This window comes from Paenibacillus sp. y28 (assembly GCF_037137075.1).
Lineage (GTDB): Bacteria > Bacillota > Bacilli > Paenibacillales > NBRC-103111 > JBBBNV01.
This window is the reverse complement of the sequence record NZ_JBBBNV010000010.1, coordinates 57,672-157,206: the sequence shown is the minus strand read 5'-3', so window position 1 is coordinate 157,206 and position 99,535 is coordinate 57,672. Positions and strand designations below refer to the sequence as shown.

The following is a 99,535-nucleotide window of genomic DNA, read 5'->3' as shown; positions in this document are numbered from 1 at the left end:
GCAATTTAGGTTCCATTCTCCTCCATCCCTTCTTTAGTTCTTTCAATGGTCACCGTCGCCTTCACAATAACAATTTGGCTTCAGCCCGCTAGTTACTGAGATATAGTGCGCGGTCATAATAGCGGTACGTCGCTTTTTTGTACGTTACCGGCTTGCCAACACCCGGCACGTTGACATTATGGGTAAACTCGATCACCCCTACCACACTGGGACCATAGATGGTCTCTCGGATGGGGACCTGGCCACCCCGGTATTCCGCGGTGGCCGTAAAGGTCCACGGATAGACAGGGAAGCCATCCACACCCTGTGGGGCCTTATCATCCCCGAGGAAAAATAAACCGACAATCTTGAGCGGGACACCAAACATACTGTCCGGCTGCGGGGACAAATCATCCGCATACAGCCGCAAATTCGCCGCTAGAGAGGCCCGAAACTGCCGAGTGCCTAGTTCTTCATCAAAAATCACGCGGCCCTCCTCGACCCCTTTACGGCTAACTACAGCGGCATCATGAGCGGCCCCGATGATGGATGAGTACACTTTATGCTCTCCGACAGACATGTAGCGGTCCTGGACTTGATAGACCAGCATGATTGTCCAGATGAGGGACCAGCAACTCAAGTGGATTATGATCTTCATCCTCCACCCCCTACGGCCTGTACTCGGTCAAAATTTGGCGCGTTGCCCGGTACTCTTTATGGGTCACCCCGCCGAACAATCCAATGGTCTGACGCGGATACGAAATCGAGAGCTCAATCATTTCATCAGAGCTGCCGCGCACTTTTCGCTCCGACAAGCTGGTTGTACCTTCAATCGTGACCTTGACCGGGTTCATCCCCCGCGTCTCCAGCAGAAAGCCCCGGATATCCTCCTGAATCTGCGGAGTGATGTAGCCGCTTGGCGGAACTCGCAGCATGGCTTCGGTCGCTGCCGTCTGGAGATAACTCTCATTTTTTGAGTCCGCATGGTCCAAAATGAGAGCCACGGACAGCAGTGTCATGAAAAACAGAAACACGATCATTTCAAGTGTGAATCGCATAATCTCATACTCCTTCAGACGAGGCTCGATACGCCGCCTGTTGTGTTAGGAATTAATTAAATTCTTCGTTAATGGCATCGATTTTGGTCGATGCTTTCGTGTGAGACGTCTCCGCCTTAGATTTCAATCCCGTGTTTGGCGCCAAGAGCAGCGCAGCCACCAGCAAAGCCGTAATTCCGATACCCAGTACTTTCTCAAACGTAAAATTCATTGATAAAAACCCCTCTCAAAGTTAAGTTTATAATCCAAGATCCATGTCAAATACCCACATAAAGAGGGCAAGTACAAACCAAAGCAGTGCCAGCATGACCCCCGAGACGTTGACCACAAATAGAAAACCATTCAGGTCGTCCTGGCGGCTTTTATAGTTGGCCATTTGTCTTTGGTTAATCGTGGCTTCATTCTGTGCTAACATTTGTGCGCAGGCGGCGTATCCAACCTCGTCCATTTTTTTAAAAAGAGAACAAATAAAGCGAATATCCTCATTGCCCGGATGACGCCGTTTGAAGCGATCCAGCGCCTCTTCTTTCCCCCGCCGCCAATCGTGCTCCAGCAACACGAAATCATCCTGGAGAATTTGCATATAGGGACGAAACTCGCGGATGATGGCCGTCACGGACTGCTCTGACTCGCTTTGCATTTCATTTCGCAGCAGCTGCATCAGCAGGGATGAATCCCGGTTTACCCTATGGCGCTGAAATCGTTGAAACAACGGGGCAATCAGGACACTAAATGGGCCAGGACCAGGGGTCAGAAACAGAAAGACTACAGCCACAACCACAAGCGGTCGCCAAAGCCCCTCGTCATAGTAGGCAACCAAAACATAAACCAACAGAAGCCCGCACAGCACATCCCGTATCATCTTCAGTGTTGGCACGGTAATGTATTTGCGCCACCCCATCGTCTCCAGCAGTTCGTCCGCTTTACTGGATGCATAGAACCGCCGGCCATATTGGACCGGGTATAACATCCCCCAGCGTAAACTTTGGCGAAGCCCGATCAGTACCGCATCCCTTTTCCCGGCATCAATCGAAATCAGTAACAGCACCGGGGCCAGTAGAAAGAAGAAGAGTCCGGCAAACAACAGGACTTGTACCCCATGAATCGAAAACCATTGAAGTATCACATTCGCTCCTCCTTCTTACAGGTCCAGTTTCCGTTTGCCCAGGATTAGGTTTAAGGATAACGCAAGGAATGCCATCAAAATGGAGGCAATAAAAACGTTCATTTGACTTGGAATTTCATACAAATAGTAATGCTTTTTCTGCATCAGAAACTCCCCAGCCATATAGGAGGCACCATATAAGGTCGGAAACACCATAAGTCCTACCTGAATCATCTCCCGTTTTTTAGGCTGATCCTGCGCTTGGACCTGTGCCTGCAAATGCATCTTGTCAATTAATGAGCGCAAGCCGACCCGAATATCCTTCGGATGCTCCACTTTCCGGCCTTCTAGCCCGCTAATCCCAACGCCCTCTTTTAATAAAACAACAAATACCTGAGCGAATCGGCTTGCAATCTGATGTTCGAACAGCATCAGGGTTGTTAAAAACGCGGGCTTGTTTCCGCGCTGAATAGCGTGAATGATCATCGCTGTCAGCTGCTGAAGTGTACCGTTCGTCTGAAGCAGCAAACCACGGAGCGCATTCATCACGGATCCGTGATGCGCCAGATACTGCCTTTCAAATTCTTCCACATACTCCAGCAGCAAATGGCTTAACCGAACGCGCATCGTTTGGATGACACTATGAAGCAGCAAGAACGGCAAAAAAGCAGCAAAAAGGCCTGCCACAATCGGAAACCAAATCGTGAAGCTGTTAAATGGAACATTACCAGCCCAGCCAATATAGACCGAGACCGCTTTTGTACCCACAAACAATCCCAGCACGGCACTGCACAATAAAAAAGCATGTACCCTATAAATCATCTGGCGTTTAGGTATGCTTGGCAGTACACTAGTCAGATGCAGCAATAAGTAGCGGTACACCGCATGGTTCGGTAGAGTCTCCTGCTCCCCATGCATTGTTCTCCAGGCTCTTGCATACGCATCCCGTTCTTGCTGGACCTGCAGGGTTTGACCCGCTTTACGCAGAAGCAAGCCCCCCATTAAACCAAAGCCAATCAGCACAAATACAGCACTGAATTGCAATCCATACCGTTGCAAAAAATCCCAAATGATATTCATGGAACGCTCACCCCCGATAAGTCAAGTCGATCACCCGCTCATCGTCCGGGATGGGCCTTTGCTGCGCTAATTGCCGCAGCGCGGCCATACCGCTGTCAAACGCCTCCGGATCATAACGCCTCATTCGCCGGGCAAGCCGTGCAGGCAAGGCATCGGCAAAGTACCACTGTGCGCCATCATACCAAATTACCCGGTGACCCTTCACCGACAATGTGATGCTATCGAAGTCAATGACCGTGGCCTCTGCATTTCGAATGATCGTATCGTCCTCGCCAAATTCCATCACCAGGACAAAGTCCATTTTCTGGGCAAATTCCATCAGGGAGGTTAAATACTGCATCCCGCTGGATTGACGAATCTCTTTCCGTGCCAGTGTCCCCGGCACATTGGTGGAATCACTCTCGTGCATGCTGGAACCCACAAATCCTTGTGTGTTGGAGCATATTTCCTTATAAGCCCCGGCTTCATGTTCCCGCACTTCCCCAAGTAAAAATTGGGCGACGTCCTGCCGCAGGGCAAGCGGAACAATCTCCTTGACCAATTTCTCCCGATTCCCCTCATACTCCGTAATATCGCGCTCGGGAAATTGCCGCTTCAGGTCCAGTTCAAAAACACTTTCGCATGTAATGGTCACCAGTGCCGGTTTGGTTTCCGCAAACAACGTTTTCAGGAAGGAGGTTTTTCCGGTCCCCGGTTCCCCTGTGAGCATGGTCTTGCAGCCGCAACGTGGAATCATCCGGTAAATGGGAATTGCCGCTTCTTCAATGGTCCCATAGCGTTCGGCCTGCTCCTGCAGGGGGATATACCTTTCATTGCCGCGGCGGAACGCGATGGAAATATGACGGACCCTCGGCGGTAAGGAGATAGTAACCCTTGTGCCGTCAAAAAGACTCAGCTCTGCATATTCTTTGCCCGCTTTAATGGTATGCTGCTCGTTATTTCGAAGCAGATTATCCACCAAGCGCTTCACACTTTGCAGATCGCGGTATCGCTCGTGGACTCGGCGCTGCTCACCCGGCTTTCGATACCAAACCTCCTGACCATTCACACGGCACTTCGCAATATCATGATATTGCTCATGCCAAACGCTCACCACACCAAGTCCCCAAGCTTCGTGAAACAATGCATCAACGAGGTTAGGATACATCGGCGGAAACTGAATATGATTCATCCTATACTCTTCAAGGATTTGTTGAATGATTGTTTTCATTTCCTGTACTTCTTGCGGGTGCCCTGTGGTTGCCCTGTGTTGCTGCAGCAAAATCCGTTCCTTTTCTTCCCCGTCCTTTGACCGCTTCAACCGCTCATCGAAGTGTTGGTCCAGAAGCAGGATGACTTGTTCAAATTTTTTCTCATCATAACGCTGCCCATCATGTTCTCCACCCGCCATATACTTACGGATTGCTGATATGGGGACCTCTTTGACATCAAACACGCGTCCGACCTCCTCGCCACCAGGTTCGCTTTACCGTGACTGTTTGCCGCAGCGGAAGTCCACCTTGCTCCGCCAGGCGTGCTGCAAGTTTTTGCATCGATTCCTGCAGCAGCTGGTCACCAGCAGCAAGCTTCGTATCATAAGGAATGGTTAGCACACTGGCAGCATCCAGTTTCGTACTAATTGAAAGACGGGAAACCAATCCGTGCCCATCCATATTGTAAATAAACGGCGTGCTCCGAAGATCGAGCTGGGATTGGGTCAAAAAGGCAACCTGCGGCAGCACGGCATAAAACTCAGACATCCCGTCACTTTGGCTGCTGGCAATCAGAAGCTTCTGACTCGTCATTCGGGCTGGTATGAGGGTTAGTGTATTGTCCCAATACGGACTGATGGCCAAGACCGTGAAATCAAAGGCTTGCTCCACAATGCGCAGCACCTGCTCCAGTTTAACGGGATCATACCTGCGAGCATGGTCCAGTTTCGCGTTTCCCCCGATCCGGTATACGCCGCTTGAAATTTCTTCCGATATCTCCCGGACGCGAAGAGGAGTCAGCAGGCCTGCTTCATATTCCTGCATGCATTGCCAGATGGACGGCCCTTTATCCTCATATGCATATGGATTTAGATCGACCAGGCCAATGCGGCAGCCGGTCTGTTCGACCAAGGCTTTTGCCAGTGATCCGCTAATCGTCTGTCGACCCGAACGCCGATGGCAGCTAATCAGAGCAACCGATGGACGCTTTATATCCTTGAACCGTTCGGGAAACAGTCTTCGTTCCAAATCGGCACTCAAGTGCTGATCAGACACGTCCGTCAACATCGCCATTTGATGATGTAAGCATACATCCTGCACCTGCTTATGATGTTCCGCAATAATCCCTTTCCGGGCATTGTAGACATAAACCAGGTCTGCTGATGAACGCCGCTGCAGCACGGCCTCTACCTCCGGAAAAGACAGTCCGTCCAGCAGCATAATATCTACCGCAGGCAGCTCCTCATCCGACCGGCACTCTCTGACATAATGGGCATCCGTAATGCCCGTAATCTCCTGAAGCATGGGTACAATCCGGCTCGTAGCGCCAATAACAAGCACTTTCATTTATCGCGGCTCCTTTCCATACAAATGCATCGTGCCCTTGGAAACCAGGATGAGCTTATATCCCTCATCGATGGCTCCTTTCAGTTTGCCGTACTGCTCAGCTGTTAGATTGGCCTTCACCTTTACGGGTTCGCCGGTTGCTTCCGTCCGATCCAGGCCATCGCCATCGGTTTTGTTACGCACTGTTTTATTGGTGCTATCCATCACATACCGTAGACGGATTTGATTCAGGAATGCTGTTGTTAGCGGTCGTTCCGGTGTCTCGGGTACGATATCAAGACGCTCGCCTTTCCCTACTTTGTTGTTGTAATACTGCTTGACTTGTTGACCAGGGGAAAGCCAAATCTCGACCTCATCCCCCGGACGTCCAGTCCAGTCTAATACCTCCAGCCAACTGGCCGGTATCGGGTATTCTATTTCGCCTGGGCGTGGAACAAGCTGAACGTCCCGCAAATGATTCGTTGTCAGCACATCCTCCGGGTAAAGCGGAATGACCACGGTTTTATTAAGAATGTTTTTCGCATTCTCCAGTGTGACAGCGCTCGGACTAACTGCCGCTGACAACATCTCCTTTGTATCAAAGAGTGTATTGACGTTACTGGCCGTAATCGTGGTGTACACTTCAACCCGCTGGCCATCCTTTGGCACGAGTACCGTTTGATGAGGAAGCAGTTCCTCTCCCTTAAAGTAAAAAAGGAGAAACAAACCTACTCCGACTGTGATAGACAAGATGGCCAGCAATAACAACCACCCAGCCCGAACCATTAGATTCATTGATTTTCACCTCCTTCGTTTGGGTATCTGCTTCATTTCACGACGAGCTGCAGATGCTCTAAAGCAAGGACTAACAAATAGGCTACAACTATCACCCAACTGAACTTTCCTGCTATATCACCCAACCACATGCCCTCCTTTCCGCTGCACAAAAAAGCCGACCCGTTTGACGGACCGACTTGGTTGCTTCTTTTTTCTATTTGACCACGATATCAGCATAACATGTCAGATGGTGCCATGGAGTACGCAAAAAGTATGATTTTTTTCGCGGTTTTCAAGGCGTCGAGAATAATTCCTATTCTGATGATGGATCATCATGTTTTTAGAAACTAAACCTTAAAGAAAAAAACCTTATATAGCATCGAAAATTGGCGTAACGGTGCGGTCTGGCGGGCTATTGCTGCAAATAAAAACAGAAGGCTGTCGAAATAAAAACGGAAGGACAGAAGTTGTCCCCAAAAATTAACGGAAACGTCAGTGAAAAAAAACAGAAGGCTTGCGTAAAAAAAAATAGAAATTGGAATAAATCGGTTTTTTTAGGCCAAGGAAGGACATTGTAATCATAGGCAAGAGCAGATGAGGGTGGACGGGAACAATCAGCGGGGAACGACAAAGAGCCCATTCCGTTTAATACCGGGAGGGCGAATGTTACAGGTATGCTTGTAAAAATTGTTCTAGGCGGAAACCCCTTGGCGGGTCCGGAACACGGTTCCAGCTTGGCAGCTGCGGAATTTGCTCGAAGAACCATTGCTCCAGAACATAAGGCAGCTCCCCGCGCATCAGCCGTGCTTCAGCTGCGTGCTGCTTATCCCAGAACGCATCCGGGTCCTTACCAAGCGTAAACGCCATACTGCGAAGTCGGAACATATCCATCCGGTCTGTCCATGGGCTAGGCCGATGATAATCCATTTGCCCAATGACAGGTGACCTGGAATAATGATGGCTGCTGCTGAGTACTTGATACGCTTTCCGGCAGGCATGCCGGAAAGCTGCAAGCGGGGTATCCCGGAACGCTGCTGCAAAATCAGCGAGACGCTTCGATATTTGCTCTGAGCCGGTCGAGATATAATCATACACGCCAGTTTGTTTGGCAATGGCCAGCACGTTTGTCGTTACCTTATCATGCAGATCGCGCTGTACATAACGAACCATGTCCTCCGGGATAACTCCATGCTCCTGGTAAAGCGCAGCAAGATGGGACAGGACTACATGCGTGTACGCCTGACTCTTCCGTTTGAGGATGAAGGCCAGTTGAATAAAGGTAGCCCCTTCATTCGCATGCTCAAGAGGCTCCAGTTTGTACATCTGAAGCCATCGTTTGAGTTGTTGGATATGCAACCGACTGTGTTTGCCGGGAATCGGATCGCGATATTTCGTTCCTTCTACATAAGGTGTGAGGAGGTCCGGATGCAGGGAAAATACCAATTTCGCTTTATTTTCTCGGTTTTTCTCTATTCGGACATGCCGAAACAAGGCCGTGCCTTGCCAGCATGGCTTGGTCATGTATTCAATCAGCTTCTGCAGCTGCCCACGGGTATGCGTATGCACGATTTTCTGGAGATTAACTTCATTCCATTCCAGCTCTTTGTTTGGGAAATTTCGCTGCAGAAGTGCAGCTTTAATAAACCAACGCTGGGCCGCAATCGGCAATTGGGTGAAGGCACGGCTAAATACAATCGGATGCAGTGGGACAAATCCCTTGTCCTCGTCATCCTTTTTCCCTTTCGTTGGCACGCTATAATCTGGGAGCTTATAATGGTAATCCCCAGTGACCTTGTCTCTTTTCGTTATGATTAACCCATTGGTAACAAATTTCTCAAATGCTTCATAAAATTGCTCGATACATACCGGTGCCTCGTGCAGTTCCTCCAGCTTCCGATAAATTTGGTGCCGGTTTGAAAAGTGAAGTTCTCCTGACGTATATACACCAACATGCAGGGCATGGGCCAATTGTAAATCCGCTTTGGTTAAACTATAGCGCAGGCGGATTTGGCCGTCTTTACGCCGCTTGAATGCCGTTTTGTCTGATTGTTCCTCCCAGGATAGAAGCTTTTGGTAGAAGGTGTATGAAGTCGAAATTGGCATCGTATCGAGTCCGTCTTGTCCGCGTTTATTGTTGAGTCTAACAGCTGTCACGTACACCCTCCTCCCCTTTCTGTACTTAAATGAGCCGCAGGGAAACCGCAATTTTACATAAGGCTGCTTTCTTTTGCTGATAGTACCGCTGCCGCCCCATATTCATTTGCCCCATTACAATGTCATCCAGTGGCTCCCGGTAATCTGGGTATGTAAGATATTTTTTACCCAGCAGCTCCTGTTGTTCCAGGCTCAATCGCCCTAGCGCTCGTTCCATACGCCGCATTTTCGCTTCCAGGGAGCGCAATTGCCCGCGCAGCATGTCAATTCGTTCCTCCGCCTGCCCCACGGCCCGTTCCACAGGACTCCTGTATTCCTGGCTCCCGCCGCCACGGACTCCGCTTTCTGAACCGAATCGGCTCACACCAAACATGATTTCAACCCGACTTTCTTTTAAGGTCCTCTCCAGTTCCTTTTGTCGAAGCATGTCGGTTCGATGAGTGCGTAACTTTTCCTCCACGATAGCCACATACTGTTCCTTTTTGGGCCTGGGGATATCCAGCTCCAGCTGCTCAATAATAAATTCACGGCCAGACTGCTGAAAAAACTGTTTGATTACCTCCACTTCCTCCACCTCTTCCGGAACGGAAGTGTCCGCTTTTTTACGCATCAGTTTGCGAAACCGGCGCTGCAGCACATCGAAAGGAACATGGGTTATATTTGCTGCCGTGACCTGTATATTTCTCATTGGATACAATCCTCCTCAACACAAGATGGCCTTCACTTATTACGAAAAGTGGGCGAAACTACACGTGATTATCTGCCATCATCAGACCGAGGGCGATAATCCCCTCAATGACGCCCGGTGGGCGTTTCGGCTTGTGTTTTTACAAAATGGTTATTAAAATTCGACAGCTTCATATTTGTTGGCTACTTCCTTTGCCGAAGGATACTTAATATTCAGGCCTGTCCGTCACATTAACTGCATTACCAATTGATGTTCTGCCTGGTACGGCAGGTCGGCACACATTTCAGGTAGGTTCGCCCTTACAAGAGCTTCTGCAAACGGCGGTGGTACCGAGTTTCCGCAGCGTGCCACCTGTGCTGTCTTTGGATAAGGCTTACCAGTATGATCTCGATCAATGATGTATTCCGGTGGGAATCCTTGAGCTGCGAATAACTCATGTGGCTCCAGCATCCGCATGCCGATATCTACTATCTGGTATTCCTGCCCTTGAATGGTCACCAAGCCAAATCTGTCCTTTGTGGTCACTGTATGAAGTGGCTCTTCCATGTCCTGCCCAATGCTAGAGCCGTAATAGGCCATCAAGAAAGCTCTGACTTCTCCAAAGTGGAGCCCGCCGGCAGTAATCGTATGAAGAGGTTCCGCAACTGGCTGCCCGATGTTGTCGCCCTTCATCTTGATCAAGTGGCTCGACACCAGCGCCGACTTTCCTCCGCCGCCGGCGGTCACCGTCCCGATCGGCTCATCAAGAGGGCTTCCCACCGACTCCCCGAAATGCCTGGCAATATGAGCTGTGACGAGTGCGTTATGATCTGTGGTTGTGACAGTCGACAACGGCTGCTCCGGCGATGAGCCCGGCCCCGTATAATTGCCGCCGAAGTGCTTAGCGATGAAGGCAGATACCAATCCATATCGATTTGATGTGTCCAGCGTCATCAACGGTTTATCCAGCACCTGCCCTCGCACCTGGTCCGTCGTCTCTGTGTGATATTGCGATATAAACGGCGTAATGAGCATATGCTCGGCCTTTGTGGTGATCGTAGTCAGCGGCTTGTCGATCTCGTACTGCAACCGATCACCACCGAAACCCGTCTGGCCGATCCGCACAATATACGGGCGTGGATTGTCGATCACGAATCGTTGAATTCCCCGGGCGATCCGCCGCAGCGTGTTCTCCGCGAGCGGCTTCTTCCTCTCAAAAATTGATGGGCACGGAATCGACCAGTCGATGATTTCTGCCGCCGTCCGCCAAGGCTTGAGCAGCTTCTTTTTGACCTGAATACTGTTCGGGTCGCCGTGAGTAGGCTGCGGCCACTTGATCGGTTTGCCGTCGCATCTGGCTATAAGGAAAAACCTTTTTCGGATCGTCGGTGCTCCGTAGTCACATGCCCTAAGCTCCCGCCATTCAACCTCATACCCGAGTCGCCGCAAAGCGTTGACGAAGCTACGAAACGTCCGCCCTTTCTGCTTCGAATCCGGCTGACCGTCCTTGATCGGTCCCCAAGTTTGAAATTCCTCGACGTTCTCCAACATGATCACACGAGGTCGGACCGTCGCCGCCCACCGGACCGCTACCCACGCGAGTCCACGAATTTTCTTTTCGACCGGCTTGCCGCCCTTGGCCTTGCTGAAGTGTTTGCAATCTGGCGAGAACCAGCAGAGAGCCACCGGTTGCCCACCAGTTGCTTCCAGTGGAGGAACGTCCCAAACAGATTCGCAATAGTGCTTCGTATCGGGATGATTTGTCTTATGCATAGCAATGGCTGCTGGATCATGGTTAATCGCGATATCGACGCTGCGACCGATTGCCAGCTCAATTCCTGTGCTGGCGCCACCGCCGCCAGCGAAGTTATCAACGATGATTTCTCTCATCAGCTGCTTCATTTCCTCACCTCACGTTCCTTAATATTCATTTTGTTAAATCAACATAGAGCCATGCCAAAAATCCAAAAGTAACTCTCTCACTAAGCCGTTCTATAACCTGTCGTTGATTGCAGCCAATCGAACACATCACTGCTTGTCTTAAAGGCGGGATTGTCTTGGCAATCCTGGAGTGCCTGCTCAATGCCCTGCAGGCGGACAAGCTCTTGTTGTTCATTTCCGTAAAACCAAGTAAGAATCGCTCGCATATCGCTCGGGGCAAGTAATTCTGCTCTAACGAGCCTTGTTTTCCGATTATAAAAAATTTTTAATAATGCACGTGGCCGCTTCTGTTCAATCGAAATCGATTGGATGGAGAACCATACCTCAATCGTTGCCTTACCTTCATCCTTCACTTTCACATCATGAACCATGTCATTCGGCATCATCCACGTTTGAAGCTCTTTGACAACTTCTGGTGAAGTCATGGAGCAAATAGATTCAATATTCACCAAAAACACTCCTTTTGTTTTTTTATGACCGCTTCTCGACGAAAGCTAGTTGCTCTAGCACATGACTGAAATCTTGTTTTAACTTTTCCAGGAGCCTGGTCCGACCATTTGTTATAGGCAAACTGCAGGGCAGCTGAAGAAATAATATCGCCCGGCGTATCCCAATGGGCATTGCCCCGCAGATTACGCGTCCGGTCCTCGATGGCCGTCCAGTCAATGAGTCCGGCTATTCTGCCGTCTGCGATGAGATTCCCGAGATTTTTGTAGGAGCGCTCTGTATTTGGAATCACATCCCGGGCCACTAGCTGGTAATACACCTGACGCAAGGTGAGTGAATATCCCAGCTCCTGGTAGTCCTCAATAATTTGATTCACTTGTTCAATTAGCCGCAAACTGCCTGAACGGAATTTAATTTCCCGGTATTGGATTTTCATCCGAGTCCACCTAATACCATGACCCGTCCAGAGGGTCATAATGCCACCAATCTCCATTGTCAAAATAAACCTTGAAGCACCGTTCATTCGCTACCCATTGCACTCTTCTCATCCGCTGGGTCGCGTAGGCTTGCTGCTTTTGTGTCCCAAAGGATTGCATATGTCTGGTATAAATTTGTTCAAATTGTTCTTGTTGGGCTTGGCTCAGTTCCGCATATCCCTTCACATGAGCGAAACGGTTCAAAGCGAGTCCCCCCCATGTAAAAGGATATTAGTAACCATCATGTGAAATGTGTCCAGCATCGTTTTATCGTTCTGGCCGGCATAGTTGGTACAATAGATATATTGCTTACCGCCTACCTCTTCCCACTCCACGCCTAGCTGATACTTGGCAGAATCACGCCAGATTTGATAGCGCGTGGTCCCATAGGTGAATTTACCGGCACTTATGCGGCCCGTGATTTTCACAAGGAGAAGCTGATCCCCGTGTTGAGCAAGTATTTCACTGGACTCACCAGGTGTTTGTATTGCCATCGTTCTCCACAACCTTTCTGGGCCTGCCATCATCAGGCGGGGTAGGCCATTTCCCCACGACGGCCCATGGGCCGTTTCGGCTTATAACACATCAATGATTTCAAATGGGTATTTACAAATTCTGCTGAGCAATTGCTCAGCTTTGGACCTGGCCAACGGCTTACTTGGTGCATAAACATCCATTTCCTCCACGGTTCCCGCAACCGAATATCTACACCGGAACCGTTCACTGTCACTCTTTGTCATCTGTATACAGATCCCTTTCGTAATAAACTTGGCGTGTTCCATCCGGGAGAATAAATTCGGCCCTCCTTCCGTTCTTCGTTTCCAGCCAGGGTGTAATCCGTTGAGCGGGTTGCCCATTGTCCTCAAAAAGTGAAATGACCTTATACATCGCTTTTCGGGGTGTGGATGTGTCTGTCCCCATTACACTCCCTCCCGTACCTTACGATAAGAAATGCCGTTCATGCAGAAATGCAACTTTACATAGGCTTGTACCGCCTCTGCTTCACTTTCGAACTTTTCTCCGTATCGTTTTCCTTTATAAACCAGTTCCCACATAGATAAAAAACCTCCTATAAATTAATGAATTAGAAATCATAACCATCAGTTTCTGACTGAGGGAGAATCGTCTTCACCTCGTTGGATGAAATCTGCTGCATTGGAACAGATGGCTGATAAATCGCATTCTCTTGTGCGCGTGGATACGATTGCTGAAACAAAAATTGTTTAATCTGCTGCAACTCCTGCATAATTAAATGACAATCACTGCTCGGTGTTGCAGTAGGGTTCCCTATCGCTCCAGAAAGCTCGGCTTGCGCCCAACGCTGCACCATATCGCTGAGTTTTCGTTGTTTTGATAATGAATCCAAGTATTCATATACTTCCTTGGCGAATGTTCCTGGACTAATGGTGAACTGTTCCCTCCGTTCACCCATGTTCGAATGCCAGCGGCTGGCTAGCCTTTCTTATAACTTTTTTGATATCATGACCATTTCCGTCCTGCACCCCGCTGTCCTGCAGGCGCTTGAAAGTGTATTTAGTCCAGGTGCCGGAACGCTGGACATCAGTGATTTCTGCAGAAACCGTATCTCGGGGATGAACTTGATACACCCCCGGCAATAATCCGGGAACTTTTTTCGGGATGAGAACGATATCTCCAACACCGGGAGCGTTCTGAAGCTGTTTTAAATCCTGGACCTTGTTTTTTACATCCTTCTTCAAGGACGCCAGTTGCTTTTTTGTGATTCTTTCAGGCAGCAGACAATAATCCTGAAGCAAAATGACTTTAAGGGCTTCTTCAAAATTGCTATTAGACTCTATACATTGGGTAGCCAGTGTATCCACGCACCCAACACGATCCGTCCATTCAAATCCATGTGGCCTCATTCAATTCCCTCCTTTTCCGCCACTCGCCGCCGCTCAAGCTCGCTTTTGGCTGCAATTTCAGCTCCAAAAAGATTTAGCTTCCGAGCATCAGCTGGAAAAACGTGAGCGGTTGCTGCAAGCTCTGGGCCAAATTTTTCGATTAAATACTCCATCATATAAAACTTCAATGCTTCGTTAACCCCACCGGAATGGACGAATTTGACTTCATCGCCATATCGGAAATGAAAAGCGTTTGTCGCTTTTTCAATGGCTATCTTTGCAAAGTTACGCAGGGTATGCTCAATAGTATTAGTTAAATCATCCTGCTGCTTTGTAACTGGGTCTGTAAAAAGATATTTACGGGTGGTTGTATTTTTAAGGATGAATGCCTCCAGCTCACGAACATCACCGAAATGTGTCATCAGTTTAGAAACACGCAACTGCTCAAGCACCGCTAAATAGCACTGGTCCGTACTGGAGGCGAAATCATCTGAGCTTTGTGCTTTGCCCAGTCCGTATGATAAACGGGATAAATCCTGACTTTGCCCACCCAGGTCATTGATTACTGTATAGCAGTGGTCGAATTGAACGGCTTCATCGCGCTTTTTTACATCCAGATCATATTTGAGGGCAAAGCGGGAAATCTCACCCTCGATTTTGCAAACCGATTCTGCTGTTACCAGCTTTAATGTCCTTTCAAAACCTGCAGTAAGTAACTCGACTTCTTTAGGCACTATAAATCGCTCAGCCATTCTATTAAGCGCAGTCGAGAATTTGTCCGCTTTTTTTACAACCCATACCGGGAGCAAAGTTGTAAAGTATCCCACATTGACTTCATGATTAGCATGCTTGTCCGACAGAACATTGTAGGCATGGTAATAAGCAATACTACTCAGCCAAGTTATAAGGACGGTGTTTGATTGTGATTTATCATGAAGCTTATCGATGTGGGCATGAGCCAAAGCATGACCTTGAGCTTTAGCTCCAACCTGATAAAAGCGGTCATCTACCCTGACAAGCAGATTGTTAAGGAGTTTCTCCTTATCAATAGGCTCGGAGAACATGCTGCGTGCCTCCGCTTCGGTTACCTCACATACAGCTGCAGGCAGCTCAAAATAATTACCATCGACCAGCTGCTGGCACATCGAATTGCCAAAATCACTGTTCCAACGGGTAATATCCATATTCAGTTTTCAACTCCAATACAATATTTTTTATTTTTAGGTTTTTGTGGAATTAAAAGGACAAAATACTACTTTATTATGTAACTAGCTAGGACATAAAAGTTGGATATATAGTCCAAAAGTTTGGATTAAGGGAAAATAAAGAATGAAGGATTGAATTGGAGGGGGGAAATGCTTATAATATGAGGTAACAGTGCATATTATAAGTTTCTACCCAAAAGTCATCGACTCGCAATCGATGGCTTTTTCCATGTAAATAAAAATTCAATTTTCTTCAATCACTAGCACCTGGGACTTCTACATCCCACAAAATTCCTTGGCCAATATCTCTACTGGCTAAATCATAAATTGCCTGCTTATTTAAGGCTTTTATTTTCTTAAGAATTTCTGCAACATCGTCAGCCTTAACACAGTAATCATCGCAAATATGGACGGTTGAATTGCCAAACGTGTAAGTCTCAACTATATTACCAATCTTAACCATGGAATCATCCCTCCCATGGTCATGTATATGCTGTGATAACAGTGGGACTGGCATTATTTTTTTCTCCTTCCTTTATCCATATCCGAATTTGCTAAAACAGCAAATGTTGCTACAAAAAAATTTTATGTCCTATACAATTGATTAATCGAACAACTAAGCTTTTCTGCCAATTTTGGTACTTGGTTAGCTTTAAAAACATATTCTCCCTTCTCGTATTTGGAATAAGTAGAAGCATTTTTAAAGCCAAAACAACTTGCCATTTCTTGAAGTGTAAAATTCATTTCAATTCGTCTTGTTGTGATGAAGTCTAAATTCAGTTCTATTGTTACCACCCCGTTTTGCTAAATTAGAAAATATATATACCCATAATATATTTCTATTTTAGCAATGTCAATATTATATTTTCTGAATTAGCAAAATTAACTTTTCCATTTCAGAAAAATGATAATATATCTTTGTTGAAATCGAAAGGTGGAGTTTATTTTGAAAAAAACTGTTGGAACACGTATTCGACAAGAAAGGGAAAAGAGAGAATGGTCGCAGCTAGAATTAGCAGCTAAAATTGGAATTAATAATAGTGTTCTTTCAAGAATTGAAGCAAATAAACGTCCAGTAGAAGATGTACTGTTAGTCAAGTTCGCTGACTTATTTGAAGTCTCAACAGATTATCTTACTGGACGAATAGAAAATGTAAAACACCGCCAAATTTATGATGGTACACTTAAATTTTTGGAAACAATTGAATTAAGCGAAGAAACTGCCATTCAAAGTATAGTAGAATCTTTTAGTTACAAAGGGAACGATATCTCTGAAGAAGAGGCTCGTACTATTTATTATTTGGCTTTGGGGGTGCTGAATAAGAATCGCTAAGGCTAAGTTTATTTTTTCTATTCAAAAAGAGTTCGATCTCTTTTAATTTTAATTCCTTTAAGACGATTCCTAAATCATATTTTTTCATTAATTTAGATTTCTCCTTTGTAAAATTTTATTAATAAGAGGTACAGACTATGGGAAGAAAACCAGGTCGGTGCCTACTCCAACAAATACTAAAACCGTCATGACTTTCTGTCGCATCCCCGGTATGAAAGCAGCTCTTTCACAGAAAAATAGGGGATTAGAACAAAGACAATTTGCAGAAAAAATAGGCATGTCCCAGCAGCAAATTTCAGATTATTGTAATAATCGCGGAGTAATGAGCCTGGGAACTGCAAGGTATATATCCAAAAAATTGAATATTAAAATAGAAGCACTCTATGAATGGAATGACTAAAATATTAGTTGGAGTAGGTGGTTAGAGTATACAATAAATACTCTACCGTCCTAGCCTCCAATAAGTGAGTTCACGTAGTTGATGAAAATTCGAAATGCGGCTTAACTTTACAATTGTGTTATGTCCATACAAATACACTCACCTCAATTGTTTTTCACCCACATTAAATTTTATTGACTTTTTGTTGTGTTAAATTTTATCAAGATCTTACTGTCAAATAAATATCAATTCGGAAGATGAAATGATTGTTATCGAACGACATAATTTGACAGTTTTTTTATAGATTATGTGTTATTATATAGATTTCAACAAAAAAAGAAGCCTATTCTTCAGGGCTTCTTTTTTGTAAGTTTTTCTCTAATTAATCGGAATGCTCCTTTACTCACATCTCGGAATAGAGACTTCCCCATCGAACTAGGTTTAAAGTAAATCCTAGACCATACTCCGTCAACTTCATCTACTTCTTCAATTTTCACAATACAGGAACGGTCAAATTTTTCAAATTGGCCACTCTCGTGTTTTGTGGCCTGTAATGCCACATTAATACCAGCTATTGTATCAGGTAGATAGTAAATACAATCTGAGGTTCCAAAAATTATTCTCTTTCCTTCAGTACTAAAAAAGTTAATCCGCTCTAATGGGACGGATACCAATCCTTGCTTACCTTCTTTGTCAAGAGTACCGCTAATGTAGATCTTGTTGTTATCCAATACTATTCCTACTTTTTAAGCTCTTTTGGAACAATTGGTTGATGTGTAAACAGCCAGCTAGAAGTTGAAATTAAACTAATTGCTGCAATAGTACCTAGCATAGAAGATAATTGAAATGCAAGGCGTTTAATCATATTAGTCCCCCCTCTTTATTAAACTAATACATTGCAACGAATATGTCACGCATAACAACGGTGAAACCACAAAAAAATTAATAGAAACAATCATTACTGATAATAACTTTAAGCAAGGATAAAATCTAGGAGAGATATTACTCTGGTACTCTATGTTTCTCGGAGCATAAAGCAATACTAAGAGCAAACAAACTACATTCATAAAATATATGATTAGAACTGGGAGATGAATAAAAGCAATCAAATTAGGAGTAATTGAAGATACAACTACACACAAATCTCCGGATTTAAAATGATAGCCACCAGAGACAGCACGTAATATGGAGAAAGCTGCTAGAATTATTATAACAGGAATTATTTTATCTAAAAATATGCTAATAGTTATTGCTATTACTACGGTACATACAGTATTGAGGATCATGGCAATTGCATATTTTTGAGTCTCTAAACTTGCAGTATGATGCGGGTTTAAATTATATAAAAACGCAGCAATAAATTGAGATATACTACTTATCAAAAGAGTACTCCCCCTTTTCCTTTCTAATTGCATATGTAATTAAGATTCCAACAAGTAACGCAAGAATAAAAGCTACAATATACAGGTTATTTGATAAGAATATAATTCCTAAATAGCTAACAGAAACTAACCCGCATAAATAAACAAATATTTTCTCGTATTTCCATTTCAACTTGTCAAAATCAAACGAGAACCCATAACCTTTTTTATACAAGAAAATACTACATGAAAAAATGAAAACGAATTCTAATAATTGAATTATGTATGTATCCGATGTATTATTTTTTACTTTCTCAAATTCAACCGTCCCAAGATACACTAAACTCATGATTAGTAGTGTCTGAATTAGTCCAAATAATAAATAACCAATTAATGAGCAAGTAAACGACCAAAAAGCTGGGATTTTAATTATTATAAACATAAAGAACATGAGCACAAATAACTTGATTAATGGATCTATAAAACTTAGCAACAATTCTTCTCGAATACAATAGCTGAGAAAACTTACAAGGATATTTATAAAAATTATTGGTTTAAGATATTCCATAGCTCTATATCTAAACATATATAGTACTAAAGAAAATACAGAGACCCCTTCAATTGTCGAAAACAGCATAAATAAAACAAACGACACTTAGTTTCCCTCCAGCATAATGGTAGAATTTTATGGTATATATTCTATACCGAATAATGAAATCCTTTGGTTCTTCCCTGTTTAGCATGTCCATAGACCGTCAATCCTTGTAGTAGAACCCCTGAGCTACACCTCAATTCGACATTTTAATAAGATCATTCGCCATTTAATTTTGTATTTCCTCCAACATATACCAAAGCATAAAAAAATGTACTGATTGAATAAATGAAACAGAATTGTTATGATTTTAAAAAAGTCAAAAAGCTTTTAATAAAGTCAGGGAATCTTCTCCCTGACTTTATTATGATACGGAGGTTTCAATTTTGGTTAAAGAACTAAGACTATATCCCGTTGGTGAATATTGTGGATACTTGCGTAAATCGCGTGCAGATATCGAGAATGAAGATCGTGGAGACGAAGATACATATGCAAAACATGAGCGAATGCTATTAGAATTGGCCAGAAGGTGTGGTATAAATCTAACAAAGATTTATAGAGAGAAGCCAATTACTGGCGAAAGAATTTCCGCACGTCCTGAAATGATCCAACTTCTGGATGATGTCGAGGCAGGACGGTGGAAAGGTGTGCTCGTTGTTGAGGTAGAAAGACTAGCCCGTGGCGACACCATGGACCAAGGGATCGTAGCGCAAGCCTTCAAGTATTCAAATACTCTCATCATCACTCCAATGCGAACTTACAATCCGAATGACCCCAATGATGAGGAGTATTTTGAGTTTGGATTGTTCATGAGCAGAAGAGAATTCAAGACAATTACCAGGCGGTTACAAAGTGGCCGTGAACGTTCTGTAAGGGATGGGAAGTATCCTGGCAATAAGCCTCCTTATGGTTACAACCGAGTAAAACTTCCCCAAGGTGGATTCACGCTAGAACCACACCCGGAACAGGCTCCCATTGTACAACTGATTTTCAGCCTTTATACACATTCTGATCCTGAAAAAAGATTGGGAACGGGTAGACTGGCCAATTATCTGAATGAGGAACTAAAAGTACCTTCTGCAACAAATAAAAAATGGACGGTTGAGACTTTAAACACACTTATCCGTAATTCTGTTTACGCAGGTTGGGTTAAATGGGGAGAACGTAGATTGGTTAAAAAACGTGATGGAGGAAGTAGACCTAGACGTAGTAAAGGAGATTTTTTAGAAGTTCCTGGCTTACACCCCCCTTTAATTTCAAACGAAACTCGTAAGCTTGCACTTGAAATATTAAATGAAAATTGGCATCCACCTGCCCAAAAAGGTTTAATCGTAAACCCGCTGGCCGGCCTTATAAAATGTGCATGTTGTGGGTCTAACATTGTTATGAAGGGTTACAAAGGAAAGATTCCTGATAGTTTAATATGTGTTACTCGGGGCTGCAAAAATGTTAGCTCTTATTTCCATCTTGTCGAAGAAAGATTAATCAATGCTTTAAAAATGTGGCTTTCCTCATACGAAATAAAAATTGAAAATGAAAATACAAATGAACATGAATCTAATAATTTAAAACTTAATGCGCAGAGAGAATTAATAAATGCTTTAAACAGAAAAAAAAGTGAATTACAATTACAAATGGATAATCTCCATGATCTACTTGAACAAAAAGTCTACAGTACTGAAATATTCTTGCAACGCTCGTCCAAACTATCAGAACGTATGAACGAAATAAATGAGGCAATTACTACAGCCGATGAACAACTTCAACAAGAATTACGCCAGTATGAAACAAAGGTCAATATTATTCCAAGAATCAAGCATGTATTAGAAACTTATTACCTAGAAGACGTACCTGCTAGGAAAAACGAATTGCTCAAAACCATTTTACATTATGCAACATATCGTAAAGATAAGGGCGGACGCTGGAGTAATGCTATCGATAAGTTTGAATTAGTCCTATACCCCATAATCCCCAAATAAAAAAACCGCGTATTTACGCGGTTTTTTATCACCGATAACTACAGTGTACGAATTCCTCCGTGCCGATATCGGTTAATAGCCCGATGACCTTATCCGGAATCGTATAGCGCTGATTCAAATAGCGCAGCGCCGCAGCCAGCTCCCCGTCCGCACCGCCGTACTGCTCCAGCAGAAGCTTAGCCATGCGCGGGTCGCACTTGCTGACCCGCACCGGATACTGCAGTTTTTTTTCATAAATCCACATGCTGCGTTCCGCCTCCTTCCGATTCTACACCTGCCAAGGCCAGGGGGTATCGACCCACTGCCAAGGGGCTTTGGAGAAGCTCTGCCCAAAGTTCAGCAGCGGCCCGTAGCACTCCTCAAAGCGGGCGGCCAGCTGCTTGCGCGCAGCGGCCAGCTGGTTGAACTGCTGCAGCGCCTGGATATCACCCGGGTGCGTATCCAGGTACAGATTCAGCTCCAGCAGCACAAAATCGATGGCCTGCAGCTCCTTCAGCTGTGTGTAATAATTCTCATCAATGCCCTTCGCCATCGCTCCGATTCCCCTTTCCGTGCATAGCCGGTGAAACAGCATGCTTACTCTCATAGGGACTGTACAAGGCCGGCCATAATGTGCCGCAGCACAAAGCCTGCATCGGGCTGAACTGCGGCAGTCCCGGCGGCTGAAACGGAATGAACAGCTGCGGCGGGGTCGAATACGTCTTGCAATGAACCGGCGGACACGGATCGAACGGTCCGACAAACGTCTCGTATACGCGTTCCTGGGCAAATTTCATAAGCGCTTGAGCCTCCTCAGCATTCCTATCCCTTATAGATGTATGTGCCCAGCCGCCATATTATGAGCAAACAAGCCTTAATTCCACAGCATATAGCCAATCACGCACAAGCCGGCCGCAAACAGAAGGACCGCCCCCGTAAACCGCAGGCGCAGCAAGCCGCTTGCAGATTGGCCCTCATCGGCTTGGCTGTCGAGGTACTGCAGGAGCACGAGCATCATAAACAAGTATACAAGATCCATAAACAGGAGTAGTAGATGCGCCGTAGCACCCAGCATAACTCCAAGCATCGGCCCCATCATCCCGCCCATCACCCCGGCCGACATCCCCTCGAGCACAGCCGCCAAACCGAACGGTCTGCCTGAAGCGAAGCCCGCAGCAAGGCCGAACAGTACCGCCAGCATCGTCGGCGGGGTCAAATCATGAGGCAGCAGGACTCCTACAGCAACGCCGAGGGTAGCCGAAGGCAGCATTCCGAGAATCATCGGCCCTACCATGGCGGCCATTCCGGCAAGCCTGTCCTTTATCTGCATCATCCGCAGCCAGACATACCCTGCAGCCGCCAAAACAAAGACAGCGCTAAGCAATCCAAGAATCACACGACCTTCTTGCTCCACATTCCCGCCCCCTATTCATTCCAGTGCACAGCCGGAATTAAAATGCCAACCGCAGAGCCTGGCGATGCTGCGCCGAACGGCTCTTTTAAAGCAAGCTTAATCATCTGGCACTGCCTGGCGCCCGAATATACTCCCGATCCGTGCCTGGCCCTCCGGCCCTTCTTTAATATATGAACCGCGACCCGTACAGTATGTCCGGTGCAGCAGGACCATCCTCAATCCTGTAAACAGAACTAAACAGAACAAAAAAAGAACAGCTGCATTCCCCGTTTTAGGTGGAAATTAGCTGTTCCTTCTCACAAGCCGGTATTCTTGAAGCTCTGACGTGGTTTTCGGCACCATGAAGCATCTGCTGCCCGAAGGGCCTGGCTGCGCTGTCCCAGCCCGAACGGCGGCTATGGATTTCACCGAATATGCAAGCTTACCTTGCAAGCAGCCTTACTTCGCCCCGTTCCAGGCAAAGCCGATGGCATTCAGAAAAGCCCGGGCCAGCGTCATATGCCCTGTCGTGTTTGGATGCACCCGGTCCCAGGCAAGCGCAGCCGGATAAATATGCTCTAAAACCGGCTCAAAGGCCTGCTGGGTATCGACAAAAATCGTCCCCTGCTCCTCTGCAATGGCCTTCACAACAGCACCATACCGATCCATTGCAGCCCGCATCTTATCTTCGGGGTTCGGCTCGATGTAGAACGGGGTCATGAGCACCAGACCTTTTACCCCCGGCTTTGTCCGCACAACCAGATCCCGCAGCTTTGCCTCGTACTCTTCAATCAGGACGTGCCGCTCTACAATTTGCGGCAAATCGTATTGCCGCCATACATCATTGATGCCGATTAGCACGGACACCCAGTCCGGCTTCAAATCCAGCACATCCTCCTGCCAGCGCGCTTGAAGATCACGGACGTTATTGCCGCTCAAGCCTTTATTCATGACGCGCACATGCAGCTCAGGATAGACAGCTTGCAAAAAACCGTCCACCAGGGATACGTAACCGGTGCCGAGCGAATCATTACGCCCTTCCCCCTCCGGTTTTTTCCTTCCGCAGTCCGTAATGGAATCCCCAATCATGACAAGCTTGTCTTTCGGTTGCAGCAGCACTTGGCTTCATCCTTTCTTTGTTAGTGACTCCCTCTTTGTATTCTCCATTCCGCCGAACCAATCCTCTTTCCTTCCCATATCCTATCGTAGCTAGATGTGTATGGCTGTAGATGATAGAGGATCAAGGAGCTGAGAACGGTGGCCTGTCAGTTTCGAAATCTTATTTTTGAAGGCGGGGGTGTCAAAGGGATTGCGTATGTAGGCGCGCTGCAGGAGCTGCAACGCCAGCACGTGCTGGACGGAATTACACGGGTGGGCGGAACCTCCGCAGGAGCGATAACTGCAGTTCTTGTCGCGTTAAACTATACCTTGGCTGAAATCGAAGCCTGCATGACTTCCCTGGATTTCAGCCGGCTTCTTGATGCCTCATCCGGGTATCTGCGCAACACCGCCCGGCTGCTGCGCCGCTTCGGCTGGTACAAGGGCGATTACTTCCGCAGCTGGATTGGCGGGCAGATTGCCTGCAAGACCGGCGATCCCAACATGACCTTCAGCGAGCTGTATGCTTTGAATACAGCCGTCCCCTTTCGGGAGCTGTATTTAATCGGCACGAACTTATCCACAGGCTACAGTGAAGTATTCTCTGTGGAAACGACGCCTGATATGCCCATCGCCGATGCGGTGCGTATTTCCATGTCCATCCCGTTTTTGTTTGCCGCCCCTTCAGGCAGCAATGGGGATATCTACGTGGATGGAGGACTGCTGAACAATTACCCGATCAAGCTGTTTGATCAGAAGAAATATGTGCAGCACGCCGCCCACTACTGCCACAAGGCTTATTATGACCATCACAATGCGGGCATACCTGCTGATACAAATAACGGCGATATGTACATCTACAATAAAGAGACGCTCGGCTTTCGCCTGGATTCCGCTCAGGAAATTGCCGTCTTCCGGGACCATGCCCTGCCGAAGGCACATCCAATCCGAAGCTTGTTCAGCTTCAGCAAAGCGCTGATGAAGACGCTTCTCGACAGTCAGGAGCATTCGCACCTGCACAGCGACGACTGGGACCGGACCATTTACATTAACACCCTCGGGGTGAAGACGACCGAGTTTCAGCTGAGCGAGCACAAAAAGAAACAGCTTGTCCAGTCCGGAAAAAACCACACGGAGCGTTATTTTTGCTGGTTTCATCATGCCGGCAGCCGTCCGGCAAACCATACAAGACAGCCTCCTGCAAATAACAAACAAGAAGACACAAACAAGGACAGCCCCTGATAAGAGAAGCTGTCCTTGTTTCCATTATGAATTCCCGCACATCCGAGAATTAGTCGGAGTGATGGTTTTTCGTTGCATAATTCGATTCCGGGCTGGTCAGCTTGTCGTAGAACTCGACGAAACGGTCCTTGTCCTCGCTGTTGCGCAGCGCCATTGCCGTACGCGGATGCTCGTTCAGGATTCCGGTAACGGTGTACGGGATAATATAGCCCCACTCCACCTTCTCACGCAGCGGAATCATCAAATTCTCGATCGCTTCCAGCAGCGGGCGGATTTCGTATTTCGGATTTTTCAGGTAGCTGACCAGCAGCTCGGTATTGCAGTTCCCAGCCGCACGACCCATTCCGTAGACGGATGCATCCAGGAAGGTGACGCCCTTCTCCAAGCCGACAATCGTATTGGCAAAAGCCAGCTGCATGTTATTATGCATATGCATGCCCAGCTCTTTTTCCGGCAGCGCGCGTTGGAATTTGGAAACCAGGTAGTCGATATCGTTCAGGTGCAGGCTGCCATAGGAGTCTACGATGTAGACAACATCTACGGGGCTGTCCTTGATTTCCTGGAACGCTTCATTCAAGTCGTTCTCCATGACATGAGAAAGCGCCATGATGTTCAGCGACGTTTCGTAGCCCATTTTATGAAACTTCTCTACCAGCTCCAGGCCTTTGCCTACATCTTGAATGTAGCAAGCGACACGAATCAGGTCCAGCAGGCTTTCTTTACGCGGCAAAATATCGTTCTCGTCCACGCGGCCGATATCGACAAGCGCGGACAGCTTGGTCGCGGATTTTTGCGGAATCACATCACGAAGGAAGCCTTCGTCCAGGAAGCGCCATGGGCCTGCATCAGCGCCCTTAAGCAGCTTGGGTGAATTCTTGTAGCCGATTTCCATGTACTCCACGCCGGCTTCGCTAAGTGATTTGTACAATTGCTTGACAAAATCTACGCTAAAATCCCAGTTGTTGACCAGACCCCCATCGCGGATCGTACAGTCCAAAATCTTAACCTTATCGTGCTTCATGGTTGTTTGTTAACTCCGTTCTTTGTTGGAATGATTTGGTATATGCTATTGCTCTACTAAAATCCAAATGCTAAATATTTTAAATTTAGCACATGGGCTGCTGGGGCGTCAATAGTCCCACATCCTCTGCAGGTGAATTTGGACGAATTAACTAGCCCGATTCGTATACCAGGGACAACAGGCCACGCTTTTACTATTCCAGCTTAATGCGGAACTTCAGCAGGCCGACCCTGCGCATCGCCTGATACACAATCACGACAATCGGGCCCAGGAACAAGCCGACCACACCCACAAGCTTAAAGCCGATATACATGCTGATCAGCACGGACAACGCCCCGATGCCGACAGACGCGCCCACGATTTTGGGCTCCACGATACGCCGGAACAAGGTGATGACTGCAAACAGAATGAGGAGACCGAGTCCCAGGAACAGGCTGTCCTCCGTCAGCATGGAATAAACAGCCCAAGGAACGAGCACAGATCCGGTGCCGAGCACCGGCAGAATATCAACAATAATAATCAGCAGCGCAATCGCCAGCGGATACTCTACGCCAAGAATAAGCAGACCGACCAGCGTAATGACATAGGTTAGCGCGCTGAGCAGCACCTGGGCCCGAAGGAAGCCGAATATCGATCCGCGCAAATCAAGCAGCACGTTCTCCACCTTGGGCAAGGAGCTTTCATCGAACAGGGAAAGGAACGAATTCTTTACACCCGGCAGGCCGATGCAGAACATAAACAAGGCGATGATGAAAACGATAAAAAACACAAACAGCCCGGGAATCGTCTTGGCGACATTGATAAAATACGCAGAAATTCCCGCCACAATGCTGTTGAGGCTTTCGATTAGCGTTTTCAGGCCGGCATTGAGGCTAGCCTCCAGCTGATCCGCGACCTCGGGGGAGAAGGAGTTAAACAGCTGATCGGTATTAACAGTGGCATCCTTGAAATAATTGTTGGCGTTATCCAGATAAACAGGAAGCTTATCCCAAAACGCCACAACCTCCGTAACCACCTTCAGCCCCAGCAGGTAGAAGATGCCCAGCACGACGAGCGTAAACAAGGCACACACCACAATCGCGGAGCTTGCCCGGTTAATTCGAAGCCCTTTCATAAGCAGCAGAATTGGCGTTTCCAGAAAAATGGCCCCAATCAGGGCAAGCAGAAACGGCGCCCCGATTGTAAACAGGCCGTACAGCAGCAGGAGCACTACCGCTATCGTGATGAAATGCTTCCTTGTCAAATGAATTCACCTCTTTATCCATTCCGCTCTTCTACACTTCTTATGCGTGGGGTTCATCCGTATGCTGCTGTTCTCCTGATGCTGATTTCGGCGCCAGCCGGTGAATATGCACCCGTACAATACGGAGCCGGTCCACCTCGGCCACCTCGAACGTGTAATTGGCCTGCTCAATGCGGGCCCCCTTGCTCGCTTGCCCTTCCAGCTGCTTAAACAGCCAGCCCCCGATGGAATCGACCTCCTCGTCAATAATTTCAATATCCAGCATGTCATTGATTTCCTCCAGCAGCATTCTGCCGTCTACGGAAATGGTCTGGCCTTTGACCTCGACATCCTCCCGCTCATCCTCGTCGAATTCGTCCCGAATCTCGCCGACGATTTCCTCCAGGATATCTTCTGTCGTCAGCATTCCGGCCGTACCGCCGTATTCATCAATCACGATGGCGATCTGTGCCCGTCTTTTTTGCATCAGGCGCATGACATGGCTAATCTCCATTGACTCCGGCACGGTAAGCACCGGTCTCAGGTACGTTTCCAGCCGCAGCTCCTCACCGGCCGGAGCCGTAAGCAAATCCGTAATATGTACAAAACCGATGATACGATCTTTATCGCCCTCCGCCGCAACCGGATAACGGGTGTGCTTCGTTTGAAAAACATGCTGCAGGTTTTGTTCCAGAGGCAAATTCGTGTAAAGGCAGTCCATATCGATTCGCGGCAGCATGACTTCCCGGGCCAAACGATCGGAATATTCGAAAATATTGTCAAACAGCACCATCTCGTCCTTGTCGATATGTCCGCTGCGGGCGCTTTGATTCATCAGTATTCGAATCTCTTCCTCCGTATGCGCCTCGTGCTCCGAGGCGGGCTGGACACCAAGCAGCCGGAGCAGCTTGTTCGCAGCTCCATTCAGCAGCCATATGGCCGGCATAAAAATGTTGTAAAAGATCATCAGCGGACCGGAGAGCCAAATGGAAACCGTCTCCGACTTCTGAATCGCCAATGATTTCGGCGCCAGCTCTCCCAGCACAATATGAAGAAAGGTAATGACAGCAAACGTAATGGCGAACGCCAGCGTTGAGCTGTAGGATGCCCTTTCCAGGCCAAGCCAGCCGAGCAGGGGCTCGACCATCAGATGGTTGACCGCAGGCTCACCGGCATATCCAAGTCCAAGGGAAGCCAGCGTAATCCCAAGCTGCGTCGCAGATAAATAAGCATCCAGGCGTTTGGTTACAGCCAGAGCGTGTTTGGCTTGACCTTTGCCCTCGTCCACGAGCTGCATAAGCCGCGACTGGCGCACCTTGACCAGCGCAAATTCGGCAGCAACGAAAAAACCGTTAAGCAGGACCAGAAACAAAACAAGGAGCACGTTCAATACGATGGCTGTCAACACCATTCGTCCCTTCTGAAAGTGAGTAAGTGCGGATTACAGGATCGCCTTGCGCTTCATGAAATCAACATCCCGGTAATACATATCCGCCACGAGCAGATTAGGCCCGCAGCAGGCAGCAGCCGGACAATAACAGCTGACCTTGTGATTGAGCGGATGATCAAGCCAGCGGTCAAACACGGAATCGAGTGTATCCGTATATACGCTGCCCAGCGCAGGGACATCAGAGAAATCAGTCACGAACACGTCCCCGGTAAACAAATTGACATTAAGCCGGTTGCGTCCGTCAGGATCGTTGCGCACGGTCACATTCCGCTCGCTCCGCAGCCGGTTGAGAAGACGGCGGTCTTCACTGTTCTCGTTGCAGGAATAAAACGGAAGTGTGCCGAACAGCATCCACATGTCCGGATCGCGGCTGTCAAGCAGGCCGTGAATCGCATCCCGGAACTGCTCCTGCGACAGCATCGGCAGCTGCTCTGCAAATGCGCTCGGATACATCGGATGCACTTCATGGCGGCGGCAGCCCATTTCGCCGATGAGACGGTGAATCTCTGGCAGCTTATGATGAGTGCGGTAATTGATCATCGATTCGGCAGACACATACATGCCGCCTTTGCTGAGGGCTACAGTATTGTCTACCATACGTTCGTACAGCTTGGCGGCAGCCGCGTAAGACACCTCATGTCCGGTACGCACAAAACCGACATCATGAAAATCATGGGCGTTGATGTAATTAAAGGAAATATGCATGACGTCCAAATAAGGGGCCATCTGCTCATACCGGGATAAATCCAGTGTCAGATTGGAATTAATCTGAGAGCGTACGCCGCGTTCGCGGGCATACTTCAGGAGCGGCACGATATACTCTTTCACGGTTGAATCCAGCAGCGACGGCTCTCCGCCCGTAATACTGATTGTCTCCAGCGTCTCAATTTCATCCAGCCGCTTCAGCATCAGGCTAAGCGGAAGCCGCGCACCTTCGCTGCGGGCCAAGGAATAACCGACCGCGCAGTGCTCGCAGCGCATATTGCACAAGTTCGTGACGGTCATCTCCACACTGGTCAGCGTATGCCGCCCGTAGGAAGTCAAAGAGCGCAGCGGGTCCCACGGATCATAGTCCGGGCCAAGCGGAGTCAAACCGGCCGGATAAGTTCCCGTCAGCCGCTCGGCAGGCATCGCTTCAGTAGGAATTGTATCTTTTTTTCTCATTACATAATCACACCTGACTGTTCATTCGTATCCCTTTATTTTACCGTATTGCCGAAATGTTTTCCACAACCTTACTTACAGCCGCATCAGCCGCCCGCCCTGTACGACTTCGAACTGCATGGCAGCTGTACACAGCTGCTTCCGGCAACAGGTCTGAATAACCTGTTCCCAGCCTCTAGAGCCTGAAATAACAAACTGCCGCCAGACCCTGGTTTCAGCGGCCGGCAGCAGTTGGTATGCGCCTATCTATATTATGATTGAATTTCCGTATATTCAAACCAGTCAAAATCCGCATAGCTGTCGCTTGCTTGTCCTCCGCTGCTGGCATACAAGCCCATGTACGCGCCTACGAAGCCTCCGGCCACGTCTGAGCTGAGGATAGTCCCATCCGCATCCTGAACCAAGAGCTGCCATTCCTCAGCCGCTGTAGCGAAGTAAAAGCTGTACGCCTGCATAGCTGCCTCGACCTTGAGGTAAAGCTTTTGCGCCCGCAGCTCCTGCTCGCCAAGCACCCGCTCCTCGCCTTGTCTGCGTTCAGTCAGCCGAATGCGCGTCTTCCCTTCCCAGATCCCGTATTCGAGACGGAACTGAAAATCATTGTTTTGCAGCAAAACCAGACCCGCCGTTTCCCCTTCCCGCTGCGGAGCAAACTCCATTACCGTCCGGGCCGCGAAGCTCAGGTGCTGCTGACGGCGGCCGACAAAGCTCGGGTTGGCCGTCTCCGACAGCTGCTCCGGCTTCAGCTTCAGCCGCAGATGCCCCGGGCGCTCCGTCAAGCTCCAGTACTCACCGCGCGGCGTACGAAGGAAATTCCAGCGCAAATCGAGCTGCTCCCCGTCAAAGCTATCGCAGGCAGGCTGCGTCGGCCAGCGCCGCTCAGGCAAATCCGGACGGCGGGATTCCATCTCGACAATCCCTTTGCCCGGATTAACTACCGGCCAGCCGTTCTCCCATTGCATCCGCACCAGGAAGGTTTCCCGGCCAAGATTGCGGTATGGTCCGCCATAAGGCCGTGAGGCCAGACAAACCATCCACCATTCCCCATTTTGAGTTTCCACCATGTCCGCATGGCCAACGTTGAATATCGGGTAATTTTGGCCCAAATGGCGATGGGTCAAAATCGGATTCATTTTGCACACTTCATACGGTCCGGTAATGGACTCGCTGCGTGCAATCGTCACGGCATGGGTGAACCCGGTGCCCCCCTCGGCGATGAGCAAATAGTAATAGCCGTTGATTTTGTACAAATGCGGCCCTTCCTGGGCATGTGCCTGCTTAACCGCGCCATCCCACAGGCTGTGCTTCGGTCCAATCAGCTGCTTCGTCTCCAAATCCAGCTCCTGCATCCAGATTTCCATATGCTTCGGATACTGCTGGCCGCTCGGCGGAACACGGTTGCCGGTATAATACACTCTGCCGTCATCGTCAAAAAATAACGATGGATCGATCCCCGGCGCATCCTTCAGCCAATGCGGGTCAGACCACGGGCCGGCCGGGTCTGCTGCGGTAACATAAAAGTTTTTGCGCTCTCCGGTCTGACTGACAACAAAGGTGGTAATCATGTAAAAAATGCCGTTATGGTACCGCAGGGTCGGGGCGTAAATTCCCTTCGACGCCGGCGTCCCGTCCAGGTCGAGCTGGGACGGGCGATCCAGCACATGGCCCAGCTGGCGCCAATGGACCAGATCCTTGCTATGAAAAATCGGAACACCCGGAAAATATTCAAAGGTGGACGTAACTAAATAATAGTCGTCACCCACCCGGCAAATGGACGGATCCGGGTAAAAGCCCGGCAAAATCGGATTACGAAATGTGGCGGTCACGAAGGCACCCTTCCTCTCTCAGATCGTTTACCCATCCATTATAAACAAGCCAGACCGGCCCGTCTGCACTTCGCATTGTCCGGTTACGGGCAAACTTATCTTTATTTGCTCTCCCGGGCTTCCCCCGGCTCGTCGAAGCTCGGCCTGCAAGAAAGCCGCGATCGCTGCACCGGCCGATTCGGCTCCGGTTGTTTTTCACCGAATGGGGATAGGGTTACAGGGGGGGAACTAAATCAAAAAAAAAGCGCTGCCCAGCGCCCGCCAGTGGTCAAGCTTCACTGACATTCGTAATGAGCAGCGTATGTTGTTTGGATAAGTCCACTTCATAAGGGGCCGTCTCCTGGCCGTCCGCATCCTGCAGGATACGTACAATGGGACGGGCCGGGTAATTCGCGTTAATATCAACGACCACACCGGTTTCCCCGGTATTCAGCTGCACGGACAAGCCTAGCGGATAAATGGCGACCCGGTCGCGGAACAATTCGATCTTGTCCTTATCATACAGCGTGCCGGAACCGGTATACAAAACCTCAAGCGCCTGGTGGGGCAGCATCGCCCCGCGGTAGACGCGGTGAGTCGTCATGGCGTCATAGGAATCCACCAGCCCGATCCAGCGCGCGAAATCGTGAATTTCGCTTCCTCCGATTCCCCGCGGATAGCCGCTTCCATCCAGCCGTTCATGATGCTGGAAAGCGCAGTGCGCGGATAAAAGCGGAATGTTGGGCTCATCCTTCAGCAGCCTGTAGCCGATCTCCGCATGCCTTTTCATCGCATCGAATTCGCTGGCCGTCAAGGAGCCCGGTTTATTTAGCAAATCCATAGAAATTTGTGTTTTGCCGATATCGTGCAGCAGCGCGCCGAGTCCCAGCGTGAACAGCTCATCCTGTGAATAGCCTGCGCACATGCCGAGCATCGTGGAATACACACATACATTCAGGGAATGCTGGTACAAATAATGATCACAGATGCTTAAATTCATGAGCATGGCCATCGCCGTCTCATGACGGCTCAAATCGTCGATGACCATATTCAGCACGCTTCCGAACGTTTTGCTGAGCTGAAGTGCGGGCGCGCCTTTTCTCCGGGTGGATTCGTCCATCAGCTTCCGGAACTGGCCGCGAATTTCCCCCATCGCCCGGCGGCGGGTCTCATCCGTAATCATGTCCGGCACAGTGATATCATCGGTCCGCGGATCTTCCACGTACACATAATTAATCCCAAGCTGATCCAAACGGCGGATAAGGGCATCCGTTAATTCAACATGCTCTCCAAGAAGAACGAGGCCTTCTTCACTGTATATTTTTTTTCCCAGCCGCATGCCGGCTCTACAGGAACGAATAGATAGTAAGCGCATCGGTTTAGCCTCTCGTTCTTTGAATATATGCTAGGCACTGTTAATGTTAATGTAGCCGATTATTCAAAAAAGAGCAATACAAAAACCGACTCCATTCGAGCCGGTTTTCGTGCTTGTCCTATTCTTTGCCCGGCTGGAAGCCTGTTTCCGTCAGGCTCTGCCGCCTTACAGCTTTCCAAGCAAAATGTAGATCAGAAACGCACCCGCCGCAATAAAACGGTAATACGCGAAGTAAGACAGGTCCAAACGGGAAACCAGGCGGATGAACCACAGCACCGCCAGCAGCGCCACAATAAAGGAAACCACGAAGCCAACCGCGAAAAAGCCGAAATAGTCCATGCTGAGATATTCATAGTTTTTGAGAAGCTTATAGCCTGACGCGGCGAACATCACCGGAATTGCAATCAGGAAGGTGAAATCCGCTGAAGCGGCACGGCTTACGCCCGCCAGCATCCCCCCGGCAATCGTCGCTCCCGAACGGGAGAAGCCCGGCCACAGCGCAAGGCACTGCGACAAGCCGATAAACAGCGCCTGACGGTAAGTCAGATCGTCCATATCCCGCGCCGTAACAGCCGGCTGCTGCTTTTCCCCCACAATGAGGAAAATTCCGCCCAGCACCAGACCAATCAGCACCGTATACGGTGAAAATAAATATTGTTCAATAAAATCATCAATAAAAAATCCGATGCCCATCGCCGGGACGATTGCAATCAGCACGTGCAGGAGGTTCATTCTTCCGCCGCTTGCGCTTGGCGGAGCCGAAGGATCGCGCCACCCGAACAGCCGCAGCACCCGCTTCCAATACAAAATCAAGACGGCCAAAATCGCCCCGAGCTGAATCACGATCTCAAAGGTCTGCATGACAACATCGTCATGCGGATAACCGAGCAAATCGCTTGTCAAAATCATGTGTCCTGTGGACGATACCGGAAGGAATTCAGTCAGCCCTTCGACGATGCCAATAATAATGGAATGCCATAATTCATACATGCCTGGATCCCAATCCTCTCTGCCTTCTATATGGATAGCTAAAATAACCTCTCTCATTCTACTCCGGTCCGGCGCAGCCTGCAAGTAAAGGAAGTTGTTAAAACGACGGCGCGGGCTGCTGGAGAGATAGCTGAATTGTTGTTGCTCGCGAACAGAGCTTGGTTCAGAGCAGCAGGCAAAGCCCTGAAGATTGAGGCTTATACGTTCCTGACTGCTGCTTAGCAGTGCTGAGGCCGAACAGCAGCAGGCAAAATTCAGAGTAAGGGCACGATCATCAGGGCACATATGATGAAACAATATAAATACTACCGGCCTGCACGATCCGGCCCGGACAAGGGTGCAGAATGCCAATGCTTCTGCAGGCAGGCGGCAATTTCCTCGGGACGCTGCAGCTGATCCAGCAGCACATCCCGCAGAAATTCCGGCATATAGAACTGCTGCTCCTCGCCCTCCTTCAAGGATAAATAGCCTTGTCCGAACGTGAACATATCAATCGAGCCGACACTGTAGCGCAGCTCGTCCTGGAGCGGATTGCCTTGTACGGAGACGGACACAAGCCGTTCATAGGGCGGCCGGCTGCGGTCGTAGCGAATCGTCATCCCGTCTACGCACAACGTGCCCAGCTCCTTCCCCCGAAACCCGTAGCCGCGGATAGCAAGGGCAACGAACTCCGGCAGCAGCGCCTCCTCCAGCGCCCGGCGGAGATTGGCTCCGGTCACAAGCATCCGGCAAGGATTGATCGGGTGCGGACAAATGGCAAGCAGCCGTTCAAGGGTGACGGGACCGGCCTCAAGCCCGTCCAGCAGCTGACCGGCGTTGACCAGGCCGATCTCCGCGCCTGTCCACCGGCGCAGACCGGAGGCCAGCAAGTTCCCAAGCGGGGATTCTTCGCCGCTTGCCGCCGCGATAGGCTCGGCTAAAGTTACAACAACCCGGTCAAGCGCTTGAATGGCCTGCCTTCTTTTAAGCTCGATGAGCCGCTCCAGGTCGATATCGGCCGGAACCCCCGCCATATCCAGGCATTGTCCGCTAATGCGGCCCGGCCGTTTGGCTTCCGGGTCCCACTCGATGGAGACAACGCCGAGATGAGTGCCGTACTTACCGGCGGCGCAAACCGCCGTTGTGCCAATCATGAGCGGCTCCGGAAGCAAATGATGCGTATGCCCGCCCAGAATGACATCAATGCCCTCGATCTCCTCGGCCATACGCTTATCATGGTTGAGGCCCAGATGGGACAGCACGACCAGAACATCGGCCTCCTCGCGGAGCTGCTTTACATAGCCCGCAACGATGGACAACGGCTCAAGCTCATCCCAGCCAAGCGGCTTGTAAAATTCGGGATAGTACGCGGTTACCCCAATAAAGCCGACCCGGATTCCGCCCGCTTCACACAAATAGGTCGGTACCATCCACGGCGCCAATTGGCCGTTTGCCTCCAGCAAATTGCTCCCCAGGATGTGGAAATCCGCTGAGGCGTAGGCCGCTTCAATTGTTCGATGAGGGAACGTCAGGCCTTCGTTATTCCCCAGCACGGCCACGTTGTAACCGGTGGCGTTCATAACCGCTACATTGGCCGTCCCCCCGCTGCCGTCCGTCTCCGGCCGCATCCGGTCCATATGATCCCCGCAGTCTATGCGAAGCACTGGATATGGGGCATATTGTGCAGTAATCCGATCCATGGCCGTTTTTAATTTAGGCATTTGTTCGAAATGGCTGTGTATATCGTTCGTGTGCAGCAGCACCAGCTTAGCGGCAGCGGCCATCGCATGTCCCTCCTTGTGTATCCAGCCGGCAGGCATTCATCATCCCAATGAAGTATTGCTTCATGCGCCCGAAACATCGGGTATATCCAAAGTTCTTCGACTCCCGTAAAAGAAATCCTGCCGGACCTTCATCGTTTTCCAGCCTGTGCCCGACTGATCACGGGCCCGGGCCGGAAGACGCGCCGAACTACATTTTACACCTGAACCAGCATGAAATTAAAGCAAAAGCTTCTGCAGAGCACTCTGGACCGCGCTAAAGTCGGCAATCTATCAAGAGGCTTCGGCCGGAAGTGGTACGCTGCCGTTTTTTTCGGGCCGGTCCGATTGAAGCGATTTTCGCACTGCGCGCTGCTCTTGGCCAGTGGAGGGTAGCTTAGCGCTGCATGACAAGGTTGACCATTTGCAGCACACATGAAGTGACCCGCCGGATCTGGGAACTTGCAAAAAAGCTCCTCTTGCATTACAGCTGCCTGCCGCGGGTAGGCCGGTTACAAAGGCCATTCGCGCATTTTGTGCGTGTCTATCTCCTCTACTAACATATGAATTTGGCAGGCAAATATGATATGCTGATTCAGATCACCCTTGTTTGCTGGAGGTGCCGAAATGGTATTGACAATTCATGTGTTTGCCGGACTTGGCGAGGCTTGCGGCGCGCCGGTTCTGCAGCTTGAAATATCCGGGCAGGAGCCTCTTACGGCAGGCCTGCTCAAGCAGGAGCTTGCGGCGCGTCATCCTGCCGCCGCAGCGCTTATCCGGGCCTCCTTTGTGGCCCGGAACCAGGCCTATGCCGCCGACGGCGACCTGATCAGCGCGGACGACGAGCTCGCGCTGATTCCGCCGGTCTCCGGCGGCCAGGCCCCGCAGCCGGCTGATGCGGAGCCGGCTGCAGCCGCGCGGTTCACGCTGACCCGTGAACCGCTTCAGGCGGAGGCGGTGGCTGCGCTTGTCCGCCACCGCGATCACGGTGCCGAGCTGGTGTTTATCGGCACCACACGAGAGCATACGCACGGGCAGCGGACCGTGCTTCTGGAATATGAGGCGTACGCCCCGATGGCGCTGCGCACGATGGAACAGATTGGCGCTGAAATCGCGGAGCGCTGGCCCGGCACCCGGACCGCCATCGCCCACCGGCTCGGACCGGTCGGCGTCGGCGAAATTAGCGTTATCATTGCGGTTTCCGCCCCGCACCGGCCGGAATGCTATGAGGCAAGCCGATACGCGATTGAACGCCTCAAGCAGATCGTCCCCATCTGGAAAAAAGAAATATGGGAGGATGGCGCCGAATGGAAGGACCATCAGCTCGGGCCCTGGGACCCGACAGCTCCCGCAGCAGAAGGAGAACAACCATGAATGAACTCGAACGCGATACGCGTTATTCCCGGCAGGTGCTGTTCGCCCCGATCGGCGAAGAAGGACAGCGCCGGCTGATCGGCTCCCGCGTGGCTATAGTCGGCATGGGCGCACTGGGCACCGTGCTCGCCAACCATATGGTCCGGGCCGGAGTCGGCTTCGTCCGCATCATCGACCGCGACTTCGTCGAAGCCAGCAATTTGCAGCGGCAAATGCTGTACGACGAGGACGATGCCCGCCAGTCCCGGCCCAAGGCTGCGGCTGCGGCCGAAAAGCTCGGCCGGATCAACTCGCAGGTGACTGTAGAGCCTCACATCGTCGATCTGAATACGCTGAATGCCGAAGAGCTGCTGACCGGCGTAGACCTCGTGCTGGACGGGACGGATAACTTCTCGGTCCGTTTCCTGATTAACGATGTCTGTGTGAAGCACGGCATCCCCTGGGTTTACGGAGGAGCCGTCAGCTCCAGAGGCGTCTCGCTGGCCGTTTTGCCCGGCGACACCCCTTGCCTGCGATGTATCTTCGGCCAGCCTCCGGCGCAGGGCACAGCGGAAACCTGCGATACCGCGGGTGTTATCGGGCCGATCATTCATCTGGTCGCTTCGTATCAGGCAACAGAAGCGCTCAAGCTATTGATCGGCGCCCGGGAGAAGGTCAACCCGCGCATGATGCATTTTGATCTGTGGCATGGCCACCATTCCGGCGTTGATGTTAGCGGCGCCCGCAAGCAGGACTGTCCAGCCTGCGGAGAGCGGCATTTTGAATTCCTGGAGGCGGAGCGTGACGGAGACATGATGCAGTCCCTCTGCGGCCGAGACAGTGTCCAGATTGTGCCGTCCGCGCCCCAGCGCTTTGATCTGCAGGAGTGGGCCCAAAAATGGAAGCCGCTCGGCAACGTGGAGGCGAACCCGTTTCTGCTGAAGCTGCACCTCCCCGGGCAAATCACACTGGTCCTCTTCCCCGACGGCCGTCTGCTCGTGCAGGGCACGGGCGATATGACAATAGCGAAAACCTTGTACAGCAAATACATCGGGATGTAGCCTGGGAAAAGCCGGCTGGCGGTTCTGCCGAAGCGGTTACTTTTTCACCAAGCGGCTGCGACAGGTTCAAAATTTGCCTTTCAAGACACGCCCCAGAGCATGGGGACGGTGTCTTTTTTGTTTCGATCCAGCCGGGCCGCCTCCTGCTGTATATTCGGGACAACGGCCCAAATTTTAGGCTATACGGATTATTGCTTGCAGACGGAATACCTCTTTGGAACCGTTGTCAAAACGAATCGAACTTGATACAATGGTATCGAAAATTCCATTATTTTGTAGAGAGGGCGCTGGCGCTTGAGAAAACATATCACGGATCTACAAGTCGGTGATAAGCTTAGCGGGCATATTTATAATCGTCACGGCCTGTTAATTTTATCAGCAGGAGCAACACTGGATTCAGAAGGGATTTCCAAGCTCTTCCTTCATAACATTGATTTCATCGACATCGAAGATCGTGCAGAAGACCGTGTACCCGCCCAATTTTCCTCTAATCCGGAGGCCATTCGGGAGCTAAGCGAGAAGGTACAACCCTTGTTTGACAGCGCCATTAATCATATGAAAGGTTTGTTTAAACAGGTAAGCGATGGTAAAACGCTTAATTTGAAGCAAACATCTCAAGGCTTCGAACCGCTCATAGAGAAAATGCAGACCCGCCAGGATTTGGTATCCATCTTGCTGACGCTTACGAGTACAGATGAGTATACCTATCAGCATAGTGTCCAGGTAGGCATTCTCTCCTACTATCTTGCCAAGTGGCTGCGCCACTCGGAGAAGGACGCAGAGCTCGCCGGTCAAGCCGGTTATCTCCACGATATCGGCAAAGCCAAAATCCCGGCCTCGATTTTATCCAAGCCGGCCAGGCTGTCGGAAGCGGAGTTCGCCGAGATTAAGAACCATCCGATTTATGGCTATGAGCTGATCAAAGCTTCGCTCAACAATGAGCTGGTGGCGACAGCAGCCCTGCAGCATCATGAGCGCTTGAATGGCAAAGGCTACCCCGCAGGCCTGGAGGAGCGGGAAATCCATCCGCTGGCGCGAATCGTCGCGGTTGCCGATGTGTACAGCGCAATGATTTCTTCGCGTGTGTACCAGAAGGAACGGGATTTGCTGCATGTTCTTAAAGAGCTGCACCGGCTCAGCTTCGAAGAGCTGGACCCCGAGGTCGTTCATGTATTTATTAAGAACATGCTGCCGAACTTCGTGGGCAAACGATTCTCCCTTCGAACCGGAGAAGCCGGAACCATTGTTTGGATTAACATGCATGACTTTTTCCGCCCGCTTGTGAAGCTGGAGGATCATTTTATTGATTTGTCCAAGGAACGGGATTTGGAAATCGATACGATTTATATGTAGGCTTTTGGTCCAAAATAAATCGAAAAGCTCCCCGCCTAAAAGGCTGTCGCGGCCTTCGCTTGCGGGGAGCTTTTCTCATACCGGAAAGCCGCTTGCTGCTGCAGCCCTCACTTGTTCTGGTCTGGTTCTGACCTCTGGTCCTGACTCCGGTTCTGGCTCCAGTTCTGACCTCTGGTTCTGGCTCCAGTTCTGACTCCAGTTCTGACTCCAGTTCTGATTCCGGTGCTGACTCTGATTCTGATGCCAGTTCTGACTCCATTCTGATTCCAGTTCTTACTCCGGTGCTGACTCCAGTTCTGACTCCAGTTCTGACTCCGGTTCGAGTGCTGATCTGTTCAATCGGCGGCTTTCCGGCCTTTCGGGTTACGGAGCCAGCCGGACTGCTTTAATGAAGGTTTCCTGCCAATACGGCTTTTCGATATTTGTAATTTGTACGCCGTCCTTCGGGATGGGGCACGCATGAATCATCTGTCCGTTCCCCATATAAATTCCGACGTGGCCTATGATACGATCCGTCCGAAAACGGCCCGGTACATAAAAAAACAGCAAATCGCCGCGCCGAAGGGAGTCCCGGCTTACCTCACGCCCCATTTCCCCCTGGGCTCTGGCTGTCCGCGGCAGGTTCATGCCGAACTTGCTAAAAATATAATCTGTGAACGTCGAGCAATCGAACCGATTACTGCTGGGATACGGCTCCGTTCCGAATTCGTACGGCACACCCAGATACCGCTTGGCGGTTGTAAGCAAGGCGCCCATATCAATATTACCCGCGGCCGCCGCCGGAACAGCCTGCTCCCGCTCGCTTACACCGGCTGATGCAGAACCGGATTCTTTCATGGATACGGATGGTCCATCCACCGGACCGACACTGGCATCCTTAAACGGGTCGTTCGGATCGTCCTTGAAGGAGGGCGCCGCCCCGGTCGCCTCGGCCAAATCATATTGCCCGCGCTTTACCTTATCGGCTGTACCATTGCCGGCCGGGTCCATGCGAACACGCCCATTTTCCTCCCCGAACCGGGCTTCCTTATCGAACAAAGCAGATAATGATGAAACCGGCAGGTAAGCCTTCCCCCCCTGCTCCAAGGGCGGGGCGTCCAGCTTAATCGGCTTGTCGCCCTTCGTAGCCTCCACAGCCCCAACCTTCAGCGTCCAATCCGGTCCGTAATCGCCGATATCGATCCGTCCGCTGGCGGGCTTCCAAGCGAGCTGGTATTCCAAGGCATCCGCAAGTTCACGAGCAGGAACATACGCTTTTCCATTCAGCATGGTTACAGGCAAATCCCGAGCATCGGCATTCGCCGGACCGGGTGCAAGCATCTCCGGGCCACCGCCCGGCCCGCGGCTGTTCATTGCAGCTGGTCCCGGAGGAGGCGTACCGCCATCCTGATTCGGCGCCGCTTGCTGCTGCGGCGTGCAGGCCGCGGTGAGCGTTGTTAATGTTAAGCATAGGCTTATCCACACCGTCCGCCATTGGTATCCCATAATGACACTCCTCGCACTTTTTCATCAAACAGAAATACGTTTCTATTGTGACAAAAACCGCTGAAGGCTATGCGCGGGCGATGGATATCGTTACAAAACAGGCCCTCCCATCTAAGCTTCTTCGCCGTTATAAATGCAAACATCCGTCCATACTGGAAATTAAAAGACCAGTAGAAGATGAGGTGCTTTCATATATTTGTAGCAAATTTAAAGGAAGGTCAACTCGAGGAACTGGATTCATAAGGCAAAAGCAATTAGACCATTCGCTCCCGGCTCCGTTAAAATATATAAAAACGGCAAAAAACCGCTGCTTCAAGCATACGGCAAAAGTTGCCCCTGCATCGGACTCAGGCGGTCATTTTTTAATGTGAACGGGTTCGTATGACGCTGCCATACTCACCATCTTTTCCTATAAATTATATCGGATTAAAAGAGTATAATATCATGCGTCTATGAGCATGGTCAATATTTTTCAATGAAAAATTCTAAAAATATATTGACCTGCGCTTAAAAATATAGTATTTTCTATCATGTAAGTAAATTGAAGGAAAGGGTGTTTGGTCATGGAAAAAATGTGTATGGATATGATGATGACAATGTGCATGGAGGACATGATGTCCAAAATGAAATGTATGAAAATGATGATGGACAAAATGTGCAGCATGGACATGAACATGGCGGACTGCATGGATATGGAAATGATGATGTCCAAAATGCAAGAGTGCGATGAAATGATGACCATGATGATGAAAATGATGAGCGAAATGAAACAAGCCTCCATGTAAAAAAGTCCGCAGCTCGAATCCCCAAATTCGAAAATGCGAACGTTCCAGCCTCAGAGCAGACTAGCTGCATGTTTTTTATTACCCTCAAATGTTCCTGCGGAGACGCAAAGCAGACAACTGCATGCCTCCAACTCTTCTATTATCCCCTTACCTCTTTATATTCAGCTGCATGCATCTTCCTTCCGAGCTCCAGCCTCTGAATTTTAAGCTCCCACATTTGCCGTTTAATTTCTTCTGTATCGGACAAGCTTTCACTTTCTTTAAGCCTTGCAAACAGCGACAACAGCTTTTCATTCAATTCCTCGAATTTCTTCCATAGCTCCCACTGTTGGACTTGCTGGCTCTCCTGCTGAAGATGTGTCTGGTGAGCGCGAAGCGTCTCCATAATCTGCTCCTGCCACTCCCGATCATTCAATGACCCCGCATAGTTATATAAATCCAAATAATCGTTAAACCAATTTATTTTATATGTAGATGTTGTTTTCATCATATCCGGCCTCTCCTTCAGCGCTTGCTGATTAGAATATGAACCCTTCCTTACTGTCCACCCAACCTTATACCTAGTATTATACTCGGATTTGTAAGGATTTCAACAGTTTTTTTAAAATATATACCCTTGACGGTGTCCAGACCGAGGAAGGGTATACATGCCGGTAAGGAAAATGAGGGTAAGGGTAAACCGGGACATAACCAAACATGGCTTGTAATGACACGCTCCTTTATTGTAATCCTCCTGTAGTATATAGGCGAACCCCCTTATTCGTTCCAGTTCCGAGCCAACAAGGAAATCAAAAAAACGCCCTTTCCGTTAGAAACGGTCAGGACGCAGTAAATGATGATGCTGGCTTAAGACCACATTTTTTCGAGTATATTCGAAAAAATAAGACATTACTCATCATTTTTCCCCAAATTTTTCTTAATTCTTAATCATACAGTATATTCTACTTCAGTTTAAAATCTGTTTCCCGGGAAAAATATAGTGTATGATTAAACCGTTATACATAGGGAGTTGAATTTTACTTGAAGAAGAAATCCTTAACATCACGATTTGGAATCGCAGCAGTTGCACTGGCCACTATGTTTAGCAGTCTTACAGTGACAGGCGCAGCAGCTGCAGAAAGCAGCAGAACGGTTTATTATAGCGTTCAAAGCAATACGGTTTGCGGAAATCTCAATACAAACCAACAGTACCGGGACAAGCTCGTCTTTAACATTAATAATCTAAGCGATGTGGCCACAGATGTTACGCTTTATCTGTACACTAAAAATGGCTCACAGCTGACAAGCGCAGGTATACAGGACTCTGGGATCACATCGGATATTACCCCAGGAACCCAAATTACTATTCCTGCAAATTCTACTGTTTCCTACTTCAGTCTCTTCGGGCTTTCATACCTTATCCAACAGCTTGAGTTGCGATCAAAGACCAACCTACGGCAAGATTGTCGTCAACTCCAATCATGGTCTGCTGCTTGCTTCTGGAGAATTTAGCGGAGATAAATATTTGCCTACTTCTACACCTATTCACTATGAAAGGTATGAATCCTCTACTATCATCGTAAACGGCGGCAATCCGTTTTAATGACAACGTGTCTGCAGTGACTTGACAGGCTACCGCCTAAGAGTCTCTGCAGGCACGTTTTTTATTTAAAATGATGCAGCCCATATAACAAAAAACACGTGCCTGGCGTCTTGAATGCAAGAATACCACGGATACATATCTACGGTAGGCGCTCGCCAACCCCCGTTCGGGACTTTCACCCTAGAGATGACGCCCATGCTGGGCGTACAATGAAAAATGCGCTGGCGAGCCGCCAGCGCGTTGTTTGTATGACAATATCTTAACCAATGGAACCTTCCATTTCGAACTTGATCAATCGGTTCATTTCGACCGCATACTCCATCGGGAGTTCTTTAGTGAACGGCTCGATGAAGCCCATGACGATCATTTGGGTCGCTTCAGCTTCGGTCAGGCCGCGGCTCATCAGGTAGAAGAGCTGGTCCTCGGACACCTTGGACACTGTTGCTTCGTGCTCCAGCGTAATATTGTCGTTCATGATTTCGTTATACGGAATCGTGTCGGACGTGGATTGGTTATCCAGAATCAGCGTGTCGCACTTGATGTTTGCTTTGGAGCCTTCGGAGTTGCGGCCGAAGGAAGCAAGTCCGCGATACGTGACTTTACCGCCATGCTTACTAATGGATTTCGATACGATGGTCGATGTCGTTTCCGGCGCCAAGTGAATCATTTTGGCACCTGCATCCTGATGCTGGCCTTTGCCTGCTACAGCGATGGACAGAACCATTCCTTTGGCTCCGCGCCCTTTCAGAACGACAGCCGGGTACTTCATCGTCAATTTGGAGCCGATGTTGCCGTCAACCCATTCCATCGTTGCGTTCTCGTAAGCCACCGCACGCTTGGTAACCAGGTTGTAAATATTCGGAGCCCAGTTCTGAATCGTTGTGTAGCGGGCACGAGAATTTTTCTTACAAATGATTTCAACGACGGCGCTGTGCAGCGAGTTCGTGCTGTAGATTGGCGCCGTGCAGCCTTCTACATAGTGAACGAAGCTGTCTTCATCCGTAATGATAAGCGTGCGCTCGAATTGTCCCATATTTTCGGAGTTAATCCGGAAATACGCCTGCAGCGGGATTTCACATTTGACACCCTTCGGCACATAGATGAAGCTGCCGCCGGACCAAACCGCACTGTTGAGCGCTGCGAATTTGTTATCTGTCGGAGGAATAACGGTGGAGAAGTATTCCTTCACGAGATCCGGATATTCACGAAGCGCGGTGTCCATGTCGGTAAAAATAACACCCTGCTTCTCCAGATCCTCCTGCATGTTGTGGTATACAACCTCGGATTCGTACTGAGCGGATACACCAGCCAGAAACTTCTGCTCGGCTTCCGGAATCCCCAGACGGTCGAAGGTATGCTTGATTTCCTCCGGCACCTCTTCCCATGTTTTCCCTTGGTTTTCCGTAGGCTTAACATAGTACGTGATGTCGTTGAAATCCAAATCGTCGAGGTCGCCGCCCCAACGAGGCATCGGCATCGAATTGAAAATATCCAGCGCCTTCAAACGGAAATTGAGCATCCATTCCGGCTCGCCCTTCATCCGCGAAATTTCTTCTACGATCTCGCGGGTCAAACCTTTCTTGGCACGGAATACGGAAATGTCCTTATCACGGAAACCATATTGGTACTCCTGCAGCTCCGGCATTTCTTTAGCCATTGTCATTCCCTCCTTAGTCAAAAAGCATTACTCTATCGATTGAAAAAAGCGGACCGTGTTGCGCAGCGACTGTACAAAACGGTCAATGTCTGCTTCAGTATTGTATAAATAAAAGCTGGCGCGCGCTGTAGCGCTTGCCTTCAGCCAGCGCATCAACGGCTGGCAGCAATGATGTCCGGCGCGAATGGCGATGCCTTCATTATCGATAACCGTCGCCACGTCATGCGCATGAACCTCATCGAGGTTGAAGGTCACCAAGCCGGTGCGGTTGCGGCTCGGCCCATAAATAGTAATGCCCTCTACCGCAGACATTTGCTCCATCGCATATGCCGCCAGACGGCGATCATGCTTATCGATAGCATCCATCCCGATTTCGCTGAGGAAATCGATGGCGGCGCCAAGTCCGACAGCTCCGGCAATATTCGGTGTTCCGCCTTCAAAGCGGTACGGAGCTTCCTTCCAAGAGGAGCTTTGCAGCTCGACGAAATCAATCATTTCGCCGCCGAATTCAATCGGCTCCATCTTGTTCAGCAGCTCACGCTTGCCATACAAAGCGCCGCTTCCTGTCGGAGCACACATCTTATGTCCGGAAAAAGCATAGAAATCGCAATCGATTTCTTGTACATTCACCTTCATGTGCGGCGTGCTTTGCGCTCCGTCGATAAGAATTTTGGCTCCATTGCGGTGGGCAATTTCGGCAATTTCCTTGACGGGGTTCACAACACCGAGCACATTGGAGACATAAGTGACCGCAACCATCCGGGTACGCTCGGTAATCGTCTTCTCCACGTCAGCAAGAAGAATCGATCCGTCCTCCTGCAGCGGAATATATTTCAGAACAGCACCTGTCGCCAAAGCGGCCTGCTGCCATGGAATAAGATTGCTGTGGTGCTCCATCGGCGTAATGACAATCTCGTCGCCTTCCTTCAGCACACTGCGGGCATAGCTGGTTGCAACCAGATTAATGCCCGTCGTCGTGCCGCGGGTGAAGACGATCTCCTCGCGGTGTGCCGCGCCGATGAATTTCTGGACCTTGTCACGTGCGCCCTCATAAGCATCGGTAGCCCGGGTGCCCAGCGTATGAACACCGCGGTGCACGTTCGCATTGTCCAGCTCATAGTAGCGTTTGATTGCCTCGATGACAACGCGCGGCTTCTGTGAAGTCGCCGCGCTGTCAAGGTATACAAGCGGATGTCCGTTTACTTCCTGCTGTAATATCGGGAACTGATCGCGGATGTCTGTGAGCGTCATTGCCCCAGCTTCCTTTCCACCAGCGATTGCAGCTGATCCTTCAGCTTATCCAGCGGAATCTCTTCCACCACCGGTGCGAGGAATCCGTAAATGATCAGCTTTTGCGCTTCTTCTTTTGAAATACCGCGTGACATCAAATAGTATACATATTCAGGATTTACTTGGCCTACGCTGGCTGCGTGGCCCGCTTTAACGTCATCTTCGTCGATGAGCAAAATCGGGTTCGCGTCTCCGCGCGCTTTCGGGCTCAGCATGAGCACACGCTCGGTTTGCTCGCCGTTGGCTTTTGTAGCGCCCTTTTCGATTTTGGTAATCCCGTTGATGATAGCCGTTGCCTCATCGCGCATGACTGCGCGGGTAATCATTTGGCTTGGCGTATTTTTTCCGAAATGGACCGCGCGTGTCGTAATGTTCAGCTTCTGGCTGCCTGTTCCCACGTTAATCACGGTCGCATCCGAGCTGGAGCCGTTCCCGAGCAGCTGAGTTGCGGTATCGGACATGATGTTGCCGTAGCTCATCTCGCCGATAATCCACTCAATGCGGGCATCGTTCTCCACATGCGCCCGGCGATAGGTCAGCTCCGTCACGGAAGGAGCCATGTCGTGCACCGAAGCAAAGGTCACCTTGGAGCCCGGCTTCGCGACAACCTCGACAACTCCGTTATGCGTCAGCTCACCGGCTTCCGAGGAAATGTAGTTATCCACGTAAGTAACCGAGCTGTTCGTATCAGCGACAACCAGCACGTGCGGAGCGAAGGTAGCTCCAGCTTCGGCGATAAACAGTGCCTGCAGCGGAACGCTGACCTCAACATTTTTCGGCACGTACAGGAAAACCCCGCCGTTCCATAATGCCGCATGCAGCGCGGTTAAGCGGTTCTCGTCCTTCTGGACAACGCTGAACAGGTGCTTGCGAACCAGTTCACCGTGCTCACGAGCGGCGGTTTGCAGGTCCGTAAAAATAACTCCCTGCTTCGCAAGCTCTTCGCTAAGGCGCTTGAACGTGATGCTTGAGCCTTGCTGAACAATGACTCCGCCTTCCGCCTGCTCGCCCTCGGTTTGCAGCAGCGCTTGCGCCGCTTGGGGCAAATCTTGAATAGAAGCTGCGACTGCAGCCTGCTTGTATGATCCGTAATGATCCAGATTCCAGCGGTCAATCCGTGTTTTCTCCAGCTTCGGCAGCTCCAGGCTCCCGGCCAGCTCCAATGCTTCAGCGCGAAGCGCAGCAAGCCATTCCGGTTCCTGATTTTGCTGCGACAGACGTGCTACGGCGTCCTGGTCCACCGGAAGAATGGTTTGTGTACTCATTTAAATTCCTCCCAGCAGCCTTCTTATTGATATTTCGGAGCGACCGTATTCATCGGCACCTTGAATTCTTCTTCTTCCGGAGCGACACGCTCGTCCACGATGCCAAGCTCTTCCTTCACCCAATCGTAGCCTTCGGCTTCCAGGCGCTCTGCAAGCTCCGGTCCGCCGGATTTTACGATACGGCCCTGCATCATAACATGCACGTAGTCCGGTTTAATATAGTTCAGCAAACGCTGATAGTGAGTAATAATCAGGAATCCGCGCTCTTCGCTGCGGGACGCGTTCACGCCTGCGGCTACGATTTTCAGCGCATCGATATCCAAGCCGGAGTCAATTTCGTCCAGAATGACGATTTTCGGGTCCAGCATCATCATTTGCAGAATCTCGTTGCGTTTTTTCTCCCCGCCGGAGAAGCCTTCATTCAAATAACGGTGAGCAAATTCAGGATTCATTTCGAGCTCCTTCATTTTGCTTTCCAGCTGGCGGATAAATTTGATCAAAGAAATTTCATTGCCTTCTTCGCGGCGGGCGTTAATGGCGCTGCGAAGGAAGTCGGCGTTAGTTACGCCCGTAATTTCGCTCGGATACTGCATAGCAAGGAACAGGCCGGCGCGAGCGCGCTCGTCTACACCCATTTCCAGCACATCTTCATCATTAATGGTGACGCTGCCGCCGGTAACCTCGTATTTCGGATGGCCCATGATGGCCGATGCAAGAGTACTTTTCCCCGTTCCGTTCGGACCCATGATGGCATGAACCTCGCCGCCCTTGATCTCCAGGTTAATCCCCTTCAGAATTTCTTTATCTTCGATAGTTGCGCGCAACCCATCAATTACAAACTTGGTAGACATGTTTCTAAGCTCCCTTCAAATCTTTAAAATCATTCTAAAATGATTCTCATTGATTCTCAATAATTATTATATCGTAACATAAACCATTAATAAAGGGCAATTTAAATCCCCTGAATAGCGGATAAAATCTCACTTCGCAGCGCTTCAAAGCGGGCGTCGTCCAGCACGGGCTTCATGGATAGGCCCGGCTCTATTTCCGTCTCAAGCCGTATCCAGGATTTACATCCGCTATAGCTCGGCAGCACCGGCAAATCCAGCGGCTGTTCCAGCTCGTAAACTCTCAGGATCAGCACATGCAGCGGTTTATTCCGCTTCCAGTGCAGCCTCTGCTCAGCGAAAAAGTCCGTACAAATATGATAACGGCTCAACCGCTGAATGACCGTCTCATCGGTCACCTCGAATTCGTCTGTCACCTCCGCATAGCATGCCAGATGCGCCGTTTCCTGCCCCGGGCTCCAGCTCTGCAGGGTAGCTTCAATTCCATGCCGGTGCTCCGGCTTCAATTGCTCCGCCTTCTGATGCTCATAGGCCGGATATAAGAAGAAGGAACGGCTTGCCAGCCGGAAATCCCTTGTTTCCTCTGCGATGCCGCCCTTGCGCATTATGAGCAGCTGCTCCCCCTTGCGCATCGCTTCTATAATGACCGCCCAATCCCGCAGCGCAATCGTCTCCGGTGTCTTCATGCAGCTTCACCCCCAACCAGTATTTCCTTTTTTTACGTTCATAATCGGCCGTACAAGCTTGAACCAAGGTCTATTATAAAACTGCACGGCAAAACAATGCAATTCATAACACGCATAACCGGGAAGAAAAGATCCATTCTAAGAAGGCATAACGCAGCACAGGTTCTTCGCGGGCTTGTTACGTTATTGCTGTAACGAACGATATCGGAACTTAATCTTAAAGTGAGGTGAAATTCGATGCGCGAAGGATTAGTGCCTGCTGTGCTTGGAACGGCCGTTACCGCCTCCGGCGTCTTTTTGAAGGAAAAGCTCCCGGCGGTCGGCTGGGGAGTCGTCGGCTTCGGGCTGGCCCATGTCGTGCTGGGCGCCATCGATCTGGTGGAGCACCGACGGTCGACACACTGACGGAGCCTGCTTTTCGGCAACTGCCGCCGGACAGGGTATGAAAAAACAATGTCGAGCCGCCGGCGATAAAGCCGCGCCCTAAGGCCAATCCCGGCTGCGGCCGGGGGGCCATGGGCCGGCTTTTTTTACATTCGCGTGTTCCGGGAATGCTTTGCCGTGTGCCAATTGCTCCGGACCCAAGCGCGCGTTGCGACACTGCGTGGCGGTCGGTCGAACCCTCCGGACTGCCTGGGGCAGCCTGCTCCCTCAGTCTCAAACGGTGTCCGCCGCTCTCCGAGCCAGACAAAATCTGAGCAAAGCCTGCATTCTCTGATAGCTTCTTTCTCTCACAGGTTCTGAATAGCTTGCCGATGCGCCCAAAAGTCTGGAGCACAACGCGGCACAAGCAGCAAAAACCGCGACGGCGATCTGCCGTGCGGTCTGTCTGATTCACTGCTTCATGAAGAAAAAAGCCCGCGGTTACTTGCCGCGTACATAATAGTCGGGAAGAGTGCGTTTGCCCTGCTCGGCATTAACCTTCATCGGATTCGGCTCCTGCACAGACCGGTAGGTCGGCTCAATACTAAGATAGACGATGGTGGCGATCGTCGCCAAGCCTAGCAGGACCTGCACACATTGTTGAGCGGCCATCGGTTGCTCCTCCTTCATAATAGTGAACGGATGCGCGGAGACGAGAAATCGGAGTTTGGCATCGGCATTCGCTTGATTGCGGGGCTTGATTATGCTGTCAGTATACTGCGCAACGTTTATGGCCGTGTTAACGGAACAGCTTAGTTTTGTTAATTTTTGCGAGGGAAGCACGGCATATGTACAAAGGGGGCTTGGTATTTTATACTAGGTTATAAAAATCATTTCAAGGAGGAAGCATCCCTCATGACGCAGTACCATCCGTTATCCGAAGCGGAAGCGATCGAATTCGCCCGCACGCTCCCTGATTTGTTCAGCCCTGGCGCCGAATTGTCCAGCCGGGAAATCGGCGATGGCAACCTGAACCTCGTTTTTCATATTCAAGAAGAAGCAACGGGCAAAAGCGTCATCCTGAAGCAGGCGCTTCCTTATGCCAAGGTCGTTGGCGAATCGTGGCCGCTTTCCCTGGATCGTGCCCGTATTGAAAGCGAAGCGCTTGTCATTCAAGGACAGCTCGCCCCGGGCCTTGTGCCGAAGGTGTACACGTATGTGCCGGAGCTTGCGCTTACCGCGATGGAGGACCTGAGCGATCATATCATCATGCGCAAGGGCTTAATCGAAGGACGAAGCTACCCTAAATTCAGCCAGGACATCGCTATTTTTATGGCTCATACCCTATTTTTCACATCGGATTTGGGTAAGAATCAACAGGACAAAAAAGTGCTGCAGGGGCGGTTCATCAACCCGGATCTGTGCAAAATTACAGAGGATCTCATTTTTGACGATCCGTATATCAATTCCCCGAACAACAACATTTTGCCGGGTATTCGTCCCGAGGCGGAAGCGCTGTGGAAGGACACCGAGCTTCATCTGGAGGTTGCACTGCTGCGCGAAGGCTTCCTGACCAGGGCGCAAGCACTTTTGCATGGTGATTTGCATACGGGAAGCATTTTCGTTACTGAGGCTTCCACGAAGGTCATTGACCCTGAGTTTGCCTATTACGGGCCTATGGGCTTTGATATCGGCGCGGTACTGGCGAACCTGCTGCTGAACTTCGCCTCCCAGGAGTATTGGAGCAAAACCGCACAGGAACGTGACGCGTACCGCAGCGGCCTGCTGACGATGGTCAAGGAGATTTGGGACAACTTCGCGGCGGAATTCACTGCACTATGGGAGCAGCACGGTGTGGATCGCATCGCGCGCACGCCGGGCTACCGGGAGCTGTACATGCAGCGGCTGCTGCAGGATGCCTTCGGCTATACAGGCGCCAAAATGGTGCGCCGCATCGTCGGTCTGGCCCACGTTGCCGATATTGATCAAATTCCGGACGAAGACGTGCGGGTCAAGGCCCAGCGCGCGGCCCTGTCGATTGGTACCCAGCTGATCAAAGGCCACCGCAAGGCTGCATCCATTGATGAAATGATTGAAATTGCCCGCAAGGCTGTAAACTAACCCGTTCACAGCCAAGAGTCGCACCTGTAGTGTGCGTCGTTTCATAGCTTTCAAAGCCCGCCTTGTCCTTGATCGAGGGCAAGGCTTCGTTATAAGCTATAAAGAAGATATGGAGGGAGAATCAATAATGGCTAATCAAGTGGAAGCAAGGCAAGTGACAGGAGATTTGCCGTGGCTGCAGTCCGTTCGCTGGGCTGATACGCATCTGGACCTGCTTGATCAGCGTCTGCTGCCTGAGGAGCAAGTCTACTTGCCGCTGACAACGGCGGAGGATGTTTGGGACGCGATTAAGCAGCTGAAGGTTCGCGGAGCTCCGGCGATCGGAATTTCCGCGGCATACGGCGTTTATCTCGGTGTTCGAGATGTACAGGGGGATGCGAAGCAAATCGCAACGGAAGTGGAGAAGGCTGCCGGTTATCTCGCAACGAGCCGGCCGACGGCCGTCAATCTGTTCTGGGCGCTTGACCGGATGAAGGCCCGCGCGGCTGAGCTGGCCGCGTCAGGCAGGTCCGGCGAGGACAGCAAAGCGCTTCTGCTGGAAGAGGCGAAGCACATTCAGGCCGAGGACGAGGAAACCTGCCGCCTTATCGGTGAGCATGCTTTGACCCTGCTGGACAACGGCATGGGCGTTCTGACACACTGCAATGCCGGAGGACTCGCCACCGCGCGCTACGGCACGGCCTTGGCGCCGATGTATTTGGCCAAAGAAAAGGGCTGGGATTTGAAGGTATTTGCCGATGAAACCCGGCCGGTGCTGCAGGGCGCCCGTTTGACTGCTTACGAGCTGCAGCAGGCCGGCATTGATGTGACCTTGATTTGTGACAATATGGCCGGGATGGTCATGTCAAAGGGCTGGATTCAAGCGGTCATCGTCGGAACCGACCGTGTTTCGGCCAACGGGGATGTAGCCAACAAAATCGGCACCTACAGCGTAGCCGTGCTGGCGAAGGCACACGGCATTCCTTTCTACGTGGCCTGCCCGCTGTCCACCATTGATCTGAATACCCCGACCGGAGCGGATATCCCGATCGAGGAGCGGCATGAGGACGAAATTACGCAAGGCTTCGGCAAACGGACGGCCCCGCAGGGCGTCAAGGTTTTCAACCCGGCCTTCGATGTCACCCCGAACGAGTATGTCAGCGCCATTATTACGGAAAAAGGCATTGTTACCGCCCCCTATGACGTGAACCTGAAAAAGCTGTTTGAAGAATAAGCTCTGACCGAAATCCGCTGTATTTTCACCGGACCTGCAGGAGTTTCCTGTAACGACAACCTAACTGGCTCGATCAAATCCAAAAATCCCCCGAAGCCAAAGCGGAAACTAACCGCTCCGTGCTTCGGGGGATTTTTTACTGGCTTCATATCTGCCTGCTGCATGAATGGTTTATTTGCCGGCAATATCCGGCTCCGTGAGGCGCGCATAGTCACGCCGGTTAAGCTGCCTCTCCACCTGCCTGCCCAGCTGCATCGCAGGCAGCTCCACAAAGCGGTGCAGCAGGACAGACACTCCCAAGGCCGCGGCGGCGCCGAGGATAACGTTCAGCCAGAGCGGCAGCAGGCCGTAAAGCAGCCGGGTCATCGTGAGCAGCAGCACCGGATGGACCAGATACAAGCTGTAGGAAATACGGCCCAGCCCTTGAAGCGACCTCCACACCAGACCTGCTTGCGCGGAGGATTTCGAAGCAATAGCCCACCACAGAAGCAGGAACGAGCCTGCGGCAATCGCCCAATCGTTCACGATCCACATATGCAGCCGCCCCACACTAGGCAAAAACCACGTATCGTAGGTGTAGAGCAATACGGCAGCCAAAAGCAGTGCGACATGAACAGGCCGGCCCAGCTTCTGATAGAACGAGATGAGCCCGGTCCGGTGCTTGGCAAGCAGCGCCCCGATAATAAACAGGGCGATGTAATGAATGGTGGCATGAAACGAAGAAAGCGGCGGGGTAGGATTGCCGTAAAGATGAAACAGGACGTATTTCCCCGCATGTCCGAGCCCGGAGCAGAACAGGGCCAGCAGCAAATTGAATTTCCAATTCAGCCGCATCACAATGACCATCAGAAACGGAAAAATAATCGAGATGCGCATCTCATGCACAAGCGACCATATGGTGTACTGAAAAGCGTCCGTATCGAACTGGCCAATGAGGAGCAGGTGGGCAAACAAGGCCTCCATCGTGACTGGAATCCGCCACTGTGAATGAAACCATACGCTCATATCCGGCGCATAGTCAATCCGCGGAATGATCATGCTTGCGCTCATGGCCAGCAGCACCACGGCTATATAGGGAATATAAATGCGGCAGATGCGCTTGAACAAAAAAGGGACATACCGCTGCTCCCCCAGCCGGTCGGTGAAGGGCAGCGCCAGCACAAAGCCGCTCAGCACGAAAAATAAAATGACAGCCGAGTGGGCTGACCAAATCAGGCTGATCGGGCTGTGCTTCAGCAAATTCAGCAGGAGGAAGCCGCTTTGTCCCTGCGTCCGGGCAAAAAACACAGGAAAAATGAGAAAGATACTGCAAAGCATGACGGTAAGTGCCGCCAGTCCGCGCAGCGCATCGGCTTGTTTAAACCGCTGTTCCATTCGCTTCTTCCTCCCCCCTGCTCAGACCTGTCGCCGCATGAAGCCGCGGGACCTCAGGCTTTGTCAGGACCGCATCCGGATTGCCGTCGCCTGGCTGCCCCGCCGCGTCTGCCGCGTCTGCCGCGTCTGCTCCTTCCGCGATCCCGCGAGCCTGCCGCACCTCGCCTCCGCCTATGGAAGCGGCGCAGACCGATAGCGGATATTTGGCCATATAGTAGCCTGTCTTGAATACGCGATGGCTGCCGTCCTCACCGGAAACAACCTGATTGCAAACGATACAATACACCTCGTGCCGCCCGGTTAGCTGCATGCAATCTCCCCTTCGATAAATTTAAAAATACCTTCATAGCTCACGCTGCGGTCGAATTTGGCGGCAGCCAGCCGGCGCGCGCTGATACGCAGCATTTCTAGCCGCTCCTTCTGCTGCAGCCACTGCAGCATCAGCTCCGCCAGCTGCTTGTCGTTTCCGGGGCTGTACACTTCACCGAGCCCGTACGGAGCGAGCAGCTTTTGCAGCTCAGGACTGCTGTGAAGCACCGGCAGACCGGCGGACAAATAATCGCCCAGCCGGGCCGCCAGTGTATCCGCGTCGCCGTCCCGGGCGAGTCCCAGTGCGGCATCGCTCCACTTCAGACAGGCCGCGGCCTCTTCTTCACTGCACCGCCCCATAAAGCGAACCGGAGCTTTCAGATCGGCCGCAAGCCGCTTCAGCTTGTCCTCGTACGGCCCGGAGCCGAGTACAAACAGCATGACGTGCGGATAGCCCTGCTGCTTCACCCGGGCTATCGCGCGGATCGCGGTCCCGGTATCACAGCCGGAATGAAGCTCCTGCCATGACGTAAACCAGAACTGGGATTGCGGTTTATAAAAGGAATCGTTCACCTCGTTGTACCGAGCCACATCGGCTCCGATGTAGACGGGACAGTACGCCTTGGCATGGCTGTTGACATGGCGACCATGCTCCACAGCGCTATCGGATACACCAACCACATAATCCGCCATGCCGTAGATTCGTTCGGCCTGCAGCCGGAACGGCAGACCAAGCGCCTTGCGTAGGCCCGAAGGGAGCATGACGGGGAGGACGGAGGAAGCGTCCCAGGCGAAGGAGGTTTTCACAATATCGACGGCAAACGGAATGTTCCAGCGTTTGGCGAACCGGGCGGCGATACGGGCCGCGCCAATCTGCGGACAGGCGCTGTAAATCAGCTTGGGCGGCTGCTTGCATTCATCCAGAAGCGCCTGAAGATGAGCATTAAACTGCATACTGCTGCGCAGCCGTTCCCATAAAGAGTCCGTCCAAAAGCCATTTTCCCGCAGCAGGTCAATGCTATAGCCGCTGCGCCGGCTTTGCCGCTCAACGGTTTCCTTATCCCGGAACCGCCGTTCTGTGTGAGAAAAGCTGCTGGTAAGAAGCCGGACCCGGTGGCCTCGTTCAGTAAGCTTCTCCGCCAGGTATCGGAAGCGGTCAAAGCCTGTCTCACCAGCTAAAATTGTGGAAGGGGCAACAATCCAAATCTGGTCTAATGCGGGGGAGGATACCTTCAAGGGGCTACAGCTCCTTCGTTACATAAAGTACCGGTTTTTAGATACATAATGTATATTTTTATATTATGATACAATACGTATCGTGTCAAGCATGTTTTTTCCCCTCCTGTGTGTGGATGGACTTGTTGTTTCTTTCCTTATAGAAGCGGTACCCTGCATACAAGGACACCGCAATTATGGCTCCGGCCATATCCAGCCACACATCGGCTGCAAGGGCCGAACGGCGCGAGGAGAACTGCTGGTTCCATTCGTCCAGCAAAGCGATAAGCAGCACGGTCAGAAGCGAGCAGCCAATCGTAAGCGGAAGCGAGCGAAGCAGCCTGCCCCACACTGCGGCGGCAACAACGGCCATCCCCCCGTACAGCAGCACGTGCGCCGATTTGCGGAACAAAAAATCCATAAAATACATCGGCTGCTCATGAATCGGGATGCTTTGCCCGCCGTAATGAACCGTCCGCTTCGGAAACCAGTCATGAACGTCATACACCGTAATATTATTTCCCAGCCAGGGCTGCAGCGTTTGTTCATCATAAGGCTGGGAGGAAAGCACGTACACCAGCGCTATACTGCCGGTAAACAGGAAGGCCGTCCACAAGGCCAAGGGAAGCTTGCGGCTTCGCGCTGGAACCGCAGACTGTGCATTCATTCGTCCTCATCCTTTCTTAATAAAAGAAATTCAAATGGCTCCTCTGGTGCCGGCAGCACATCCGGCTCTATATGCCCAATCACCTGTTCCTGGTGCATTCACGGTCCTGCCAGGCAGCCGAAAACAAAAAAGGCGGCATACCCCTGCCGCCGTAATTGATCATGGTTGTGATTGGCCGACTAGCTGGTAACAACATACGGTGCAATAAATACGGAGGAAGCCAGTTCGGAGTGCGCTGTCACCAGACAGCCGGTCTCCAGCTGGCAGCTCGCGCCAATCGTACAGTCATTGCCAATGACCGCACCGGTTCCGATCCGGGTGTACTCCCCGATAAAGGTCCGCTCCCGCACACTCACCCGGTCTCCAATCATCACCTGCCGCTGCAAATATACACCGGCGTACAGCACGGCTGAGGCTCCGATGCAGCAGCCCGTTCCGATGGCCACAGGCGGGCATCCCCCGGCTTGTCCCATCCGGACGGGAGACGGGCCGGACGGCTTGCCGACCACCGCGTAATCTCCAATAATTACACCGCTGCCGATGACCGCACCGTCATGAATGACGGCATGGCGCCCCACCCTGACATGCTCGCCAAATATGACACGCTGTCCGATGACGGCGCACTCCCCCACATACTCTGGTACATTTTGTTTCATAGCCCTCGCCCCTTTGTACAAAAAAACTTTGAAATTCACGCAATTCAGCACTGAATTGCCTTCCAGATACACCAAAGATGCGGTATAATGAAGCTATAAAAATTCATTCATGCGAATTTACATCATAATTCGATACGTTATGTATCAGATATCCCAATAGATAGGGCGGCACAACCGAATACTACAGGGTGTGCCCCCAGGACCAGGATACTTGAAGGAGGAAACCAACCATGAATTACGGGAACCGCATCGCCAAGCTTAGAGAAGAAAAGCGTATGACCCAGGAAGAGCTCGCCTTAAAAATCGGCATTACCCGTGCGGCTCTGTCTCATTATGAGAACAACCGCCGTGAACCCGAGTATCAGACACTGCAAAAAATAGCCGACTTTTTCAGCGTGTCGATTGACTTCTTGATGGGCCGTACCAGCAAGCCCCAGCAGCACCTTGATCCTGCGGTTCGCGGCTTTGCGGACAGTCTGGATTTGTCGGATGAAGCCATTCTGGAACAATTTGATTTATCCATAGATGGTGAAAAGCTTACTGCCGAAGAAACCCGGAGATTTATCGCCTTTATTCGTGCCGAACGTTCTATGAAGGCTTAACGTATAGGCTCCAGCAGTGTCCGGCTTCCGGCTTCCCTATGGACCGGAAGCCGGAAGCCGCTCACGCCGTCCGCCAGCTTCTTCGCAAGACGGGATGCTTTCCCCGTAGCATCGTGCCCGTGCGGCCTGGACAGCAGATGCTCCATAATGTATGTGATCATTTCCGGCTTCTCCAGCAGTTCGCTTCTGTTTTCATGATTGCTATGCCATCCCCCGGCTGCAGGGAAGATGAAATGAATGGCGGCGAGCGGAATCCATAGCGGGTCCCCCTCCGCCGGCTTTGCCGGATGCAGATCCTGTTGAGCCGCTCTCCCGTCTGCAGATGTAAACGAGGATTGAAGCGGACTTTTTTCGGACTCCGGTACGTATACAAGAGCTTCTTTGCCGGTCAAGCGGACTAGCATAACATCCCCCGTCCGCCCCGCATAGGCATGCACCTGCCCGTGACGCAGAACACAGCTCCCATGTAACAGCAGTCCTCCAAGATAATGAATCAGGAAGCTGCTGTACAAATGAAGCATCGCGTGCTTCAGCGCATTGCTGTCAAATACAGAAATATAGGCCGTAGTAAACTGTCCGTTGATGCTGATGAAATAATCGGAACGTTCATACATCATTTTATGATCCGCCTTGCGGATGCTCACATCTTCGCTTTTTGACGCCTCGCCAAACCCGTGGCTGATACAAACCGTCAAGTCGTACCGGCCGCTTCCTGTTTCCGCTTCAGTCATCCCAAGCTGTCCGATACCCCACGCCCGGATGTGCTCCGAAGCTGTTACAACCAAAATGCGATGTTCTCCAAAAACGGTGTGCAGGCTGTACATTCCGTCGTTCCTTTCCTGAAACAGAGTTAACGTAGCCCCGCTCCTTGCCGCTTTGCTTATCGGCGCATGGTCCGTCCAATCGCCCGGGAGTCCGATGCTTCGGTATAAACGAATTTTCCATGAGAAGAGATTGCCGAGATGGTGGAGTCATACTGGGGAACTTTCTTCGGAGTGGTATTGGATTCAGCCAACCATTTGTCTACAGAAACGCCCATCTGGTTCAGTATGGTTCTGACATCAAGCTCAACTTTTGCCATGCCGCTCATCACGCCAACGCTCCTATCCCATGCCTGTATAGTTTTGAAAACCATCTTTCTTGATTATAATGGAATGGCTTCAAAGAGTTTGTCGTTTGTTGGACAGATTGATTGTGAAGTTCCTTCTATTTTTGTCGAAATGGTCCATTTCTAAAAAAACACGCTAGTATTGTATGGCCCCTGCCTCAGCAATATGTCATCATCTGAAATCATTCGCCAGGCTGCTGCTTACTTGGCATTCAATAGAAACTGCACATTTGTTTCAAACTGCTCGGTCATCCTGTGCACAGTAAAGCGTGATTCCACGGTTTGCCTGGCCTTGTCCCCCATCGCCTCCAGAGCAATCTCCCCATTCAGCAGCTGCTGCATCCGGCGGACCAGTCCCTCCTCCGTACCGTCGAAGAGCAAGCCGTCACTGCCGTCCGTTATAATTTCACGCGGGCCGCCCCGGCCGGAGGCGATAACCGGCTTGCCGCTGGCCATGGCCTCCACCACCACCATACCGAACGGCTCCAGCCACGAGGCATGAACCATTACATCGGCCGCATCCAGAATCGCGGGCACCTCCTTCTGATGGCCCAGAAAGATGATTTGGCCGGTATCCCCTCCCCCTTGCATGGCCAAATGACGCAGCTCCTGCTCATAATCCTCCTCAATACCGAACAAGGCCCCGCCTACAATGAGCAAATACACATGACTGCCGCCCTTTAGCCGCTGAAACGCCCGAATCACAAGATCCGGACGCTTCCAGCGCTGCAAACGGCCGACAAAGGCGAATACGGTGGCATCCAGCGGAATGCCGTAACGCTCCCGGATTTCACGGCCTGCGCCGGTCTGAACCATAAACTGCCCGATATCCACGCCCAAATGGTTATGCAGCACCGGAATGCGCGGAGTGAGCCGCTCCTGGCAATCCCTAGTCACCCGGGAGGGGCATAATACGCCGCTGGCGGGAATGCGCGATACCGTGCGGTCCAGCAGGTGTCCCGGCATATTGTGCTGCCACCATAAAGCCTTGATGCGTTCCAGGGCGGCCGCGATCCCGCCGTACAGGTGCGCCTTGGGCATCCAGCTGACCACCGCATCGATATGAAGGCTGCGAATGAGCGCTCGCAGTCCGCCAATGACCTTCCAATACATGCCGATATTGCGCAGGCGTCCCGCCGGCAGCACATGCACCGGATAACCGAGCTGCCGAACCTCTTCGACCAGACTGCCTTCCTCAAAAAAAACAACCGCCACCTCGAAGCGGTCCCGGTTCAAATATTTCAAAATGTCCAGCATCACCCGTTCAGCCCCGCCCCGCTCGGCGACCGGGCTTAAAATAAGCAGCCTGCTCATGCGTACCACACTCCGTTGATTGATTAATAAGCGTCCTTTGAGCCGCTCAGCGCGCCGAACGTTTTGAGAATAATATGCAAATCAAACCAGATCGACCGGTTCTGAATATACAGCAAATCCAGCTCCACCATCTCCTGAAAGCCCAGAGAGCTGCGCCCGCTCACCTGCCACAGCCCGGTAAGCCCCGGAATGACGAGCAGGCGCTGCTTATGATACAAGCTGTATTCCGCAACCTCCCGAGGGAGCGCGGGTCTGGGCCCGACCAGCGACATGTCCCCGCGTATCACGTTCCACAGCTGGGGAAGCTCATCCAGGCTTGTTTTGCGGATGATTCGGCCGACACGGGTCACCCGGGGATCGCGCTTCATTTTGAATAAGGGGCCGCTGGCCTCATTCTCAACCAACAGGTGCTTGAGCATATCCTCTGCGCCGGAGATCATGGAACGAAACTTGTACATATGGAAGGTTTGCCCGTTCCGGCCGACACGAACCTGCTTGAAAAAGACAGAGCTGCGCGGGTCCTCGATTTTTATAATGACCGCCAGCGCCGCAATGACAGGAAACGCGATGACCAGCCCGATTCCCGCTCCAACGATGTCCAGCAGCCGCTTGGCGATCAAATATTTTTTCCCGGCGGCTACCTGGACGTGTGAGGTCATATGGTGATCACGAATATGCGCAAACTGTTTCCCTTGCTGCATTGATTCTGCCGAAGCCCTATGTCCGGCCAAGACCCGATCCATCTCTTGCATCGCGTTTCCTCCTTTATTTCATCCTTTATTTCATCTCCGTCCGGACCTTATTTTCGTTGTTCCTGATGCGCTGCTGGGACGCTGTACAAGTAAAGCCGGCAAGCCGGCAATTCCTTCGTTCGCAGCGCCGCTTACCCTCGCCGGGCCACGCCGCATAATTTTACAATTTCATCCCAAGCCAGACACAGCCGGATAATGTCCTCCTCGACCAGCTCGGTGCCGGACTGTACCTCAATGATTTCCAGGTCAATGGAAGCCCGGATGCTATGCCTTGCGCCGGCCGGAATTTTGACCGTATCCCCGGCTTTGACGGAGAACAGCTGATCGTTTAATACAAATTCGCCTTCGCCTGCAATAATGGTCCACACTTCACTCCGCTTAAAATGCAGCTGGTAGCTTAGGTTTTTGCCGGCCGCCACACAGATGCGCTTCGTCAGTACCTCATGGCCATCCGGGAATTTCTTATAATCGAGCACCCGATAGGAGCCCCAGCGGCGCTCCTCATACATAGGACGCTGCTCAAACGGCTTAATGAATTCCTTGAGCCGGGGGCTGGCGCTCTTATCGGCAACCAGTATCCCGTCCGGGCTGCTGGAAACAATAACATTGGACAAGCCAAGCACAGCAACCGGAATATCCAGCTCATTAATAATATGGGTGTTATGCGAATCGGCACTGACGGTGCCATGGCCGGTAACGCTGGCTTCCACTTCCTCGGTCAGCGTATTCCAGGTGCCCAGGTCCTTCCAGCTTCCTTCGTAAGAAGCCGCCACAATTCGGCCCGCTTTTTCAACCACCTCATAGTCGAAGCTAATGGACGGCAGCCGGTGATACTGGCTCAGCATCGCCTCATACTGAATGGGCAGCCCCTTCCGGGCCAGCAGGTTGATCAAATAATCCAGCTTAAAAGCAAACACGCCGCAGTTCCACAGCGCCTGCTGCCCGATTAAGGCCGCCGCCCGCTGCTCATCCGGCTTTTCTATAAAATGGCCGACTGTGAAAAAATCGTTCTGTTCCTCTGGGGCCATCTCTTGATTCAGAGACTCATACGGCAGCGGATCGCAACGATGACCGAAGGGGGTAGAAGACTCTTCGGGCACAATATAGCCGTATTTCTCCGACGGGCCGTCCGGACGGACGCCCATTAAGGCCAAATCCGCTTTTGAAGAAGCCAGTACCGCTTCCAGCGTTTTGATTTTGCTGAAAAAGGCGTCATCCACATAAGGGTCAACAGGCAGCACTGCAACGGTCTCCCCGATGCTGATACCCTCCTGGGAATACAGGTAGGTCGCAGCCAGGGCGATGGCCGGGAACGTATCCCGCCGCTCCGGCTCGATAATGATCGGCGTATCGATGCCGATTTGGCTTTGCAGCACGTCCGCCTGCGCCCGGCCGGTGGCAATATACGCATGCTCCGCTAGCCCCACCCGGCCCAGCTGCCGCCATACCCGCTGTACCATGGATTCGTGCTCGCCCGCCTCATTTCGCAGTACCTTCACAAACTGCTTGGAACGAAAATCATTCGACAGCGGCCACAGCCGTTTCCCCGACCCGCCGGACAGCAAAATCAGCTTCATTGTCGTCCACTCCTGACATGAAATTTTATTTTATAAGAGCGCAGCCGACCCGTTCTCCGGGGCTGCTGCCGAAGCCGCCGGATGCCCGGCGGTCTTCTCTACCGCTTCTTCTATAAAACAGCGCAGCTGCGCTGTGAACCGCTCTTGATCAAATCGGCACGCATGCGCGCGGATGACCCCGGGGTCCCATTCCGACTGCTCACACCGTTCGATAGCCGCCGCAACCGAGTCGGCGGAAGGCTCATCAAAGAACAAGCCGTTGACCCCCGGCTGAATCGTATCCAGCGCCCCGCCGCCGCGAAAGGCAATAACCGGACGGCCGCAGGCGTTCACCTCCAGCGGGGTTATGCCGAAGTCCTCCAGTCCCGGAAACAGCAGGGCCCGGCAGCGCTGCATGTAGCCGACCACCTGATCGTCAGGAAGCCGACCGAGAAACTGTACCTCCGGTCCGGCAAGAGACTCCAGCCGCTGCCGATCCGGCCCGTCGCCAATCACCACCAGCCTACGTCCTAGCCGGGTGCAAGCCTGCACGGCCAGATCAAGTCTCTTGTAGGATACGAGCCGGGAGACGATTAAATAATAACCGCCGGGCGGTTCAGGACTGACGGAGAAGCGCGACGTGGCCACAGGCGGGTAAATGACCGCCGCATCGCGGCCATAGCAGCGCCGGATGCGCTCCCGCACCGCCGTAGAGTTAGCAATAAAATAATCCACCCGCCGGCTCGTAGCCACATCCCACCTACGCAGCGGAGACATCATCCAGGAGGCTAGACGCTTCAGCATCGGATGCACCCCCATCCCTTCCATATAGCTTTCGAATTCCCAGGCAAATCGCATTGGCGTATGGCAATAGCAGACATGAACCGCCCGCTGGCCTGCAGCCGCTTTGGCGTAAGCGCTGCTGGAGCTGAGAATGATATCGTAATCCTGAAGCGGCAGAGAGCGGACCGCCAGCGGATACAGCCAAAAATAAAATTTAAACCGGCGCAAAATGCCCGGAATGCGCTGCATCCATGTGGTCCGGATATCCGCACGCTGCATTTCCGGCAGCAGCTTGCCCCGATCCGCGATGGTGGTAAAAATAGGGGCTGCGGCAAACATGCCGTGCATGACCGCCACGACTCGCTCGGCCCCGCCCATTTGATTCAGGTAATCGTGTACAATAGCTACACGCGCTTGCTTCAAAGGTATAGCTCCTCTCCTTGGTCAAGTGCAGGTTCTAACGATCCGGCGAACATGATGCCTGCGGCCTGCTTCTTCACGAAAGCAGAAGTCACCACATTCATTCGCGGTCGACCGACCGCCGTCATGCAGCGAAACACTGCGCGCCGGGAGCTGTGCGCGGTACGCAGCGGTGTCCCCCAGGTTATGATCGTTGTTCACTGGCTTTTTGGAAGCCCGGTGACAACAAGCGGCCTTCCGCAGGGCCGAGGCTCCGCTCGCTGCTCCCGCCGCTTTTTTCCCACTGGGAAGCCATGGAAGCCTGATTTATCGTAAAAATCCGGCCGCAAAGGCGAACGCTTGCGCGAATCCACGCTATCCCTGCCTACGGCTTACTTGTTTCCGGCTACAATTCGGCCCGCTTCTTCTCCAGGCCCGGCAGCCGGCTGTCAGAGCGGTATGCCGCGTGATCCGGCTGCCTTTTCGTTCCCGTGTCCTCTGCCGCCAGCACACGCTTGTAAACCGCCTCGATTTGGCTGGCCATCGTATGAATGGTAAAGCGCTCCTCCACCCGCAGCTGCCCCATTTTCCCCATGCTCTCCCGCAAGGACGGGTACTGCAGCAGGCTGGAGGCCGCACTGTACAAGCCGTCCAAATCCGCCGTATCGTACAGCAGCCCGCTTACCCCGTGCTCAATAATTTCCGGCACGCCGCCATCCCGTGTCGCTACCACGGGAATCGCCTGTGCCATCGCTTCGATAACTACACGGCCGAACGGTTCTTTGTCCGAGCATAAAAAAAGAAGATCTGCGCTCGCGCAAATCTCCTGTACATCCTCACGAAACCCGGTGAACCGGACACGGTCCTCCAGCTTGAGCTCCTTGACCAGCTGATGCAGATAGTCCGAGTAACGGTGATTTTCTTCACGAAACTTCGGTTCACCGACAATCCACAAGTAGACATCATGGCCTTGATCCGCAAGTCTGGCCGTCACGCGGACCGCATCCTCCTGCCGCTTCCAGGGAGCGATTTGCCCCATCATGAGCAGAACCGGACTGCTTGCCGGCGTCTGCAAGCCGCTGCGGACCGTTTCACGAAACCGCAGACGCTCGGCGGAGGGGACCTCGTTCACTTCAACTCCGTTATGAACAAGATGCAGCTTGCTTGCCAGCCCCTGCCCCTCAAATCCGCCCGCTACGGCTTCGGAGATGACGATCAGCGCTTTGGCGGCTGCCCTGGCCAGCAAGGCGATGCCTGCACCGATCCAGCCCCGGGGCGGATTGTCCTGCACATGCCACACCACCGGGCGCCGGTGCAGCCACTGAAACAAGGAGGCCATCATGCCGGCGCGCAATGAATTGGCGTGAATCAGCTCCACGTCGGTTTGCCGCACCAGCCGGGCGAAGCTCCAGCCGGAACGCAGCATTCGCAGCATGCCTGCCAGCAGATGCAGCGGGTTGCCCGTCAGCCTGGCCTTGCAGTCCGGGATCGGCTGCACGTCCACCCCCGCTGCCCGCGCCCGGCCCAGCAGGTCTCCATCCGGGGCGAACACGATCGGCCTAATCTCTGCCGCATACTTGCACAGCAGCAGCAAATTCATTTCCGCTCCGCTGACCACGCTGGTATGATTGTACAAGGCCACCTTCATCATCCCGGTATTCTCCTTTCCCGCTCCGCGCAGGCCAGCTCAAACACACCGGTTACCGAACGCGCCGTGCGTTCCCATGTGTAGTGGCGCAGAGCATGCTCCCGGCAGGCCTCACGGGAAGGCACAGGCTGTTGTCCGCTCAGTACGGCGCACAGCTTGCCTGCCATAGCCTGGGAGGTTCCGTCCGCGAACAATAGACCGCCACTTACCTGCTCCAATATTTCCTTCGTTCCGCCGTAAGGGGTCCCCAGAACAGGCGTACCGCAGGCTAACGACTCTACCGTGACGAGGCCGAAGCCCTCCAGAGTAACTGTAGGCACAATACTGAGATCCGCAGCCTGATACCACTGCACCAGCTCTTCATTAGACACCTGGCCCAATAAATGAACCGTCCCTTGCAGGCACAGATCGGTTATCATTTGCTGCAGGCGGTGCTGCTGCGGGCCGGTGCCGGCGATATACAGCACTGCTTCCGGGTGCCGCCGCGTAACGTCCGCCATGGCCTGGACAAGCCGGTCAAGGCCCATCCGCTGCACGAGCCGGCGGGCGCAGAACAGCATCTGCTGTCCCTCCTGTATCCCGAGCGTCTCTCGAAGGCGGTTGCGCCAGGGGGAAGGAACAAATCGATTCGTATCCACCCCGCCCGGAACAATATGAATATTGTGTTTGGAAATCCCGTAGCCCTCCGATAGAAGCTGCTCGAAATAACGGCTGAGCACAATAAAATGGTCCGAGCGCCGGTAGGTCATACGTTCGACCTGCTTTTTGACCCAATAGCGGACCTGTTTTCCCATTGCCGCCCGTTCCTTCAGTTCTTCCACCCGCGCTTCCTCCGCCCATGGCCCGTGGAAATGCGTAACAATCGGCACCGACTGCGGCAGCATATTCCGGGTGACCAGCGAGCTGTACAACGCAAAATGAGGGTTATACACATCCGGCACCGGGAATGCGCCGCCCGGCAGCGGGCGCATGGCCGCATGGATGGCGCTGCGAAACGCTCTGGTCCGGGACCACGTGCCCGGAGCCGGTCCCGCTTCTGCAACATCCTGCATATACGCCGGAGCGGATGTCGGCTGTCCGGCAGCGATTAACCCCCGCACCGAGTGGCCGAGCGCCGTCATCGCCGCCAAATAATCCGCAAAATAACGGTTCAGCCCGCCCGGCGTCTGATCAACCCATTCCATTCCTGCCGCCAATATGTTCATACCTGCCTCCATCGCTTTGCATATGAATTATTCTTTGTTCCGTCACCGTTCTACAACTTACATCTATTTTTCCATATGAAGCCTCGTCTTCATCATCAAAATCCGGCTGAAAAGACAACCGTCAGCGCTGCACCTCACCCCGCTCTCCGGCTATATGTTTCACCGGACTTTCCGGGCTTCATTCGGCTGCTTGGTCTCGTTCCCTCTTCCCATCGCCGTTTGCTGACCGGTCTGCTTCACCGAATACAGGGTGTAAGGCACTCCTTGAAACAAGAGGGACTGCTCGTATTCGAGCGTCATTCCCCATTTGTCCATCAGCTGGCCGCGGTTTTCCCGCAGGGTCGTAATTAAGTAATCCGGCTGCACCGGCTGCGAGCGGTACGTGAATTTCACTTCGCCGAACTCGTTGTACGGCACGAAGGTGCCGCTGGTCAAATACGGGAAAAATACCGTCGGGGCGGCGATTTTTTTCCCTGCTACGACTTGCTGGGCCTGCTGGTTCATCGCATCCATCCAAAACACATTACGCCCGAGCATCGCCCGCAGCATGGCATTTTCCTTGGCTTGATCGTATTCATAAACGGCAACGCTCGATACCAGGAACGCCAGGATAATGCTGATAAAGGAAATTCGTCGGGAACGAATCGTAATCACGGGAGAGTGCTCGTGAAAATACGCGAACAGGATACAAACCGGAGGCACAGCGACGGAGAAATAATAATGCCATTTGACGGGAAGAAAAAACAGATACGCGATGCTGAGCCAGAACGTCAGCTTGACGAATCTCATGGAGGTGGCTTCCGTTTTGAGCAGCAGCGCCACGAAGGCGATCAGGAAAAACGGGAGGATGAGCAAATAATTGGAAGCAAGGCCGATGTAGCGCTGATATTCTTTATAAAAGGGGACCTGATGGTAATCCGTACCGGCGTTGTATAAATAGCCTTCCATAAAAGCCGCCCAGGTGCTGTCCCAGGTAAGAAGCGCATAGAGCAGGGCCAGGCCGGCGGCGCTAACCGGAACAAGCAGCAGCACCGGCTTTAAGCTGAGCCGCTTGCGGAAGTACAGCAGAGCCAGACCGAGCACCGCAAAGCCAAAAATGCCGTTCGGATGCATCGCAAAGGCGATAAAATTAAAGAGCAGCACCAAAACGAACCGCGGGCCAATTCCCCGTTCTCCAAGCGTCATACCGGCGTATAAAGAAAGCAGCGTTGAAAAAATATAAATGGATTCCGGGCGCAGGGAAATTCCGGTTGCCCCGTAAACCGTCCAAAAGGAGAACAGCGCCAGACCGCAAACCGCAGAAACCGGCTTAAATCGCAGAACGCTCATCATCCGGGCCAGCACAACAAGGGAGCAGATGCTGAGCAGCAGGCTGGGCAGCCGGTATACAAAATATTGCTCATAAGGGGCGATCAGGGTCAATTGACTGAGGAGGTAAAACCAGAACCTTCCGAAATCAAGCGGGGCATCGTAAACGATGTTGATAAATTCCCCGGTCGCGGCATAATGCTCCGCCATCAATAAATTCCAGCCTTCATCGGGCGACCAGTATACGCCGATCGCCCCGGCCGTCATCACCAGGGCGCAGCAAAGTATGCCGATCGGGATGAGCGGCAGTGAAGCCTTCGTTTTCATAACATAAACTCCTTCTTTTTTATAAGGTGAACCGATTCGTAATGTTTAACCCCCGACTCCCGGGTTCACTTAAATCGTCTGTGACGTAGACGGATAATGCTCCCTGCTCACCTTAATGACAGCACGAGGCTTCACGCCCTTCGCCGGCGCTTTGGACCACGTCCAGCGGCTGTTGGCGGTGAAATTCCACGCTACCGCGATTAAAATCCCGATGAACTGACCGGCAAACACATTCAGGCTCAGCCAGAGGGCGCTTTGTGCAAAAAAGGCTGTAATCGCAATACCGATGGCACTGACAGCCATAAACTGCGGCAGCTGCAGCACGCGCCGCCAAATAATCGGATGCTTATGCCCTTTCCAGGTCACCCGGTCGTTCCAGACAAAGTTATGCAGCATCGCGATGAACGAGGCCATCACCGAGGCCGTCAGCTCCCCGATTTGGAGCAGTCCGACCAGCAGGGCCAGCGAGATTAGGTTTACAGCAACGCCCAGCAGTCCGACAAAGCAAAATAAATAAAAGCGCCGGTCCTCCGCGCTGCTCCAGACGAGGCGGCCAATATGCCGTAAATAGTTCCACTGCTCCTTCATGCTCATTTTGGATTCCCCGCTATTGCGGGCTACGAACGAATACGGAATTTCATGGACGGACTCATACTGGCCTTTGACGAGAACCTCCATCAAAATTTTCCAGCCGATGGGACTGAGCTCCGCTCCGTCCACAACCTGACGGTGCAGGCCGAAGTAGCCTCCGGTGCAGTCGGAAATATGGCGCAGCCGCTTCATCGAGAATTGGCCGACCATCCGGGCTGTCCAGGACACCAGCTTGCGAAACGGGTTTAGTCCCCCGTCCGATCCGCCTTCCACGAACCGGCTTGGAATGACAAGATCAGTTCCTTCTGTCAATCGGCGATAAATGAGGGGCAGCAGCTCAGGCGGATGCTGCAGATCCGCATCCATGACGATAATATAAGTGCCCTGCGCCCGGCGAAAGCCCTCCGTCACCGCAGTAGCCAGCCCCCGCCCATTCTCGCGGTGAACATAACCAACCTCCGTATACTGCTCAGCCAGCTGCTGCAGCTGAAAAGGCGTATCGTCCCGGCTGTCGTCCATAAACAAAATTTCATACCGGTACGGCTGTCCCCTTAACGATGACCGGATCAGCTCCGTAATCTTCCTTACATTGTCCCGTTCGTTAAAGGTCGGAATGACAATACTTAATTGAACCGCTTCCCTGCTCCCCGCTTCGTGTCCCCACGCCAGCGCCATGGCGATCCCTCCCTTGGGCATATTGCAAAAATGCCGGCACATCCCCGAATAACGGCAGTGCTTCCTCCAGCCGGCCTTCCTCCCAGCTCCACCAGCCGGATGCAAGCAGCGCCTGCCTGGTCGGCTCATCAAATCGATAACGCAGTACCCTCGCCGGCACCCCCACCGCAATCGCATATGCAGGAATGTGCCGATTGACCACCGCCCCGGCGCCGATGACCGCCCCGTCCTCGATGACCGCCCCGCGCAGCACGGTGACTCCCGTGCCGATCCACACATCATTGCCGATGATTGGAGCAGGCTTCGTGTTTTCCCAATTTTTCCCGAAACGCTTCACATGCCATTCCATATGCGTCGTCACCGCGCTCAGGTCATGCTCGCCCGAGCCGATTACAACATGGTCGGCAATACTGGTGAAGGCCCCTATGCTGCCCGAGCTAATCAGTGTCCGCCGGCCAATAAAGCTGCGCCGGCCGATCCGGACGCCCGGCTCCACCTCCGCGCCCGGCGATAGGACCACACTGTCATCAATGTCCAGCCGGCGGCGCATCTCGGCAGCGTACCAATAATCAAAAAAACGGCCCAGCCGCCTTGCCGCTGCGCCCTTCCACCCCGTTCCTCCCACGTCCCATCTCTCCGCTTCATCTAAAATAACGGGAAGCTATGCGGAGCCCCAAATCGGCTCCAGCTCCCGGGCGTAGCCCTTCATACGCAGCGCCGCATCGTAACCGAGCGCCGCCTCGCGTGCCGCCTCCGCCATGGACACCCGCCGGGCGTCGTCAGCCTTCAGCAGCTTGATGCAGCGGGCAATCGCATCCGGGTCGCGCGCCGGAATAATAAAGCCGCTCGTGCCGTCGGCTATGGCTTCCTTCATCCCGGTTTGCTCCGTCACGACGGCCGGCAGTCCGGCAGCCATCGCCTCCAGCGGAGCCAGCCCGAAGCCGTCTTCGACCGAAGGGTGAATGCACAGATGCGCCGACCGCAAGGCGGGAAGCGGATCGCCGGATGCGGCCGTAATGCGGACGCCTCGCCGGGAGTAGCTTTCAATCAGCCCGCGGATTGCGCGCCAGCCGATGCCCCCGAATAACATAATTTCAAGCTTCGGGTCCTGAAGGCGGGCAGCCGCCTCCAATAAGTACACAAAGCCCTTCCGCAGCGAGATTTGGCCCACCTGAATGACCCGGAACGGCTCGTTTTTCTCACGCGGACGCAAGCTTTGCTGCCCCGGCTCCGGACGGAAGCGAGACACATTCACCCCAAGCGGAGCGTACAGCAGCTTGCTTCTCGGAATACCGTGCCGCACAAACGACTCATACTGCAGAGCGGAAGCCACACTGATGTAATCGGCCAGCTCATATTCACGCAGTACACGATCCAGCCAGGGCCTGGAATAAGGGGACCCCTTCATGTTGAATGCTTCATGCTCCCTTTCCGTAGCCTGAAACAGCTCCAGAGCATGTGTAGTCGCGGCCTCCAGCACCGTCACGCCCCCGCGCCTGCGAATCTCGCGAAAGCTGGCCTCCGCATAACCGGGAAACCCGTGGTAAATCATCGGGGTCCTGGGAAGCAGCCTGCAAACACGGCGATCGAAATAGACCGATTCCAGATAAACCTGGGAACCGGTCATCCAGCGCAGAGGCGTATACGGCGTGAATCGGAACCAAGCGGGATCAGGCACAAACTGAGTTTGTGCGCCCTCCTCCTGCCCGCCCCGGCAGTACACATGCGCCCTGCTCCCTCGCATGACTGCCGCACGGCTTATAAACTGCAGGTGGGACCCTAATCCCCCTTGCCCGATTCCCGCCAGACATCCCATATAAATCGGCTTCATCCGGCCTACCTCCTGTTCCTAGTTTCAAAGGAAACCTATAAACCCGCGGTCACATCACGAATCAAATTCACCCGCTGCTGCCGGACCGGCCTTTTCCTCTCTGCGTCCGGTACGGCTGACTGCTTCCGCACGGAAACAATCGTATCCGCCAGCGCCTCCGGCGTACGGTGTTCAGTAACAAATACTCCATCCAGCACCTCGGCCCATTCCGGCAGGCCTCCGGCCTCGAATACGACAACAGGCTTGCCGCACGTCCGCGCTTCCGGTACAACAAGCGGGGCGGGGTCCGGCCAAATGGACGGTACAATGACGATATCCGATGCGGCATACCATTCCCCTATTCCTTTGCCAGATACCTTCCCGGCAAAGTGCACAGTCTGCTCCAGCTTCAGCGATGCCGCCAAGCCTCGCAGCTCCGGCTCATACCAGCCGTCCCCTACAATCGAGCATTCGACCGGGATGCCCCGTTTTCCAAGCACATGAACAGCCCGAAGCAAGTATTGAACCCCCTTGGAGTACACCAGCCTCCCGACATAAAGCAGCTTTAGCGGCGAGCCTGCCGAAGGCAGCTGAAGCGGTTGAAGCTCGGGCTCCTGCTGCTGCAGTGTATTATCAAATACGCGCACCTTCCCGGCAGCAACCCCCTCCAGCACCAGAAAAGACTGCACGGCCCGGCTGACTGCATACACACGCGCGCACCGCCCGAGCGCTCGCATCATGTGCTTATGCGCCGTATAGCCGTTCCAAGCGGCCTTCGGGGACGCATCGGTGCCGCATCGGCGGGCATACCAGTTCAACATGCAGCCGATCCCGCTCTGTTTGGTGCAAATGGCATCGTTATCCCGGAACAAGCGCATTCCTGAAGGACAAAGCACGCCGTGAACCGTGGCGACGACGGGAACATAACGGGCCAGATGCTCCGCGATACGCGCCGTTCTCGGTCCTGCATGCCACATAATAAGCTCCGCCCCGAACCGCTCGGCGGCCTGCCGCCATGCCTCCGCCTCCTCTCCCGGCTCTATCGTCTGGACCAGCGAATCTCCCCATGCCTCCACTCCGGCTACGCCGAAGGCCGCTACAGCCGTCCGGTGCCCCTGCTCCGCAAGCTTTCCGGAGAGGTTGTAAATAAACCGCTCCATGCCGCCTGCGGCGTTGTACTCGTCTGTAAGCTGTAAAATGTTCATAAATACCTCCGGCCTGCCTTATTTTTACGCTCCGTCAGCAGGGTATGCTTAAAAATACTGTTCAGCTTGGTATAGATGGAGCTATCGGAGAACATCCGGTCATACAGCCGACGGGCCCCCCGCTCCAGCGTCCCGCGCAGCTGCTGATCCTGAAGCACCCGGCGCAGCTGGCGCTCCAATGCCTCCGCATCGTCATCCTGCACAAAATAAACATTCAGGCCATGCACGAATTCCGGGTCCGTCTCCCCGCCCTTCAGCGAAATAACGGCCCGGCCGCTGCGCAAGTAAGCCGCAATGACCCCTCTTCGCCCGGAAGGGCCGTCCTCATTAATAAATAAATTCGCCGCGCTGCCGTGCAAAATATCGCTGAGCTCATCATCCTCCACATAGCCGCAAACCACGATGCGGTCCCGCAGACCGTGCTGTGCGGCCAGCTCATAGATGCCCTGCATCCGCGGGCTTTCCGCGTCAAAGCCGCCCACCAGCACAAGCCGCAGCTCGCGATCCCGGGCAGCCAGACGGCAAAACGCCTGCACGAACGGCTCCAGCCGCTGATCGGCCGAGAGCGTCCCGAACCAGGTAATATAGGGCCAGGCATATTTGCGCGTGCGATCCCGGTCGGCTTTGCGCGCGCTGACATTGCCCGCTGGCAGACGGTGTACCTTGCGCCCCCACCACTTGCCGATGGAGGCCTCCCGCTTGTAATTGGTGACTATCAGTGTTCGGCTGGCCATGCCAATCAGCAGCAGCTGCAGCCGGTGGCACAGGGCCAGAATAAGCTGCTTCGGCCGAATGCTCCAGTCCACATGCAGCTCATGCAGAAACGATACGACCGGCAGGCGAAGCCGCAGCAGCAGCCACAGCGGCAGCAAAGCCGCAAACGGAGCTATCCCCGCCCTTCCCCACATATGCGGCACGTACTGGAACAGCACGACATCCGGCCGATGCCCCCCGGCAGCGGCTTGCACAAGCAGCTTCAGCAGCTCTCTGCGGCTGGCAAATTCCACCACGGTCTGTGAAGCGGCGGCTCCCTGCGGATGCCCCTCCCGCCCCTCCAGCTTCTCACAAAGGACCGTTACCTGATGCCCGTGCCGGGCTAACAGCTGGCACACGAGGCCGGTGTGATCGGATAAACCGTTTCGTACAGGAAACAAATCCTTGGTCACAACAAGTACTTTCATCCGCCTTCATATTGCCCCCCCTTCAGCACGCCGGCGCCGCAGCAGCAGCCGTCTTGCCAGCCCCAAATAGGATTGCGGATACAGACCGAACAATTTGCTCCAGGACAGCCCCATTTTCAGCCCCATGAAGGCCAGATATCCCCACTTCACAACAGCGATAATCGCTACCCCGACAGCAGCCCCGACGCCATGGGCAATCGGCAGCAAAATCACGGTAGCCGTCAGCCCGGACACAAGGCCGATGATTTCGGCCACCGTCACATGATGAAACTTGCCTTCGGTCGACATGTAGTTCGTCAATACGGCATACGCCACGTTAAGCGGAGCGCAAATGAGCAGAATTTCCCCCATAATGACCGATTCCGCGAACTTCTCCCCATACAGCAGCGGCAGTACAAAGGGCAGCAGCAGCCCTTCCGCTACGGCAAGCCCCAGCGTGGAATACAGCAGCACCCCATGGATACGCTCAACCTGAGCGCGGCGCTCCTGCGGGGCGAAATCCATCAGCTTCGGAAACAGATACGTGCCAATCGCCCCGATAATAACCGTCGGCAGCATACTGGCAATGCTTGCGGAAACCGAATACAGCCCCAGCGTGTAGGTGGTCAGCAGCAGAGAAATAATAATCTGATCCAGATTCGTGCCGAAGGTGGATACAATGAAGCCCGCATAAATTTGGGTCCCCCGGTGAAGCAGCTCCTTGCCCGTCGCCACCACCCGGCGTATCTGGGGCTTCACTGAGCGGAGCGCCCAGAACAGCGTTAAGCCGAACGTAACGACGCTCCATGCCAGACTGCACAGCATAAATTCGTATACCGTGTAATGACCGGACACAACAAGCAGCAGAATAATGAGCAGTAAACCAAGCGGATTAATGAAGCGGAGTGCCAGCACCTGGCGGAATTTATTCTGGGTCTGCAGCGTACCGAGCAGGCCGTCGGCCAGCAGCGCGAACGGCACTGTAGCCATAGCCACCTGCGCGATACGGACCACATGCTGCGACTCCCCTCCGAGCAGCAGCGGCAGCAGCAGCTGTCCCGTCAGCATACCGATGAGACCGATGCCGGTGCCAAGCACCAAGTAAACCCCGAAATACATGCGCTGCCGATCCGGGAACTGCTTGCCCAGATAAATGACAGCCCCCGGAATGCCGATGGAGAATAGAACCGTAATCAGGAAGCTCCACCGGGTCGCCGCTGCCAGCTCTCCTCTGCCGTCAGGCCCCAAATATTGAGCGCTCATTATGCCGGTCAGCAAATTCATGACGATGACGATCAAATTCACGCCAAGACTGGACAAAAATAGCTGTCTCATCACGGCTACCTCTGCTGCAGTGTTCGGACGAGCCGTTTCGCCTCCCCGAAGGGCGTTGCAATCGATTCGTAAAACCGGATGCTGAGCGGGAACTCATAGGAATCGGTTTTGAGCCCGCTGAAGGTAATGACCTGATCCCCGCTGATCAGCCGGTCCGTCCCGGTAAAAGGCAGGCTCTGGGCGGCAATCGTTTTGCCCAGCTTGTTGACGAGCTCGATTTTCATCTTCGAGAAATTCTCATCCACGACAATATTGTCCTGGCGCGCAATATCCAGGTTCAGCTGAAGCTTGTAGGTGTATGTCAGACCGCCGGAGCCGAACAGGGTGGAGTAGCCGAGATACCAGTCGTTGAGCTTGACCTCAAAGGGGTAAAAATAGAGCGGTCCTTCCTCCGCCTCAGGCTGTGCCTTGGTGCGGTACGATGCGATCGGCAGGTTGTACGGGGCTGCAATCTGATTATCCAGCAGGTTGATGGCCAGCTTGCTGCCGGATTCCGAGTTGGGAAGATTGAACGAGTAGCTGATAATGTAACCCAGATTCGGCAGTAGTGTCTGGGCTGCGGTCAGCTGCCTGCTTCCCATGTAGCTGAAGCCGCCCTCGGTGACGATTTCCGCTTGAAAGCCGGGGACGAAGACCGGCTTGTCGCTTCGGTTCAGCAGCTTGAACTTGGCAATGGCCGTCCGGTAGCCCTCCCCTTCGGCGCTGTGCATGTGCAGCTCCACCATCGAGATATCCACCTTGTCGGCGGTCAGCTTGAACAGCGGATCAATGGCAATCGGCTGGCTCAGCGTATACTCTGCCAGCTTGTGGATGGACGGCGCTTCCTTCTCGGGCGGAATGGCAATATTCAGGCGTCCGACGGTATAGGTGGTTACCTCCTTGGCGGGGGAGACGAACGTCTCCGGGGTAAGCAGCGTCAAGCTTTTCAGCTTGGTGGCGTTATTCTCCAGCGGAATGGAGAACGTGACGTACACCTTCTCCCCCGGCTCCAGCTTCTCGGGAGCTTTGTCAGCCCGCTTGCCGGGATATGTTTTCTTCTCCGTGTTGCCGTCGATCCGGAAGTCCGGCAGCTTCTCCTGCATCTCGCTCTTGTTCTCGGCGAGCAGCACAACCAGAAGCACCGGCCCCTGGCTGCTGGCCTGCTGCAGCGCCTGAACCGGCGTAAACACCAGAGAGCGGGACAGGAAAGGCAGCTGGAACGGCTCGCCCCAGGAAATCGCATGCTCCCCGGAGGAGGCCAGTGTCTGGCTGCCCCGCCATTCCAGCCCGTCAACCGGAATTTTGAGCACTTCGTTTTCCTTTTTCGGATATTCGAATTCATCCACATCAAACCAGCTCAGCGTGGTCAGCATAAATTCATCGCTGCGGTCCAATTCGACCAGATAGCTCAGCTCCACCTTCTCCTGCGGCTGAATCGCTACCGCATTGGCGGCGCTGGGTCGAAGCGTGTAAACGATATCCCCCGATGTGCCCGCGCGAAGCTCATAATCCGGAATCCGGGCGATACGGCTGCTTTCATTGTACAGGCGGACGACGACGCCTAACCGGGTTCCCCCGGAGGTCCGCTCGTTTAATATACTTTTCACTTCGGCCTGAATCGTATCGGTCAACGCATATTTTCCCCCGTCTCCAGCTTCACCGGAGGCGGTTTCCGCATTGACCATAAACGGCACGGCCGACAGGAGCAGCGAAAACGCGAGAAGCAGCGCGGGTAAAACCTTTTTCATGCTTCGGCTTCGGAACTTGTTCATGTGCTTGCCCTCACTTTATTTTTTGGAATTATTCGCCGCCGGTCAGTTGGACCTTGTCCTTGTCGCGCAGCAAATTTTGGCCGGAGACAATAAGCAGCTCCCCTTCTTGAAGCCCGGAGACAATCTCCTGCTTTAATTCGCTGTCATTTTGACGGCCAAGCTGAACGATTCGTTTTTCCGCCGTATCCCCGTTCAGCACATAAACATACGTTTCGCCGCCGGTCTTCAGCACGCTGGGCGTAGGAACCGCAATCGTGATTTGCTCCTCCTCGGTCGTGAGCTGGACGCGGGTTTTCATGCCCGGCTTCAGCAGCATATCCGTATTGTTCACTTCCAGATTCAGCTCATAGGTTTTCGTTTGGGCATCGATAACACTGGACAAATAGCTGATTTTGGCCGAGGCCGTTTGCGTTGTGTTCGGAATGAAATAGGTCAGCTCCTGCTTCCCGCGGACCAGCTTCGCCGCATCCTCCTGCAGCTGTGCTTTGATCTTGATAGGGTCCAGCTTCTGGATGATGCCGATGCGCGCCCCCAAGCTGACGGCCATCCCTCTCTCCAGGGGCAGGTCTGTCAAAATCCCGTCGGCGGGCGCTTTAATTTCCGTATCGGCCAGCGCCTGCTCCGCCTGCTGCAGAGCCATCTGCGAACTGCTGAGCTGCGCTTGCAGTGATGACAAGGAATCCTGCGTTTCAAGTGATTTCTGCCGTTTCTTCAGCAGGTCAAGATCCAGACGCATCGTTTTAAGCTGTGATTCCGCCTGATCGACCTGCCCTTTTTTGGCGAGTCCCACATCGTAATCGTTTTTCAGCTTGTTGGTGCTGCGAGTCAAATCCGTCATCGACTGCTCCATCTTCTGAATGAGGTTGCGGACCTCGCTGCGGCTGTATTCCAAATCCTTTTTGGCCTTGTCCAGCGCATCCTGGGCGCTCTTTACGGCCAAAGCGGCCTTTTGCCGTTCAAACTGAGCCGCGCCTGCACTGAGCCTCAGGAGCGTCTCCCCCTCCTGCACCGGGTCGCCCCTGCGCCTAAATACCTGCTCCACATCCCCGCCTGTTTTTGCCGCCACCTCGAACTGGACCGAGGAGACCACCTCGGCCGCATGCTCCGGCGGCTCACCCAGCCGCTGCCTCGCAACCTTTTCCACCTTCACGGTTTTGACCTGCTCCGATACAGCCTCGGTTTTGGCGGGCACGATGGCCGAAAGCGCCGAACAGCCGGCCAGCAGGCTGATGCTGACACCGAGAGCGGCAGTGGCGGCAATGCCTTTGGAGATCAGCTTCCGGTTTCTTCTTTGTCTTCTCATTTCGTTTGCTCCCTCCTGTGATATAGACTGGTTCGATCCAGGTAGCCGATACTGATCCAAACAAGCGCGCACGTGCTGTAATTGCCCCCTGTCAGCCAGCTGCCCGGCGTCGCCATCAAAATGCCAAGCAAAATCAGCAGCACCATGCTCCGGTTGCCTTCTCGGAAGGCCAGCCTGACCGTGTGCCACAAAATCAGCAGGTATAAAATGCCGCCGATGAGACCGTTGGAGATCATCATGTTCCCCAGGTCAACCTCCGAATTCCCGCCTTTCCCGGACATTTTGGTGACCGCCAGCGTCGTGCTGCCGAGTCCGTGTCCAATAGGCATCGTAAAGCCTTTCATCAGCCCGGCTACGAACATATCGAAGTGCAGGCCCGCCGTCGAATGCTTGTCATCCAGCGGGTTCGCCAGCCCGTTCACCTGGTGTGCGATCAAGTCATTGCTGCTTTCGATGTTGGTAATCGCCCCGTAAGCGGCGACCAGCACGAGCAGCATGCAGATGAAAATGAAAAAACGCGATAGCCACCGCTTCGCGTTAACAATCGTAATGCAGGTAATAGCCAAAGAGGTCAGGACGATGGCCCCCCGGCTTGATTCCATAAACAAGGCGTAGAACAGAAGCGGCAGCGTTACCAGGCCGATGATGCGCAGCGCCAGCCGGCCGCGCAGAAGTGCAGCCCAGGCAATCACAATTGTAAATTGCAAATAGTTGGTATATTCAGCAGCGCTTGTAAAAAAAGAAAATGGCCGGGAATTCTCCCCGACCATCAAGGCCGTATACCCCCCAAGCACAATCCAGGCCTGCTCGAAGTCGGTAAAGCCGAAATAAATCTGCCGTAAGCCGTACAGCGCGCTGATGACCCCGATAACAAATACCGTGCAGTAAATCCGCTTCATCATCCGTTCGTCAAAATGATACCGGCTGTGCACCATCCAAAATAACGGAACCAAATAAAACATCACCCCCCCAAGCCCTACCAGAATGTTGCCCTGCATCGGGTTGAAGACCTGCAGCACACAAACAAGCATGAACCAGCGCAGCAGCCGGAACAGGGGCGAATCATCTTCGGGAGCAATGGAAATGCGGCGCATATAGGTTCGGTATACCCAATAGGAGCCGAGCAGCAGAACTGCTGTGGGAGGGAGAACGACAAGGGGATCGAAGGAGCTCCAGCCGAATAAGGGGATCAGCAGCCGCCGGAAAAAGCCCATAAAAGGCAAGTACAGCAGCAGGCCGTACAGCAGCAGCTTCGGCTTGCGGATGCTTAACGCCACAATAAGCAGAGCAAATCCGCCAAACACCAGCAGCCGGAACCACTCCGGCCGGACGACAAGCGCTCCGATGAGCAGCCCGGATGCGGCAAACAGCAGGAGCAGCGCCGCACCGCGAAGCAATCTGCTGTCCCGGATACGGTTTAGGCTAAGCGTGATGGCGCTCAAGTTCAAAACCTCGGCTTCCGTAAGAGTCTGTAAACCGTTGACGATATGCTTGCACAAGACAAGTATATGTATGATCCCAAGTGAGGCCAGCCACGCGTGTTCTGGCATTGTCCCCGCAGCTTCGGTAATGTTCAAGGTCATGTAACAGCGTACGCAGCGTACTCGCAACATGGACTGCGTCGCGTTCAATATAGAACCCTTCCACCCGGTCATCAATCAAATCTTCCACTCCGCCCACCGGGGTCGTTACAATAAGCAAGCCGCAGGCTGCCGCTTCATGGACCACTAGCGAGAACGTCTCGTAGCTGGATGGAAATACGAAAATATCGCTCATGCCAAACCACAGCTCCGGTTCGGGCTGTTTGCCCGCGAACGTAATCCGGCGGGCTATTTCCTCAGGCAGAACGGACGTGTATGCCTCAGAGTCCCCGCTGCCGACAACGGCCAGCCGCAGCTCCGGATGCTCCGCGCTCAACGTCTGGAAGGCGCCTATCACATGATCAAGCCCCTTGCGCGGCCAATCCCCGCCCATAAACAGCAGGAGCGGCCCTTCCTCCGCGAGGCCGAATGCTGCGCGCCACCGGCGTTTCTCATGCTGGTCCGCAGGACGGAACCGGCCCAAATCGACGCCATTGGGAATCACCGCAATATGCTCCTCCGCATAGGGAAATGCGGCAAGCAGCTCCCTGCGCACCCGGCCGGATACGGCAATAAGCCGCTGGGTACGCTTCGGATGGTATATCCATCGTTCCAGCGATAAGGACAGACGGGCAGCCAGCCAGCTGCTGATTCGTCTCGGCAAGGAGCGCCTGGCAGCCTGGCGCGTATCGCCTGTTTCTTTCAAATAACCGGCATGGCAAAAATGAACCGTCGAGAAATCGGCCCGGTTCAGCACAATAGCTCCGGTCGTATGCAAAATGTCTCGTTTGACAAAAAACAATCGAATCGTAGCCAGCAGCGCAAAAAGCCAGATTTTCAAAAAATCCGGCTTGGCAATGACAGGAATCCGGATGAACCGCACCCCGGAGCAGTCGGACAGCTTCATGGAGCAGGCAACGACCGTTACCTCATGCTCCCCCTTCATCCGCATAATGACCTCCTCCAGATGGCGCTCCATCCCGCCCTGTCCGCCCACATCATGAGCGACAATGACAACGCGCAGCTTCTTCTCCTTCAACCCTGCACCTCCCCGGAGCGGTATGTCCCGGCACCGGCTTGATCCGGCCTTGTCTGGGCAATCAGCCTGTACAGCTGCATCTCAAAGGACCTCGCAAGCGCCCGTTTGCTGAATTCGGCCTGTACCTTGGCGTACCCGCACTCGGCCTTGGCCCGGCGGTCGGCTTCATTGGACCGAATTCCCCGAATAATCGCCGCCAATGCTTCCGCTTGCCCTTCAGGGAAAAGCCAGCCTCCTCCCGTATGCCGAATCAGCACCGGAATCTCCCCGCTGTCGCTGCCGATCACCGGGATGCCGCAGGCCATGGCCTCCACGATCACCCGTCCGAACTGCTCCTTCCAGTTCGGCATCGTCAGCGATGGGAGCACCAGCGCATCCATGGCGTTCATCCACAGCTGCACCTCGTTGTGCTTCACATGGTCGGCAATGTACACCGTGCCCGGGTGACGCACCGCCGCCTGCCTGACCGCCTCCAGCATCGGGCCGCTGCCTACAAGCAGCAGCTTGACCTGCTGCTGCTCCAGTCTGGGCAGCGCTTCAAGCAAGGTGCTGACCCCTTTTTCTTCTACAAGCCGGCCTACAAAACCAGCCACAAAGCATGCAGACGGTATGCCAAGCGACGTCCGCAGGCGAACCCGCTCTTCCGGAAGCGGACGAAACTGCTTCGTATCCACCCCGAGCGGGAAGCCCAGGAGCTGCCCCGCAAACCCTTTTTGCCGCATGACCGCCCCGACCTGATCGCTGACCACGGCGGCCATATCCGCTTTGGACAGCACGTACTGCTCCATGCTGCGAAACGGGTACGGATACCGTTTGACAATATTTTGCGCGGAGTAAATCACCCGCTTTACTGGCAAATGGCGCGAGGCATAGAAAGCCTGCCAGGCGCTCACCGCATAGGGCTCTTCTTCCACAAAAAGCACGTCGGGCTGAAGCTTCTCAAGAGCGGGACGCAGATTGGAGGTGTAGAAATGGAGGGGAATGCTGGCGGGAAGCCCCACCCTGCGCTCGTCTATGTGCCCTCCGAAGGCCGGCCAGCGCACAACCTTGACCGGGCCCTGTGAGTACTCCGTACGGAAATTGGCAGGGACAACAAGCTGGACCTCGTGTCCGAGTGCTTCAAGCTCCGCATAAAACTGCTGATTCACATCCGTCACGCAGGGATGGCTTACCGCCATAATCCGCATATCCTTCTTCCACCTCTCTGAATCCGCTTTTTAACCGATAAGCTGTGACAGGGAATGCGTCTTGACCAGACGCTCCAGCTCGACCAGCAGCGGCCCCTGCAGATCCGGGTTGTGAAGCGCAAAGTCCAGCGTCGTCAATATAAAGCCGAGCTTCTCCCCGACATCATACCGCACCCCTTGGAAATGATATGCATGCACAGGCTCCACGGTATTCAGCTTTTGAATGGCATCGGTCAGCTGAATTTCATTCCCGGCCCCCTTCTCCTGCAAATCCAGAAATCTCATAATCTCAGGGGTCAAAATATAACGGCCCATAATCGCCAAATTGGAAGGCGCTTTGCCTGCAGGCGGCTTCTCTACGAAGTTGCGCACCTTGTACAAATTGCCGGCCCGGCTCATCGGGTCCACAATGCCGTAACGCTGGGTTTCCTGCTCAGACACTGGCTGAACCCCGATAATCGAGGAGCCTGTCGCCTCATATTGATCCATCAGCTGTCTCAGGCAAGGCGTGTCGGCCTGAACGATGTCATCGCCAAGCAGCACCGCAAACGGCTCATCGCCGATAAATCTTCTGGCGCACCAGACTGCGTGTCCGAGCCCTTTCGGCTCTTTTTGGCGAATATAGTGGATCTCGACCTTGGAGGAACGCTGTACTTCCTCCAGCAGCTTCAGCTTGCCGCGCTCCGCCAGATTCGTTTCCAGCTCGAACGCATGGTCGAAATGATCCTCAATGGAGCGTTTGTTTTTGCCGGTGACGATAATAATGTCCTCAATCCCGGACTCTACAGCTTCTTCCACAATATATTGAATGGTGGGCTTGTCAATAATCGGAAGCATTTCTTTCGGCATGGCTTTGGTAGCCGGGAGAAATCTCGTTCCTAGACCCGCTGCTGGAATAATGGCTTTTTTTACTTTTTTCATCTTTTTTGTTCCTCCATATCAATTTTGTTGGATTTCATAAAAGTACTGGCCATGCTGTTGTAGCGCCAGGCGATACGACAGCATCGCTAGAGCTTTTATTTACCGCAGTAAACAGGGCATTTAACCCATCCTCACACCACACCCTCGACAATTAATGTCTAAGGTTGAGCCAACCCACAGCATGGCCGAGTGCCTACAGTGATAAAGGTGCAGTAGACATTACCTCATTTTCGTTGGCGGAAAATGCTTCGGAGATCCAGTGGAGTCCGTAATGAAGGCACAGCCCGTATGCTACAGCTTTTTTCCGTTGACCTTGTTGAGCATGACGCCAAGCAGGTTCGCCCGAAGCCGGCCGAATTCATCCTTCAGCTTCCTGGCTGCCAGCCGCTTCACCTTGCCATGCTCCATGACGAGCAAATACCCGTCGCTTTTGGCCGCAATCACTTTGGCGTCGATATACCCGGAAGCCGGTGGAGTATCCAGCAGCACCATGTCGAACTGCTGCTTCAGCTGCTCAAGCAATTCGTCCATCCGGCGTGATGCAAGCAGCTCCACATGATTCGGAGGCACGGGGCCGGAAGGGATAACCGACAACCGTTCTATACCCGCGCTGCGGAGAATCGGTCCAAGCTGCTCGGAGCCATCCAAAATCTGAGTCAGCCCGTTCCGGTTATTCCAGCCGAAGGCAGCATGAAGCGACGGCGTTCTCAAATCGGCATCAATCAGCACTGTGTTAAACCCTGCTTCGGCATAGGCATAAGCCAAATGCATCGCCGTGGTCGTCCTTCCTTCCCCCCGGCGGTGCGAGGTAACGGCAATCGATTTCACCTGCTGCTCCTGAATGGCAAAGTCAAGATTAATCCGCAGTGCAAGGTACTGTTCGGAGATACGGCCCGAGGATAGGCCCGGAACACCCTCGCCTCTAGTGCTCAAGCTTTGCATTGGAAGCTTCACCTGCCCGTTTTCGTATCGGTTTCTTTTTCATCGGAAGCATTTGATTCCCTGGAAGTCTGCCGACAGCGGCCAGCACAGGCGTGCCGAGCAGCTGCATAACATCCTCTTCCGTCTTCAGCGTGTCATCCAAATATTCAATCAAGAAGCTGATGGCAATACCGAACAGCAGGGCCAGCGCCACGCCGATAAGCATGTACTGGTTTTTCAGGGAGGCGTTCATCGGAACGGGGTTTTCTTGCATCTGGGCAGCGTTCAAAATGGTTACGTTATCCACCTTCATAATTTTAGGAATTTCGGTCTGGAATACCTCGGAAACGGCATTCGCGATTTGCATCGCTTTGGGGTAAGAGCTGTCGCGGGCGGTGATGGTCATCACCTGGGTATTATTGACGGATTGAACATCGATGACCTGGCTTAAACGCTCTGCAGTTAAGCCCAGCTCCGGATGGCGCTGCACCACCTTTTCTGTGATGGCCGGATTTTTAATAATTTCCTTATAGGTATTAATCAGGCTGAAATTGATGCCCATGGCGCCGAAATCCATCTGCTCGCGTCCGATTTGGTCGATTTCAATCGTTTTGTTGACAATGAGCTTGGTTGATGCGAAATAGACGGGCTGAATATAGTAGTAGCTGTAGACTGCTGTGGTCACAACGGCGACCAGCACACAGCACACAATCAACCAGAGACGCTTCTTCACAATCTGGAATAATTCATTCAGTTCCATAACGACCCTCCCGATACACAATGTATCATAACATATTCTAACTTTAAGATACATATCGTATCTTGTCAATCCTTATTTTTTGTTAAAAACTGCACAAAATCCAATCAGGCGATACATATCGTCTAATTTTATTTCTTTTTTTCCAAATACCCCCTAGACATTCATTCAAACAATGAATATAATCTAGTTGTAGATACATTTAGTATCGAAAAACGTTCAACCCGAGGGAGGTGAAATGAATGAACAAAAAGACCTACAGTAAACCGGCTGTTTTCGCACATGAGCCAATCGTGTTTGAAACCGGATACTCCAACTGCATTGAGGTTTGCGGCTGGATTATTTGCCCCGATGGAAATGGCGGCCACAACGCTTATCCGAAGCCATAACCACTCATGAAAATGGAATACGGTGTACCCGGCGCAGGGATGAACCCGTTCATCTCTGCTTTTTTTTGTTGTTACAATGTGCCCGCACACAACAAAACCGTGCTTACCGCCTTATAGGCGGCTACACGGTTTTGTTCATGGCCTGGCGTGAGCTGCGGAAGGCGGCGCTGGCCGGCAGCGAAGCCTCATCCGGCGGCTGCGGCGTTCCTTGAGATTCAGTCCGCTTGCTGTGAAATTGCATATGATATAGACGGGTATACAGTCCGTTCCGATCCAGCAGCTCTTGATGCTGCCCCTGTTCGACAACCCGGCCTTGATCCAGAACGGCGATGACATCCGCATGCTGTATCGTGGACAGCCGGTGCGCGATGACCAAGGTCGTCCTGCCCTGCATCAGCCGATCCAGCGCCTCCTGCACAAGCAGCTCGGCCTCGCTATCGAGCGCGGAGGTCGCTTCGTCGAGCAGCAGCACAGGGGCATTCTTCAATACGGCCCGGGCAATAGCCAGACGCTGGCGCTGGCCGCCGGACAGCTTCAAGCCGCGCTCTCCGATATCGGTATGCAGGCCGTCCGGCAAAGCCATAACGAATTCATAGGCATTGGCGTCCTTCAGAGCCTGAACAATTTGCTCCTCCGTCGCCCCGCTGCTGCCGTATGCGATATTGTCCCGGATCGTCCCGGCAAACAGATACGTTTCCTGCGGCACATACGAAATGAAGCTCCTCAGCTCGGCCAGCGGCATATCGCCCGCCGCCCGCCCGTCAAGCAGCACCTCGCCCTCGTCAGGATTGTAAAACCGCTGCAAGAGATGAAATAGCGTGCTTTTTCCCGCTCCGCTTGGGCCAACCAGGGCCACCATTTGTCCACTCCGGACCGTCAGCGAGAAATCCCGAATGACAGGGGATACGCCGTCATAGCTGAATGAGAGGCGCCGCAGCTCTACACCGGACGTCAGCTTCGCCACCTGACTGCCCTCCGGCAGTCTTCGTGCTTCCGGCTGCTCGGCGAATACGCCTTGAATCCGTTCAACTGCGGCGAGCGAACGCTGGAAAGCGCCCCATTTGCCGGCAAGCCCGGTAAGCGGGTAAATCAAATATTGCATCAGCGTGACAAAAGCCATCAGCTTGCCCAATGTCAAGCTGCCCTGCATCACCATATAAGCCCCAAGGCCGAAGCTGGACAAGTAAGCCAGCGTCCCGGCGGATCCCGCTCCCGCCTGAAACCAGCCTCTCAGCCTGGATACCTTCATCTCCATGGATAACAGATGATCGCTGTGCGCCTCATACTTCGCATACATCGCTTTCTCCAGAATGAATGAACGGATGACGGCATATCCGGCAAAGGTATCATGAAGAAAGCTTTGCTGCTTGCCGAGCGCGTCATGAATTTCCCGGTTTTGCCTGCGCATCAGCTTGCCGAACACAGCCCCGGACAACAAGCTGATCGGGCCAATTACGATGCATAGCAGCGCCATTTGCCAGTTCAGCCAGCATAAATAGGCAAAAGCCGCCAGCGCCATCAGCGGCATTCTCAGCATACTGAGCAGATTGGAGCCGATCGCACCGTCGATATTGTTCATATCGTTGGTCATGTACGAGGTCAGCTCGCCGGAATGATGGCGGCCATAGTATTTTGCCGGAAGACGCAGCAGATGATGGAACAGATCGATTTTGAGATCCCGCTTGACCCCATGTACCGCTTTGGCTTCCAGAACCGTGTTTAAATACAGCGCCAAGGCGCTTACCAGTACAACGCCCGCTCCCGCCAGCAGGAGCCATCCGGCTTCCCGGAGATTCCCGCTGACCGCGGCATCCGTCATCTGCTGCAAAAACCAGGAATGAAATAACGTGACGCCGATGCCAACCAGAAGCAGAACAAGAAGTATTCCATACAGCAGCCCATAGCGGGCAATATACGGCAGAAGCAGCGCCATCGGCTTGCGGAGCTGCCCGATTTCCAGCAGCTTCATCAGCCTGGCCTGCAGCCCTTTGATCCCCTTCATAGGCTGGCCCTCATGCCTTGCGCCTTCAGCTTTACCCGAACCAAGCACCGGATCAGCACCGAAAGCGAAGGGTATGAAACCAGCAGACTCCCCCAGGCGCGCTGCCACAGGCTGTCCGTGCGCACGGAGTAGCGCTTGCCGTGAATCGTCACCATTCTGCCGATAAATTGCTCTTTGCGAATCAGGGGGTCCGGATAAGTCACGGAGTCCCCCTTGCATACGTACCATTCCTCACCGTTGCGGCGTACCTGCTTGTGAAACCGGTGGCCGACGAAGGTGCCGTTATCCCCCATATAGAGCACAATATCCCCTTTGCGCGGGCCGCGTTCAGGCAGCGGCTCGAATCTACAAATCGTTCCGGAGGCGATGAGCGGGAACATGCTGACGCCGTTTGAAGCAATTTCGATATAACCGCGTTCCTTCAGGACGGCCCGGACGACGCGTTCTGTTTGGCGGCTAACTTGCATACTGCACCAGGCCGGCTTTTATCATTTCCGTCAGGAAGCTGTCGATATCCCGGATCGCTTCTTCCTCCGTCACATCATAGATTTCCTGCAAGCCCGCGACGAGCGAGCTCATGGACTGGTCTTCCTTCAGAAGCTCCCAGCAGACAGCGCCGGATTCACTCAGTTTGGTTACCGTACACTGCTCGGCGTTCATAATCATCCATTCCTGATCCATTTCAAACGCATCTGCTTCGGTCATCCGGCGATACAGCTTCATCAGGATACAACCTCCCAAAACGTATTGTTTTTTTGAAAATACAGCTCGTATACCGGCACCCTTTGCGCCAGCTGCATGCACAGCCGGAGCACCTTCTTCGTCTCCTCCGGATGCTGCTTCCAATAAAACACCCGGTTCATCAGCTCGACCATCCCGTTGAGCTTCCCGACACTCGTCCGGCGGTTCTGCTGAGCCTGGCGAAGCAGCTGAATGCCCGCAAGCGGATATGCGCCTGCATGCGAAGCCCATTCGGAGTCGCTGCGAAACGGGGAATCATATATCAGCGCTTCGCCCGGCGACAGCTTCACAATCGTCGCCTCATCGGACAATACCGGACGCGGCCGGGAAAGCAGCGCAACTGTCGATTTCCCCGCTCCCGAATGCCCGGCGAACAGGAAGGCCCGGCCCTTATCCGCCAGACAGGACGAATGGATAAGCAGTCCCCATTCATGATGAATAATGAAAGCGCTATACAAGTTCAGCATTGCATGCTTTAAAGCCAGATCATCGTGAACCTCAATCAGGGCCTCCGTATAATCCGATGCAGCAGTAATCCGGTAATCGGCCCGGGTATACATCATCTGTTCCGCGCCGGAACGAATATCCAGATCGAAGCTGACGAACGGCACGCCATACCCTTCCTCGATCCGGATCGTCATATGCGGCGCTGCTGCCGGTGCCGCTGCAGCACCTGCACTGTATTTTTCCTGCACATACTTCATGACCCATTCGGAGGACGTCTCGAATCTGACTTCATGCTCCGCAATACGTACATCATACGTCTTCATGGCCAATTCTTTTTTTTCCATTGGTTACGGGCTCCTTAATATGGCTTGTGAATAGATTTCATTTGATGCTTGAAGGTGTCATAAATAAAATGGCGGAAAAATAGCTTATACAAGTAATATTTCTTCGTTCGCGTGCCATGGCGCGCATTTTTCAGCGTGTCGTAGCTCCAGTGGGTTTCAATGGGCTCAAACGGCAGGGGATAACGGGTATGAAGCCGGGGGAAAACCTGATATACGATGGACAGCACGGCCTGCAGCCGTTTGGCGGTTTTATCGGCGGCAGCCTGATCCAGTAAAGCCTGCAGGTCAATCCGGTCGCCATGGCGGTAAAGAACCTGAGCCACATCCAGCACATAACGGATCGAATCCATCTGATGACGTGCGCCATGCAGACAAATGAAATAAAACGAATGCAAATCGGATAACTGCTTGACATAGGAAAAGCCTTCGGCCGGCTGAGCCTCCCGCCAGAACGGCGCGGCGTCCAAATCGGACCAATGCTGTTTATCCAGCGTCCAGTGAAGCTCCACCATCATCCCATTTTTCATCAGGCGGGCGTGGTGGTCTTTAATGATTTCAAATTCAAAGCCGATGGAGACCAGCCGCTGAATAGCCGTGTCCAGCATATCCGCCTGAACCAGCAAATCCACATCGCTGGTCACTCTGGCCGCCACATGACCGAAATACCGCTGGGCGAACCGGGTTCCCTTCAAAGGAATCACTTCCATTCTCCACTGCTCGAAGCAGCGCAGCACGTCGTCCTCCACCCGCTTCATGAATAAATTATGGACCAGCCCCCGTTTGAAATGCTGCTTCAGCCGTTCGGCGAAAAAAGGCGGCACCTGCTCCAGGCTATCCGTGTTTTGCAGCAGCTGATATACTTGGGGAGAGATGGAAAACAACTCAATTTCCTTCAAAATATGCTCGTATACCTCACCTTGCTGTTGGACAGGAATATTATGATCGTAGAGGGATCGCAGCAGCTGAATCACCATAGGCAACCTCCATCAAGCCGATATTCAAAATAACAAAGCCTCCCTTACGATAATAAAGCGGTATCGAAATTAGATACAAAATGTATCTAACAACTCTCATTTTAGTATACATTTTGTATCATGTCAATGTTGAACAGTAGTAAAAAAGGAGGAGACCAGCATGGCCATGATAAGCCTTATCCTTGCTCTTACGGCGGGTCTGTTTGACAGCTCATCTTCATTCCTGAACCAGTCCGCCAAGCTTCAAACCCCTTACGCCAACTGGAAGGACCAGGAGATTCCGTTTGGAATTCATTCTTACTATTACGCGCCATGGCGGTCTTATATGGATACATGGGACAGTCGGCGCTATTTGGAAGTCATGGGTGTCGTGTTTAACGTCGGACCTAGCGAAGCGCCCGCTACGGCACAAGTGCTCGGCGAGGCTGGAATCCGCTCGGCCCGGCTGGAGATTGGCTGGAACAACATTTCTTATGATGACCCGACCAGGCTGATTGACCAGCAGAGCAAAAATGCGACCACCATGCTCCAGGCTTTGAAAAACAACGGAATCCGCCCGATCCTGTTGCTGAATGCCAACTCCGGCGGCCCCGCCCCAAGCAAGGCGACCTCCGTGACCTTGACCAAAGCGGCGGCGGCAGGCGACAAGGTCATTTATGTAAGCGATGTCTCCGCCATCAAGCCGTTCTATACCGGACTTCAGGGACAGGATTCCAAGCTCATGTATCCGGTTATTACAGCCGTCAATGCCTCTACCGGCGAATGCGTCCTCTCCGCTCCGCTCAAAAAAGCACTGCCCGCCGGGGCCTTGAGTCTTGTCACTCTGAAGTATCAGCCTTTCTCGGGGGCGGTCTACGCCAGCGGCGCCGCCAATCCGGCTGCACAGGAAACCGTAAACGGCTGGATGACCTATGTCGGCGCAGTGACCTCTTTTGCCAAGAATGCCTTGGGTACAGAAGGCGCTGCCGACGCCGGCTTTGACCTTGAGGTATGGAATGAATATTCCTTCGGCAGCGAGTTTCTTGACATTAATAACTACTATGAGACCAAGTTTACTTTCTCTACTCCGCTTACCTACACGAACCACGGCCAGACGCAGACCGGTGTGGAGGTTATTCTCCCCATGACCGTCGACTACGTCAATGACCCCAACAACAAGCTGCCCGGCGTCCAGGTCATCAGCGGCTTCTCCAACCAGCGTCCGTGGGACAGCGGCTCCTCCATCTGGAAAGGGCAAAGCGGCTTCAGCCGGCATTATTACACCGGCTACAGCAGCAGCTCGGTCATCAGCAACGAAACAACCTCGTTTAAAGCCAATACAACCTATGACGGCATCGGACAACTGGAGCAAGCCCAGTATGTGCCATACCACATCAGCGCGTTCCCGGAACGGTGGTTCTACGCGTACCAGACCGAATACGTCGTTCGTGACATTCAGCCCTTCCCCGGCCCTTATCCGGATCATCACCGCTACGCCAACCCCGGCAACGGCCAGACGGCGCAAGTATGGATGACGGAAACCAACTTTAACCGCAATCTGTTTGCGACAGAGCTGATGAATAAAACGACTGTCAGCGCCAGCAATGCCAAGCTCATGAATGTCATGCACTGGATCGGCACGAAATCGACGCTGCGCAATTATGTGTTCTATGCCCATAAAGGCATCCACACCATTAATTTGTATTCCGTCAAAGGCGGGGACCTGGCCTACGGGATTTTGCCGGATGCGTTTTTCACAGAGCTTAAGAACAGCAACTATCAACTGACAGACAAGGTCCGCAGCCAAATCGGCCCGCAGCTGAAAGCCGTTGCTAATGTAACGAAGCTGATGAAAACCGGTGTTCCGATTGATCATCCGCGGCCCATCAAGGTCGACAGCTTGTATGAATATGTGCCGCGCATTGTGTATGAGGGCGACGATACCCCGGCGCATCCGACGGGCTACAACCAGGAGGACGCCGCAATTCTGCCATTCCAGCTTGATGCCGACAAATATGCGATTGGCTACTACGTAGTGACCCGCAATTTGGTAAAAAGCTACACGGATACGAAGGACCCGCTGGATACGAAGCGCTATGAAATGCCGCCGCAAGTGTACGAGGTCACGCTGTCCAATATCCGGGGGACAGGAGCCAAAGTCACCGCCTACGATCCGGTAACCGACAGTGAACAAGAGGTCAATGTTGTTAAGCGCACGGCGACGACACTGACCGTTCGAATGGAAATGGTCGATTATCCCCGGTTTCTGCTCGTGCAGGAATCGGCGAAAGGGCCGCTGATCCAGAATACCTCGCTCACACCATCTGCTTCCGGCGCCACCTTCACCTTTACCCCAAGCGTGTCGGGAAAAGCGGAAATCAGCTGGGGCGCTTATCCGGTCAGAACCGGCAGCACCTTCAAGGAACAGGCGTATTCCGACGAGAAATTCCAGACCCTGATCTCAGAACGGAACGTGGATTTAATCCACTTCGACAGCACTACATCCTATCTGCCTTCCCGCAAGGGCTCCTGGCGCTGGACCGGTACAATCGTCCCGAAATACTCTGAAACGTATACGTTCCATATCGATACGATCGACTGCAACACCCAGCTCTATGTGAATGACACGCTGGTCGTCAAAGCCTGCGATTATGCCAGCAACATGAGCGGCTCCATTGCTCTGCAGGCCGGCCAGTCCTACACCTTGCGGGTGGATTTCACGACACCTTACGCCCGCTCCCAGTACGTGTCGGTCTACTGGGCAAGCGACAGCCAGAGCAGACAGCTGGTCAGCAGCGACCCCGCGGGAGCCAATCTGATTTCGCTCGACGTATGCCAGAACAAGTCCGTGTCGGTCAGCTTGCCGCAATTCACCACCGGCGACGGCGTGAAGGTGCTGCTCACCACCAGCAACGGCGTATCGGCTCCATTTCCCCAGTGGGACTATGATGTTAAGGGAGCGCTCTGGCCGTCGAACTAACCCCGAAGTGGTCGACGAGCCGCCGTCATGCAGGGAAACACCCCGCGCTGGGAGCTGCGCGCAGCCGAAGCTCAGCGAGATAAGAAAAGAAGTCAGGAGAATCCGTGCCAACAGCATGATGACATTCGCCTCCGGCTGGAACAGTCCGCTGTTCCGGCCGGTTTTTTTTCATGATTGGCGGACGGGCTTCTACACGCGAGGGGTCAGCGGGGCTCCCTCTTTGGGGGACCGTAATTCAGCTTCCCGCTCCTCATGAAAGCCCTTTCCAATCTTGCCAACCAGATAACTGCCTAGCGGAAGACGCTGCAGCAGCCAGACGGCCAGCATAGAGGCGGACGTACTGGCTCCGAATAGAACGAAGGTATAGAGACTGAAGCTGAGGTGCGGGACTAATAAACCGGAAAGCACTTTTTCAAAGCAGCGGTAAAAGAAAGGATTCAGCAGATATATTCCGAAGGAGAGCTGGCTAATCCATACGATTAGCTTGGGAGGGCGTTTGATTTTGGTCGCCACCAGAAAAAGCGCGCAAATAGCAGCGATGGCATAAATAATAATGTCCGGGCGCTTTGAGCCGAGCGGAAACAAATTCATCGGGTACAGCCAGACGAACATGGCGCCGGCGATTGGAAGAAGAACAGCAATCCATTTCCAATGCCGGCTTAATAGCTGCTCGAATTGCAAATCGTAGCGTCCCGCATAATAAGCGGCGGTGAAATAAAACAGCCAGCCGGTAAACGGATACCACCAGAACGAAAACCGCTGGCCGGGCTCATACCAGAACTCAGCCGCCAGCCATAGATAGGCAGCTTGAATGAGGAACGCCCCCGCCAAAACAATGACAGGCTTACAGGCATCGGCGATTTTGTGGAAAAATAAATGAAGAAGATAAAACTGAAATATGATAAGGACAAAGTAACCGTGAAACCCGCCGAGCATCATGTTGGACCACAGCTTGGATGTAAAAATATCCAGCGACCGGCTAATCCCCGCTTCGAACGCGGCATAAAAAATGCCCATGCTCACATACGGGATCATCATGTAGCGGAGGCGGTTAACCAAGAAGCCTTTCTTCGGCTGATCCGGATACGCACGGGCAACCAGAAATTCAGAAATAAAAATAAACATCGGGGCCGCGCAAAGCAAAAGCGGAAACAAATAAAACCAAATCCGCTGCTCGGTGGAATGAATGCTTAGGGGATAGCTGGAGGAGGCCGTACCAATGGCATAATACATGGCGATACATAAGCATGCAAAGGCCCGCATAACAAATAGTTGCTTTACCATGGACTCACCTCATGTTCATTCTGTCATGGGCGTTCCGTACTGCGTGACTATCTTCCATCACATACTCGACACTCACCGAAAAAAACTGGGCGATTTTTTTGAGGGTATCGTAAGCGGGCTGTCTGCGGTCATTCTCATAGTGGGACAAGGCTGCACGTGTTACCCCTATGATGCGGGCAAGCTCCTCCTGTGTTATTTTCTGCTGCTCACGTAATTCTGAAATCCGTTTTCCAAGTTTCATTCCTTGTAATCCATCCCTTCATTTCATGTCGTTTGATTGTGCCCCCTCCTCCGCACCATTGCAGTGACCACCCGGCTGTAAATTCAATTCCCCTAATTATAGTAATAACACATGATACATTTAGTATCAATATGATACATATGGTATCTTTAATTATTTTTGGTATTTCCCTTTATACGGAAAAGTAGTATGATGTTTTTAGATACACTTTGTATCAATGAAGCTGGCCGGACCTCTGCCATGTCTGGCCGTCCCTCAAAGTGCAGGGTTTATTTAACGGAAAGGAAGATGGGAGCCATGACGAAGAAATTGCTTCTGATTCAAGCTGCGCGGGCCATTGTCCCGCTTCTGGTCGTACTGCTGCATACGAGCCAATTCTCGGCCAAATATTTCGATTACCGTTTCCTCGGGATGACCGACATTCCTTACTCGGGGGGAGTCGATTTTTTTTTCGTGCTTAGCGGCTTTATGCTGTATTACGTATTTCATCAGGATTTCGGCAAAAAAGAGAAATTCAAAGCATTCCTGCTCGGCCGTCTGCTCCGGATTTATCCGGTTTATTGGTGCATTCTTGCCTGTATCGTCCCTATTTATTTTTTGGTGCCCGATTATGGTGTCGGCTATGAAACGCAGCCTTGGGTAATTGTCAAGTCGTTCCTGCTTTTCCCCCAAGAGCATAATCCTGTGCTTGGTGTCGCCTGGTCTCTTGTTTACACCGTTTTTTACTACCTCGTATTTTCCCTGCTGATCGGCCTGCCTCCCTGGCTGTCCCGCAGCCTGATTGCCCTCTGGCTTCTTATTACCGCCTGCGCCGCCCTGCAGATCGTTCGCTTGGAGCCTTTCTTGCTGCGATTTATGTTCAACGCCGAGTTCCTGAAGTTCGCGCTGGGGGCCTTCACAGCTCACGCGATCATGAATTACAGCTTCCGCTTCGGGCTGCCTGCTGCGGCCGCAGGCATCATCGGGTTTCCCTTATGCTGGCTCAATTATGCGTACTCCTGGTTTCCTCTTGATTTATCCGTCGGCTACACGGTGTTTTCTATCCTGACCATCCTCGGCCTCTCCAGTCTGGACCAAAAAAAGCAAATAACGCTGCCCCGGTTTATTCACCATTTGGGCAGCGCCTCTTACGCGATTTATTTAACGAACCAGCCTGCTATCTCCGTCCTGAGCAAGCTTTTTCACGCCATTCATTTGCCTGATTATGTCAGCCGGCCCGTCTCGGCAAGCCTGCTTATCGCCGGGGCCATTCTTGCCGGATCACTGACCCACCTGTTCGTTGAAAAGCCGCTCACCTCGCAGCTGAAACGGCGCTTTCTGGCAAGCAGCGCCCGAACCGGACTTATGCGCTCATCGTCGGCTGCTTGAGCCGATCCTGATCGGCCCTCTGGTCCATGTTCAAAAACCATACCTGGACAAACTGCAGCAGCGCGATGAAGAGCAGCGTAAGCGCCATACCTATGCCCTGAACATCCGAGGTTAGCAGCAGCATAATGCCGATAGAGCAAATTCTTCCAACATTCAAAAACGCTTCGCGAATGACAACCGTCTCAATACGGATGACTCCTTTGAGCGGCAGCTTCCCGATGAGCTGGTAATAATGAGTGCCGACCAGGTTATTTTGAACCGGGTTGTTAACGGCGTGCAGGGTAATAAAAATAAGGACCGTCACCAAAGTCATATCCCAGTTCAGCAGCAGCGCACCGGCGCTCAGCCCGGCGAGCGACAGGACCAAATAGCGCAGCTGAAGCTCCCCTCCCCCTACGCGGGCCAGCACAGAACTGACCAGAATACTAAGCAGCGAGAAGCCGACACCGAGGTATCCGATGACGTTTTCCTTCGGAACGACAGTATACAGCAGGATGTTAGGCAGGAATAGCATTACGCCCTGCAATAGACCGAACACAAACCAGCTGATCAGCGCCCGGGTAAATTTCGGCTCCCGCCGCATCACCTGCCCCATCAGACGCAAATAGTAGGTGCGGTGATGGCTGCTGTCCAGCTTCATGCGGAAGCTGATCAGAAATGCGACCAGATACATCACAAAAGCAAGTCCAAACACAAGCACATATCCATGCAGGCCCTGAAACCGGCTAATCAGAAAGCCCGCCAAGGCCGGACCCATTAAGGAGGCCGACGTTGTCACGTTAAAATTAATCGCCAAAAACCGCGCACGGTTTTCATCTGTCGAAACGTCGTACTGCAGCGTAATATAGCTGACCCAATAAAACGATCCGGCCAGTCCCTGCACCATTGCGAAGAGCACATACCAGCGGACGATTTCTTCCCCTGCAAGCACCACAGCCAGGTAAAAAAGAGAAATGAGGAAAATACCGAGTCTGCATGTAAACAGCCGATCCTTCCGTTTAGCAAGCCAGCCGCCATAGGCAAAAATAACGATGGTCATGACGTACGTCGTAACGTTGTAGACGGCGCTCATGGTCAAATCGCCGGTCAAGCGCCACAAATACAAAACCAGAAATACGCCGGACATCGAGTTTCCAAACATGAAGCACCAATGAATCGTAAGCGCTATCACTGCTTCCTTGGAATATTTCTGACCGGGAGGCACTGTATCGCGCCTCAGCCTTTGCCACATGAAGACACTCTCCCCACTCGTCATCTGCTGCTGCTCTCTTCATTCCCCTTCATTATAGCACCGGCACTTCCAGCGAACACCTCCCGCCATGGCTTGTAATCCAGTCACCCGGCCCTTTACGCAGGAAAAAAGCCGCGCTGTCCTTCGACAGCACGGCTTTCCTTTTTATTTCAAGCGTTTTCAGAGCTCTGCTTACTTTTTGTTTTGTTTCAGATACATCTCTTTGTACTCCGCCATAACCTTTTCACCGCCGGATTTCTTCCACTTCTCGATTTCCGCCTGGTAGCCGGCTTCATCCAGCTTGCCCATAATGAATTTGGTTTGAGCATCCCAAATTTGCTGATCCAGCTCTTTGCCCTTTTCATTGTAGGTAGCGGAAGTAAGCGTCAGCGCAGGGTTCGGCACAATATACTTGATGCCCTCGGATTCCATCTTCGTTCCTTTTTCACCGATAGCAACATCCTTCAACGGCAGAACGTTATAGCCTTCCAGAACGGTCAGGTTGTCGCGGTAAGGCTTCACTTCACGCTGGAATAAGTTGAAGCCATCAGTAACGAACTCCGTGCGGTTGTCGTTTGTTTTGGCAAAGTGCTTGCCCTCGATACCGCGGAGCAGCAGCGTCGACATTTCCGGATCCATCAGCTTGTCGAGGAAGCCGAGGATACGTTTTACTTCAGCTTCCGTTTTGACGGAGGATTTCGGAATCACGAGGAAGCCGTTGTTTCCGTTTTCGGAGGCGATACGGATGCCTTGCGGGCCTTCCAGGCTGAATACATCGACGACAGCATTCGAATTCGCTTTGGACAGGCGGTCCTGCTGGCTCTTCCCGTTAGTGGCAACGGCATTTCTCATACCCAGACGGCCGGAATCCATCATTTTCTCCACTTCTGTATTATCGAGTACAGCGAAGTCCTGGTTCAGAAGCTTCTCGTCGTACAGCCGTTTGAACAATTTTAACACGTCATGGTACTCTTTGGACATAAATTCCGGCGTGAAATTTCCGTCCTTATCCACAGCCCATTTGTTCGGCGCGCCTTGCGAAACCGCCAGACGGGTCGTTACTGCGGCTACACCTTCATTATATTTTTTGAAAAGCACCATGCCGTACGTATCATTCTTGCCGTTTTTGTCCGGATCGTTCAATGTCAGCGCCTTAATAACCTCATAGTATTCATCCAGCGTTTTTGGAGTTTTCAGGTTCAGCGCGTCGAACCAGTCCTTCCGGTACACGATGGCCGCGCGTCCCATGTTGCGGAACAGCGGAACACCGTAAATTTTTCCTTCGACCTTAATATTATTGAAGAACAATTCGTTTTGGGCGCTCAGGTTTTTGAATTCCTTTAAGTAAGGTCCGATCTCCCAAAAGATTCCCGATTGCGCCGCGTTCAAAATATTAGGCGTATATTCTACATCCATCAGCTTCGGCATTTCGTTGGAGGCAATCATGACGTTGATTTTATCTGCGAACGCCGCGCTCGGAATCCATTGAATGTCAAGCTTCGTATTCGTATATTTCTCCATGGCTTGCTCTATGGCGTTCCCCTTTGCCGGGATATCGCCAACCTGTTTAATCGCCAGACTAAGCTCCAGCGGTGTATTGTCCACCGCCTGCGCAGGTGAAGCCGACGGACTTTGAGAGCCTTGTGAAGATGTATTTCCACTAGAGCAAGCGCTTACAATCGAGGCAGTTGTAAAAATCGTGGCGCAAATGAGTGCAATACGGGACATTCCTTTCATTTGACAGACCTCCTTGATTTTTGTTCTTTGTTTGAGCAGTGTTTGCCGCTTCTTCATTCATTATGCAAAGCTCCCCGATATCAATCAATCGTATGGTTTTAACCACGTTCAGTTTGGCCCGAAAACGATTTTTTATGCCTAAAAACCGTTTATTTCCCCGGTAATGATTACAGGATATCCTATAATGACACCACACCAATTCATACAAAAAGCGGCCTTTCGGACCTGAATCCGAAAAAGCCGCTTTTCAATCTGAGACAAGGATTATAGCTGTTGCTCCAGCCAGTCATAGGCGAGCCGGCCGCTAATTTCATGACCGCCTTCGAACAAATCATGCACCAGCTGTTCCGATGCATTAAAAAATCCATAAATTTCAGCGAGGCGGGAAATGGCCGCTTTGGAGCCGTGAACAGGGAAAATCCGATCCGCTTCCCCGCTTTCGACCAGCAGCGGCCTGGGGGCAATCAGTCCCACCAAATCCGGCAGCTCCCCGACCTGCAGCAGGCCGGGCACATAATTATCCACACAATGCCGGATGCTTAGTATACTGTCCCGGAACGTATTCACATATCCGCTCAGCACAATAGCACGAACCCGCTCATCCAGCGCCGCAAGAAACGCAGCTACCATCGCGCCGCCGGACATCCCCATACCTCCGATACGGGCGCTATCCACATCGGGGCGCTCCTCCAAATAATCCAGGGCGCGCAGCATCTCGTAAATACGGACGCCGGCCAAGGTCGTTCCCGCTGTAAGCAGGGTGGTCGCCAGACGCTGGCAGGAGTTCTGCTTCGGCTCCAAATCCGCGTCCTGCTCCAGCCTGCGCTCCCCAAAGCCGAGCAGCTCCGGCACCAGCACAATAAACCCTTTCCCGGCAAGCTCTACCGCGAAATTATGATACAGGTTCGGTCCTTCATTCTGGCTGCCATCCGGCTGGAGGCCGATCACCTCTCTCGCACCATAGCCGTGTCCGTGTACGGCCAGCACAGCGGGCTTTACAGCAGGTCCTTCCTTCGGAATTAAAGCGTACATAGGCATCGTCAGCCGCTCCCCGGTATCCAGCAGGAGGCGCTGCCGCACATAGGAGCCGCAGTCCACTTCCTCTTCGAGCACAGATCGGCCCACAACCGTGCGAACCGGGATATCCGTTAGACCAAGCTTCTCCGAAAGAGCAACCTTCATTAGCTGCCTGCGCAGCTTCCAGGCCTCCGGGTTCGTCCCGCCGCTGGAGAATGCGTCTTGAGTGACACGAGCATACACATCTTCCAAAAAAGAATCGGGCCTAATCATCGCACGTTGGGTCCGGCAGCCTGCTGAAACTGGTCACGCAAGAAACGAATGGAAGCTGCCGCTTCATGCGGCTTCACCTGCTCAAGCGTCATTGTGACCAGAGGCTTGTACTGATTCAGCCGCTCAATAAACAGCGGGTAATTCAGTTGGCCTTGGCCTGCCGGGACAACCTGGAATTGGCCCTCTGGATTCATGATGAAGTCCTTGGCATGCGTATGTACAATCCGGCTGCCGAGCAGTTCGAATGCACGTTCAACAATTTCATCCTGACGGGACGCTCTTTCCTGTGACAGCAGGTTAACCGGATCAAGCAGAACCCCGAGGTTGCTGGAAGGCACCTCGTCCAGCAATTGCGCCAGCTTCTCCGGTGTATCGACCAGATGGTCCTCCGCCACTTCAAGAGCAACAACCGCGCCCCATTTCTCCGCTTCTTCGGCTATTTCTTCTACCGCTGATCGCATCCGGGCCCAGTGCCTGCTCAAATCTGCGCCCGGCTTCGGCTTCCCTGTTTCACTGGCTACCATTGCATTGCCGAAATATCGGGCATGGCGGATATGCTCCTTGAAACGGTCGATATTGTTCCGGAAAGCGGTATCATCCAATTCAATTAAATCAACGTAGC

98 protein-coding genes, 2 other RNA genes and 1 pseudogene (1 of these 101 running past the window's edge) are annotated in these 99,535 nt (G+C 52.5%); 16 read left to right on the top strand and 85 right to left on the bottom strand.

All coding sequences use genetic code 11. From position 1 onward, the window contains the following. Positions 1-88: 88 nt before the first annotated feature. The 22 genes from WBG83_RS10770 to WBG83_RS10665 form a co-directional block, all read right to left on the bottom strand. A complete protein-coding gene (locus tag WBG83_RS10770) occupies positions 89-637 on the bottom strand; it encodes a hypothetical protein (RefSeq protein WP_336745022.1) in 549 nt (182 codons plus the stop codon). Positions 638-647: 10 nt separating this feature from the next. Beyond that, positions 648-1,037 carry a hypothetical protein gene (locus tag WBG83_RS10765; protein ID WP_336745021.1) on the bottom strand — a complete coding sequence of 130 codons (390 nt, stop codon included), beginning with the start codon at positions 1,035-1,037 and terminating at the stop codon, positions 648-650. Between the two features lie 52 nt (positions 1,038-1,089). Beyond that, a complete protein-coding gene (locus WBG83_RS10760; RefSeq protein WP_336745020.1) occupies positions 1,090-1,248 on the bottom strand; it encodes a hypothetical protein in 159 nt (52 codons plus the stop codon). Between the two features lie 27 nt (positions 1,249-1,275). Continuing rightward, on the bottom strand, positions 1,276-2,121 hold the full coding sequence (locus tag WBG83_RS10755) for a hypothetical protein (RefSeq protein WP_336745019.1): 846 nt from the start codon (positions 2,119-2,121) through the stop codon (positions 1,276-1,278). A 57-nt stretch (positions 2,122-2,178) separates the two neighbouring features. After that, the gene (locus tag WBG83_RS10750; protein WP_336745018.1) at positions 2,179-3,222 is read right to left on the bottom strand and encodes a hypothetical protein; all 1,044 of its coding nucleotides are present in this window, start codon (positions 3,220-3,222) and stop codon (positions 2,179-2,181) included. A gap of 7 nt (positions 3,223-3,229) precedes the next feature. Next, a complete protein-coding gene (locus WBG83_RS10745) occupies positions 3,230-4,657 on the bottom strand; it encodes an ATPase, T2SS/T4P/T4SS family (RefSeq protein ID WP_336745017.1) in 1,428 nt (475 codons plus the stop codon). Continuing rightward, entirely contained in the window at positions 4,650-5,759 is a 1,110-nt protein-coding gene (locus tag WBG83_RS10740; RefSeq protein ID WP_336745016.1) for a hypothetical protein, read from the bottom strand. Before WBG83_RS10740 ends, WBG83_RS10745 begins: the two co-directional genes overlap by 8 nt. Continuing rightward, positions 5,760-6,533 (bottom strand): hypothetical protein, encoded by a 774-nt coding sequence (locus tag WBG83_RS10735; protein WP_336745015.1) that lies wholly within the window; start codon positions 6,531-6,533, stop codon positions 5,760-5,762. A 648-nt stretch (positions 6,534-7,181) separates the two neighbouring features. After that, positions 7,182-8,669, bottom strand: a complete 1,488-nt coding sequence (locus WBG83_RS10730; RefSeq protein WP_336745014.1) for a hypothetical protein — start codon at positions 8,667-8,669, stop codon at positions 7,182-7,184. A gap of 25 nt (positions 8,670-8,694) precedes the next feature. After that, entirely contained in the window at positions 8,695-9,357 is a 663-nt protein-coding gene (locus WBG83_RS10725) for a hypothetical protein (RefSeq protein WP_336745013.1), read from the bottom strand. 66 nt (positions 9,358-9,423) lie between these two features. Further along, positions 9,424-9,489: hammerhead ribozyme type II (locus WBG83_RS10720), an RNA gene on the bottom strand. 93 nt (positions 9,490-9,582) lie between these two features. Beyond that, entirely contained in the window at positions 9,583-11,238 is a 1,656-nt protein-coding gene (locus WBG83_RS10715) for a DNA cytosine methyltransferase (protein WP_336745012.1), read from the bottom strand. 80 nt (positions 11,239-11,318) lie between these two features. Continuing rightward, entirely contained in the window at positions 11,319-11,726 is a 408-nt protein-coding gene (locus WBG83_RS10710; protein WP_336745011.1) for a hypothetical protein, read from the bottom strand. Beyond that, positions 11,723-12,160 carry a hypothetical protein gene (locus WBG83_RS10705; RefSeq protein WP_336745010.1) on the bottom strand — a complete coding sequence of 146 codons (438 nt, stop codon included), beginning with the start codon at positions 12,158-12,160 and terminating at the stop codon, positions 11,723-11,725. The genes WBG83_RS10710 and WBG83_RS10705 overlap by 4 nt, the downstream gene beginning before the upstream one ends. 10 nt (positions 12,161-12,170) lie before the next feature. Beyond that, positions 12,171-12,404 (bottom strand): hypothetical protein, encoded by a 234-nt coding sequence (locus WBG83_RS10700; protein WP_336745009.1) that lies wholly within the window; start codon positions 12,402-12,404, stop codon positions 12,171-12,173. After that, on the bottom strand, positions 12,401-12,694 hold the full coding sequence (locus WBG83_RS10695) for a hypothetical protein (RefSeq protein WP_336745008.1): 294 nt from the start codon (positions 12,692-12,694) through the stop codon (positions 12,401-12,403). Before WBG83_RS10695 ends, WBG83_RS10700 begins: the two co-directional genes overlap by 4 nt. Before the next feature lie 17 nt (positions 12,695-12,711). Further along, positions 12,712-12,776, bottom strand: an RNA gene (locus WBG83_RS10690) — hammerhead ribozyme type II. A 344-nt stretch (positions 12,777-13,120) separates the two neighbouring features. Further along, complete coding sequence (locus tag WBG83_RS10685; protein WP_336745007.1) at positions 13,121-13,255, bottom strand: hypothetical protein; 135 nt, start codon at positions 13,253-13,255, stop codon at positions 13,121-13,123. Positions 13,256-13,284: 29 nt separating this feature from the next. Then, complete coding sequence (locus WBG83_RS10680) at positions 13,285-13,566, bottom strand: hypothetical protein (RefSeq protein WP_336745006.1); 282 nt, start codon at positions 13,564-13,566, stop codon at positions 13,285-13,287. 58 nt (positions 13,567-13,624) lie between these two features. Further along, positions 13,625-14,083 carry a hypothetical protein gene (locus WBG83_RS10675; RefSeq protein WP_336745005.1) on the bottom strand — a complete coding sequence of 153 codons (459 nt, stop codon included), beginning with the start codon at positions 14,081-14,083 and terminating at the stop codon, positions 13,625-13,627. Continuing rightward, the gene (locus tag WBG83_RS10670; protein ID WP_336745004.1) at positions 14,080-15,246 is read right to left on the bottom strand and encodes an Alp7A family actin-like protein; all 1,167 of its coding nucleotides are present in this window, start codon (positions 15,244-15,246) and stop codon (positions 14,080-14,082) included. Before WBG83_RS10670 ends, WBG83_RS10675 begins: the two co-directional genes overlap by 4 nt. Positions 15,247-15,520: 274 nt before the next feature. Continuing rightward, on the bottom strand, positions 15,521-15,730 hold the full coding sequence (locus tag WBG83_RS10665) for a hypothetical protein (protein WP_336745003.1): 210 nt from the start codon (positions 15,728-15,730) through the stop codon (positions 15,521-15,523). A 483-nt stretch (positions 15,731-16,213) separates the two neighbouring features. Here WBG83_RS10665 and WBG83_RS10660 point away from each other — a divergent pair, with 483 nt between their 5' ends. Together WBG83_RS10660 and WBG83_RS10655 are read left to right on the top strand one after the other, a co-directional pair. Next, positions 16,214-16,600, top strand: coding sequence for a helix-turn-helix domain-containing protein (locus tag WBG83_RS10660; RefSeq protein WP_336745002.1), 387 nt, complete (start codon positions 16,214-16,216; stop codon positions 16,598-16,600). A gap of 157 nt (positions 16,601-16,757) precedes the next feature. Further along, positions 16,758-17,000, top strand: a complete 243-nt coding sequence (locus WBG83_RS10655; RefSeq protein WP_336745001.1) for a helix-turn-helix transcriptional regulator — start codon at positions 16,758-16,760, stop codon at positions 16,998-17,000. A 329-nt stretch (positions 17,001-17,329) separates the two neighbouring features. Here the strand turns inward: WBG83_RS10655 and WBG83_RS10650 are convergent, their stop codons facing one another. From WBG83_RS10650 to WBG83_RS10640, 3 genes are read right to left on the bottom strand one after another with little or no spacing between them, the layout of a single operon-like run. Continuing rightward, positions 17,330-17,710, bottom strand: a complete 381-nt coding sequence (locus tag WBG83_RS10650; RefSeq protein WP_336745000.1) for a LytTR family transcriptional regulator DNA-binding domain-containing protein — start codon at positions 17,708-17,710, stop codon at positions 17,330-17,332. An 8-nt stretch (positions 17,711-17,718) separates the two neighbouring features. Further along, positions 17,719-17,844, bottom strand: a complete 126-nt coding sequence (locus tag WBG83_RS10645; RefSeq protein WP_336744999.1) for a cyclic lactone autoinducer peptide — start codon at positions 17,842-17,844, stop codon at positions 17,719-17,721. 1 nt (position 17,845) lies between these two features. Further along, positions 17,846-18,361: an accessory gene regulator B family protein gene (locus WBG83_RS10640; protein WP_336744998.1), complete on the bottom strand. Its 516-nt coding sequence runs from the start codon at positions 18,359-18,361 to the stop codon at positions 17,846-17,848. A gap of 957 nt (positions 18,362-19,318) precedes the next feature. On the opposite strand from WBG83_RS10640, the gene WBG83_RS10635 reads away from it, so the two are divergent. Further along, positions 19,319-20,911 (top strand): recombinase family protein, encoded by a 1,593-nt coding sequence (locus tag WBG83_RS10635; RefSeq protein ID WP_336744997.1) that lies wholly within the window; start codon positions 19,319-19,321, stop codon positions 20,909-20,911. Between the two features lie 43 nt (positions 20,912-20,954). Here the strand turns inward: WBG83_RS10635 and WBG83_RS10630 are convergent. From WBG83_RS10630 to WBG83_RS10610, 5 genes and pseudogenes are all read right to left on the bottom strand, one after another. Then, positions 20,955-21,155 (bottom strand): annotated as a pseudogene (locus WBG83_RS10630) (manganese catalase family protein); the annotation flags it as partial. A gap of 24 nt (positions 21,156-21,179) precedes the next feature. Then, positions 21,180-21,443 (bottom strand): spore coat protein CotJB, encoded by a 264-nt coding sequence (locus tag WBG83_RS10625; protein WP_336744996.1) that lies wholly within the window; start codon positions 21,441-21,443, stop codon positions 21,180-21,182. Beyond that, positions 21,427-21,687, bottom strand: a complete 261-nt coding sequence (locus WBG83_RS10620) for a spore coat associated protein CotJA (protein ID WP_336744995.1) — start codon at positions 21,685-21,687, stop codon at positions 21,427-21,429. The genes WBG83_RS10625 and WBG83_RS10620 overlap by 17 nt, the downstream gene beginning before the upstream one ends. 77 nt (positions 21,688-21,764) lie before the next feature. Continuing rightward, the gene (locus WBG83_RS10615) at positions 21,765-22,304 is read right to left on the bottom strand and encodes a hypothetical protein (protein WP_336744994.1); all 540 of its coding nucleotides are present in this window, start codon (positions 22,302-22,304) and stop codon (positions 21,765-21,767) included. Positions 22,305-22,742: 438 nt separating this feature from the next. After that, the gene (locus WBG83_RS10610) at positions 22,743-23,372 is read right to left on the bottom strand and encodes an SGNH/GDSL hydrolase family protein (protein ID WP_336745025.1); all 630 of its coding nucleotides are present in this window, start codon (positions 23,370-23,372) and stop codon (positions 22,743-22,745) included. Positions 23,373-23,540: 168 nt separating this feature from the next. On the opposite strand from WBG83_RS10610, the gene WBG83_RS10605 reads away from it, so the two are divergent. Then, a complete protein-coding gene (locus tag WBG83_RS10605; protein WP_336744993.1) occupies positions 23,541-24,623 on the top strand; it encodes a patatin-like phospholipase family protein in 1,083 nt (360 codons plus the stop codon). A gap of 49 nt (positions 24,624-24,672) precedes the next feature. Here the strand turns inward: WBG83_RS10605 and WBG83_RS10600 are convergent, their stop codons facing one another. The 8 genes from WBG83_RS10600 to WBG83_RS10565 all read right to left on the bottom strand — a co-directional run bounded on the left by WBG83_RS10600 (position 24,673) and on the right by WBG83_RS10565 (position 35,410). Continuing rightward, entirely contained in the window at positions 24,673-25,644 is a 972-nt protein-coding gene (locus WBG83_RS10600; RefSeq protein ID WP_336744992.1) for an aldolase catalytic domain-containing protein, read from the bottom strand. Between the two features lie 193 nt (positions 25,645-25,837). Beyond that, positions 25,838-26,887, bottom strand: a complete 1,050-nt coding sequence (gene ytvI, locus WBG83_RS10595) for a sporulation integral membrane protein YtvI (protein ID WP_336744991.1) — start codon at positions 26,885-26,887, stop codon at positions 25,838-25,840. Between the two features lie 40 nt (positions 26,888-26,927). Continuing rightward, on the bottom strand, positions 26,928-28,277 hold the full coding sequence (locus WBG83_RS10590; protein WP_336744990.1) for a hemolysin family protein: 1,350 nt from the start codon (positions 28,275-28,277) through the stop codon (positions 26,928-26,930). Positions 28,278-28,307: 30 nt separating this feature from the next. After that, positions 28,308-29,447, bottom strand: a complete 1,140-nt coding sequence (yfkAB, locus tag WBG83_RS10585) for a radical SAM/CxCxxxxC motif protein YfkAB (protein ID WP_336745024.1) — start codon at positions 29,445-29,447, stop codon at positions 28,308-28,310. Positions 29,448-29,731: 284 nt separating this feature from the next. Continuing rightward, entirely contained in the window at positions 29,732-31,303 is a 1,572-nt protein-coding gene (locus WBG83_RS10580; protein ID WP_336744989.1) for a glycoside hydrolase family 43 protein, read from the bottom strand. A 268-nt stretch (positions 31,304-31,571) separates the two neighbouring features. Then, entirely contained in the window at positions 31,572-32,657 is a 1,086-nt protein-coding gene (locus tag WBG83_RS10575; RefSeq protein WP_336744988.1) for an HD-GYP domain-containing protein, read from the bottom strand. A gap of 165 nt (positions 32,658-32,822) precedes the next feature. Next, positions 32,823-33,647: an undecaprenyl-diphosphate phosphatase gene (locus WBG83_RS10570; protein WP_336744987.1), complete on the bottom strand. Its 825-nt coding sequence runs from the start codon at positions 33,645-33,647 to the stop codon at positions 32,823-32,825. Positions 33,648-33,952: 305 nt separating this feature from the next. Beyond that, positions 33,953-35,410 (bottom strand): bifunctional metallophosphatase/5'-nucleotidase, encoded by a 1,458-nt coding sequence (locus WBG83_RS10565; RefSeq protein ID WP_336744986.1) that lies wholly within the window; start codon positions 35,408-35,410, stop codon positions 33,953-33,955. Between the two features lie 603 nt (positions 35,411-36,013). On the opposite strand from WBG83_RS10565, the gene WBG83_RS10560 reads away from it, so the two are divergent. From WBG83_RS10560 to WBG83_RS10550, 3 genes are all read left to right on the top strand, one after another. Further along, positions 36,014-36,760 (top strand): molybdenum cofactor biosynthesis protein MoaE, encoded by a 747-nt coding sequence (locus WBG83_RS10560; RefSeq protein WP_336744985.1) that lies wholly within the window; start codon positions 36,014-36,016, stop codon positions 36,758-36,760. Further along, positions 36,757-37,800, top strand: a complete 1,044-nt coding sequence (locus tag WBG83_RS10555) for a ThiF family adenylyltransferase (protein WP_336744984.1) — start codon at positions 36,757-36,759, stop codon at positions 37,798-37,800. The genes WBG83_RS10560 and WBG83_RS10555 overlap by 4 nt, the downstream gene beginning before the upstream one ends. A gap of 294 nt (positions 37,801-38,094) precedes the next feature. Continuing rightward, a complete protein-coding gene (locus WBG83_RS10550; protein WP_336744983.1) occupies positions 38,095-39,153 on the top strand; it encodes an HD-GYP domain-containing protein in 1,059 nt (352 codons plus the stop codon). A gap of 363 nt (positions 39,154-39,516) precedes the next feature. Here WBG83_RS10550 and WBG83_RS10545 read toward each other — a convergent pair whose 3' ends face one another. After that, on the bottom strand, positions 39,517-40,638 hold the full coding sequence (locus WBG83_RS10545) for a C40 family peptidase (protein WP_336744982.1): 1,122 nt from the start codon (positions 40,636-40,638) through the stop codon (positions 39,517-39,519). 563 nt (positions 40,639-41,201) lie between these two features. Here WBG83_RS10545 and WBG83_RS10540 point away from each other — a divergent pair. Beyond that, a complete protein-coding gene (locus WBG83_RS10540) occupies positions 41,202-41,423 on the top strand; it encodes a hypothetical protein (protein ID WP_336744981.1) in 222 nt (73 codons plus the stop codon). Between the two features lie 139 nt (positions 41,424-41,562). On the opposite strand, the gene WBG83_RS10535 is transcribed toward WBG83_RS10540, so the two are convergent. Then, on the bottom strand, positions 41,563-41,913 hold the full coding sequence (locus WBG83_RS10535; protein WP_336744980.1) for a hypothetical protein: 351 nt from the start codon (positions 41,911-41,913) through the stop codon (positions 41,563-41,565). A 530-nt stretch (positions 41,914-42,443) separates the two neighbouring features. On the opposite strand from WBG83_RS10535, the gene WBG83_RS10530 reads away from it, so the two are divergent. Next, the gene (locus tag WBG83_RS10530) at positions 42,444-42,914 is read left to right on the top strand and encodes a hypothetical protein (protein WP_336744979.1); all 471 of its coding nucleotides are present in this window, start codon (positions 42,444-42,446) and stop codon (positions 42,912-42,914) included. Positions 42,915-43,264: 350 nt separating this feature from the next. Here the strand turns inward: WBG83_RS10530 and sufB are convergent, their stop codons facing one another. The 5 genes from sufB to WBG83_RS10505 form a co-directional block, all read right to left on the bottom strand. Further along, a complete protein-coding gene (gene sufB, locus WBG83_RS10525; RefSeq protein ID WP_336744978.1) occupies positions 43,265-44,662 on the bottom strand; it encodes a Fe-S cluster assembly protein SufB in 1,398 nt (465 codons plus the stop codon). A 27-nt stretch (positions 44,663-44,689) separates the two neighbouring features. Then, positions 44,690-45,913, bottom strand: coding sequence for a cysteine desulfurase (locus WBG83_RS10520; protein ID WP_336744977.1), 1,224 nt, complete (start codon positions 45,911-45,913; stop codon positions 44,690-44,692). Then, the gene (gene sufD / locus WBG83_RS10515) at positions 45,910-47,217 is read right to left on the bottom strand and encodes a Fe-S cluster assembly protein SufD (RefSeq protein WP_336744976.1); all 1,308 of its coding nucleotides are present in this window, start codon (positions 47,215-47,217) and stop codon (positions 45,910-45,912) included. The genes WBG83_RS10520 and sufD overlap by 4 nt, the downstream gene beginning before the upstream one ends. A 23-nt stretch (positions 47,218-47,240) precedes the next feature. Further along, complete coding sequence (gene sufC, locus WBG83_RS10510; protein WP_336744975.1) at positions 47,241-48,068, bottom strand: Fe-S cluster assembly ATPase SufC; 828 nt, start codon at positions 48,066-48,068, stop codon at positions 47,241-47,243. 101 nt (positions 48,069-48,169) lie between these two features. Further along, positions 48,170-48,751 carry a DUF1802 family protein gene (locus tag WBG83_RS10505; protein WP_336744974.1) on the bottom strand — a complete coding sequence of 194 codons (582 nt, stop codon included), beginning with the start codon at positions 48,749-48,751 and terminating at the stop codon, positions 48,170-48,172. 237 nt (positions 48,752-48,988) lie between these two features. On the opposite strand from WBG83_RS10505, the gene WBG83_RS10500 reads away from it, so the two are divergent. Further along, positions 48,989-49,156: an asparagine synthase gene (locus WBG83_RS10500; RefSeq protein WP_336744973.1), complete on the top strand. Its 168-nt coding sequence runs from the start codon at positions 48,989-48,991 to the stop codon at positions 49,154-49,156. Between the two features lie 459 nt (positions 49,157-49,615). On the opposite strand, the gene WBG83_RS10495 is transcribed toward WBG83_RS10500, so the two are convergent. After that, positions 49,616-49,786 (bottom strand): hypothetical protein, encoded by a 171-nt coding sequence (locus tag WBG83_RS10495; RefSeq protein ID WP_336744972.1) that lies wholly within the window; start codon positions 49,784-49,786, stop codon positions 49,616-49,618. 243 nt (positions 49,787-50,029) lie between these two features. Here WBG83_RS10495 and mtnK point away from each other — a divergent pair, with 243 nt between their 5' ends. Together mtnK and mtnA are read left to right on the top strand one after the other, a co-directional pair. Beyond that, on the top strand, positions 50,030-51,235 hold the full coding sequence (gene mtnK / locus WBG83_RS10490) for an S-methyl-5-thioribose kinase (RefSeq protein WP_336744971.1): 1,206 nt from the start codon (positions 50,030-50,032) through the stop codon (positions 51,233-51,235). Positions 51,236-51,362: 127 nt separating this feature from the next. Further along, complete coding sequence (gene mtnA, locus WBG83_RS10485) at positions 51,363-52,448, top strand: S-methyl-5-thioribose-1-phosphate isomerase (RefSeq protein ID WP_336744970.1); 1,086 nt, start codon at positions 51,363-51,365, stop codon at positions 52,446-52,448. Positions 52,449-52,619: 171 nt separating this feature from the next. Here the strand turns inward: mtnA and WBG83_RS10480 are convergent, their stop codons facing one another. The 5 genes from WBG83_RS10480 to WBG83_RS10460 all read right to left on the bottom strand — a co-directional run bounded on the left by WBG83_RS10480 (position 52,620) and on the right by WBG83_RS10460 (position 56,669). Further along, positions 52,620-53,822: an acyltransferase family protein gene (locus WBG83_RS10480; RefSeq protein WP_336744969.1), complete on the bottom strand. Its 1,203-nt coding sequence runs from the start codon at positions 53,820-53,822 to the stop codon at positions 52,620-52,622. Next, positions 53,806-54,132: a hypothetical protein gene (locus WBG83_RS10475; RefSeq protein ID WP_336744968.1), complete on the bottom strand. Its 327-nt coding sequence runs from the start codon at positions 54,130-54,132 to the stop codon at positions 53,806-53,808. The genes WBG83_RS10480 and WBG83_RS10475 overlap by 17 nt, the downstream gene beginning before the upstream one ends. Continuing rightward, positions 54,123-55,367, bottom strand: a complete 1,245-nt coding sequence (locus WBG83_RS10470; RefSeq protein WP_336744967.1) for a glycosyltransferase — start codon at positions 55,365-55,367, stop codon at positions 54,123-54,125. Before WBG83_RS10470 ends, WBG83_RS10475 begins: the two co-directional genes overlap by 10 nt. 85 nt (positions 55,368-55,452) lie before the next feature. Further along, on the bottom strand, positions 55,453-56,013 hold the full coding sequence (locus WBG83_RS10465; RefSeq protein ID WP_336744966.1) for a VanZ family protein: 561 nt from the start codon (positions 56,011-56,013) through the stop codon (positions 55,453-55,455). 179 nt (positions 56,014-56,192) lie between these two features. Beyond that, positions 56,193-56,669 (bottom strand): hypothetical protein, encoded by a 477-nt coding sequence (locus tag WBG83_RS10460; protein WP_336744965.1) that lies wholly within the window; start codon positions 56,667-56,669, stop codon positions 56,193-56,195. A 230-nt stretch (positions 56,670-56,899) separates the two neighbouring features. Between WBG83_RS10460 and WBG83_RS10455 the strand changes: the two genes are divergently transcribed. Next, a complete protein-coding gene (locus WBG83_RS10455; RefSeq protein WP_336744964.1) occupies positions 56,900-57,271 on the top strand; it encodes a helix-turn-helix domain-containing protein in 372 nt (123 codons plus the stop codon). On the opposite strand, the gene WBG83_RS10450 is transcribed toward WBG83_RS10455, so the two are convergent. The 23 genes from WBG83_RS10450 to WBG83_RS10340 all read right to left on the bottom strand — a co-directional run bounded on the left by WBG83_RS10450 (position 57,268) and on the right by WBG83_RS10340 (position 83,909). After that, entirely contained in the window at positions 57,268-58,056 is a 789-nt protein-coding gene (locus WBG83_RS10450; RefSeq protein ID WP_336744963.1) for a hypothetical protein, read from the bottom strand. The two genes, WBG83_RS10455 and WBG83_RS10450, sit on opposite strands and share 4 nt — an antisense overlap. Before the next feature lie 95 nt (positions 58,057-58,151). Continuing rightward, on the bottom strand, positions 58,152-58,361 hold the full coding sequence (locus WBG83_RS10445; RefSeq protein ID WP_336744962.1) for a hypothetical protein: 210 nt from the start codon (positions 58,359-58,361) through the stop codon (positions 58,152-58,154). A gap of 219 nt (positions 58,362-58,580) precedes the next feature. Continuing rightward, entirely contained in the window at positions 58,581-59,693 is a 1,113-nt protein-coding gene (locus WBG83_RS10440; RefSeq protein ID WP_336744961.1) for a glycosyltransferase family 4 protein, read from the bottom strand. A 23-nt stretch (positions 59,694-59,716) separates the two neighbouring features. Next, entirely contained in the window at positions 59,717-60,352 is a 636-nt protein-coding gene (locus WBG83_RS10435; RefSeq protein WP_336745023.1) for a sugar transferase, read from the bottom strand. Between the two features lie 224 nt (positions 60,353-60,576). Then, entirely contained in the window at positions 60,577-62,022 is a 1,446-nt protein-coding gene (locus WBG83_RS10430) for a sugar phosphate nucleotidyltransferase (RefSeq protein ID WP_336744960.1), read from the bottom strand. Positions 62,023-62,052: 30 nt separating this feature from the next. Then, a complete protein-coding gene (locus WBG83_RS10425) occupies positions 62,053-63,207 on the bottom strand; it encodes a glycosyltransferase (RefSeq protein ID WP_336744959.1) in 1,155 nt (384 codons plus the stop codon). Between the two features lie 382 nt (positions 63,208-63,589). Then, entirely contained in the window at positions 63,590-64,834 is a 1,245-nt protein-coding gene (locus WBG83_RS10420; RefSeq protein WP_336744958.1) for a glycosyltransferase family 4 protein, read from the bottom strand. Continuing rightward, positions 64,831-66,036 (bottom strand): glycosyltransferase family 4 protein, encoded by a 1,206-nt coding sequence (locus WBG83_RS10415; protein ID WP_336744957.1) that lies wholly within the window; start codon positions 66,034-66,036, stop codon positions 64,831-64,833. Before WBG83_RS10415 ends, WBG83_RS10420 begins: the two co-directional genes overlap by 4 nt. 159 nt (positions 66,037-66,195) lie before the next feature. Continuing rightward, a complete protein-coding gene (locus WBG83_RS10410; protein ID WP_336744956.1) occupies positions 66,196-67,671 on the bottom strand; it encodes a hypothetical protein in 1,476 nt (491 codons plus the stop codon). Between the two features lie 69 nt (positions 67,672-67,740). After that, positions 67,741-68,937, bottom strand: a complete 1,197-nt coding sequence (locus WBG83_RS10405) for a glycosyltransferase family 2 protein (protein WP_336744955.1) — start codon at positions 68,935-68,937, stop codon at positions 67,741-67,743. Further along, complete coding sequence (locus tag WBG83_RS10400) at positions 68,864-69,562, bottom strand: CatB-related O-acetyltransferase (protein ID WP_336744954.1); 699 nt, start codon at positions 69,560-69,562, stop codon at positions 68,864-68,866. Before WBG83_RS10400 ends, WBG83_RS10405 begins: the two co-directional genes overlap by 74 nt. A gap of 36 nt (positions 69,563-69,598) precedes the next feature. Further along, positions 69,599-70,768, bottom strand: a complete 1,170-nt coding sequence (locus WBG83_RS10395; protein ID WP_336744953.1) for a glycosyltransferase family 4 protein — start codon at positions 70,766-70,768, stop codon at positions 69,599-69,601. A 35-nt stretch (positions 70,769-70,803) separates the two neighbouring features. Next, complete coding sequence (locus WBG83_RS10390) at positions 70,804-71,952, bottom strand: glycosyltransferase family 4 protein (RefSeq protein WP_336744952.1); 1,149 nt, start codon at positions 71,950-71,952, stop codon at positions 70,804-70,806. Further along, positions 71,949-73,133: a glycosyltransferase family 4 protein gene (locus WBG83_RS10385; protein ID WP_336744951.1), complete on the bottom strand. Its 1,185-nt coding sequence runs from the start codon at positions 73,131-73,133 to the stop codon at positions 71,949-71,951. The genes WBG83_RS10390 and WBG83_RS10385 overlap by 4 nt, the downstream gene beginning before the upstream one ends. A gap of 6 nt (positions 73,134-73,139) precedes the next feature. After that, entirely contained in the window at positions 73,140-74,447 is a 1,308-nt protein-coding gene (locus WBG83_RS10380) for an oligosaccharide flippase family protein (RefSeq protein ID WP_336744950.1), read from the bottom strand. A gap of 5 nt (positions 74,448-74,452) precedes the next feature. Next, entirely contained in the window at positions 74,453-76,198 is a 1,746-nt protein-coding gene (locus WBG83_RS10375) for a hypothetical protein (protein ID WP_336744949.1), read from the bottom strand. A gap of 28 nt (positions 76,199-76,226) precedes the next feature. Further along, positions 76,227-77,501 (bottom strand): efflux RND transporter periplasmic adaptor subunit, encoded by a 1,275-nt coding sequence (locus WBG83_RS10370; RefSeq protein ID WP_336744948.1) that lies wholly within the window; start codon positions 77,499-77,501, stop codon positions 76,227-76,229. Beyond that, the gene (locus WBG83_RS10365; RefSeq protein WP_336744947.1) at positions 77,498-78,943 is read right to left on the bottom strand and encodes a hypothetical protein; all 1,446 of its coding nucleotides are present in this window, start codon (positions 78,941-78,943) and stop codon (positions 77,498-77,500) included. Before WBG83_RS10365 ends, WBG83_RS10370 begins: the two co-directional genes overlap by 4 nt. Continuing rightward, positions 78,924-80,120, bottom strand: a complete 1,197-nt coding sequence (locus WBG83_RS10360) for a glycosyltransferase family 4 protein (RefSeq protein WP_336744946.1) — start codon at positions 80,118-80,120, stop codon at positions 78,924-78,926. Before WBG83_RS10360 ends, WBG83_RS10365 begins: the two co-directional genes overlap by 20 nt. Next, on the bottom strand, positions 80,117-81,307 hold the full coding sequence (locus tag WBG83_RS10355; protein WP_336744945.1) for a glycosyltransferase: 1,191 nt from the start codon (positions 81,305-81,307) through the stop codon (positions 80,117-80,119). The genes WBG83_RS10360 and WBG83_RS10355 overlap by 4 nt, the downstream gene beginning before the upstream one ends. Before the next feature lie 30 nt (positions 81,308-81,337). After that, the gene (gene galU, locus WBG83_RS10350; protein ID WP_336744944.1) at positions 81,338-82,228 is read right to left on the bottom strand and encodes a UTP--glucose-1-phosphate uridylyltransferase GalU; all 891 of its coding nucleotides are present in this window, start codon (positions 82,226-82,228) and stop codon (positions 81,338-81,340) included. Positions 82,229-82,519: 291 nt separating this feature from the next. After that, positions 82,520-83,170, bottom strand: a complete 651-nt coding sequence (locus WBG83_RS10345) for a CpsD/CapB family tyrosine-protein kinase (RefSeq protein WP_336744943.1) — start codon at positions 83,168-83,170, stop codon at positions 82,520-82,522. Next, positions 83,151-83,909 carry a YveK family protein gene (locus WBG83_RS10340; protein WP_336744942.1) on the bottom strand — a complete coding sequence of 253 codons (759 nt, stop codon included), beginning with the start codon at positions 83,907-83,909 and terminating at the stop codon, positions 83,151-83,153. Before WBG83_RS10340 ends, WBG83_RS10345 begins: the two co-directional genes overlap by 20 nt. Positions 83,910-84,148: 239 nt before the next feature. On the opposite strand from WBG83_RS10340, the gene WBG83_RS10335 reads away from it, so the two are divergent. Further along, positions 84,149-84,295, top strand: coding sequence for a hypothetical protein (locus tag WBG83_RS10335; RefSeq protein WP_336744941.1), 147 nt, complete (start codon positions 84,149-84,151; stop codon positions 84,293-84,295). Positions 84,296-84,416: 121 nt separating this feature from the next. On the opposite strand, the gene WBG83_RS10330 is transcribed toward WBG83_RS10335, so the two are convergent. From WBG83_RS10330 to WBG83_RS10310, 5 genes are read right to left on the bottom strand one after another with little or no spacing between them, the layout of a single operon-like run. Beyond that, positions 84,417-86,297, bottom strand: coding sequence for an ABC transporter ATP-binding protein (locus tag WBG83_RS10330; RefSeq protein WP_336744940.1), 1,881 nt, complete (start codon positions 86,295-86,297; stop codon positions 84,417-84,419). Then, on the bottom strand, positions 86,294-86,764 hold the full coding sequence (locus tag WBG83_RS10325; RefSeq protein WP_336744939.1) for a hypothetical protein: 471 nt from the start codon (positions 86,762-86,764) through the stop codon (positions 86,294-86,296). Before WBG83_RS10325 ends, WBG83_RS10330 begins: the two co-directional genes overlap by 4 nt. After that, entirely contained in the window at positions 86,754-87,020 is a 267-nt protein-coding gene (locus WBG83_RS10320; RefSeq protein ID WP_336744938.1) for a PqqD family protein, read from the bottom strand. The genes WBG83_RS10325 and WBG83_RS10320 overlap by 11 nt, the downstream gene beginning before the upstream one ends. Then, positions 87,020-87,829 (bottom strand): hypothetical protein, encoded by an 810-nt coding sequence (locus WBG83_RS10315; protein WP_336744937.1) that lies wholly within the window; start codon positions 87,827-87,829, stop codon positions 87,020-87,022. Before WBG83_RS10315 ends, WBG83_RS10320 begins: the two co-directional genes overlap by 1 nt. 14 nt (positions 87,830-87,843) lie before the next feature. Continuing rightward, entirely contained in the window at positions 87,844-88,803 is a 960-nt protein-coding gene (locus WBG83_RS10310; RefSeq protein WP_336744936.1) for a nucleotidyltransferase family protein, read from the bottom strand. Between the two features lie 160 nt (positions 88,804-88,963). Here WBG83_RS10310 and WBG83_RS10305 point away from each other — a divergent pair, with 160 nt between their 5' ends. Beyond that, on the top strand, positions 88,964-91,762 hold the full coding sequence (locus WBG83_RS10305) for a PA14 domain-containing protein (RefSeq protein WP_336744935.1): 2,799 nt from the start codon (positions 88,964-88,966) through the stop codon (positions 91,760-91,762). Between the two features lie 189 nt (positions 91,763-91,951). Here the strand turns inward: WBG83_RS10305 and WBG83_RS10300 are convergent, their stop codons facing one another. Together WBG83_RS10300 and WBG83_RS10295 are read right to left on the bottom strand one after the other, a co-directional pair. Beyond that, the gene (locus tag WBG83_RS10300) at positions 91,952-93,046 is read right to left on the bottom strand and encodes an acyltransferase family protein (RefSeq protein ID WP_336744934.1); all 1,095 of its coding nucleotides are present in this window, start codon (positions 93,044-93,046) and stop codon (positions 91,952-91,954) included. Between the two features lie 4 nt (positions 93,047-93,050). Then, on the bottom strand, positions 93,051-93,287 hold the full coding sequence (locus WBG83_RS10295) for a helix-turn-helix domain-containing protein (protein ID WP_336744933.1): 237 nt from the start codon (positions 93,285-93,287) through the stop codon (positions 93,051-93,053). Positions 93,288-93,584: 297 nt separating this feature from the next. Between WBG83_RS10295 and WBG83_RS10290 the strand changes: the two genes are divergently transcribed. Beyond that, complete coding sequence (locus tag WBG83_RS10290; protein ID WP_336744932.1) at positions 93,585-94,655, top strand: acyltransferase family protein; 1,071 nt, start codon at positions 93,585-93,587, stop codon at positions 94,653-94,655. On the opposite strand, the gene WBG83_RS10285 is transcribed toward WBG83_RS10290, so the two are convergent. The 4 genes from WBG83_RS10285 to WBG83_RS10270 form a co-directional block, all read right to left on the bottom strand. Then, a complete protein-coding gene (locus tag WBG83_RS10285) occupies positions 94,630-95,886 on the bottom strand; it encodes an MFS transporter (protein ID WP_336744931.1) in 1,257 nt (418 codons plus the stop codon). The two genes, WBG83_RS10290 and WBG83_RS10285, sit on opposite strands and share 26 nt — an antisense overlap. A 192-nt stretch (positions 95,887-96,078) precedes the next feature. Then, the gene (locus WBG83_RS10280; RefSeq protein ID WP_442955825.1) at positions 96,079-97,614 is read right to left on the bottom strand and encodes an extracellular solute-binding protein; all 1,536 of its coding nucleotides are present in this window, start codon (positions 97,612-97,614) and stop codon (positions 96,079-96,081) included. Positions 97,615-97,887: 273 nt separating this feature from the next. After that, the gene (locus tag WBG83_RS10275) at positions 97,888-98,913 is read right to left on the bottom strand and encodes a dienelactone hydrolase family protein (protein ID WP_336744929.1); all 1,026 of its coding nucleotides are present in this window, start codon (positions 98,911-98,913) and stop codon (positions 97,888-97,890) included. Then, positions 98,910-99,535: the 3' portion of a sugar phosphate isomerase/epimerase family protein gene (locus tag WBG83_RS10270; protein ID WP_336744928.1), read on the bottom strand. 214 nt of this gene lie beyond the right edge of the window; the window shows 626 of its 840 coding nt (coding positions 215-840); its start codon lies beyond the right edge, outside the window — the gene reads right to left on this strand; it ends in the stop codon at positions 98,910-98,912. The genes WBG83_RS10275 and WBG83_RS10270 overlap by 4 nt, the downstream gene beginning before the upstream one ends.

Excerpts from the sequence above, each read along its gene's own strand:
- WBG83_RS10540 (WP_336744981.1), top strand. The coding sequence starts at position 41,202 with ATGGAAAAAATGTGTATGGATATGATGATGACAATGTGCATGGAGGAC.
- WBG83_RS10480 (WP_336744969.1), bottom strand. The coding sequence starts at position 53,822 with ATGGAACAGCGGTTTAAACAAGCCGATGCGCTGCGCGGACTGGCGGCA.
- WBG83_RS10600 (WP_336744992.1), bottom strand. The coding sequence starts at position 25,644 with ATGAAGCACGATAAGGTTAAGATTTTGGACTGTACGATCCGCGATGGG.
- WBG83_RS10705 (WP_336745010.1), bottom strand. The coding sequence starts at position 12,160 with ATGAAAATCCAATACCGGGAAATTAAATTCCGTTCAGGCAGTTTGCGG.
- WBG83_RS10300 (WP_336744934.1), bottom strand. The coding sequence starts at position 93,046 with ATGGTAAAGCAACTATTTGTTATGCGGGCCTTTGCATGCTTATGTATC.
- WBG83_RS10610 (WP_336745025.1), bottom strand. The coding sequence starts at position 23,372 with ATGATTGGGGATTCCATTACGGACTGCGGAAGGAAAAAACCGGAGGGG.
- WBG83_RS10295 (WP_336744933.1), bottom strand. The coding sequence starts at position 93,287 with ATGAAACTTGGAAAACGGATTTCAGAATTACGTGAGCAGCAGAAAATA.
- WBG83_RS10460 (WP_336744965.1), bottom strand. The coding sequence starts at position 56,669 with ATGAAACAAAATGTACCAGAGTATGTGGGGGAGTGCGCCGTCATCGGA.
- WBG83_RS10545 (WP_336744982.1), bottom strand. The coding sequence starts at position 40,638 with ATGGGATACCAATGGCGGACGGTGTGGATAAGCCTATGCTTAACATTA.
- WBG83_RS10750 (WP_336745018.1), bottom strand. The coding sequence starts at position 3,222 with ATGAATATCATTTGGGATTTTTTGCAACGGTATGGATTGCAATTCAGT.
- WBG83_RS10560 (WP_336744985.1), top strand. The coding sequence starts at position 36,014 with ATGGTATTGACAATTCATGTGTTTGCCGGACTTGGCGAGGCTTGCGGC.
- WBG83_RS10310 (WP_336744936.1), bottom strand. The coding sequence starts at position 88,803 with ATGGTGATTCAGCTGCTGCGATCCCTCTACGATCATAATATTCCTGTC.
- WBG83_RS10330 (WP_336744940.1), bottom strand. The coding sequence starts at position 86,297 with ATGAAGGGGATCAAAGGGCTGCAGGCCAGGCTGATGAAGCTGCTGGAA.
- WBG83_RS10440 (WP_336744961.1), bottom strand. The coding sequence starts at position 59,693 with ATGAGCAGGCTGCTTATTTTAAGCCCGGTCGCCGAGCGGGGCGGGGCT.
- WBG83_RS10355 (WP_336744945.1), bottom strand. The coding sequence starts at position 81,307 with ATGCGGATTATGGCGGTAAGCCATCCCTGCGTGACGGATGTGAATCAG.
- WBG83_RS10565 (WP_336744986.1), bottom strand. The coding sequence starts at position 35,410 with ATGGCCGCTGCCGCTAAGCTGGTGCTGCTGCACACGAACGATATACAC.
- WBG83_RS10675 (WP_336745005.1), bottom strand. The coding sequence starts at position 14,083 with ATGAGGCCACATGGATTTGAATGGACGGATCGTGTTGGGTGCGTGGAT.
- WBG83_RS10320 (WP_336744938.1), bottom strand. The coding sequence starts at position 87,020 with ATGAAGCTGTATCGCCGGATGACCGAAGCAGATGCGTTTGAAATGGAT.
- galU (WP_336744944.1), bottom strand. The coding sequence starts at position 82,228 with ATGAAAAAAGTAAAAAAAGCCATTATTCCAGCAGCGGGTCTAGGAACG.
- WBG83_RS10455 (WP_336744964.1), top strand. The coding sequence starts at position 56,900 with ATGAATTACGGGAACCGCATCGCCAAGCTTAGAGAAGAAAAGCGTATG.
- WBG83_RS10505 (WP_336744974.1), bottom strand. The coding sequence starts at position 48,751 with ATGAAGACACCGGAGACGATTGCGCTGCGGGATTGGGCGGTCATTATA.
- WBG83_RS10620 (WP_336744995.1), bottom strand. The coding sequence starts at position 21,687 with ATGAAATTTGCCCAGGAACGCGTATACGAGACGTTTGTCGGACCGTTC.
- WBG83_RS10770 (WP_336745022.1), bottom strand. The coding sequence starts at position 637 with ATGAAGATCATAATCCACTTGAGTTGCTGGTCCCTCATCTGGACAATC.
- WBG83_RS10500 (WP_336744973.1), top strand. The coding sequence starts at position 48,989 with ATGCGCGAAGGATTAGTGCCTGCTGTGCTTGGAACGGCCGTTACCGCC.
- WBG83_RS10415 (WP_336744957.1), bottom strand. The coding sequence starts at position 66,036 with ATGAACATATTGGCGGCAGGAATGGAATGGGTTGATCAGACGCCGGGC.
- sufB (WP_336744978.1), bottom strand. The coding sequence starts at position 44,662 with ATGGCTAAAGAAATGCCGGAGCTGCAGGAGTACCAATATGGTTTCCGT.
- WBG83_RS10290 (WP_336744932.1), top strand. The coding sequence starts at position 93,585 with ATGACGAAGAAATTGCTTCTGATTCAAGCTGCGCGGGCCATTGTCCCG.
- WBG83_RS10570 (WP_336744987.1), bottom strand. The coding sequence starts at position 33,647 with ATGTATGAATTATGGCATTCCATTATTATTGGCATCGTCGAAGGGCTG.
- WBG83_RS10760 (WP_336745020.1), bottom strand. The coding sequence starts at position 1,248 with ATGAATTTTACGTTTGAGAAAGTACTGGGTATCGGAATTACGGCTTTG.
- WBG83_RS10315 (WP_336744937.1), bottom strand. The coding sequence starts at position 87,829 with ATGGAAAAAAAAGAATTGGCCATGAAGACGTATGATGTACGTATTGCG.
- WBG83_RS10590 (WP_336744990.1), bottom strand. The coding sequence starts at position 28,277 with ATGGTGTTGACAGCCATCGTATTGAACGTGCTCCTTGTTTTGTTTCTG.
- WBG83_RS10495 (WP_336744972.1), bottom strand. The coding sequence starts at position 49,786 with ATGGCCGCTCAACAATGTGTGCAGGTCCTGCTAGGCTTGGCGACGATC.
- WBG83_RS10390 (WP_336744952.1), bottom strand. The coding sequence starts at position 71,952 with ATGAACATTTTACAGCTTACAGACGAGTACAACGCCGCAGGCGGCATG.
- sufD (WP_336744976.1), bottom strand. The coding sequence starts at position 47,217 with ATGAGTACACAAACCATTCTTCCGGTGGACCAGGACGCCGTAGCACGT.
- WBG83_RS10335 (WP_336744941.1), top strand. The coding sequence starts at position 84,149 with ATGAACAAAAAGACCTACAGTAAACCGGCTGTTTTCGCACATGAGCCA.
- WBG83_RS10575 (WP_336744988.1), bottom strand. The coding sequence starts at position 32,657 with ATGCGCTTACTATCTATTCGTTCCTGTAGAGCCGGCATGCGGCTGGGA.
- WBG83_RS10670 (WP_336745004.1), bottom strand. The coding sequence starts at position 15,246 with ATGGATATTACCCGTTGGAACAGTGATTTTGGCAATTCGATGTGCCAG.
- WBG83_RS10435 (WP_336745023.1), bottom strand. The coding sequence starts at position 60,352 with ATGACCTCACACGTCCAGGTAGCCGCCGGGAAAAAATATTTGATCGCC.
- WBG83_RS10285 (WP_336744931.1), bottom strand. The coding sequence starts at position 95,886 with ATGTGGCAAAGGCTGAGGCGCGATACAGTGCCTCCCGGTCAGAAATAT.
- WBG83_RS10740 (WP_336745016.1), bottom strand. The coding sequence starts at position 5,759 with ATGAAAGTGCTTGTTATTGGCGCTACGAGCCGGATTGTACCCATGCTT.
- WBG83_RS10405 (WP_336744955.1), bottom strand. The coding sequence starts at position 68,937 with ATGGCGCTGGCGTGGGGACACGAAGCGGGGAGCAGGGAAGCGGTTCAA.
- yfkAB (WP_336745024.1), bottom strand. The coding sequence starts at position 29,447 with ATGCCTGCCGAGCGGCTGACGGGAACTTATCCGGCCGGTTTGACTCCG.
- WBG83_RS10520 (WP_336744977.1), bottom strand. The coding sequence starts at position 45,913 with ATGACGCTCACAGACATCCGCGATCAGTTCCCGATATTACAGCAGGAA.
- WBG83_RS10645 (WP_336744999.1), bottom strand. The coding sequence starts at position 17,844 with ATGATTAAACGCCTTGCATTTCAATTATCTTCTATGCTAGGTACTATT.
- WBG83_RS10465 (WP_336744966.1), bottom strand. The coding sequence starts at position 56,013 with ATGAATGCACAGTCTGCGGTTCCAGCGCGAAGCCGCAAGCTTCCCTTG.
- WBG83_RS10275 (WP_336744929.1), bottom strand. The coding sequence starts at position 98,913 with ATGATTAGGCCCGATTCTTTTTTGGAAGATGTGTATGCTCGTGTCACT.
- sufC (WP_336744975.1), bottom strand. The coding sequence starts at position 48,068 with ATGTCTACCAAGTTTGTAATTGATGGGTTGCGCGCAACTATCGAAGAT.
- WBG83_RS10695 (WP_336745008.1), bottom strand. The coding sequence starts at position 12,694 with ATGGCAATACAAACACCTGGTGAGTCCAGTGAAATACTTGCTCAACAC.
- WBG83_RS10420 (WP_336744958.1), bottom strand. The coding sequence starts at position 64,834 with ATGATGAAGGTGGCCTTGTACAATCATACCAGCGTGGTCAGCGGAGCG.
- WBG83_RS10685 (WP_336745007.1), bottom strand. The coding sequence starts at position 13,255 with ATGTGGGAACTGGTTTATAAAGGAAAACGATACGGAGAAAAGTTCGAA.
- WBG83_RS10555 (WP_336744984.1), top strand. The coding sequence starts at position 36,757 with ATGAATGAACTCGAACGCGATACGCGTTATTCCCGGCAGGTGCTGTTC.
- WBG83_RS10305 (WP_336744935.1), top strand. The coding sequence starts at position 88,964 with ATGGCCATGATAAGCCTTATCCTTGCTCTTACGGCGGGTCTGTTTGAC.
- WBG83_RS10445 (WP_336744962.1), bottom strand. The coding sequence starts at position 58,361 with ATGAGCGGCATGGCAAAAGTTGAGCTTGATGTCAGAACCATACTGAAC.
- WBG83_RS10375 (WP_336744949.1), bottom strand. The coding sequence starts at position 76,198 with ATGAACAAGTTCCGAAGCCGAAGCATGAAAAAGGTTTTACCCGCGCTG.
- WBG83_RS10370 (WP_336744948.1), bottom strand. The coding sequence starts at position 77,501 with ATGAGAAGACAAAGAAGAAACCGGAAGCTGATCTCCAAAGGCATTGCC.
- WBG83_RS10340 (WP_336744942.1), bottom strand. The coding sequence starts at position 83,909 with ATGGAACTGAATGAATTATTCCAGATTGTGAAGAAGCGTCTCTGGTTG.
- WBG83_RS10280 (WP_442955825.1), bottom strand. The coding sequence starts at position 97,614 with ATGTCCCGTATTGCACTCATTTGCGCCACGATTTTTACAACTGCCTCG.
- mtnA (WP_336744970.1), top strand. The coding sequence starts at position 51,363 with ATGGCTAATCAAGTGGAAGCAAGGCAAGTGACAGGAGATTTGCCGTGG.
- mtnK (WP_336744971.1), top strand. The coding sequence starts at position 50,030 with ATGACGCAGTACCATCCGTTATCCGAAGCGGAAGCGATCGAATTCGCC.
- WBG83_RS10380 (WP_336744950.1), bottom strand. The coding sequence starts at position 74,447 with ATGAGACAGCTATTTTTGTCCAGTCTTGGCGTGAATTTGATCGTCATC.
- WBG83_RS10345 (WP_336744943.1), bottom strand. The coding sequence starts at position 83,170 with ATGCAAAGCTTGAGCACTAGAGGCGAGGGTGTTCCGGGCCTATCCTCG.
- WBG83_RS10665 (WP_336745003.1), bottom strand. The coding sequence starts at position 15,730 with ATGGTTAAGATTGGTAATATAGTTGAGACTTACACGTTTGGCAATTCA.
- WBG83_RS10625 (WP_336744996.1), bottom strand. The coding sequence starts at position 21,443 with ATGGCGAAGGGCATTGATGAGAATTATTACACACAGCTGAAGGAGCTG.
- WBG83_RS10725 (WP_336745013.1), bottom strand. The coding sequence starts at position 9,357 with ATGAGAAATATACAGGTCACGGCAGCAAATATAACCCATGTTCCTTTC.
- WBG83_RS10715 (WP_336745012.1), bottom strand. The coding sequence starts at position 11,238 with ATGAAGCAGCTGATGAGAGAAATCATCGTTGATAACTTCGCTGGCGGC.
- WBG83_RS10475 (WP_336744968.1), bottom strand. The coding sequence starts at position 54,132 with ATGCAGCTAACCGGGCGGCACGAGGTGTATTGTATCGTTTGCAATCAG.
- WBG83_RS10410 (WP_336744956.1), bottom strand. The coding sequence starts at position 67,671 with ATGAAAACGAAGGCTTCACTGCCGCTCATCCCGATCGGCATACTTTGC.
- WBG83_RS10430 (WP_336744960.1), bottom strand. The coding sequence starts at position 62,022 with ATGAAGCTGATTTTGCTGTCCGGCGGGTCGGGGAAACGGCTGTGGCCG.
- WBG83_RS10395 (WP_336744953.1), bottom strand. The coding sequence starts at position 70,768 with ATGAAGCCGATTTATATGGGATGTCTGGCGGGAATCGGGCAAGGGGGA.
- WBG83_RS10735 (WP_336745015.1), bottom strand. The coding sequence starts at position 6,533 with ATGAATCTAATGGTTCGGGCTGGGTGGTTGTTATTGCTGGCCATCTTG.
- WBG83_RS10765 (WP_336745021.1), bottom strand. The coding sequence starts at position 1,037 with ATGCGATTCACACTTGAAATGATCGTGTTTCTGTTTTTCATGACACTG.
- WBG83_RS10325 (WP_336744939.1), bottom strand. The coding sequence starts at position 86,764 with ATGCAAGTTAGCCGCCAAACAGAACGCGTCGTCCGGGCCGTCCTGAAG.
- WBG83_RS10385 (WP_336744951.1), bottom strand. The coding sequence starts at position 73,133 with ATGAAAGTACTTGTTGTGACCAAGGATTTGTTTCCTGTACGAAACGGT.
- WBG83_RS10535 (WP_336744980.1), bottom strand. The coding sequence starts at position 41,913 with ATGATGAAAACAACATCTACATATAAAATAAATTGGTTTAACGATTAT.